General features: G+C 70.4%; 100 protein-coding genes and 1 tRNA gene (2 of these 101 only partly in view). 40 read left to right on the forward strand and 61 right to left on the reverse strand.

Features of this window, described 5'->3' with window-relative positions; translation table 11 throughout:
- Positions 1-142 carry the 3' end of a winged helix-turn-helix transcriptional regulator gene (locus ABD346_RS07330; protein WP_344373165.1) on the forward strand. Its footprint begins 743 nt before the window's first position, so 142 of the gene's 885 nt are visible here — the last part of the coding sequence; its start codon lies beyond the left edge, outside the window; the stop codon is at positions 140-142.
- Positions 143-177: 35 nt separating this feature from the next.
- Here the strand turns inward: ABD346_RS07330 and ABD346_RS07335 are convergent, their stop codons facing one another.
- The gene (locus ABD346_RS07335; RefSeq protein ID WP_344373168.1) at positions 178-501 is read right to left on the reverse strand and encodes a DMT family transporter; all 324 of its coding nucleotides are present in this window, start codon (positions 499-501) and stop codon (positions 178-180) included.
- 64 nt (positions 502-565) lie between these two features.
- Positions 566-1,105, reverse strand: a complete 540-nt coding sequence (locus ABD346_RS07340) for a TetR/AcrR family transcriptional regulator (RefSeq protein ID WP_344373170.1) — start codon at positions 1,103-1,105, stop codon at positions 566-568.
- Between the two features lie 283 nt (positions 1,106-1,388).
- Here ABD346_RS07340 and ABD346_RS07345 point away from each other — a divergent pair, with 283 nt between their 5' ends.
- Entirely contained in the window at positions 1,389-2,393 is a 1,005-nt protein-coding gene (locus ABD346_RS07345; protein WP_344373173.1) for a DUF7847 domain-containing protein, read from the forward strand.
- 7 nt (positions 2,394-2,400) lie between these two features.
- Here ABD346_RS07345 and ABD346_RS07350 read toward each other — a convergent pair whose 3' ends face one another.
- The 10 genes from ABD346_RS07350 to ABD346_RS07395 all read right to left on the reverse strand — a co-directional run bounded on the left by ABD346_RS07350 (position 2,401) and on the right by ABD346_RS07395 (position 11,138).
- Positions 2,401-3,723, reverse strand: a complete 1,323-nt coding sequence (locus ABD346_RS07350) for a DUF3616 domain-containing protein (RefSeq protein WP_344373327.1) — start codon at positions 3,721-3,723, stop codon at positions 2,401-2,403.
- 160 nt (positions 3,724-3,883) lie between these two features.
- Positions 3,884-4,249, reverse strand: a complete 366-nt coding sequence (locus ABD346_RS07355; RefSeq protein ID WP_189961269.1) for a VOC family protein — start codon at positions 4,247-4,249, stop codon at positions 3,884-3,886.
- Between the two features lie 234 nt (positions 4,250-4,483).
- The gene (locus ABD346_RS07360) at positions 4,484-4,822 is read right to left on the reverse strand and encodes a metal-sulfur cluster assembly factor (RefSeq protein WP_053729358.1); all 339 of its coding nucleotides are present in this window, start codon (positions 4,820-4,822) and stop codon (positions 4,484-4,486) included.
- Positions 4,819-5,283: a Fe-S cluster assembly sulfur transfer protein SufU gene (gene sufU / locus ABD346_RS07365; RefSeq protein WP_189961268.1), complete on the reverse strand. Its 465-nt coding sequence runs from the start codon at positions 5,281-5,283 to the stop codon at positions 4,819-4,821. The genes ABD346_RS07360 and sufU overlap by 4 nt, the downstream gene beginning before the upstream one ends.
- A 98-nt stretch (positions 5,284-5,381) precedes the next feature.
- Positions 5,382-6,638, reverse strand: a complete 1,257-nt coding sequence (locus tag ABD346_RS07370) for a cysteine desulfurase (RefSeq protein WP_189961267.1) — start codon at positions 6,636-6,638, stop codon at positions 5,382-5,384.
- Positions 6,635-7,399, reverse strand: coding sequence for a Fe-S cluster assembly ATPase SufC (sufC, locus tag ABD346_RS07375; protein ID WP_053729355.1), 765 nt, complete (start codon positions 7,397-7,399; stop codon positions 6,635-6,637). Before sufC ends, ABD346_RS07370 begins: the two co-directional genes overlap by 4 nt.
- Before the next feature lie 7 nt (positions 7,400-7,406).
- Complete coding sequence (locus tag ABD346_RS07380; protein WP_344373184.1) at positions 7,407-7,724, reverse strand: bifunctional 3-phenylpropionate/cinnamic acid dioxygenase ferredoxin subunit; 318 nt, start codon at positions 7,722-7,724, stop codon at positions 7,407-7,409.
- Complete coding sequence (gene sufD, locus ABD346_RS07385) at positions 7,724-8,905, reverse strand: Fe-S cluster assembly protein SufD (protein WP_344373187.1); 1,182 nt, start codon at positions 8,903-8,905, stop codon at positions 7,724-7,726. Before sufD ends, ABD346_RS07380 begins: the two co-directional genes overlap by 1 nt.
- Before the next feature lie 62 nt (positions 8,906-8,967).
- Positions 8,968-10,389 (reverse strand): Fe-S cluster assembly protein SufB, encoded by a 1,422-nt coding sequence (gene sufB, locus ABD346_RS07390; RefSeq protein ID WP_053729352.1) that lies wholly within the window; start codon positions 10,387-10,389, stop codon positions 8,968-8,970.
- Positions 10,386-11,138 carry a helix-turn-helix transcriptional regulator gene (locus tag ABD346_RS07395; protein WP_189961263.1) on the reverse strand — a complete coding sequence of 251 codons (753 nt, stop codon included), beginning with the start codon at positions 11,136-11,138 and terminating at the stop codon, positions 10,386-10,388. Before ABD346_RS07395 ends, sufB begins: the two co-directional genes overlap by 4 nt.
- Before the next feature lie 172 nt (positions 11,139-11,310).
- Here ABD346_RS07395 and ABD346_RS07400 point away from each other — a divergent pair, with 172 nt between their 5' ends.
- The 4 genes from ABD346_RS07400 (at position 11,311) to ABD346_RS07415 (ending at position 15,112) form a co-directional block, all read left to right on the forward strand.
- Positions 11,311-12,114, forward strand: a complete 804-nt coding sequence (locus tag ABD346_RS07400) for an AAC(3) family N-acetyltransferase (protein ID WP_344373192.1) — start codon at positions 11,311-11,313, stop codon at positions 12,112-12,114.
- Positions 12,115-12,200: 86 nt separating this feature from the next.
- On the forward strand, positions 12,201-13,181 hold the full coding sequence (locus ABD346_RS07405; protein WP_344373195.1) for an ABC transporter ATP-binding protein: 981 nt from the start codon (positions 12,201-12,203) through the stop codon (positions 13,179-13,181).
- Between the two features lie 94 nt (positions 13,182-13,275).
- Positions 13,276-14,043 (forward strand): ABC transporter permease, encoded by a 768-nt coding sequence (locus ABD346_RS07410; RefSeq protein ID WP_344373198.1) that lies wholly within the window; start codon positions 13,276-13,278, stop codon positions 14,041-14,043.
- 64 nt (positions 14,044-14,107) lie between these two features.
- Positions 14,108-15,112 carry a COX15/CtaA family protein gene (locus tag ABD346_RS07415; RefSeq protein WP_344373328.1) on the forward strand — a complete coding sequence of 335 codons (1,005 nt, stop codon included), beginning with the start codon at positions 14,108-14,110 and terminating at the stop codon, positions 15,110-15,112.
- Here the strand turns inward: ABD346_RS07415 and ABD346_RS07420 are convergent.
- From ABD346_RS07420 to ABD346_RS07430, 3 genes are all read right to left on the reverse strand, one after another.
- Positions 15,092-16,180: an amidohydrolase family protein gene (locus tag ABD346_RS07420; protein ID WP_344373201.1), complete on the reverse strand. Its 1,089-nt coding sequence runs from the start codon at positions 16,178-16,180 to the stop codon at positions 15,092-15,094. The two genes, ABD346_RS07415 and ABD346_RS07420, sit on opposite strands and share 21 nt — an antisense overlap.
- Positions 16,181-16,245: 65 nt before the next feature.
- Positions 16,246-16,587, reverse strand: a complete 342-nt coding sequence (locus ABD346_RS07425; protein WP_344373204.1) for a hypothetical protein — start codon at positions 16,585-16,587, stop codon at positions 16,246-16,248.
- Positions 16,588-16,677: 90 nt separating this feature from the next.
- Entirely contained in the window at positions 16,678-17,631 is a 954-nt protein-coding gene (locus ABD346_RS07430; protein ID WP_344373329.1) for a heme o synthase, read from the reverse strand.
- A 308-nt stretch (positions 17,632-17,939) separates the two neighbouring features.
- On the opposite strand from ABD346_RS07430, the gene tkt reads away from it, so the two are divergent.
- The 5 genes from tkt to pgl are packed head-to-tail and all read left to right on the forward strand — an operon-like array spanning position 17,940 to position 24,530.
- Positions 17,940-20,027: a transketolase gene (gene tkt / locus ABD346_RS07435; protein ID WP_344373207.1), complete on the forward strand. Its 2,088-nt coding sequence runs from the start codon at positions 17,940-17,942 to the stop codon at positions 20,025-20,027.
- A gap of 35 nt (positions 20,028-20,062) precedes the next feature.
- The gene (tal, locus tag ABD346_RS07440; RefSeq protein ID WP_344373210.1) at positions 20,063-21,181 is read left to right on the forward strand and encodes a transaldolase; all 1,119 of its coding nucleotides are present in this window, start codon (positions 20,063-20,065) and stop codon (positions 21,179-21,181) included.
- A gap of 3 nt (positions 21,182-21,184) precedes the next feature.
- Positions 21,185-22,708 (forward strand): glucose-6-phosphate dehydrogenase, encoded by a 1,524-nt coding sequence (gene zwf, locus ABD346_RS07445; protein ID WP_344373212.1) that lies wholly within the window; start codon positions 21,185-21,187, stop codon positions 22,706-22,708.
- On the forward strand, positions 22,705-23,751 hold the full coding sequence (gene opcA / locus ABD346_RS07450) for a glucose-6-phosphate dehydrogenase assembly protein OpcA (RefSeq protein ID WP_344373215.1): 1,047 nt from the start codon (positions 22,705-22,707) through the stop codon (positions 23,749-23,751). Before zwf ends, opcA begins: the two co-directional genes overlap by 4 nt.
- Positions 23,748-24,530: a 6-phosphogluconolactonase gene (gene pgl / locus ABD346_RS07455; RefSeq protein ID WP_344373218.1), complete on the forward strand. Its 783-nt coding sequence runs from the start codon at positions 23,748-23,750 to the stop codon at positions 24,528-24,530. The genes opcA and pgl overlap by 4 nt, the downstream gene beginning before the upstream one ends.
- A 93-nt stretch (positions 24,531-24,623) precedes the next feature.
- Here the strand turns inward: pgl and pgi are convergent, their stop codons facing one another.
- The 14 genes from pgi to ABD346_RS07525 form a co-directional block, all read right to left on the reverse strand.
- Positions 24,624-26,276: a glucose-6-phosphate isomerase gene (pgi, locus tag ABD346_RS07460; protein ID WP_344373330.1), complete on the reverse strand. Its 1,653-nt coding sequence runs from the start codon at positions 26,274-26,276 to the stop codon at positions 24,624-24,626.
- A gap of 65 nt (positions 26,277-26,341) precedes the next feature.
- Positions 26,342-27,565, reverse strand: coding sequence for an MFS transporter (locus ABD346_RS07465; RefSeq protein WP_344373220.1), 1,224 nt, complete (start codon positions 27,563-27,565; stop codon positions 26,342-26,344).
- A 157-nt stretch (positions 27,566-27,722) separates the two neighbouring features.
- Positions 27,723-28,058 carry an RNA polymerase-binding protein RbpA gene (locus tag ABD346_RS07470; RefSeq protein ID WP_003976875.1) on the reverse strand — a complete coding sequence of 112 codons (336 nt, stop codon included), beginning with the start codon at positions 28,056-28,058 and terminating at the stop codon, positions 27,723-27,725.
- Positions 28,059-28,171: 113 nt separating this feature from the next.
- Positions 28,172-28,405, reverse strand: coding sequence for a preprotein translocase subunit SecG (gene secG, locus ABD346_RS07475; RefSeq protein WP_344373222.1), 234 nt, complete (start codon positions 28,403-28,405; stop codon positions 28,172-28,174).
- Between the two features lie 108 nt (positions 28,406-28,513).
- The gene (gene tpiA, locus ABD346_RS07480) at positions 28,514-29,290 is read right to left on the reverse strand and encodes a triose-phosphate isomerase (RefSeq protein WP_344373224.1); all 777 of its coding nucleotides are present in this window, start codon (positions 29,288-29,290) and stop codon (positions 28,514-28,516) included.
- Between the two features lie 6 nt (positions 29,291-29,296).
- Complete coding sequence (locus ABD346_RS07485; RefSeq protein WP_344373225.1) at positions 29,297-30,508, reverse strand: phosphoglycerate kinase; 1,212 nt, start codon at positions 30,506-30,508, stop codon at positions 29,297-29,299.
- Positions 30,509-30,627: 119 nt separating this feature from the next.
- Positions 30,628-31,638: a type I glyceraldehyde-3-phosphate dehydrogenase gene (gene gap / locus ABD346_RS07490; protein ID WP_189961248.1), complete on the reverse strand. Its 1,011-nt coding sequence runs from the start codon at positions 31,636-31,638 to the stop codon at positions 30,628-30,630.
- A 210-nt stretch (positions 31,639-31,848) separates the two neighbouring features.
- Positions 31,849-34,797 carry a M14 family metallopeptidase gene (locus tag ABD346_RS07495; RefSeq protein WP_344373228.1) on the reverse strand — a complete coding sequence of 983 codons (2,949 nt, stop codon included), beginning with the start codon at positions 34,795-34,797 and terminating at the stop codon, positions 31,849-31,851.
- Positions 34,798-34,959: 162 nt separating this feature from the next.
- On the reverse strand, positions 34,960-35,949 hold the full coding sequence (gene whiA, locus ABD346_RS07500) for a DNA-binding protein WhiA (protein ID WP_053729332.1): 990 nt from the start codon (positions 35,947-35,949) through the stop codon (positions 34,960-34,962).
- Entirely contained in the window at positions 35,940-36,962 is a 1,023-nt protein-coding gene (locus ABD346_RS07505) for a gluconeogenesis factor YvcK family protein (protein ID WP_053729331.1), read from the reverse strand. The genes whiA and ABD346_RS07505 overlap by 10 nt, the downstream gene beginning before the upstream one ends.
- On the reverse strand, positions 36,959-37,903 hold the full coding sequence (rapZ, locus tag ABD346_RS07510; protein WP_053729330.1) for an RNase adapter RapZ: 945 nt from the start codon (positions 37,901-37,903) through the stop codon (positions 36,959-36,961). The genes ABD346_RS07505 and rapZ overlap by 4 nt, the downstream gene beginning before the upstream one ends.
- Positions 37,900-39,945 carry an excinuclease ABC subunit UvrC gene (gene uvrC, locus ABD346_RS07515; RefSeq protein ID WP_344373230.1) on the reverse strand — a complete coding sequence of 682 codons (2,046 nt, stop codon included), beginning with the start codon at positions 39,943-39,945 and terminating at the stop codon, positions 37,900-37,902. Before uvrC ends, rapZ begins: the two co-directional genes overlap by 4 nt.
- A gap of 268 nt (positions 39,946-40,213) precedes the next feature.
- Complete coding sequence (locus ABD346_RS07520; RefSeq protein ID WP_344373331.1) at positions 40,214-41,032, reverse strand: hypothetical protein; 819 nt, start codon at positions 41,030-41,032, stop codon at positions 40,214-40,216.
- Positions 41,033-41,037: 5 nt separating this feature from the next.
- Complete coding sequence (locus tag ABD346_RS07525; RefSeq protein ID WP_344373232.1) at positions 41,038-41,646, reverse strand: papain-like cysteine protease family protein; 609 nt, start codon at positions 41,644-41,646, stop codon at positions 41,038-41,040.
- A gap of 238 nt (positions 41,647-41,884) precedes the next feature.
- Between ABD346_RS07525 and ABD346_RS07530 the strand changes: the two genes are divergently transcribed.
- Entirely contained in the window at positions 41,885-42,808 is a 924-nt protein-coding gene (locus ABD346_RS07530; RefSeq protein ID WP_344373234.1) for a hypothetical protein, read from the forward strand.
- 24 nt (positions 42,809-42,832) lie between these two features.
- Here ABD346_RS07530 and ABD346_RS07535 read toward each other — a convergent pair whose 3' ends face one another.
- On the reverse strand, positions 42,833-43,261 hold the full coding sequence (locus ABD346_RS07535) for a Rieske (2Fe-2S) protein (protein WP_344373236.1): 429 nt from the start codon (positions 43,259-43,261) through the stop codon (positions 42,833-42,835).
- A gap of 159 nt (positions 43,262-43,420) precedes the next feature.
- Here ABD346_RS07535 and ABD346_RS07540 point away from each other — a divergent pair, with 159 nt between their 5' ends.
- A complete protein-coding gene (locus ABD346_RS07540) occupies positions 43,421-44,311 on the forward strand; it encodes a carbohydrate kinase family protein (RefSeq protein WP_344373238.1) in 891 nt (296 codons plus the stop codon).
- Between the two features lie 571 nt (positions 44,312-44,882).
- Here the strand turns inward: ABD346_RS07540 and uvrA are convergent.
- Positions 44,883-47,897 (reverse strand): excinuclease ABC subunit UvrA, encoded by a 3,015-nt coding sequence (gene uvrA, locus ABD346_RS07545; protein ID WP_344373240.1) that lies wholly within the window; start codon positions 47,895-47,897, stop codon positions 44,883-44,885.
- Positions 47,898-48,120: 223 nt separating this feature from the next.
- Here uvrA and ABD346_RS07550 point away from each other — a divergent pair, with 223 nt between their 5' ends.
- From ABD346_RS07550 to ABD346_RS07560, 3 genes are all read left to right on the forward strand, one after another.
- A complete protein-coding gene (locus ABD346_RS07550; protein ID WP_344373241.1) occupies positions 48,121-48,810 on the forward strand; it encodes a maleylpyruvate isomerase family mycothiol-dependent enzyme in 690 nt (229 codons plus the stop codon).
- Between the two features lie 21 nt (positions 48,811-48,831).
- Positions 48,832-49,488: an MBL fold metallo-hydrolase gene (locus ABD346_RS07555; RefSeq protein ID WP_344373243.1), complete on the forward strand. Its 657-nt coding sequence runs from the start codon at positions 48,832-48,834 to the stop codon at positions 49,486-49,488.
- A gap of 225 nt (positions 49,489-49,713) precedes the next feature.
- The gene (locus ABD346_RS07560) at positions 49,714-50,997 is read left to right on the forward strand and encodes an MFS transporter (RefSeq protein ID WP_344373245.1); all 1,284 of its coding nucleotides are present in this window, start codon (positions 49,714-49,716) and stop codon (positions 50,995-50,997) included.
- A gap of 17 nt (positions 50,998-51,014) precedes the next feature.
- On the opposite strand, the gene ABD346_RS07565 is transcribed toward ABD346_RS07560, so the two are convergent.
- The 5 genes from ABD346_RS07565 to ABD346_RS07585 form a co-directional block, all read right to left on the reverse strand.
- Positions 51,015-51,995 carry a TerC family protein gene (locus tag ABD346_RS07565; protein WP_344373247.1) on the reverse strand — a complete coding sequence of 327 codons (981 nt, stop codon included), beginning with the start codon at positions 51,993-51,995 and terminating at the stop codon, positions 51,015-51,017.
- 290 nt (positions 51,996-52,285) lie between these two features.
- Positions 52,286-54,205, reverse strand: coding sequence for a TerD family protein (locus ABD346_RS07570; protein WP_344373249.1), 1,920 nt, complete (start codon positions 54,203-54,205; stop codon positions 52,286-52,288).
- Positions 54,206-54,345: 140 nt separating this feature from the next.
- Positions 54,346-54,924, reverse strand: a complete 579-nt coding sequence (locus ABD346_RS07575; RefSeq protein WP_344373251.1) for a TerD family protein — start codon at positions 54,922-54,924, stop codon at positions 54,346-54,348.
- Positions 54,925-55,091: 167 nt separating this feature from the next.
- Complete coding sequence (gene uvrB / locus ABD346_RS07580; RefSeq protein ID WP_344373253.1) at positions 55,092-57,215, reverse strand: excinuclease ABC subunit UvrB; 2,124 nt, start codon at positions 57,213-57,215, stop codon at positions 55,092-55,094.
- A 51-nt stretch (positions 57,216-57,266) separates the two neighbouring features.
- Positions 57,267-58,142, reverse strand: a complete 876-nt coding sequence (locus ABD346_RS07585) for an MHYT domain-containing protein (RefSeq protein WP_344373255.1) — start codon at positions 58,140-58,142, stop codon at positions 57,267-57,269.
- A 249-nt stretch (positions 58,143-58,391) separates the two neighbouring features.
- Between ABD346_RS07585 and ABD346_RS07590 the strand changes: the two genes are divergently transcribed.
- Positions 58,392-58,943 carry a methylated-DNA--[protein]-cysteine S-methyltransferase gene (locus tag ABD346_RS07590; RefSeq protein WP_344373257.1) on the forward strand — a complete coding sequence of 184 codons (552 nt, stop codon included), beginning with the start codon at positions 58,392-58,394 and terminating at the stop codon, positions 58,941-58,943.
- A 61-nt stretch (positions 58,944-59,004) separates the two neighbouring features.
- A complete protein-coding gene (locus ABD346_RS07595; protein WP_344373259.1) occupies positions 59,005-60,312 on the forward strand; it encodes an MFS transporter in 1,308 nt (435 codons plus the stop codon).
- On the opposite strand, the gene ABD346_RS07600 is transcribed toward ABD346_RS07595, so the two are convergent.
- Positions 60,302-60,703: a cupin domain-containing protein gene (locus ABD346_RS07600; RefSeq protein ID WP_344373332.1), complete on the reverse strand. Its 402-nt coding sequence runs from the start codon at positions 60,701-60,703 to the stop codon at positions 60,302-60,304. The two genes, ABD346_RS07595 and ABD346_RS07600, sit on opposite strands and share 11 nt — an antisense overlap.
- Positions 60,704-60,949: 246 nt before the next feature.
- On the opposite strand from ABD346_RS07600, the gene ABD346_RS07605 reads away from it, so the two are divergent.
- Positions 60,950-61,864 carry a pseudouridine-5'-phosphate glycosidase gene (locus tag ABD346_RS07605; protein ID WP_344373260.1) on the forward strand — a complete coding sequence of 305 codons (915 nt, stop codon included), beginning with the start codon at positions 60,950-60,952 and terminating at the stop codon, positions 61,862-61,864.
- Positions 61,861-62,787: a carbohydrate kinase family protein gene (locus ABD346_RS07610; protein ID WP_344373261.1), complete on the forward strand. Its 927-nt coding sequence runs from the start codon at positions 61,861-61,863 to the stop codon at positions 62,785-62,787. Before ABD346_RS07605 ends, ABD346_RS07610 begins: the two co-directional genes overlap by 4 nt.
- Positions 62,788-62,855: 68 nt before the next feature.
- Here ABD346_RS07610 and ABD346_RS07615 read toward each other — a convergent pair whose 3' ends face one another.
- Positions 62,856-63,500, reverse strand: a complete 645-nt coding sequence (locus ABD346_RS07615; protein ID WP_344373262.1) for a nucleoside/nucleotide kinase family protein — start codon at positions 63,498-63,500, stop codon at positions 62,856-62,858.
- A 222-nt stretch (positions 63,501-63,722) separates the two neighbouring features.
- Here ABD346_RS07615 and ABD346_RS07620 point away from each other — a divergent pair, with 222 nt between their 5' ends.
- From ABD346_RS07620 to ABD346_RS07635, 4 genes are all read left to right on the forward strand, one after another.
- Positions 63,723-64,418 (forward strand): DUF2293 domain-containing protein, encoded by a 696-nt coding sequence (locus ABD346_RS07620; RefSeq protein ID WP_344373333.1) that lies wholly within the window; start codon positions 63,723-63,725, stop codon positions 64,416-64,418.
- Positions 64,419-64,558: 140 nt separating this feature from the next.
- Positions 64,559-65,905 (forward strand): MFS transporter, encoded by a 1,347-nt coding sequence (locus ABD346_RS07625; protein WP_344373263.1) that lies wholly within the window; start codon positions 64,559-64,561, stop codon positions 65,903-65,905.
- Between the two features lie 189 nt (positions 65,906-66,094).
- On the forward strand, positions 66,095-66,640 hold the full coding sequence (locus tag ABD346_RS07630) for an HAD domain-containing protein (RefSeq protein ID WP_344373265.1): 546 nt from the start codon (positions 66,095-66,097) through the stop codon (positions 66,638-66,640).
- Between the two features lie 196 nt (positions 66,641-66,836).
- On the forward strand, positions 66,837-68,936 hold the full coding sequence (locus ABD346_RS07635; protein WP_344373334.1) for a TerD family protein: 2,100 nt from the start codon (positions 66,837-66,839) through the stop codon (positions 68,934-68,936).
- Between the two features lie 21 nt (positions 68,937-68,957).
- Here the strand turns inward: ABD346_RS07635 and ABD346_RS07640 are convergent, their stop codons facing one another.
- The 3 genes from ABD346_RS07640 to ABD346_RS07650 all read right to left on the reverse strand — a co-directional run bounded on the left by ABD346_RS07640 (position 68,958) and on the right by ABD346_RS07650 (position 74,747).
- Positions 68,958-70,202 carry an SWIM zinc finger family protein gene (locus ABD346_RS07640; RefSeq protein WP_344373267.1) on the reverse strand — a complete coding sequence of 415 codons (1,245 nt, stop codon included), beginning with the start codon at positions 70,200-70,202 and terminating at the stop codon, positions 68,958-68,960.
- A complete protein-coding gene (locus ABD346_RS07645; RefSeq protein WP_344373269.1) occupies positions 70,199-73,192 on the reverse strand; it encodes an SNF2-related protein in 2,994 nt (997 codons plus the stop codon). The genes ABD346_RS07640 and ABD346_RS07645 overlap by 4 nt, the downstream gene beginning before the upstream one ends.
- 100 nt (positions 73,193-73,292) lie before the next feature.
- Positions 73,293-74,747, reverse strand: coding sequence for a carboxylesterase/lipase family protein (locus ABD346_RS07650; RefSeq protein WP_344373271.1), 1,455 nt, complete (start codon positions 74,745-74,747; stop codon positions 73,293-73,295).
- A 312-nt stretch (positions 74,748-75,059) separates the two neighbouring features.
- On the opposite strand from ABD346_RS07650, the gene ABD346_RS07655 reads away from it, so the two are divergent.
- Entirely contained in the window at positions 75,060-75,431 is a 372-nt protein-coding gene (locus tag ABD346_RS07655; RefSeq protein WP_344373273.1) for a hypothetical protein, read from the forward strand.
- An 85-nt stretch (positions 75,432-75,516) separates the two neighbouring features.
- Here ABD346_RS07655 and ABD346_RS07660 read toward each other — a convergent pair whose 3' ends face one another.
- Positions 75,517-76,413: an acyltransferase domain-containing protein gene (locus tag ABD346_RS07660; protein ID WP_344373275.1), complete on the reverse strand. Its 897-nt coding sequence runs from the start codon at positions 76,411-76,413 to the stop codon at positions 75,517-75,519.
- Positions 76,414-76,578: 165 nt separating this feature from the next.
- Between ABD346_RS07660 and ABD346_RS07665 the strand changes: the two genes are divergently transcribed.
- Positions 76,579-76,848, forward strand: coding sequence for a DUF6343 family protein (locus ABD346_RS07665; RefSeq protein ID WP_189961221.1), 270 nt, complete (start codon positions 76,579-76,581; stop codon positions 76,846-76,848).
- A 23-nt stretch (positions 76,849-76,871) separates the two neighbouring features.
- Here ABD346_RS07665 and ABD346_RS07670 read toward each other — a convergent pair whose 3' ends face one another.
- The 5 genes from ABD346_RS07670 to rpsA form a co-directional block, all read right to left on the reverse strand.
- On the reverse strand, positions 76,872-77,243 hold the full coding sequence (locus tag ABD346_RS07670) for a tetratricopeptide repeat protein (RefSeq protein ID WP_344373277.1): 372 nt from the start codon (positions 77,241-77,243) through the stop codon (positions 76,872-76,874).
- A 97-nt stretch (positions 77,244-77,340) separates the two neighbouring features.
- On the reverse strand, positions 77,341-77,727 hold the full coding sequence (locus tag ABD346_RS07675; protein ID WP_344373279.1) for a DUF3592 domain-containing protein: 387 nt from the start codon (positions 77,725-77,727) through the stop codon (positions 77,341-77,343).
- Between the two features lie 188 nt (positions 77,728-77,915).
- Entirely contained in the window at positions 77,916-78,515 is a 600-nt protein-coding gene (gene coaE, locus ABD346_RS07680) for a dephospho-CoA kinase (RefSeq protein ID WP_344373281.1), read from the reverse strand.
- Between the two features lie 23 nt (positions 78,516-78,538).
- Positions 78,539-79,477 carry a PAC2 family protein gene (locus ABD346_RS07685; protein ID WP_344373283.1) on the reverse strand — a complete coding sequence of 313 codons (939 nt, stop codon included), beginning with the start codon at positions 79,475-79,477 and terminating at the stop codon, positions 78,539-78,541.
- Between the two features lie 183 nt (positions 79,478-79,660).
- Positions 79,661-81,160 carry a 30S ribosomal protein S1 gene (rpsA, locus tag ABD346_RS07690; RefSeq protein ID WP_053729297.1) on the reverse strand — a complete coding sequence of 500 codons (1,500 nt, stop codon included), beginning with the start codon at positions 81,158-81,160 and terminating at the stop codon, positions 79,661-79,663.
- A 373-nt stretch (positions 81,161-81,533) separates the two neighbouring features.
- Between rpsA and ABD346_RS07695 the strand changes: the two genes are divergently transcribed.
- Both ABD346_RS07695 and hrpB read left to right on the forward strand, forming a co-directional pair.
- Positions 81,534-82,373, forward strand: coding sequence for a class I SAM-dependent methyltransferase (locus ABD346_RS07695; protein ID WP_344373284.1), 840 nt, complete (start codon positions 81,534-81,536; stop codon positions 82,371-82,373).
- Positions 82,374-82,497: 124 nt separating this feature from the next.
- Positions 82,498-84,990, forward strand: a complete 2,493-nt coding sequence (gene hrpB, locus ABD346_RS07700; protein WP_344373286.1) for an ATP-dependent helicase HrpB — start codon at positions 82,498-82,500, stop codon at positions 84,988-84,990.
- Between the two features lie 69 nt (positions 84,991-85,059).
- Here hrpB and pgfA read toward each other — a convergent pair whose 3' ends face one another.
- The 3 genes from pgfA to ABD346_RS07715 all read right to left on the reverse strand — a co-directional run bounded on the left by pgfA (position 85,060) and on the right by ABD346_RS07715 (position 88,086).
- The gene (gene pgfA, locus ABD346_RS07705; protein ID WP_344373287.1) at positions 85,060-86,055 is read right to left on the reverse strand and encodes a cell envelope lipid trafficking protein PgfA; all 996 of its coding nucleotides are present in this window, start codon (positions 86,053-86,055) and stop codon (positions 85,060-85,062) included.
- 46 nt (positions 86,056-86,101) lie between these two features.
- Positions 86,102-86,257, reverse strand: coding sequence for an SPW_0924 family protein (locus ABD346_RS07710; protein ID WP_189961213.1), 156 nt, complete (start codon positions 86,255-86,257; stop codon positions 86,102-86,104).
- Positions 86,258-86,394: 137 nt separating this feature from the next.
- Complete coding sequence (locus tag ABD346_RS07715; protein WP_344373289.1) at positions 86,395-88,086, reverse strand: lytic transglycosylase domain-containing protein; 1,692 nt, start codon at positions 88,084-88,086, stop codon at positions 86,395-86,397.
- Between the two features lie 316 nt (positions 88,087-88,402).
- On the opposite strand from ABD346_RS07715, the gene ABD346_RS07720 reads away from it, so the two are divergent.
- Entirely contained in the window at positions 88,403-89,308 is a 906-nt protein-coding gene (locus ABD346_RS07720; RefSeq protein WP_344373291.1) for a DUF4184 family protein, read from the forward strand.
- Here the strand turns inward: ABD346_RS07720 and polA are convergent.
- Positions 89,305-92,016 carry a DNA polymerase I gene (gene polA, locus ABD346_RS07725; RefSeq protein WP_344373293.1) on the reverse strand — a complete coding sequence of 904 codons (2,712 nt, stop codon included), beginning with the start codon at positions 92,014-92,016 and terminating at the stop codon, positions 89,305-89,307. The two genes, ABD346_RS07720 and polA, sit on opposite strands and share 4 nt — an antisense overlap.
- A 180-nt stretch (positions 92,017-92,196) precedes the next feature.
- Here polA and ABD346_RS07730 point away from each other — a divergent pair, with 180 nt between their 5' ends.
- The 8 genes from ABD346_RS07730 to ABD346_RS07765 all read left to right on the forward strand — a co-directional run bounded on the left by ABD346_RS07730 (position 92,197) and on the right by ABD346_RS07765 (position 101,687).
- Positions 92,197-94,491 carry an FdhF/YdeP family oxidoreductase gene (locus ABD346_RS07730; RefSeq protein WP_344373295.1) on the forward strand — a complete coding sequence of 765 codons (2,295 nt, stop codon included), beginning with the start codon at positions 92,197-92,199 and terminating at the stop codon, positions 94,489-94,491.
- An 86-nt stretch (positions 94,492-94,577) separates the two neighbouring features.
- Positions 94,578-95,045 (forward strand): PaaI family thioesterase, encoded by a 468-nt coding sequence (locus ABD346_RS07735; RefSeq protein WP_344373296.1) that lies wholly within the window; start codon positions 94,578-94,580, stop codon positions 95,043-95,045.
- 137 nt (positions 95,046-95,182) lie between these two features.
- Positions 95,183-95,644 (forward strand): hypothetical protein, encoded by a 462-nt coding sequence (locus ABD346_RS07740; RefSeq protein WP_344373298.1) that lies wholly within the window; start codon positions 95,183-95,185, stop codon positions 95,642-95,644.
- Positions 95,645-96,056: 412 nt separating this feature from the next.
- Complete coding sequence (locus ABD346_RS07745) at positions 96,057-97,271, forward strand: branched-chain amino acid ABC transporter substrate-binding protein (protein ID WP_344373335.1); 1,215 nt, start codon at positions 96,057-96,059, stop codon at positions 97,269-97,271.
- A 99-nt stretch (positions 97,272-97,370) separates the two neighbouring features.
- Positions 97,371-98,300: a branched-chain amino acid ABC transporter permease gene (locus ABD346_RS07750; RefSeq protein ID WP_344373300.1), complete on the forward strand. Its 930-nt coding sequence runs from the start codon at positions 97,371-97,373 to the stop codon at positions 98,298-98,300.
- Positions 98,301-98,305: 5 nt separating this feature from the next.
- Positions 98,306-100,108, forward strand: coding sequence for a branched-chain amino acid ABC transporter permease (locus ABD346_RS07755; protein ID WP_344373302.1), 1,803 nt, complete (start codon positions 98,306-98,308; stop codon positions 100,106-100,108).
- A 5-nt stretch (positions 100,109-100,113) separates the two neighbouring features.
- Positions 100,114-100,974, forward strand: a complete 861-nt coding sequence (locus ABD346_RS07760) for an ABC transporter ATP-binding protein (RefSeq protein ID WP_381227078.1) — start codon at positions 100,114-100,116, stop codon at positions 100,972-100,974.
- Entirely contained in the window at positions 100,971-101,687 is a 717-nt protein-coding gene (locus ABD346_RS07765; RefSeq protein WP_053729284.1) for an ABC transporter ATP-binding protein, read from the forward strand. The genes ABD346_RS07760 and ABD346_RS07765 overlap by 4 nt, the downstream gene beginning before the upstream one ends.
- Before the next feature lie 74 nt (positions 101,688-101,761).
- Here ABD346_RS07765 and ABD346_RS07770 read toward each other — a convergent pair whose 3' ends face one another.
- Entirely contained in the window at positions 101,762-102,418 is a 657-nt protein-coding gene (locus ABD346_RS07770) for an ANTAR domain-containing response regulator (protein ID WP_344373306.1), read from the reverse strand.
- A gap of 99 nt (positions 102,419-102,517) precedes the next feature.
- Here ABD346_RS07770 and ABD346_RS07775 point away from each other — a divergent pair.
- A tRNA-Leu gene (locus ABD346_RS07775) sits at positions 102,518-102,592 on the forward strand.
- 107 nt (positions 102,593-102,699) lie between these two features.
- Complete coding sequence (locus tag ABD346_RS07780) at positions 102,700-103,488, forward strand: helix-turn-helix domain-containing protein (RefSeq protein ID WP_344373308.1); 789 nt, start codon at positions 102,700-102,702, stop codon at positions 103,486-103,488.
- A gap of 53 nt (positions 103,489-103,541) precedes the next feature.
- Here ABD346_RS07780 and pyk read toward each other — a convergent pair whose 3' ends face one another.
- Positions 103,542-104,978: a pyruvate kinase gene (gene pyk / locus ABD346_RS07785; RefSeq protein WP_344373310.1), complete on the reverse strand. Its 1,437-nt coding sequence runs from the start codon at positions 104,976-104,978 to the stop codon at positions 103,542-103,544.
- A 156-nt stretch (positions 104,979-105,134) separates the two neighbouring features.
- Entirely contained in the window at positions 105,135-105,830 is a 696-nt protein-coding gene (locus ABD346_RS07790; RefSeq protein WP_344373312.1) for an SIMPL domain-containing protein, read from the reverse strand.
- A gap of 194 nt (positions 105,831-106,024) precedes the next feature.
- On the opposite strand from ABD346_RS07790, the gene ABD346_RS07795 reads away from it, so the two are divergent.
- Positions 106,025-107,842, forward strand: coding sequence for a bifunctional metallophosphatase/5'-nucleotidase (locus ABD346_RS07795; RefSeq protein ID WP_344373314.1), 1,818 nt, complete (start codon positions 106,025-106,027; stop codon positions 107,840-107,842).
- Between the two features lie 19 nt (positions 107,843-107,861).
- On the opposite strand, the gene ABD346_RS07800 is transcribed toward ABD346_RS07795, so the two are convergent.
- From ABD346_RS07800 to ABD346_RS07830, 7 genes are all read right to left on the reverse strand, one after another.
- Positions 107,862-109,274, reverse strand: a complete 1,413-nt coding sequence (locus ABD346_RS07800) for a lysine N(6)-hydroxylase/L-ornithine N(5)-oxygenase family protein (protein ID WP_344373316.1) — start codon at positions 109,272-109,274, stop codon at positions 107,862-107,864.
- A complete protein-coding gene (locus ABD346_RS07805) occupies positions 109,271-110,647 on the reverse strand; it encodes a pyridoxal phosphate-dependent decarboxylase family protein (RefSeq protein ID WP_344373317.1) in 1,377 nt (458 codons plus the stop codon). Before ABD346_RS07805 ends, ABD346_RS07800 begins: the two co-directional genes overlap by 4 nt.
- Before the next feature lie 180 nt (positions 110,648-110,827).
- Positions 110,828-113,374, reverse strand: coding sequence for an aminopeptidase N (gene pepN, locus ABD346_RS07810; RefSeq protein ID WP_344373318.1), 2,547 nt, complete (start codon positions 113,372-113,374; stop codon positions 110,828-110,830).
- Positions 113,375-113,547: 173 nt separating this feature from the next.
- Positions 113,548-113,949, reverse strand: a complete 402-nt coding sequence (locus tag ABD346_RS07815; protein WP_344373319.1) for a type II toxin-antitoxin system VapC family toxin — start codon at positions 113,947-113,949, stop codon at positions 113,548-113,550.
- Entirely contained in the window at positions 113,946-114,242 is a 297-nt protein-coding gene (locus ABD346_RS07820; protein ID WP_344373320.1) for a type II toxin-antitoxin system Phd/YefM family antitoxin, read from the reverse strand. Before ABD346_RS07820 ends, ABD346_RS07815 begins: the two co-directional genes overlap by 4 nt.
- Positions 114,243-114,365: 123 nt before the next feature.
- Complete coding sequence (locus ABD346_RS07825) at positions 114,366-114,668, reverse strand: chorismate mutase (protein ID WP_344373321.1); 303 nt, start codon at positions 114,666-114,668, stop codon at positions 114,366-114,368.
- Between the two features lie 11 nt (positions 114,669-114,679).
- Positions 114,680-114,913, reverse strand: the final stretch of a protein-coding gene (locus ABD346_RS07830; protein WP_344373322.1) for a helix-turn-helix domain-containing protein. 654 nt of this gene lie beyond the right edge of the window; the window shows 234 of its 888 coding nt (coding positions 655-888); the start codon falls outside the window, past its right edge; it ends in the stop codon at positions 114,680-114,682.

Raw genomic sequence — 114,913 nt, forward strand, 5'->3', positions numbered from 1 at the left:
GGCGGGGATGAGCCGGCTCAAGCGGCTGACGCTGGTGGTCGACCGGGACCGTACGGTGATCGAGGCGATCTATCCGATCACCGACATCGAGGAGAGCGTGCGGGCCGCGCTCGCGGCGGTGCTCCGGGCGGGTACGGCCTGAACCCGCACCTCGGCGGCCCCCGCCCGAACCCGCGTTCAGTGCGCCGCGCCGCCGAGGTTGAGCAGCACCACTCCGCCGATGATGAGCGCGATCCCGGCGATCTTGGCGGCGGTCATCGCCTCCCCCATGAACACCATGCCGACGGCGGCGATGACGGCCGTGCCCACGCCGGACCAGATCGCGTACGCGGTGCCCACCGACATGGACCGCAGCGTCAGCGAAAGGAGGAAGAAGGCGAGCAGGTAGCCGGCGCCGGTGATCAGCGAGGGCCAGAGCCGGGTGAATCCCTCGCTGTACTTCAGCGCGGAAGTCGCGGCGATCTCCGAGCCGATGGCGCAGGCGAGCAGGACGTAGGGCATGCGGCCAAGGATATCCGCGGATGCGTACGCCCGTACATAACGATCGTCCACAACATGCCCCGCCTCACCTCCGCAGCACCCTGCCGAGCAGGTCGCGCGCGTACCCCTCGTCGTACGCGCCGCCGGTGAGCAGGGACTGGAGGCAGATGCCGTCCATCACGGCGACGAGTCCGCGCGCGGTGACCGGGTCGGTGTGCCGGGCGAGCAGTTCGGCGACCGAGTCGGTCCACTCGGCGGCGACCGGGCGCAGGGCCGGGCGGCGCAGGGCGGCGAGATAGAGCTCGTACTCCAGCTCGGCGCGGGCCCGGTCCCCGGTCAGCCACTCGCCCGTGAGCCGGGCCAGTTCGGCGGCCAGGTCGGCGTCGGGATCGTCGAGGCGCACGCAGTCGCGCACCGCCGTGGCGAAGCCCTCGTTGGCCTGGCGCAGGGCCGCGACGAGCAGCTCGTCGAGAGTCCTGAAGTGGTACGTGGTCGAGCCCAGCGGCACATCGGCCTCGGCCGCCACGGTGCGGTGGCTGAGCCCCGCGATGCCGCGCTCGGCGACGACCCGGATCGCCGCGTCGATGATGCGCCGGCGCCGGTCGGGGTCGTAGCGGCGGGCCATCAGCGGCCTCCGGTTGTTCCGGCCTGGTCACAGAGCATGCCCCCGACCGTACCCGGGGGCCGTGCGGGCTACCGTAAAGCTGATCGATCAGGGGACGGGACGTGCGGAAACGTACGGGAAGTGCGAGGTTGCCGTGACGCAGGACATGGGGTGGGGTCCGGGTACCCAGGGCGGGCCTCCCGGACCGCCGCCGGGGTGGGGCCCGGGCGGACCTCCCGGACCGCCGCCCGGGTGGGGCCCGGGGTGGGGCGGCGGCTGGATGCCACCGCCGCCGAAGCCGGGCGTGATTCCGCTCAGGCCGCTGACGCTCGGCGACATACTCGGCGGGGCGTTCTCGGCCCTGGGCCGGCACTGGAAGCAGCTCTTCGGCGTGGCCCTCGTCGCGTACGGGATCGCCGCTCTCGTCGTCGGCGGCACGGTCGCGATCGCGGCGGCCGCCGTGCACGACCACCTCGACCCCGTCTTCGACCAGCCCTACGGTGAGGACCCGGTCCGTGCCGACGTGCAGCCGGTGGTGACCGCCGGGATCGTCGTGTTCCTCGTCTCGATGGCGATGTGGCTCGTCGCGATGGCGCTGGTCTACGCGGCCGTCCCGGCCGTGCTCCAGGACGCGGTCCTCGGACGGCGCACCACGTTCGGCCCGATATGGCGCAAGGCCTGGTCCCGGTTCCCGGCGGTGCTCGGCGCGCTGGCGCTCCAGTGGCTGGCCATGATGGGCGCGCTCATCGTGTTCCTGACGCTGATGCTGGTGACGATCGTGACGACGTCCCGCCACGACGACGGGCCGGTCGCGCTGATGATCGTGTTCATGGTGGTCTTCCTCGCGCTGATCCCGGTCAGCATCTGGCTGTGGGTGCGCTTCGCCTTCGCGCCGGCGGCCGCGGTCCTGGAGAACCAGCGGCCCGTGGAGGCGCTGCGCCGCTCGGCCCGCCTGGTCAAGGACGCCTGGTGGCGGACCTTCGGCATCCTGCTGCTCATCGGCATGATCAGCGGGATGATCGGCTACTTCATCCAGCTGCCGTTCACCTACGGCGGGATCTTCGCGGCCATGCCGCTGGCCCTGGCGAGCGGCGACGCGGTCGGCCCCAAGATCATGGCCGTCGTCGTCATCGTGGTGCTCTATCTGATCGGCACGGTGATCAGCCAGTTCCTGTCGACCACCCTGCCGCAGCTCGCCACCGGCCTGCTCTACATCGACCAGCGCATCCGCCGCGAGGACCTGGCCCCGGCGCTGGCCGACGCCGCCGGTGTCCCCGCGGCGCCGGCCCCGCCGACGAGCACCTGGTAGCGCGGGGTCAGTTCGTCACGGTGAACCAGGTGGCCCGGGACTTCTTCCACTCGGGGTGGGTGAGGTCCTTGGCCTCGGTGCCGTCGCCGTAGAGGTCGGCGGACCCGTCGTCGGTGATGAACTGGGCCCGCGCGCCCGCCTGGTTCAGGTCCGGCACGTCCACCACGGCCTCCCAGCCGCCCGGGTCGCCGGTCGGCAGGTCGGCCCGCTTGACGGGAGCGTGCCCGGCGACCCCGTCCCACGAGTAGACCGCGTACGGGTCGGAATTGTCGTCCGCGGCCCAGGACCCGGCGACGATCAGATACTGGTCGGCCGCGTTCTTGCGGATGTCGCGGATGCTGAGCCCACCGAGGTCGAGCTCGATGGGCGTGCCCATGACGGCCTTCGCCCCGCTGCCCACCACCTTGTCGAAGTTGGTGACCGGCACGATCAGCGCCCTGCCGCCGGCCTTCGGCGGCACCAGCGGCGCCCGGAACCCGATGTACGCGGTGGTCGTGGAGCCGGGCGCGAACTCCAGGCCCTCCACGTTGAACCCGTCGATCTGCTTGGGCACCTGGCCCGAGGCCGTGGCGGCGGTGAAGCCGTACCGGTCGCCGCCCGCGTGGTCCCAGGCCACGAGGTCGTCCCGCAGCTTCTTGTACGAGCCGCCGAGTGCGAGCTGGGTGCTCGCGCCCGACCCGGTGACGGTGGTGGTGAACACGGTGTTCCGGTCGGCCTTGTACTCGCCGTCCTTGTTGTTGCCGAGCGAGCCGGTCCAGTAGATCGTGTTGCCGACGCGGGCCGCGCCCTCGATGTCGATCTCCTTGGACACCCCGAGCTGGGAGCTGAAGTCCCAGGTCTTCACGGGTGCCCCGGAGGCCGAGCGGTCGTACATCCGCAGCGTGTTGGACTCGTCGTCGGCGACGACCACGTACCCGCCGCCCACGTCCACGGCGGCCGAGGCGTCGCTGGAGCCGGTGAAGTAGCGGGTGTCGGCGGCGTTCTGCACGGCGGCCGAGGCCGCGTAGTGCAGCGTCTTGGTGGCGGTCTTCCCGCCGAGCCCGGTGACCTTGATGGTGAGGTCGGTGTAGCCGCGCCCGTGCGCGGCGACGGACAGCCGCCGACCGGCCCCGCTCCCGCTGACGGAGACGTCCCCGGTCCCGGCGACGGACGGCTTCGAGCTGGCGGAGGCGGCCACGGTGAGCGCCGAGGCGTCGGCCCCGCTCTGCCCGACGGTGACCGTGACCACCGGGTCGCCCGTGGCGCCGACGGCCCCCGACAGGTAGGAGGCCGAGAGCCCGATGGTCGGCGTGCCGTAACTCACGGCGTACGCAGGGGAGTTGAGGCCCATGACGGCCAGCGTGAGCACTCCGGACGCGGCGAGGGTCCTGGCACGGCGGAGCGATGGGTGATGCGGCACGGGGCTGGCCTCTCGTCGGCGGGGTGTCGTCGAGAAGGTTCCGGTCACCCCGCCAATGGGAGGCGTACGACATCGGTACGGCAGACGAACGTCAGTCGATCAGGCTCCGCTTGGACCGCAGCACACAGAACTCGTTGCCCTCCGGGTCGGCCAGCGTGACCCAGGTGGCGTCCTCGCCCTGCCCCACGTCGATCCGCCGCGCCCCGAGCGAGACGATCCGCTCGACCTCGGCGGCCTGGTCATCGGGGTTGAGGTCGATGTGCAGCCGGTTCTTGACGCTCTTGCGCTCGGGCACAGGAAGGAAGCACATCCCCGGATACGCTGTCTCGCCCGCCCCGATGACGACTTCCTCCGGGTCCTCGAACAGGACCTTCCAGTCGAGGACTTGGCACCAGAAGCGGGCCTGGGCGTTGAGATCGTGGGCGTCGACGACGAGGTGGTACAGGGAAACGGCCATGTCCGCAGTCTGCACCGCCCGGCGAGCGGGCGCGCGATGACCCCCGACGGGATCCAGGAGGCCGCCGGACTGCCGGACCGGCGGCCGACCGGGCTCGCCCTCGCCCCGTCGGCGACCGAGGACGTCCTGCTGCGGATTCCGACCGAAGGGCCGCCGGCCGCCCGGCCGGGACCCCGCAACGCGAAGAGGCCCCCGGCACCAGCGGTGCCGGGGGCCTCGACCGTCAAGCGGGACTCAGACGTTGAAGCCCAGCGCGCGCAGCTGCTCGCGGCCGTCGTCCGTGATCTTGTCCGGGCCCCACGGCGGCATCCAGACCCAGTTGATCTTCAGCTCGTTGGCGATGCCGTCGGTCGCGGACTTCGCCTGGTCCTCGATCACATCGGTCAGCGGGCAGGCCGCCGACGTCAGGGTCATGTCCAGCGTGACGACGTTGGAGTCGTCGATGTGGATGCCGTAGATGAGGCCGAGGTTGACGACGTCGATGCCCAGCTCGGGGTCGACGACGTCGTACAGGGCCTCGCGGATCTCTTCTTCGGTCGCCGGCTTGATCGCCGCCTGTGCGTTCTCGGTCATGCCGTCTTCCTTTCGGCGAGCTCGCCCAGAGCCTGGGCCGTCGCGTCCTTCCACGCCATCCAGCTCAGCAGAGCACACTTCACGCGGGCGGGGTACTTGGAGACGCCGGCGAAGGCCACCGCGTCCTCCAGGACCTCCTCCATCGCGTCGTCGGGCTCCAGCTGGCCCTTGGACTGCATCAGCTCCAGGAAGGTCTCCTGGATCTTCTGCGCCTCGGCCAGGTCCTTGCCGACCAGCAGGTCGTTGAGGACCGAGGCGCTGGCCTGGCTGATCGAGCAGCCCTGACCCTCGTACGAGACGTCCTCGATGCGCGAACCGTCGTACTTCACCCTCAGAGTGATCTCGTCGCCGCACGTCGGGTTCACGTGGTGCACCTCGGCGTCACCGTCCCGCAAGCCCCGGCCGTGCGGGTGCTTGTAGTGGTCCAGGATGACGTCCTGGTACATCGAATCAAGCTTCACAACGATTAACCTCGCGTCCTCGTGTCCCTTGCGCGACGTGGCCTGCGGGCCGGGGGTCCGGGGGTTGTCCCCCGGGAAAGCACAGCACGCGTCGACTCCTAGCCGAAGAAGTTTCGTACGTGCTCCAGGCCGTCCACCAGGGCGTCGACCTCGGCGGGCGTGGAGTACAGATAGAAAGACGCTCGCGTGGTCGCAGGAATTCCGTAGCGCAGGCAGACCGGGCGCGCGCAGTGGTGGCCGACACGGACGGCGATGCCCTGCTCGTCGAGGACCTGGCCCACGTCGTGCGGGTGGATGTCGCCGAGCGTGAAGGAGATCGCGGCGCCGCGGTCCTCGGCCGTGGTGGGGCCGATGATCCGCAGGTCGGGGACCTCCAGGAGGCGCTTGACCGCGTACTCCGTGATCGCGTGCTCGTGCGCGGCGATCTTGTCCATGCCGATCGCCGACAGGTAGTCCACCGCCGCGCCCAGGCCCACGGCCTGCGCGATCGGCGGCGTGCCCGCCTCGAACTTGTGCGGCGCCGGAGCGTAGGTGGAGGAGTGCATCGAGACCGTCTCGATCATCTCGCCGCCACCCAGGAACGGCGGCAGGTCCTCCAGGAGCTCCTGGCGGCCCCACAGCACACCGATGCCGGTCGGGCCGCACATCTTGTGGCCGGTGAAGGCCACGAAGTCGGCCTGAAGCGCCTGCACGTCGAGCGGCATGTGCGGGGCTGCCTGCGAGGCGTCGATGCAGACAAGGGCGCCGACCTGCTGCGCGCGGCGGACGATCGCCTCGACCGGGTTCTGGGTGCCGAGCAGGTTCGAGACCAGCGTGAAGGAGACGATCTTCGTCTTCTCGTTGATGATCTCGTCTATGTTCGACAGGTCGAGCCGGCCGTCGTCGGTCAGGCCGAACCACTTCAGCTTCGCGCCCGTGCGCTGCGCGAGCAGCTGCCACGGCACGATGTTGGAGTGGTGCTCCATCTCCGTGATGACGATCTCGGTGTCGCTGTCCACACGGTAGGGCTCATCCGCCCAGCCCAGCATGTTGGCGACGAGGTTGAGCGACTCCGAGGCGTTCTTGGTGAAGATGACCTCGTCGCGGCTCGGCGCGTTGATGAACGTGGCGACCTTGTCACGGGCACCCTCGTACAGCGCCGTGGCCTCCTCGGCGACCAGGTACACGCCACGGTGGACGTTGGCGTTGTGCTGCTCGTAGTACTCGTTGAGCGCGTCGAGCACCTGGCGCGGCTTCTGCGAAGTCGCCGCGGAGTCGAGGTAGACGATCTTCTTCCCGTCGTGGACCACACGGTCCAGCAAGGGGAAGTCCTTGCGGATCGCCTCGGTGTCGAGGAGGCCCGGCAGTGTCGTCACTCGGAAGCGCCGCCCTTCGTGTACGACTCGTAGCCCTCGGCCTCGAGCTTGTCGGCGAGCTCGGCGCCGCCGGACTCGACGATGCGGCCGCCCGCGAAGACGTGGACGTAGTCGGGCTTGATGTAGCGCAGGATGCGCGTGTAGTGCGTCACCAGGAGGGTGCCGACCTCGCCGTTCTCACGGACGCGGTTGATGCCCTCGGAGACCTGGCGCAGCGCGTCGACGTCGAGGCCGGAGTCGGTCTCGTCGAGGATCGCGATCTTCGGCTTGAGGAGCTCCAGCTGGAGGATCTCGTGGCGCTTCTTCTCACCGCCGGAGAAGCCCTCGTTGACGTTGCGCTCGGCGAAGGCCGGGTCCATCTGGAGCTGCTCCATCGCGGACTTGACCTCCTTCACCCAGGTGCGCAGCTTGGGGGCCTCGCCGCGGATCGCCGTCGCCGACGTGCGCAGGAAGTTGGAGACCGAGACGCCGGGGACCTCGACCGGGTACTGCATGGCGAGGAACACGCCGGCGCGGGCGCGCTCGTCGACGGACATCTCCAGGACGTCCTCGCCGTCGAGCGTGACGGTGCCGCTGGTGATCGTGTACTTGGGGTGACCGGCCAGCGAGTACGCCAGGGTCGACTTGCCGGAGCCGTTGGGGCCCATGATGGCGTGGGTCTCGCCCTGCTTCACGGTCAGGTCGACGCCCTTGAGGATCTCCTTCGTACCGTTCTCGGTGTCGACGGAGACGTGCAGGTCGCGGATTTCAAGCGTTGCCATGGGGAACTCAGGACTCCTGGGTGACGGAGACGAGCACATCGTCCCCTTGGATCTTTACGGGGTACACGGGGACGGGGCGCGTCGCGGGAAGGCCGGACGGCTTGCCGGTGCGGAGGTCGAAGCTGGAGCCGTGCAGCCAGCACTCGATGGAGCAGTCCTCCACCTCGCCCTCCGAGAGCGACACGTTCGCGTGCGAGCAGATGTCGTTGATCGCGAACACCTCGCCCTCGGTCTTGACGAGGGACACCGGCGTGCCGTCGATCTCCACCCGCTTGGGGGTGTCGCTCTCCAGCTCGCTCAGCGCACAGGCTTTGACGAAGGCCATCAGACGGAAGCCTCCAGCTCCGTCTCGATCTTGGCGAGCAGGCGCTCCTCGACGTCCGGCAGACCGATCTGCTGGACGAGCTCCGCGAAGAAGCCGCGCACGACAAGGCGGCGGGCCTCGGTCGGCGGGATGCCGCGGGACATCAGGTAGAAGAGCTGCTCGTCGTCGAAGCGGCCGGTGGCGGACGCGTGACCGGCGCCGGCGATCTCGCCGGTCTCGATCTCCAGGTTCGGCACCGAGTCGACGCGGGCACCGTCGGTCAGAACCAGGTTGCGGTTCATCTCGTAGGTGTCCGTGCCCTCGGCCGCGGCCTGGATGAGGACGTCACCGATCCACACGGCGTGCGCGTCGTCGCCCTGGAGGGCGCCCTTGTACACGGCGTTGGACTTGCAGTGCGGGGTGTTGTGGTCGACGAAGAGCCGGTGCTCCTGGTGCTGGCCCTGGTCGGTGAAGTACAGGCCGAAGAGCTCGGCCTCGCCGCCGGTGCCCGCGTAGGCGACCCGCGGGTGCAGCCGTACGAGGTCGCCGCCGAAGGTGACCACGAAGGACTTGAAGGTGGCGTCGCGGCCGATCAGCGCGTTGTGCTGGGCGACGTGGACGGCCTTGTCGTCCCAGTCCTGGACGGAGACCACGGTCAGCTTGGCGCCGTCGCCGAGGAGGTAGTCGACGTTGGCGGCGAGCACCGCGTCACCGGTGTGGTCGATGACCACGACGGCCTCGGCGAACGCGCCGAGCTCGACGACCTGGTGGCCGTAGGCCACGCCGCCCTCGCCGTGCACGGCGATCCGGATCGGCTCGGTGAGCACCGTCTCCTTGGGGACGGTCACGACGGAGGCCTTGGCGAAGGACGAGTACGCCTGGGCCGCGATGCGGTCCACCGGCGTGCCGGCCTTGCCGAGCCGGGCGTCGTCGCGCCCGACGGTCTCGACGACGACACCCTCGGGGGCCTCGACGACGATCTTCACGCCGTCGCCGGTGGCGACCGCGGTGCCGTCGTGCAGCCCGCGCAGCCGCTCCAGCGGCGTGAACCGCCACTCCTCCTCACGGCCGTGCGGGACCGGGAAGTCCGCGACGTCGAAGGACGGGGGGGCGCTCATGCGGGTGGCGACGGTCGACTCGGCGGCCACCGCGATCGAACCGGCGGTGGTGGAGCCCACCGGGATGTTCTGAGCCTCAGCCATGGCTGTCGTAGTGCTCTCTTCCTAGATCAGAATCTGCTCAACTGCGGGACGGGGGGCGGTCGCTAGCCGACCGATCCCTCCATCTGCAGCTCGATCAGCCGGTTGAGCTCCAGGGCGTACTCCATGGGGAGCTCCTTGGCGATCGGCTCGACGAAGCCGCGCACGATCATCGCCATCGCCTCGAACTCGGTCAGACCGCGGCTCATCAGGTAGAAGAGCTGGTCCTCGGAGACCTTGGAGACGGTCGCCTCGTGGCCCATGGAGACGTCGTCCTCGCGAACGTCCACGTAGGGGTACGTGTCCGAGCGGGAGATCGTGTCGACGAGCAGGGCGTCACACAGCACGTTGCTCTTGGAGCCGTGCGCGCCCTCGCCGATCTCGACCAGACCACGGTAGGAGGTGCGGCCGCCGCCTCGCGCCACCGACTTGGAGACGATGTTGGAGGAGGTGTTCGGCGCCATGTGGACCATCTTGGAGCCGGCGTCCTGGTGCTGGCCCTCGCCCGCGAAGGCGATGGAGAGCGTCTCGCCCTTGGCGTGCTCGCCCATCAGGTAGACGGCCGGGTACTTCATGGTGACCTTGGAACCGATGTTGCCGTCGATCCACTCCATGGTCGCGCCCTCGTATGCCACGGCGCGCTTGGTGACCAGGTTGTAGACGTTGTTCGACCAGTTCTGGATCGTCGTGTAGCGGCAGCGGCCGCCCTTCTTGACGATGATCTCGACGACGGCGCTGTGCAGCGAGTCCGAGGAGTAGATCGGGGCGGTGCAGCCCTCGACGTAGTGGACGTAGGCGTCCTCGTCGACGATGATCAGCGTCCGCTCGAACTGGCCCATGTTCTCCGTGTTGATACGGAAGTAGGCCTGCAGCGGGATGTCGACGTGGACACCCTTGGGCACGTAGATGAACGAGCCGCCCGACCACACCGCGGTGTTCAGCGACGCGAACTTGTTGTCGCCGACCGGGATGACCGTGCCGAAGTACTCCTGGAAGAGCTCCGGGTGCTCCTTCAGGGCGGTGTCGGTGTCGAGGAAGATGACGCCCTGCTCCTCCAGGTCCTCACGGATCTGGTGGTAGACGACCTCGGACTCGTACTGGGCCGCGACGCCCGCGACGAGGCGCTGCTTCTCCGCCTCGGGGATGCCGAGCTTGTCGTACGTGTTCTTGATGTCCTCGGGCAGGTCCTCCCAGGACTCCGCCTGCTTCTCCGTCGACCGGACGAAGTACTTGATGTTGTCGAAGTCGATGCCGGAGAGGTCGGAGCCCCAGTTCGGCATGGGCTTCTTGTCGAAGAGCCGCAGACCCTTGAGGCGCAGCTTCAGCATCCACTCCGGCTCGTTCTTCTTCTGCGAGATGTCGCGGACGACAGCCTCGGAGAGACCGCGCTTGGCAGCGGCGCCGGCCGCGTCGGAGTCGGCCCAGCCGTATTCGTACGTGCCCAGGCCTTCGAGCTCAGGGTGGGCAGTCTCCGTGGGGAGAGTCATGCGGGGTTCCTCCCGGCCGTGCTTGCAGATGCTTGCTGATGTGTGGTCTGTGGTGGCGCGCCGTGCGGGATGAACGTGGTGCAGACGCCGTCGCCGTGGGCGATGGTCGCCAGGCGCTGCACGTGCGTTCCCAGGAGGCGGGAGAAGAACTCCGTCTCCGCCTCGCACAGCTGCGGGTACCGCTCGGCGGCGTGGGCGACCGGGCAGTGGTGCTGGCACAGCTGCTCACCGCGCTGCGGAAGGGGTGCGCTGCGCGCCGTAGCAGCGTACCCGTCGGCGCTCAAGGCCTTGGCCAGGGCTTGGGTGCGCTCTTCAGGCTGCACGGCCTCGATCGCGTCCCTGTACGCCCCCGCTTGAGCCTCGATGCGGGCCCGGGCGAACGCCGCGACGGCTTCCTCGCCGGCCGCGCCGCCGCCCGCCGACTGCTCGATCCAGTGCAGGGCGTCCACCGCGAGCTTGTCGTAGGACTGCTCGAAGGCGTCCCGGCCGCAGTCGGTGAGCGCGAAGACCTTGGCCGGCCGGCCACGGGTCCGCGCCCCGTACACGCGTTGTTCGCGCGGTGCGACGACCTCGTCGGCGACGAGTGCGTCGAGGTGACGGCGGACAGCGGCCTGGGTGAGGCCGAGGCGGTTCGCGAGGTCCTGTGCGGTCGAGGGCCCGTGGTCCAGGATGGATCGCGCGACCCGGTTGCGGGTGGACCGCTCACCGGTCGCGAGTTCCTCCTGCGGAGCCTCGCCGATGTTTTTCACAACGCCATTGTTGCGTAATTCCTCAGAGCCTGACAACCCACGCCCCGATCACCGGCCGGTGCGGTGCATCACTTAGGCATACCTAAGCTGACCTGCGGAAACGATCTTTGATCGATCGTTTCACCGGGAATTCGGTGGCTCCCGAAAAGGGCTTCCGGCAGACTGCCGTGCTATGCCCACACCCCCTGTGACCGGCCCTTTGTGTACGCGCGGCTCACTCGCCGAGGATCTGCGCGAGCTGGGTGTGCGACCCGGCGAGACCCTCCTCGTGCACTCCTCCCTGAAGTCGCTCGGCTGGGTGTGCGGAGGCGCGGTCGCGGCGGTTCAGGCATGTCTCGACGCACTGGGCGAAACGGGCACGCTCGTGGTCCCCACCCACTCCGGGGACAACTCCGACCCCGCACTCTGGGAAAACCCGCCCGTCCCCGAGGAGTGGTGGACGGAAGTCCGGGCGGCCATCCCCGCCTACGACCCGGCGACCACGCCGAGCTACGGCATCGGAGTGATCCCGGAGGCCGTCCGCACCTGGCCCGGCGCCCTGCGCAGCGCCCATCCGCAGACCTCCTTCGCGGCGATCGGCCCGGGCGCGGCGCGGATCACCCGGGGCCACGCGCTCGACTGCCTGCTCGGCGAGCGCAGCCCGCTGGCCCGCCTGGAGGAGGTCGGCGCCCGGGTCCTGCTGCTGGGCGCGGGATACGACTCCTGCACCTCCTTCCACCTTGCGGAATACCGGGTGCCGGGACCGATGACGGAGGTGTCGTTCGCCGCGACGACCCCCGAGGGCCGCACGTGGCTGACGGTCCGCGACACCTCGATCACGAGCGAGCGCTTCGACGAGCTGGGCGCGGACTTCGAGCGGGACAAGGACGTGGTGCGGGGCACGGTGGGCGCCGCCGCCTGCCGCCTGTTCCCGGTCCGGGACGCGGTCGCCTACGCCGAGCGGTGGCTGGCGGTCCACCGCCCGCGCGAGGAGTAGGCCTGCCCCACGCCCGGCCCGCCCCCTGTCGGGGCCCCGGGCCCCCGCGCCGGAGGGACCGCGCGCCCCGCCTAGACTTGCCGGTCATGAAGAGCGAGCCCGCCCTCCCGTCTCCCGGCCACCGCCCCTCAGGGAGACCCTGCGGGTCGCACCCGGTTGTCGAGGTCGTAGGCCTGGTCAAGCGGTACGGACCCAAGACCGCCGTGGACGGCCTCGACCTCACGGTCGGCACGGGCACCGTGACCGCCGTCCTCGGCCCCAACGGCGCGGGCAAGACCACCACCATCGAGACCTGCGAGGGCTACCGCCGGCCGGACGCGGGCACCGTCCGGGTCCTCGGCCTCGACCCCGTCGCCGACGCCGAGCGCCTCAAGCCGCGGATCGGCGTGATGCTCCAGTCCGGCGGCGTCTACTCCGGCGCCCGCGCCGACGAGATGCTCCGCCACATGGCCAGGCTGCACGCCCACCCGCTGGACGTGGACACCCTCATCGAGCGCCTGGGCCTGGGCAGTTGCGGCCGTACGGCCTACCGCAGGCTCTCCGGCGGCCAGCAGCAGCGCCTCGCGCTCGCGATGGCCGTCGTCGGCCGCCCCGAACTGGTCTTCCTCGACGAGCCGACCGCGGGCCTGGACCCGCAGGCCCGCCGCGCCACCTGGGACCTCGTGCGCGAGCTGCGCACCGACGGCGTCTCGGTGGTCCTGACCACGCACTTCATGGACGAGGCCGAAGCACTCGCGGACGACGTGGCCATCGTCGACGCCGGCAAGGTCGTCGCCCAGGGCTCCCCCGAGCGGCTCTGCAAGGGCGGCGCCGAGAACACCCTCCGCTTCACCGGCCGCCCCGGCCTGGACCTCGGCTCGCTCCTCAAGGCGCTGCCCGACGGCACGGCCGCCGCCGAGCTGACCCCGGGCGCGTACCGCATCACCGGCACCATCGACCCCCAGCTGCTCGCCACCGTCACCTCCTGGTGCGCCCAGCACGGCGTGATGCCGGACGGCATCTCGGTCGAACGCCACACGCTTGAGGACGTATTTCTGGAGCTGACCGGCAGGGAGCTGCGCGCATGACGCGGGATCACAACAACACGGCAACCGGCCGGGGGCCCGGGGGCCGCCCCCCGGGAAAGCACGGCCTGGAGCGCACGGGTAAGGAGCTGCGCGCATGAGCGCCGGTACGTACGCGCCGAAGCCGGGGGCCGCGCCGCTCGGGCGGATGATCGGGGCGCAGGCCGCCCTGGAGACGCGGATGCTGCTGCGCAACGGCGAGCAGCTGCTGCTCACCGTGATCATTCCGAGCCTGCTGCTCGTGCTGTTCTCGACCGTCGACATCATCGACACCGGGCAGGGCAAGTCCGTCGACTTCCTCGCGCCGGGCATTCTCGCGCTCGCCGTGATGTCGACCGCGTTCACGGGCCAGGCCATCGCGACCGGCTTCGAGCGGCGGTACGGAGTGCTCAAGCGGCTCGGCGCCTCGCCGCTGCCGCGCTGGGCGCTGATGACGTCGAAGACGCTGGCCGTGCTGGTCACCGAGGTGCTCCAGGTCGTCCTGCTCGCCGTGATCGCCTTCGCGCTCGGCTGGTCCCCGCACGGCAACCCGCTCGCGGTGCTGCTCCTGCTCGTGCTCGGCACCGCCGCGTTCTCGGGGCTCGGGCTGCTCATGGCGGGCACCCTGAAGGCCGAGGCGACGCTGGGCGCGGCCAACCTGGTGTTCCTGCTGCTGCTCGTGGCCGGCGGGGTGATCGTACCGATGGACAAGTTCCCCGGCGGCGTGCAGTCCGTGCTGAACCTGCTTCCCATCTCGGCCCTGTCCGGCGGGCTGCGCGACGTTCTCCAGCAGGACGCGTCGATGCCGTGGGGAGACCTCGGGATCCTCGCGGTGTGGGCGGTACTCGGCCTCGGCGCGGCCGCGAAGTTCTTCCGCTGGGAGTAGGCCGGCGGCTCGGCCCGGCCGGGCGGGCACCCCTCGTGAAAACATGCACAAACGGGCGCCTACGATAGGGCGCATGCCGAAAGTGACCCGAGCCGATGTGACCGCAGCGGCCCGCAATCCGCTCCTCTACATCGCGCAGCGGTGGACCGCCTCCCCGACGATCGTGCGGCGCGCGGCCCTTGCCGCCCTCGTCATGGCCGTCGCCATCGTGGTGACCGGCGGTGCGGTCCGGCTCACCGGCTCCGGGCTCGGCTGCCCCACCTGGCCCAAGTGCACCAGCGACAGCCTGACCGTCACCAGCGAGATGGGCTTCCGCGGCGTCGTCGAGTTCACCAACCGGATGCTGACGTACGTGCTGTGCGCCGCGGTCGGCTGGGCGATCATCGCCGCCCGCTCGGCGCAGCCCTGGCGGCGCCCGCTGACCCGGCTCGGCTGGGTGCAGTTCTGGGTGGTCATGGGCAACGCGATCCTGGGCGGCATCGTCGTCCTGGTCGGCCTCAACCCGTACACGGTGGCCGCCCACTTCCTGCTCTCCAGCGCGCTCATCGCGGTCGCGGTGGTCACCTGGCAGCGCACCCAGGAGGGCGACGGAGCGCCAAGGCCCCTGGTGGGCAAGGCGGTTGTGCAGCTGACCTGGCTCCTGGTGGCCGCCTCGGCCGCGCTGATCGCGGTCGGCACGGTCGTGACCGGCACCGGACGGCACCCCGGCGACTCCAAGGACGTGCCGCGCATCCCGCTCGACTGGACGATGATCACGCAGCTGCACGCGGACCTCGCCTGGGTCGTGGTGGCACTGGCCGTCGCCCTCTGGTTCGTCCTGAAGGCCGTCGACGCCCCGGCCGGTCCGCGCGCCCGGGCCCGCGACCTGTTCCTGGTGCTCATGGGCCAGGGTGTGATCGGCTACGTCCAGTACTTCCTGAAGACGCCCGAGATCCTGGTCGGCCTGCACATGCTCGGCTCGTGCCTGGTGTGGATCGCGGCGCTGCGGGTCCTGCTCTCGCTGCGCGAACGCCCCGAGGTCTCCGCCGAGGTCCCCGCTCCGGCCGGCTCAGCGCTCAGCCACGCCTGAAAGACCGTAGACGCGGCGGGCATTGCCCGCCGCGATCATCCCGGCGACCCGCTGCGCGTCCGTGCGTGACCACGCGCCGTCGCCGACCCACTCGCCCAGCACCCGGCTGAGCGCCTCCGAGAACAGCCGCGCGCCCACCACGTGCAGTTCGGGCAGCCCGCGCGCGCCGCTGGAGTAGAGCAGCTTCCCGAACGGGGCCAGCTCCAGGATCTCCGCGAGCACGGCCGCCGCCCGCGCCCCGGTCCGCACCAGGGCGGGCCCGACATCCGCGTACACATGCGGGTGCACGCTGGCCAGATGGGCGGTCTGGCGGTGGTACGGATAGCCGTGCAGCAGCACCAGATCGGTGCCGAGCCCGGCCGTCGCGGACGCGAATCCGGCCAGCAGCATCGGGTCGGCCATGCCCACCTGGAGCTGGAGCGGGCGCCCGGCCGCGACCGCGCTCCACAGCAGATGGCGCAGCAGCACCGGGTCTTCGAGGCGCCCGTGTTTGCGCCTGCCCGCCAGCCACCGCCCGGCCGCCCCGCGCACCTCCCCCGGGCCCGGCGGTGCCGGGTCGAGTCCTTCGCGTACGCCCGCCACCGAGGCGAAGGCGACGGCGGAGGCGGCCGAGGTGTGCACGGCCTCGGCGAGGTTGGCGAGGAAGGACTCGACGGTGCCCGAGGTGTCGGCGACCTGCTCGGCGAGGAGTTCGAGGCGGACGATCTCGTGGGCGTCGGCCGCGCCGGCCGCGGCGATCTCGTGCGGGCCGGTGAGGTCCCCGGGCAGCCCGGTGTCCACCAGATAGGTGGAGATCCCGGAGCCCCGCAGCAGGCGTCTGCCCGATTCGACTACGCCGAGTTCACGGCGGCGGGCCAGATAGCGGGCCGGGGGGCAGTGCGGTTCGAGGCCGAGCAGCGGGGGGCACCAGCGGCGTACCGCGAACCCGGTCTGGGTGTCGAAGAACGTGGTGCCGGGCGCGGGCAGGGCTCCGGTGCGGCCCAGCGCCGTCTCGAAGGTGCCCAGGCCCAGCTCGGTGCGCAGGACTCCGTGGCAGTACTGGTCCACCAGGGTCGGGGTGTCGATCATCCGGGGCTCCCAGCGGTGGACGCGCTTCCACCACTCCTAACGGGTGAGCCCCGGATCGGTGTTGCTCAGCGGTTCTTCGGGCCGCCGAGCTGGATGCCGGCCATGCGGGTCCACTCGTACGGGCCGGTCTTCACCTTGGCCGCGAACTCCCCGTCGAAGTCCTCGTGGACGGTGATCCCGGACTTCTCGACCGCGCTCTGGGCGACGGCGTGGCTCGGGGCCACCAGGTCGCCCCAGCCGCCGTCCTCGCCGACGAGCACGATGCGGGCGCCCTTCTGGCCGATGTACGCGATCTGCCCCTCGGCGCCGCCGTGCTCCTTGGCGAAGGAGCCGATCTGCCGGGCCAGCTTGTCCGCCCGCCGTGCGGCCTTGGCGGCCTGCTTCTCGTCAACCTGGGTGTCTGCCATGCCGCGATGCTACTAGCGGGTAGCCCCGGGAGCGACAAGAGGGGCCAGTGGCTTGCGCCACTGGCCCCTCAAGGCGTGTAAGCGATGCGGTCAGCGCAGGAACGGGTCCACCGCGACGGCCACGAACAGCAGCGACACGTAGGTGATCGACCAGTGGAAGAGCCGCATTTCCTTCAGCTTGGCGCCGGTCGCCTCGGACTTGGCGCGGGACTGGAGCGCGTGCGCCTCCCACAGCCACCAGCCGCCGGAGAGCAGCGCCACCGCGGTGTAGAACCAGCCGGTGTAGCCGAGCGGGGTGAGCAGCAGCGAGACGGCCACCATCACCCAGCTGTAGAGGACGATGTGACGGGCCACGACCTTGTTGGAGGCGACCACCGGCAGCATCGGCACGCCGACCCGCGCGTAGTCCTCCTTGACCTTCATGGACAGCGGGTAGTAGTGCGGCGGCGTCCAGAAGAACATGACGGTGAACAGGATGATCGGCGCCCACGACATGGAGTTCGTGACCGAGGACCAGCCGATGAGCACCGGAAGGCAGCCCGCGATGCCGCCCCACACGATGTTCTGCGAGGTCCGGCGCTTGAGGATCATCGTGTACACGACGACGTAGAAGAGCAGCGCGCCGAGCGACAGGGCCGCCGAGAGCCAGTTGACCAGGAGGCCGAACCACAGCGTCGAGACGACGGCCAGCGAGAGACCGAAGACCAGGCACTCGCGCGGCGAGACCATGCCGGTCACCAGCGGGCGCTGCGAGGTCCGGTCCATCAGGGCGTCGATGTCGCGGTCGATGTACATGTTCAGCGCGTTCGCGCCGCCCGCGGAGAGGTAACCGCCAAGGGTGGTGGTGAACACCAGCCACAGCGGAGGGACGCCCTGCTCGGCCAGGAACATCACCGGAATGGTGGTGATGAGGAGCAGTTCGATGATCCGCGGCTTGGTCAGCATCACGAAGGCCTTGACGCGGGCCCCGAATGGCCGATGGCCCCCCGGGCTGGGAGTCAAGATGACCCCTGCGGGTCGGGACTCGACGGCCGTCACGCACACCCCTGACAGAGAAATTCCCAGCAAGTCCCCGGTGATCCCGGACGTTCCCGGACGTGAAGGCCCGGTAAAGACTTGCGCGTACCACGCCACTCTAGACGTTGCCCATACGCCGCCATCCCCGGGGGTGGGGTCGTGTTGGGGGTGGTTCGCCGGGAGGCGGATTTCACCGCTCCCCGGCACCCTGGAGGTGTCTGTCTCAACGTGCAGTCAGTCGAAAAAATGAGCGTTCCGGCAGGGGTAGGCTCGACAGCGCCCGGTGCGCCCTCAGTCACCGGGATTCGACATGTGGAGAGGAGCCCTGACTCAGGGTGAGCACCAAGCCGACCACCACAGACCTCGAGTGGACCGAGCTGGACCAGCGGGCCGTAGACACCGGCCGCGTACTGGCCGCGGATGCTGTACAGAAGGTCGGCAACGGCCATCCAGGTACGGCGATGAGCCTGTCCCCGGCCGCGTACACCCTCTTCCAGAAGGTGATGCGGCACGACCCGGCGGACGCCGACTGGGTCGGCCGCGACCGGTTCGTCCTGTCCGCGGGCCACTCGTCCTTGACTCTCTACGTCCAGCTGTACCTGGCCGGTTTCGGCCTGGAGCTGGATGACCTCAAGGCGTTCCGTACCTGGGGTTCCAAGACCCCCGGCCACCCGGAGTACGGCCACACCACCGGCGTCGAGACGACCACCGGCCCGCTGGGCCAGGGTGTCGCCAACGCGGTGGGCATGGCGATGGCCGCCCGCTACGAGCGCGGCCTGTTCGACCCGGAGGCCGCCCCCGGCACCTCCCCGTTCGACCACTTCGTGTTCGCGATCGCCGGTGACGGCTGCCTCCAGGAGGGCATCTCCTCCGAGGCGTCCTCGCTCGCCGGCCACCAGAAGCTCGGCAACCTGGTCCTTTTGTGGGACGACAACCACATCTCGATCGAGGGCGACACCGAGACCGCCGTCTCCGAGGACACGATCAAGCGGTACGAGGCGTACGGCTGGCACGTCCAGCGCGTGGCGCCCAAGCCGGACGGCGACCTGGACCCCGAGGCGCTGTACAACGCGATCGAGGCGGCGAAGGCGGTGACCGACAGGCCGTCGTTCATCGCGATGCGCTCGATCATCGCCTGGCCCGCGCCGCACGCCCAGAACACCGAGGCCGCGCACGGCTCGGCGCTCGGCGACGACGAGGTGGCCGCCACCAAGCGTGTCCTCGGCTTCGACCCGGAGAAGACCTTCGAGGTCGCCGACGAGGTCCTGGCGCACACCCGCGAGGCTCTCGACCGCGGGCGTGAGGCCAAGGCCGAGTGGGAGAAGTCGTTCGCCGCCTGGCGCACCGCCAACCCCGAGCGCGCGGCCGAGTTCGACCGCATCAACGCGGGCGAGCTGCCCGAGGGCTGGGAGTCGCACCTCCCGGTCTTCGAGACCGGCAAGGGTGTCGCCACCCGCGCCGCCTCGGGCAAGGTCCTGCAGGCGCTCGGCGCGGTCCTGCCCGAGCTGTGGGGCGGCTCCGCCGACCTCGCGGGCTCGAACAACACGACCATCGACAAGACGTCGTCGTTCCTGCCGGCCGGCAACCCGCTGCCGGAGGCCGACCCGTACGGCCGCACCGTGCACTTCGGCATCCGCGAGCACTCCATGGCCGCGGAGATGAACGGCATCGCGCTGCACGGCCACACCCGCATCTACGGCGGCACCTTCCTGGTGTTCTCCGACTACATGCGCAACGCCGTGCGCCTGTCCGCGCTGATGCACCTGCCGGTGACGTACGTGTGGACGCACGACTCGATCGGCCTCGGCGAGGACGGCCCGACCCACCAGCCGGTCGAACACCTGGCCTCGCTGCGCGCGATCCCCGGCCTCAACGTGGTCCGCCCGGCGGACGCGAACGAGACCGCCATCGCCTGGCGCGAGGTCCTCAAGCGCTACACCAAGGTGTTCGGCAAGGGGGCCCCGCACGGCCTCGTGCTGACCCGCCAGGGTGTGCCGACGTACGAGGTCAACGAGGATGCCGCCAAGGGCGGTTACGTCCTGTTCGAGGCCGAAGGTGGTGACGCTCAGGTCGTGCTCATCGGCACCGGCTCCGAGGTCCAGCTCGCCGTCGGCGCGCGCGAGCAGCTGCAGGCGGCCGGCATTCCGACCCGGGTGGTCTCGATGCCGTGCGTCGAGTGGTTCGAGGAGCAGGACCAGGCGTACAAGGACAGCGTCCTGCCGCCCTCGGTCAAGGCGCGCGTCGCGGTCGAGGCCGGTATCGGTCTGACCTGGCACAAGTACGTCGGCGACGCCGGCCGCATCGTTTCGCTGGAGCACTTCGGCGCTTCGGCCGACGGCAAGGTCCTCTTCCAGGAGTTCGGCTTCACTGCCGAGCACGTGGCCGCCGCAGCCCGGGAATCTCTCGAAGCCGCCGCGCGCTGACGCCGGTATACGAACTAGTAGGAGATGCATTTCTCATGACAGACGCACTCAAGCGCCTCTCCGACGAAGGCGTCGCGATCTGGCTCGACGACCTGTCGCGCAAGCGGATCACGTCCGGCAACCTGGCCGAGCTGATCGACCAGTCGCACGTGGTGGGCGTCACGACCAACCCGTCGATCTTCCAGAAGGCGATCAGCAGCGGCGACGGTTACGAGCAGCAGCTCACCGACCTCGCCGCCCGCAAGGTCACCGTCGAAGAAGCCATCCGCATGATCACGACGGCTGACGTGAGGGACGCCGCCGACATCCTGCGCCCGGTCTTCGACGCGAGTGAGGGCCAGGACGGCCGGGTCTCCATCGAGGTCGACCCGCGCCTGGCGCACAACACCAGGGCGACGGTGGCCGAGGCCAAGCAGCTGGCCTGGCTGGTGGACCGGCCGAACACGCTCATCAAGATCCCGGCCACCAAGGCGGGTCTGCCGGCGATCGCCGAGACCATCGGCCTCGGCATCAGCGTCAACGTCACGCTGATCTTCTCGCTCGAGCGCTACCGCGAGGTCATGGACGCCTACCTGACCGGCCTGGAGAAGGCCAAGGAGCGCGGCCTGGACCTGTCGAAGATCCACTCCGTGGCGTCCTTCTTCGTGTCCCGCGTGGACACCGAGATCGACAAGCGGATCGACGCGCTCGGCACGGACGAGGCCAAGGCCGCCCGCGGCAAGGCCGGTCTCGCCAACGCGCGGCTCGCCTACGAGGCGTACGAGGAGGTCTTCTCCTCCGACCGCTGGGCCGCCCTCGACAAGGCGCACGGCAACAAGCAGCGCCCGCTGTGGGCCTCGACGGGCGTCAAGGACAAGGCGTACAAGGACACCCTGTACGTGGACGACCTGGTCGCGCCCAACACGGTGAACACCATGCCGGAGGCCACGCTCGACGCGACCGCCGACCACGGGCAGATCACCGGCGACACGGTGACCGGCACGTACGAGCAGTCCCGCGCCGAGCTCGCCGCCGTCGAGAAGCTGGGGATCTCCTACGACGAGGTCGTGCAGCTCCTCGAGGACGAGGGCGTCGAGAAGTTCGAGGCCGCCTGGAACGACCTGCTCAAGTCCACCGAGGCGGAGCTCAAGCGCCTCGCACCCTCGGAGGCGTAAATCTTGTCAAGCAGCAATCCGCTGCGTGACGCCGCAGACCGACGGCTCCCGCGCATCGCGGGGCCGTCGGGCCTGGTGATCTTTGGCGTCACGGGCGATTTGTCCCGTAAAAAGTTGATGCCCGCCGTCTACGACCTCGCCAACCGGGGTCTGCTTCCGCCGGGCTTTTCGCTGATCGGCTTCGCCCGCCGCGAGTGGCAGGACGAGGACTTCGCGCAGGAGGTCCACGACGCGGTCAAGGCGCACGCCCGTACGCCGTTCCGCGAGGAGGTCTGGCAGCAGCTCATCCAGGGGATGCGCTTCGTCCAGGGCGACTTCGACGACGACGACGCCTTCGAGACGCTGAAGTCGACGATCCAGGAGCTCGACAAGGCACAGGGCACGGGCGGCAACTTCGCCTTCTACCTGTCCGTGCCGCCGAAGTTCTTCCCCAAGGTCGTCCAGCAGCTCAAGAAGCACGGGCTCGCCGACCAGAAGAACGGCTCCTGGCGCCGCGCGGTCATCGAGAAGCCCTTCGGCCACGACCTCGTCTCCGCCAAGGAGCTCAACCAGGTCGTGCACGAGGTCTTCCCGCCCAACGAGGTCTTCCGGATCGACCACTACCTGGGCAAGGAGACCGTTCAGAACATCCTGGCCCTGCGGTTCGCGAACACCATGTTCGAGCCGCTGTGGAACCGCTCCTACGTCGACCACGTGCAGATCACGATGGCCGAGGACATCGGCATCGGCGGCCGGGCCGGCTACTACGACGGCATCGGCGCGGCCCGTGACGTCATCCAGAACCACCTGCTCCAGCTGATGGCGCTGACCGCGATGGAGGAGCCCGCCTCCTTCGACGCGGACGCGCTCGCGGCCGAGAAGACCAAGGTGCTCGGCGCCGTGCGGCTGCCCAAGGACCTCGGCAAGGACACGGTGCGCGCGCAGTACGCGGCCGGGTGGCAGGGCGGCGAGAAGGCCGTCGGCTACCTCCAGGAAGACGGCATCGACCCCAAGTCGAAGACGGACACCTACGCCGCGATCAAGCTGGGGATCGACAACCGCCGCTGGGCGGGCGTCCCGTTCTACCTGCGCACCGGCAAGCGGCTCGGCCGGCGCGTCACGGAGATCGCGGTGGTCTTCCAGCGCGCCCCGCACTCCCCCTTCGACCACACCGCCACGGAGGAGCTGGGCCAGAACGCCCTGGTCATCCGGGTGCAGCCGGACGAGGGCGTGACCGTGCGGTTCGGCTCCAAGGTGCCGGGCACCTCGATGGAGGTCCGGGACGTCTCCATGGACTTCGCGTACGGCGAGTCCTTCACGGAGTCGAGCCCCGAGGCCTACGAACGCCTCATCCTGGACGTCCTGCTGGGCGACTCCAACCTCTTCCCGCGCGTGGAGGAGGTCGAGCTGTCCTGGAAGATCCTCGACCCGATCGAGCAGTACTGGGACAAGCACGGCAAGCCCGCCCAGTACCCCTCGGGGACATGGGGTCCGGACGAGGCGGACGAAATGCTCGCACGAGACGGACGGAGCTGGCGTCGGCCATGAAGATCGACCTTACGGACACCACGGCCAGCAAGATCAACAAGGCGCTGGTCCAGGGCCGCCGGGCCATCGGCACGCCCGCCGTCGGCATGGTGCTCACCCTCGTCATCGTCACCGACGAGGAGAACGCCTACGACGCCCTGCGCGCCGCGAGCGACGCCTCGCGCGAGCACCCCTCGCGCACCCTCGTCGTCATCAAGCGCGTCTCGCGCTCGCCCCGCGACCGCACGAGCTCCCGCCTGGATGCCGAGGTACGGGTCGGCGCGGACGCGGGCACCGGCGAGACGGTGATCCTCCGGCTCTACGGCGAGGTGCTCAACCACGCCCAGTCGGTGGTCCTGCCGCTGCTCCTGCCGGACGCGCCGGTCGTCGTCTGGTGGCCGGTGAACGCGCCGGTCGACCCGGCGCAGGACCCGCTGGGCGCGCTCGCCCAGCGCCGCGTGACCGACACCTATGCGGCCGAGCAGCCCATAGAGGAGCTGACCGCCCGCGCCGAGGCGTACACCCCCGGCGACACCGACCTGTCGTGGACCCGCATCACGCCGTGGCGCTCGATGCTGGCCGCCGCTCTCGACCAGATCGCCTGCAGGGTGACCTCCGTCGAGGTGGAGGGCGAGGAGTTCAACCCGAGCTGCGAACTGCTCGGCATGTGGCTCGCCGACCGGCTGAAGGTGCCGGTCAAGCGCTCCCTGTCGGCAGGCCCGGGCCTCACCGCCGTACGCATGGAGACGGACGGCGGCCCGATCGTCCTGGACCGCGCGGACGGCTCGCTGGCCACGCTGTCCGTGCAGGGCCAGCCGGACCGCGCGGTGGCGCTCAAGCGCCGCGAGACCTCCGAGCTCATCGCGGAGGAGCTGCGCCGCCTCGACCCGGACGACACCTACGCCTCCGCGCTGAAGTTCGGCGTGGACCGGCTCGGCGAGGGCGCCGAGGCCAAGGCCGTACCGGCCGCCAAGGAGGGCGCGGAGGGTTCGGACGACAAGCCGGCTTCCGCTCCCGCTGCCGCGAAGAAGGCGGCGCCGGCCAAGAAGGCAGCGGCCAAGTGAGCACGCCCCAGCTCGTCGTCCACCGCGACAAGGAGCTGATGGCGCAGGCCGCCGCGGCCCGGCTGATCACGAAGGTCGTGGACGCCCAGGCCGCCCGCGGTTCGGCATCCGTCGTCCTCACGGGCGGCCGCAACGGCAACGGGCTGCTGACGGCCCTTGCCTCGTCGCCGGCCCGGGACGCGATCGACTGGTCGCGCCTGGACCTGTGGTGGGGCGACGAGCGCTTCGTCGCCGAGGACGACCCCGAGCGGAACTACACGCAGGCGCGTGCCGCGCTGCTCGACGCGGTGCCGCTCGACCCGAAGCGGGTGCACGCGATGCCCGCCGCGGGCGGGGCGTACGGCCAGGACGCGGACGCGGCGGCGGCCGCCTACGCGGCGGAGCTCGCGGACGCCGCGGGCCCCGAGGACCACGGGCCGGTTCCGACGTTCGACGTGCTCATGCTGGGCGTCGGCCCGGACACCCATGTGGCGTCCCTGTTCCCGGAGTTGCCCGCGGTGCGGGAGACCGAGCGGACGGTCGTCGGGGTGCACGGCGCGCCGAAGCCGCCGCCCACCCGGATCTCGCTCACGCTCCCGGCGATCCGGGCGGCGCGTGAGGTCTGGCTGCTCGCGGCCGGCGAGGACAAGGCTCACGCCGCGGCGATAGCCCTGTCGGGTGCGGGCGAGGTGCAGGCCCCCGCGGCCGGCGCCTACGGCCGGGCCCGCACCCTGTGGCTCCTGGACGCGGCGGCCGCGTCCCAGCTGCCGCGGTCGCTGTACCCCCCGGCATCCCCCTGACGCCGCCCGCCTGAAGCACTCCGGCCCGGCCCGCCCCTTCGGGGGTGGACCGGGCCGGAGTGTTCTACGGGCGCCCGGAGCGCCCTCAGCCTCTCAACGGCCGCGCAGCGAGCGGTACTTGGCGACCAGGGCCTTGCTGGACTCGTCCAGGCCCGGCACGTCCGCGCCCTCGGTCAGCGCCGGCTCGACGCGCTTGGCGAGCACCTTGCCGAGCTCTACGCCCCACTGGTCGAACGAGTCGATGTTCCAGATGGCGCCCTGCACGAACACCTTGTGCTCGTACAGCGCGATCAGCTGGCCGAGGACCGAGGGGGTCAGCTCCTTGGCGAGGATCGTGGTGGTGGGGTGGTTGCCCTTGAACGTCTTGTGCGGCACGAGCTCCTCGGCCACGCCCTCCGCGCGTACCTCGTCCGGCGTCTTGCCGAAGGCCAGCGCCTGCGTCTGGGCGAAGAAGTTGGCCATCAGGAGGTCGTGCTGGGCGACCAGGCCCGGCAGGAGGTCGGCGACCGGCTCGGCGAAACCGATGAAGTCGGCCGGGATGACCTTCGTGCCCTGGTGGATCAACTGGTAGTACGCGTGCTGCCCGTTGGTGCCCGGGGTGCCCCACACGACAGGACCGGTCTGCCAGTCGACCGGGTTTCCGTCGCGGTCCACGGACTTGCCGTTGGACTCCATGTCGAGCTGCTGGAGGTACGCGGTGAACTTGGACAGGTAGTGCGAGTACGGCAGCACCGCGTGCGACTGGGCGTCGAAGAACGCCCCGTACCACACGCCCAACAGGCCGAGCAGCAACGGCACGTTGGACTCGGCGGGGGCCGTACGGAAGTGCTCGTCGACCAGGTGGAAGCCGTCCAGCATCTCGCGGAACCGGTCCGCCCCCACCGCGATCATGAGGGAGAGCCCGATGGCCGAGTCGAAGGAGTAGCGGCCGCCCACCCAGTCCCAGAACCCGAACATGTTGGCCGTGTCGATGCCGAACTCGGCGACCTTGTCGGCGTTGGTGGACAGCGCCACGAAGTGCTTGGCGACGGCGTCCTGATCGGCCTTCAGCTCGGTGAGCAGCCAGTCGCGCGCCGAGGTGGCGTTGGTGATGGTCTCGATGGTGGTGAACGTCTTGGACGCGATGATGAACAGCGTCTCGGCGGCGTCCAGGTCGCGCACGGCCTCGTGGAGGTCGGCGCCGTCCACGTTGGACACGAAACGGACCGTCAACTCCCGGTCGGTGAACGACCGCAGGACCTCGTACGCCATCGCCGGACCGAGGTCGGAGCCGCCGATGCCGATGTTGACAATGTTCTTGATGCGCCTGCCGGTGTGGCCGGTCCACTCGCCTGAGCGGATCTTCCCGGAGAACGCGGCCATCTTGTCGAGCACGTCGTGCACGTCCGGCACCACGTTCTCGCCGTCGACCTCGATCACCGCGTCGCGCGGGGCGCGCAGCGCGGTGTGCAGCACGGCGCGGTCCTCGGTCGTGTTGATCTTCTCGCCGCGGAACATGGCGTCCCGCAGCCCGGTGACATCGGCGGCCGCGGCCAGCTCGCGAAGCAGCGCGAGGGTCTCGTCGGTCACCAGGTGCTTGGAATAGTCGAGATAGAGATCGCCGACCTGCAGGGTGTATGCGGTGCCCCGGCCGGGCTCGGCGGCGAACAGCTCCCGCAGATGGGTGTCGCCCAACTGCTCCCGGTGCTTGCCCAGTGCGATCCACTCGGGCATCTGGTTGAGCCTGGTACGGCTTCCTGCGTTCATCTCCGACATCAGCCCATTCTTCTCGTACTTGCGTACCTGCCCCGCTGCCCCTCCAACCTAATTGATCAGGCCGCACGGGCAGGAATCAGCGCGGCGACGGCAGCCACGAACAAGCCGGACGCCAGCAGGGCCGGGGTGTTGAGGCCCCAGGACGCCGCCGCGGCACCGCCCACGAGCGCGCCCAGCGGGGTGCCGGCCACGGCAAGGGTGCGGAACGCCGCGCTCACCCGTCCCAGCATCGCCTCCGGCGACCGCTCCTGCATCAGCGTCGTCAGGTTGACGTTCCACACCATGCCCATCACCCCGAACAGCGCCATGGCGGCGACCGTCACCCCGAGCGCGCACACCGTGCCCATGGCCGCCAGGCAGCCGGCCTGGACCGCCCCGGCGATCAGCACGCTCCCTATCCGCCCGAGCCGTCGCGCAAGCCGCTGCGCGAGCAGCCCGCCGGCCACGCTCCCGGCCCCGTACGCCGTGATGGTCGCGGCATAGCCGCTCTGCCCGGCGCCCAGCCAGCCGGTGATGTGCAGGACCAGCGTGGCGATGAGGGCGCCCATGCCGATGTTGCACACGGTGGTGGCCGCGCACAGGCCGCGCAGCGCCCGGTCCGCCCGGAGCGTCCGCAGCCCTTCGCCTATCTCGGCCCGCAGCGTGGACCCCGCCTTCCTGGCCGCCCGCTGTGGAGCACGGGGCCGCAGCGAGGCGACGAGGGCCGCGGCGAGTACGTAGCTGGCGGCGTCCACCCCGTACGGCGCAGCGACCGAGACCGCGAGCAGCGCCGGGACCAGCGGGACCGCCAGGAAGCCCCCCGCTATCTGCTGCCCGGTCATCACCCGGGCGTTCGCGCTGCCCAGCGCGCCGCTGGGCACGAGCGAGGGCAGCAGGGCGGTGGCCGCGTTGTCGAAGAGGGTCCCCAGCGTGGTGAGCGCGAAGGCGAGCGCCATCAGCAGGCCCACGGAGGCGTGGCCGGTGCCGACGGCCACGGCGAAGGCGGCGACCAGGGCGCCCCGGACCAGGTCGACGGCCCACATGGCGCGGCGCTGGTCCACCCGGTCGGCGATCGCCCCGCCGAGCAGTCCGAAGAGCAGCCACGGCAGATAGCCGCAGGCCGAGACGAGCGCGATGAGGAAGGGATCGGTGGTGAGGGTGGTGGCGAGCAGAGGCAGCGCGGCGGTGCGCAAGGAATCACCGAAACGGCTGACGACGGCCGCCGTCCACAGCCTGCCGAAGCCCCCGCGCCAGGCCGGTTTCGTCGGCGACGCGCCCTCCACGGCCTGCGCTGCTGCCACAACTCCCCCTCGTGATCGGCTGCTTCACAAGGTAGAGGGCACCACTGACAATGGCCGCCGGCCTGCGCTGTCATCCGTCGGGGCGGGCCCGCACGGGCCCGGATGCACCGAAGGGCCCTCCGGATGAACCGAGTTCACCCTGTGGGCCCTTCAACTGTCAGATCTCGCCCCGGAGCTTGGCGAGCGCCTCGGCGAGGATCGCCTCGCCGTCCGCGTCGCTGCGCCGTTCCCGTACGTACGCCAGGTGCGTCTTGTACGGCTCGGTGCGCGGCGGGTCCGGCGGGTTGTCCCGGTCCTGTCCTGCGGGGAATCCGCAGCGCGGGCAGTCCCACGTCTCCGGAACCTGTGCGTCACTGGCGAAGCTCGGCTGCGTCTCGTGCCCGTTCGAGCACCAGAAGGAGATGCGGAGGCGCGGCGCGGACTCGCCGCGCTCAGCCTCCCCCATCGGCCCCGCTCCGACCCGGCTTCCCCGGATCGCGTTGCCACTTGCCACGGTCGTAACTCCCTGCGTGATGGTGCTCGAAGATGCCCCAGTCTACGTAAGGCCCAACGCGCGTCCAGTGATTGGAGTTACACCCCACCCCCGAAACGCCGAACGACGACGGCTTACTTGAGCTTCATCAGCAGACCAAGTACGACAATGCACGCGAACCAGCACAGACCGATCACGATGGTGATGCGGTCGAGGTTGCGCTCGGCGACCGAGGAGCCGCCGACGGAGGACTGCATGCCACCGCCGAACATGTCGGAGAGGCCGCCACCCTTTCCCTTGTGCATCAGCACCAGCAGCATCAGCAGCAGGCTGAAGACGATCAGGGCAATCGAGAACCCGACAATCACGGCTGGACCAACTTCCTAGGACTGATATGGCGACGGGGGCCGGGGGGACATTCCACAATCCCTGTCCCGGCCCCCGCAAGGGTACGACGGATCCGCGCTACCGCATACTTACTGGTCGCGGAAGCGGACGATCTTGACGAACTCGTCGGCGTCCAGTGCGGCACCGCCGACCAGGGCACCGTCCACGTCGGGCTGGGCCATGATCGCGGCGACGTTCCCGGACTTCACCGAGCCGCCGTACTGGATGCGCACCTTGTCGGCGAGCTCCTGCGAGTACAGCTCGGCCAGGCGCCCGCGGATCGCTCCGCACACTTCCTGGGCGTCCTCGGGGGTGGCGACCTCGCCGGTGCCGATCGCCCACACGGGCTCGTACGCGATCACGATGGACTCGGCCTGCTCGGCCGGGATGTCCTTGAGGCCGCCGTCGAGCTGCGCCAGCGTGTACGGGACCTGCTGGCCGGCCTTGCGGATGTCCAGGCCCTCGCCGATGCAGAGGATCGGGGTCAGGCCGTGCTTGTAGGCGGCCTTGACCTTGGCGTTGCAGATCTCGTCGGTCTCGGCGTGGTACTGACGGCGCTCGGAGTGGCCCACGGCGACGTAGGTGCACTTCAGCTTGGACAGCATCGGGCCCGAGATCTCGCCGGTGTAGGCACCGGAGTCCTGCGCCGAGATGTCCTGGGCGCCGTACTTGATCTTGAGCTTGTCGCCGTCGACGAGGGTCTGCACGGAGCGCAGGTCGACGAAGGGAGGCAGGACGGCGACCTCGACGGCCTCGTAGTCCTTGTCGGCGAGCGCGAAGGCGAGCTTCTGGACGTGCGCGATGGCCTCGAGGTGGTTGAGGTTCATCTTCCAGTTGCCCGCCATCAGCGGGGTACGGGTGCTCACAGGTATTCAGTCCTCCAGTGCGGCGAGGCCGGGAAGCGTCTTGCCCTCGAGGTATTCGAGGCTCGCGCCGCCACCGGTCGAGATGTGGCCGAACTTCGACTCGTCGAAGCCCAGGTTGCGGACGGCCGCGGCGGAGTCGCCGCCGCCGACCACGGTGAAGCCCTTGCTGTCGAGCAGGGCCTGCGCGATGGCGGTGGTGCCACCGGCGTAGTCGGGGTGCTCGGCGACGCCGACCGGGCCGTTCCAGAAGACGGTCTCGGCGTCGGTGATCTTCGAGGCGAACAGCTCACGGGACTTGGGGCCGATGTCCAGGCCCTCCTTGTCCGCGGGGATCCGGTCCGCGTCGACGGTCTCGAAGTCGGCCGGTGCCTTGGTCTTCAGGTCGGGGAAGTCCTTGGAGACCAGGATGTCGACGGGCAGCACGAGCTCGACGCCGTTCTTCTCGGCGCGCTTCATGTACTCCAGGACGACCGGGATCTGGTCCTCCTGAAGGAGGGAGATGCCGACCTCGTACCCCTTGGCCTTCAGGAAGGTGTACGCCATGCCGCCGCCGATGAGCAGGCGGTCGGCCTTGCCGAGCAGCTCGTCGATGACGGCGAGCTTGTCGGAGACCTTGGCGCCGCCGAGGACGACGGTGTAGGGGCGCTTCACGTCCTCGGTGAGCTTCTTGAGGACGCCGACCTCGGTGGCGATGAGGTAGCCGGCGTAGTGCGGCAGGCGCGCCGGGAGGTCGAAGACGGAGGCGTGCTTACGGTGCACGGCTCCGAAGCCGTCGCCGACGTACACATCCGCGAGGGCGGCCAGCTGGTCCGCGAACTCGCCGCGCTCGGTGTCGTCCTTGGCCGTCTCACCGGCGTTGAAACGCAGGTTCTCGATGACCGCGACCTGGCCGGGCTGGAGCCCGTTGACCGCGTCGTGGGCGGCGGGGCCCACGGTGTCCTGGGCGAACGCGACCGGGGCGCCGAGCAGTTCGGCGAGCCGCTCGGCGGCGGGAAGGAGCGAGAACTGCGGGTCCGGGGCGCCCTTGGGGCGGCCCAGGTGCGAGGCCACGACGACCTTGGCGTCGGCGGCGACGAGCGCCTTGATGGTGGGCAGCACGGCGCGGATGCGGCCGTCGTCGGTGATGAGGCCTTCTGCCAGCGGCACGTTGAGGTCGGCGCGGACGAATACCCGCTTGCCGGCGACCCCTTCGGCGAGAAGTTCGTCGATCGTCTTCATAAAGGGTGACTCCTTGGGAGGTACGTGACGGACGGTCTGGACAGGCGACAGGGCCCGTACAGCGCGTCATTGCGCTGCCCGAGCCCTGTAGCTCACATCAGGTGCCTACCGGACCGAGGTCAGAGCTGGCCGCCGACGAAGACGGTCAGGTCGACGAGGCGGTTGGAGTAGCCCCACTCGTTGTCGTACCAGCCCAGGATCTTCACCGACTTGCCGTCCTGGACCATGGTCAGGGAGGAGTCGAAGGTGCAGGAAGCCGGGTCGCTCACGATGTCCGAGGACACGATCGGGTCCTCGGTGTAGAACAGGATGCCCTTGAGGTCGCCGTCGTCGGCGGCCTTCTTGAACGCGGCGTTGACCTCGTCCTTGGTGACCTCGCGCTGCAGCTCCACGACGAGGTCGGTGGCCGAACCCGTCGGGACCGGCACGCGCATCGCGATGCCGTCGAGCTTGCCCTTGAGCTGCGGCAGGACCAGAGCGGTGGCCTTGGCGGCACCGGTCGTGGTCGGGATGATGTTCTCGGCGGCGGCGCGGGCGCGGCGCAGGTCCGAGTGCGGGAAGTCCAGGATGCGCTGGTCGTTGGTGTACGCGTGGACCGTCGTCATCAGGCCCTTGACGATGCCGAAGTTCTCGTCGAGAACCTTGGCCATCGGCGCCACACAGTTGGTGGTGCAGGAGGCGTTGGAGATGACGTGGTGGTTCGCCGGCTCGTACTTGTCCTGGTTGACGCCCATCACGATGGTGATGTCCTCGTCCTTGGCCGGAGCCGAGATGAGGACCTTCTTGGCGCCGCCCGCGATGTGCTTCTCGGCGTCGGCCTTCTTGGTGAAGATGCCGGTCGACTCGATGACGATGTCGACGCCCAGCTGACCCCAGGGGATGTCGGCCGGGTTGCGCTCGGAGAGAACCTTGATGGTGTGGCCGTCGACCGTGATGGTGTCGGCGGTGTGCGTGACCTCGGCCTTGAGACGACCCAGAATGGTGTCGTACTTCAGCAGGTGCGCAGTGGTCGCGGTGTCACCGAGGTCGTTGACAGCCACGATCTCGATGTCAGCACCCTGCTCAAGGAGCGCGCGGAAGTAGTTGCGCCCGATGCGGCCAAAGCCGTTGATGCCTACGCGGATCGTCACGAACCGATCTCCTCGTTAGGTACGCCGGGTTTCTCGACGCCGGCGAGTTGTATGGGATGTCCCCGACCGGTTACGACCCTACCTCCCCGGGGCGGCCCTGGTGACATCGAGCGCGCCCGGATGGTTCCGATATGCCGCCCGGGCAGGCCCGAGGCCCGTACCTACCTGCGGGTACGGACCTCAAGGGACCTTCGGCCCCACTACGCGGCGTCAGCGGTGCAGTGCGCTGAGCGCCGTGCCCATGACCTGCTTGCGGTCGGCGGCCGTGGGCACGTTCTCCAGTCCGAAGCCGAGGAGGACGGTGTTGCGGGTGGTGACGGCGGCCGAGGAGTGGAACAGCGCCTGGGACCGGGCCCAGTCGCCGCTGTTCCCGGGGCTCCCGGCCGGCGGTCCCGGCACGCTCCAGGGGCCGAGCGAGGTCTCGAAGCCCTCGGCGCCCTGGGCGGTGCCGCCGACGACGAGGCGGGTGTCGTCGACGAACGCGCCGAGACCTCCGGTGCCCGGGTCGGAGACATAGGAGACGGCGACCTCGACCTGCTTGCCCGCGTACGCGCTGAGGTCGACGGCGACCTGCTGCCAGCCGTTGGAGGAGCCGGTGAAGCGGTTCCAGGCGCCGCTGGTGCCGCTCGCCGTGCAGGCGGGCGAGCCGAGCGTGAGGTAGTGCGCGAGGAAGGGGTGCTCCTTGAGCAGGAAGCCCTGGTCGCACTGGCTGGGCACGCTGGTGGTGCTGCCCCCGTTGGCGTCCGGCAGGGTCGTCCAGTCGTCCTGTCCGACCGTGTGGGCCTCGACGATCACCTGGTCGTAGCCGGGCTCGGTGTCGTAGCTGAGCTGGAAGTCCAGGCTCGGCCTGACACTGGCCGTCGTGCCCGTCAGGTCGACGGTGCGGGCGAGCCGCATGTAGGAGTTGTCCCGGTGCTTGGCCGCGGCGAACCAGGAGCCCTCGGCGGGCTCGAACGGGCTGCGGACCCCGGGGTAGTCACCGGCGGCTTCGCTCGTGAACTGCGGGAACTGGCTCGGCTTCAGGGTGTCGGAGGTCACCGTGTACGCACCGGCCGCGGTCAGCGGGCTGCCGGGGGCGGCGGCCAGTGAGGCCTTGGCCCCGGCGAGCCGTCCGGTGCCGGCGAAGGCGGGCGGGGACTTGAGGCCGGCCTTGTTGTAGGCGCCGAGGTAGTACTGCGAGAAGTCGTCGGACAGGGCACCACCGCCCAAGTCGACGCTGCCGCCCGCTTGTTCACCCGCGTTGACCAGCTTGCCGCCCTCGTTGACGAAGTCGCGTACGGCGAACATCGTGGCGGCCGCCGGCTGGGCGGCGCCGGTGTACCAGACGACGTTCTTGAAGTGGCCGAGCACGCCGAGCGCGCTCGGGGTGCCCTGGGTGGCGACGTCCCAGACCGCGGCCTTCTTGCCGTTGTCGGCGAGCGCCTTGGTGTAGAGCGCGGCGTTCTTGGCCGGGGCGGTGCCGCCCTCGTCGGCGAGCACCAGGGTGTCCGCCTTGGGCCGGTCGGCCACGGTGTACGTGAAGGGCGTGCTGGCCGTCCGCCTGCCCGCGGCGGTCCGGCCCGTGAACCACACCTCTACCTTGTCACCGGCGTCCGCGTCCTCGACCTTGGCGCGGTACTGGTCGAAGCGGAGGTTGTCGTGCCCGCCGTAGACCTGGCCGCCCTTCCAGGGCTCCAGCTCCTCGGTGTGCGTACGGCCGCCGTTGATGCGGTAGTTGAGGGTCTTGTCGCGCACCGACTTGCGTGCGGTGACGGCGACTTCCTGGTCGTCGTCACGGGTGTACGAGGTGGCGAAGGCGTCCGGCGTGAAGTCGGGGGCCTCGATGCCGACCGAGGAGGAGGGCTGGTCGGGGTGGGCGGCGGTCTCGGCGACCGAGAGCGCGAAGGGGATGTTCTTCTGGAACTCGCCCTGGATCAGCTTCTCGCTGTCGGGGAAGTTGAAGTCGGAGGGGCAGTCGGCCGCGTTCCACTCGTCGTTGGGGTCGACATTGGATGCGGTCGTGCAGGTCGACATCTCGGGGGTGAACATCATCGTGCCGTTGACGTTCGCCGCGTGGCCGTCGGCCTCGCCGTTGGTGGTGTAGAGCGCGGAGGAGACCTCGGAGAGGTAGCCGGGGATGGCCGGCTTGTCGGGGGTGCCCGCGAGCGACTTGTAGATGACGTCGTCCGGGGTCGGCGTGGCGACCTGCCAGCCGACTCCGTAAAGCAGCAGTTCGGCCGCGGAGTGGTAGTTGATGGCGTAGTTGAAGTGGACCCGCTTCTCGAAGGAGTCGAGCGCCTTGGTCTCGGGTTCGCTGCCCGCGCTCGGGCCGCGGTAGGTCTCGTTCGCCGGATCGGGGGACGAACCCTCGTTGTCGTAGCCCCACTTGTAGGGGAAGTTGCGGTTGGGGTCGACGCCGTCGCCGGGCGTGATCTTGCCGTCGCCGTTGTTGTCGCGGAGGTTCTTGCGCCACAGCCGGTTGCCGGGGGTGAACGTGAAGTCGTAGCCGTCCGGGTTGGCGGAGATCACGAACCACAGCTCGGTGGAGTCCACGATCTTGGTGATCCGCGGGTCCTTGCCGTAGTTGTCGAGGTAGTAGTGCATCAGCCGCCGGGTCATCTCGGGGGTGATCCACTCGCGGGCGTGCTGGTTGGACATGTACAGCGTGGCGGGCTTGGAGCCGTCCCTGGACTTGTTGGCGCCCTTGGTGAGCTTCACGGCGAGGATGTCCTGGCCGTCGACGGTCTTGCCGATCGACTCGACCTTGGTGAGGGACGGGTTGGCCTTGCCGGTGTCGAGAATCTCCTGCTTCAGCCCGTTCGGGCCGCTGTACGGGCGGAAGACGCCGTCGCCCGCGGCCTTGAGGCGGCTCTGGGCCTGGGCGGAGACCTTGTGTTCAGTGAGCTTCACGCCCTTGCCGCTCAGCGCCGCGGCCTGGGTCTTGGTGAGGTACAGCTCGACTCCGGCCGAGCCCTTGGCGGGCAGCTGGGCGCCCAGCTCCTGGGCGTCGGCACCGGCCTCCAGGAGCAGCGGCAGCTGTGCGCGGCTGACCTGGGCGTTCCAGACGACGATGCCCTCGCCGTCCGCTCCGCTCTGACGGGCCTGGGCGACGGGTGCCGCCACCAGTCCGGCCGTCAGCAGTGATGCAGCGGCGAGGATCGCTCTCGCTCTGCGTCTCATGAGCCCCCCTTGCAGTTGTCTGCCACGAAAGTGGACAGACGCCAGGCTCATGACTCTCCATGATCATGTCAATACCGTGGTGCTGCGCACCGGTACGGGCCGAAACGGAACCGGCGCCCACCAAATGGGCGCCGGGACAAGCGAGTTGAGCAACGGGCGGGATCAGCCGACCAGGCCGTCCGCCATCTCCTCGCTCAGGTTGGACTCGGTCCCGGGGATCCCCAGGTCCTGGGCCCGCTTGTCGGCCATCGCGAGCAGGCGGCGGATCCGGCCCGCGACCGCGTCCTTGGTCAGCGGCGGATCGGCGAGCGCGCCCAGCTCCTCCAGGGAGGCCTGCTTGTGCTCCATGCGCAGCCGGCCGGCCGCCGCGAGGTGCTCGGGGACCTCCTCGCCGAGGATCTCCAGGGCGCGCTGGACGCGGGCCCCGGCGGCGACGGCCGCGCGGGCCGAGCGGCGCAGGTTGGCGTCGTCGAAGTTGGCCAGGCGGTTGGCGGTGGCGCGGACCTCGCGGCGCATCCGCCGCTCCTCCCAGGCCAGCACCGACTCGTGCGCGCCGAGGCGGGTGAGCAGGGCGCCGATGGCGTCGCCGTCGCGGACGACCACCCGGTCCACGCCGCGCACCTCGCGGGCCTTGGCCGCGATCTGGAGCCGCCGGGCGGCGCCGACCAGGGCGAGGGCCGCCTCCGGGCCCGGGCAGGTGACCTCCAGGGACGAGGAGCGGCCCGGCTCGGTCAGCGAGCCGTGTGCCAGGAACGCGCCGCGCCAGGCGGCCTCGGCGTCACAGGTGGCCCCCGAGACCACCTGGGGCGGCAGGCCGCGGATGGGACGGCCGCGGCCGTCGACGAGCCCGGTCTGGCGGGCCAGCTGGTCGCCGCCCGCCACGACCCGTACGACGAAGCGCGAGCCTCTGCGCAGGCCGCCCGGAGCCATCACGATCAGCTCGGAGCTGTGCCCGAAGATCTCCAGAATGTCCCGCTTGAGCCGGCGTGCCGCCATCGCGGTGTCCAGCTCCGCCTCGATCACAATGCGGCCGCTCACCAGGTGCAGCCCGCCCGCGAACCGAAGAATCGCCGAGACCTCCGCCTTCCTGCAGCAGGTCCGGGTGACGGGCAGCCGGGAAATTTCGTCCTTCACCGCCGGCGTCATCGCCATGGGCCGATCCTTCCATGCATCCGGAAAATACGGTCGTACGCGGCGGCCAACAGCTCCGGATCGTGCTTCGGAGAACCATCGGGCCTGGCCACGGGCGCCAGCTCGACCTCGGCTCCGAGCCGTTTGGCGGCATCGGTCAGGCTCCCCCGGTCGGGCACGGCGGCCTCGTCGGCCAGCACCACGTCGAAGGCGAGTTTAGGGGCGTGTCGTCCCAAAACCTCCAAATGACGCTGCGGAGAGAAGCCATCGGTTTCACCCGGTTGTGGCGCGAGGTTCAGCGAGAGGACCTTGCGGGCCTTGGTCTCGGTGAGCGCGTCGAGCAGTTCGGGCACCATCAGATGCGGGATGACGGAGGAGAACCAGGAGCCCGGCCCGAGCACCACCCAGTCCGCGTCGAGCACCGCGGCGACCGCTTCGGGGACGGCCGGCGGGTCGTGCGGGACGAGCTGCACGGAGAGCACCTCGCCGGGCGTGAGCGCCACCGTGGCCTGGCCGCGCACGGTGTCCACGTCGTCGGGACGCTCCGGATCGTGACCCCGTACGAGGGCCTCCAGCTCCAGCGGGACGGCCGACATCGGCAGGACCCGGCCCTGGGCGCCGAGCAGCTTGCCGACCAGGTCGAGCGCCTGCACGTGGTCGCCGAGCTGCTCCCACAGGGCGACGATCAGGAGGTTGCCCACCGCGTGCTCGTGCAGGTCGCCCTTGGACTGGAAGCGGTGCTGGATGACGCGGGACCAGGTCTGGCCCCAGTCGTCGTCGCCGCACAGGGCCGCGAGGGCCTTGCGCAGGTCACCCGGCGGGAGCACGCCCAGCTCGTCGCGGAGGCGGCCGCTGGAGCCGCCGTCGTCGGCGACGGTGACGACGGCCGTCAGGTCGCCGGTGATGCGGCGCAGCGCGGCGAGCGAGGCGGACAGGCCCATGCCGCCGCCGAGTGCGACGACCTTGGGCTGGGCGCCCCGCTTGCGGCCGGTGCGCAGCACCGGTCCGGCGGTGCGCCGGCGGTACACCTTCACTCGCGCCCCATGTCCCGGTGGACGACGACGGTCTCGATCCCCTCGGAGGCCAGGCGCGCGGCGAGCTTCTCGGACATGGCGACCGAGCGGTGCTTGCCCCCGGTGCAGCCCACCGCGATCGTCACGTACCGCTTGCCCTCGCGGCGGTAGCCCGTCGCGATCAGCTGGAGCAGCTCGCTGTACTGGTCGAGGAACTCCTTGGCGCCGGGCTGGTTGAAGACGTAGCCCGACACCTCCTCGTTCAGACCGGTGAACGGACGCAGCTCGGGCACCCAGTGCGGGTTGGGCAGGAAGCGGCAGTCGACCACGAGGTCGGCGTCGACCGGCAGGCCGTACTTGTAGCCGAACGACATGACGGTGGCGCGCAGCTCCGGCTCCTCGTCGCCGGCGAACTGGGCGTCCATCTTGGCGCGCAGCTCGTGGACGTTGAGGCTGGAGGTGTCGATCACCAGGTCCGCGTCGCCGCGCAGCTCACGCAGCAGGTCGCGCTCGGCGGCGATGCCGTCGACGATCCGGCCGTCGCCCTGCAGCGGGTGCGGGCGGCGCACCGACTCGAAACGGCGCACCAGGGCGTCGTCGGAGGACTCCAGGAAAACGATCCGCCGGGTGACCTCCTTGGCGTCGAGGTCGGCGAGCGACTCGCGGAGGTTGTCGAAGAACCTCCGGCCGCGCACGTCGACGACGACCGCGATGCGCGCCACGTTGCCCTGGGAGCGGGCGCCGAGCTCCACCATGGTGGGGATCAGCGCGGGCGGCAGGTTGTCGACGACGAACCAGCCGAGGTCCTCCAGGCACTTGGCGGCGGTGCTGCGCCCGGCGCCGGACATACCGGAGATGATCACCAGCTCGGGGATGGGCGCATCGGCCCCGCCGGCCTCGATCGTCGTGCCCGTACTCACGTGTACTCCCGCTTCTCGGTCTTCTTCGTGCTGCTCGGTCATGTCGTGCTGCCCCCGTCGTCCTCTTCAATGATCTCTCCTGTCGCCGTGTTCACGGCGGGCGCGGCCGGGGCCGCTTCGGCGAGGGCCGCGGCCAGGGTCTCGGCCGTCTTGCGGCCTATGCCGGGGACCTCGCAGATCTCGTCGATTGTCGCCGACCGGAGCTTCTTCACCGAGCCGAAATGCTTGATCAGAGCCTGCTTGCGGGTGTCGCCGAGGCCGGGCACGGCATCCAGCGGGCCCGCCTTGAAGCGCTTCGTCCGTTTGGCCCTCTGATAGGTGATGGCAAACCGGTGAGCCTCGTCACGCACCCGCTGGAGGAGGTAGAGCCCCTCACTGGAACGCGGCAGCACCACCGGGTCGTCCTCCTCGGGCACCCAGACCTCTTCGAGCCGCTTGGCCAGGCCGCACACCGCGATGTCGTCGATGCCCAGCTCGTCGAGGGCCCGCTTGGCTGCGGCGACCTGCGGCTGCCCGCCGTCGACGACGAGCAGCTGCGGCGGGTAGGCGAACCGCTTGGGCCGCCCGTCCTCCTCCTGGAGCGCGGACACCTCGCCGGACACCGCGGCCGGCAGCCCGCCGGGCTCCGCGCCGATCACCTCGGCGCCCTCCTGGCTCTCCTCCTCGACCCACTCCCCCGTGCGCACCTTCTCGGCCAGGTAGCGCCGGAAGCGGCGGCTGATCACCTCGTGCATGGACCGGACGTCGTCCTGGCCCTCGAAGCTCTTGATCTGGAAGCGCCGGTACTCGCTCTTGCGGGCCAGACCGTCCTCGAAGACCACCATGGACGCGACGACGTCGTCGCCCTGGAGGTGCGAGATGTCGAAGCACTCGATGCGCAGCGGCGCGCTGTCCAGGTCCAGGGCCGCGGCGATCTCCTCCAGGGCCCGCGAGCGGGTCGTCAGGTCGGAGGCGCGCTTGGTCTTGTGCAGCGCGAGGGCCTGCTGGGCGTTGCGCGCGACCGTCACCATCAGGGCCTTCTTGTCGCCGCGCTGCGGGATGCGCAGCGAGACGTTCGAGCCGCGCCGACTCGCGAGCCAGCCGCTCACCGCCTCCGCGTCCTCGGGGAGCGCCGGGACCAGGACCTCCTTCGGTACGGAGTCGCCGGTCTCCTCGCCGTACAGCTGCTGGAGCGCGTGCTCGACCAGGCCCGCGGTGTCGACGGCCTCCACCTTGTCGGTGACCCAGCCGCGCTGGCCGCGGACCCGGCCACCGCGCACGTGGAAGATCTGGACGGCCGCCTCCAGCTCGTCCTCGGCGACCGCGATGAGGTCGGCGTCGGTGGCGTCGTTGAAGACGATCGCGTTCTTCTCCAGGGCCTTCCTGAGCGCCTCTACGTCGTCGCGGAGGCGGGCAGCCCGCTCGTACTCCATGTCCTCGGCCGCGGCCATCATCTGCTGCTCGATGCGGCGCAGGTACGTCCCCGTACGGCCGGCCATGAAGTCGCAGAAGTCCTCGGCCAGTTCGCGGTGTTCGTCGGGGGTGACGCGGCCGACGCAGGGGGCCGCGCACTTGCCGATGTAGCCGAGCAGACAGGGCCGGCCGATCTGGGCCGAGCGCTTGAACACGCCCGCCGAGCAGGTGCGTACGGGGAAGACGCGGAGCATCAGGTCGACGGTCTCGCGGATCGCCCACGCGTGCCCGTACGGACCGAAGTAGCGCACGCCCTTCTTCTTGGCGCCGCGCATGACCTGGACCCGCGGGAACTCCTCGTTCATCGTCACCGCGAGGTACGGATAGCTCTTGTCGTCGCGGTACTTGACGTTGAAGCGGGGGTCGAACTCCTTGATCCAGGAGTATTCGAGCTGCAGCGCCTCCACTTCGGTGGCGACGACGGTCCACTCCACGGAGGCGGCCGTGGTGACCATCGTGGCCGTGCGCGGGTGCAGACTCGTCAACGGCTGGAAGTAGTTGGCGAGGCGCTGGCGCAGGGACTTCGCCTTCCCGACGTAGATCACCCGGCGGTGTTCGTCGCGGAATTTGTAGACCCCCGGCGAGTCGGGGATCTGTCCCGGCTTGGGGCGGTAGCTGGAGGGGTCTGCCATGCCCACCACCCTACTGGCGGGGGCTGACAACCCGGCGTCCCCGGGGCGTCCCCCCGCCGAACGCCGGGGCTCGCCCCGACCCTGTGCGAGCCGGCACCAGTCCCGGCAGGGGCGTGGGGCTGCGGCACGGTGCGACTTCGCCGCGATGGGGGTCCCCCTGTTCGAGCGAAGCCGAGAACTTGGGGGAGCGAGAAGCGACCACGGTCCGCGGGCGACCGGCGGCCGGTGCGGGGGCGCGCCATCGGCCCCCGCACCGGCCTCAAGGGTGCTACGCCCGCCCGCCGAGGCGGCGGCGCCTGCGCAGCGCCGCCGTGCCGAGCAGCCCGAGCGCGAGCGCCGCGCCCGCCCCGGCCACGGCGGACACCGCGGTCGAGGAGGTGGTGTCGCCCTCGGCGACGGCCGCGGCCTGAGCGGCCTGGGCCCTGGTCTCCTCGGCCGTCTCCGCGTAGCCGCCCGCCTTGCCCGACCTGTCGTAGGCCGAGCCCGGCAGCTTGTCGCCGTATGCCTTGGCGACGCGCTTCTGGTAGGCCGCGAGCGTGGTGCCGTTCGCGCCGATCGCCTTGACGGCGTCCTCGTCGAGCGGCAGCACCTTGTCGCCCTTCTCGACGTACCAGGCGTTGATCTGCGGCTCCTGGAACACGGTGCCGCCGGGGAGTTTCGCGGCCCCGGCCGCGGCGTAACGGGACTCGTCGTCGCCGGTGGCTATGTTGACCACCGTCCAGGCGGAGCCCTGCTGAACCGTCCACAGCGATGCCTTCTGGCCGTCCGAGGAGACGGCCGTGGAGGCCAGGTATTCCAGCTGTGCGACGGGGGCGCCCGCCTTCCCCGCCACGAACTGCGGGGAGAGCGCGTAGACGGGCACGGCGTCGCCCTCGATGTGCGGGGCGGCGGCCTTCAGCGCCACCTTGCCGTCCCGCGCGAAGAAGCGGGAGAGCGTGTCGAGGGTGGCGGGGGCGGACGCGGCCCGGTGGGCCGCGGCCTTCGACTCGGCGGAGGCGAGCGGCGCCTGGTCGGCGAAGGCGTGCGGGGCCGCGAGGCCGATGAGGGCCGCGGCCAGTGCGGCGGGTGCGAGGCGGGTCAACTTCATCGTCGTCACGCCCCGATCCGGTACAGCGAGTGGGTCCAGGAGAAGGAGTTGTTGTTGACGTACCAGGCGTGCGACGCCCAGTTGTAGCGGGTGCTGGAGGGCCAGGGATCGCCCCAGTACACCCAGCTGCTCGCGTCGTCGTAGCCGTACACGACGTGCATGTGACCGCCGCCGCTGGACCACTGGATGCGGGTCTCGATCGGGCGGTTGTTGTTGATCTCGGTCTGTACGGTCGAGTAACGCAGCCAACCGGTCACGTACGAGCCCGAGTTGATGCCCGCCCAGTCCAGGGCGTTCTGCACATTGCCCAGGTCCGCCTGCCAGTTGGGGCAGTCGTAGCCCTGCGCCCGGCCGAAGGCCGCGTTGCAGAACTGGTTCTGGGTGTAGTTGCGGCCGAACCAGGTGGCGATGGTGTTGCCGCTCCCGGCCCAGCACCAGTTGTCCTTCTGCTGGGCCTGCATCGTGATGTTGAGCTTCTTGGAGCTCGCCGCGGCGGCTGCGGCGGGCACCGGCTTGTCACTGTGCGGGGCGGCGGTGGCCGTTGCCGTGGGGGCGGCAAACAGAGCCGCCACCACGAGGGTGAGGGCGGACAGCCGTCTCTTCTTGCTGCGCATCGCGTTCCTCCCATGGCGGGGTGGGGGGTTGGGGATGGTGGAGGATCGCGTCCGGACGCTTGCGGTTGAGCATCGGACGTTGTCGAGAACAGGTCAACGCGCTTCAATGCGGGGTGGGACGCGGGTGTGAACGACGTGGCCGGAATGTGAACAACTCCCCTGCCGCCACCAGGTTTTCCCCGACCTGACGCCGCCTCGCGCCCACCCCCCACCGTGAACGTTCACTGAGGAGTCCCCCATGCTCCACACCGAGGCCGATCTGGCGCAGGTGCTGCACACCGGCCCGTTCCACCTGGCGCTGCGCGCCGCCCTGTCCGTCCGGGGCCTGCCGCTCCAGCGGGTCCAGCACCATCTCGCCGGGCGCGGCATCAAGGTCGGCGTGACCAGCCTGAGCTACTGGCAGCAGGGGGCGCGCAGGCCCCAGCGGCCCGAGTCGCTGCGCGCCGTGCGCGGCCTGGAAGAGGTGCTCGGCCTGCCCGCCAACTCCCTGCTGCGCCTCCTCGACGACACTTCGGCGGCCGACGTCGAGCGGCCCGCCGGGCGCTCCTACCGCTCACTCGTCGAGGCGTCGGGGGTGGTGGAGCAGCTCATCGGCGAGCTGGAGTCCCCGGTGGACGGCGGCCTGCACACCGTCGGCCACCACGAGCGGATCCGTATCGGCGCGGACCGGGAACTGCGCGGCCGCGACTCACAGCACGTCGTACGGGCCCACCGCGACGGCATCGACCGCTATCTGGCCATCCACCGCGGGGACGCCGGCTGCGATCCGGCCCGGGTCGAGGTGCGCGCGGGCGAGAACTGCCGCACCGGCCGCGTCCGCTGGGACACCGCCAGCGGGGTCCTGGTCGCCGAGCTGCTCTTCGACACCCGGCTGCGGGCCGGCGAGACGTATCTGTTCGGATACGGCTTCGAGGACGGTACGGGCGGTCCGAGCCGGGAGTACGTGCGGGGCTTCGCCTTCGCGGGGGGCCAGTACGTCCTTCAGGTGCGGTTCGACGAGCGGGCCCTGCCGGCCCGCTGCCGCCGCTTCGCCCAGACCTCCACGGGCGCCACCCGCTCCGGCCGCAGCGATCTCACCCTCAGCGGGCGGCACCGCTCGGTGCACCTGGTGGAGCAGGGGGTGCGGCCGGGGATCCTGGGGATCGACTGGGACTGGGAGTGAGGTCTTGGGAGGTCGGGCCGGGGGTCAGGCGTCGGGGCCGGCCACCAGCTGGCCGTCCTTGACCTTCACCGGCACCTTGGGCAGCGGCACGGTGGCCGGGCCCTGGACCGGCTTGCCGGTCATCACGTTGAAGCGGCTGCCGTGGCAGGGACAGTTCGCGTGGCCGTCCTCGATCTTCTCCAGGAGGCAGCCGGCGTGCGTGCACTGGGCGCTGAACGCCTGGTACTCGCCCTTCGCCGGGCAGGACACCATGACCCGCTGCTCGCGGTAGAGCTTGGCGCCGCCGACCGGGACCGCGTCGGGCGAGCCGAGCGGCTCGGGCGCGGTCGGGGTCGGCGTCTCGGCGTGGCCGAGCTTGGAGTCGGTGGAGCAGGCGGCCACGCCGACCCCCGCGGCCCCGGCGAGGGCGGCGCCTTTCAGCACGGTGCGACGGGCGGCGGGCTGGCCGGTCATGGGTACTCCACTGATCACTGGTCTCGGTCGGTCGCCTGCGCGGCCGACGCGGTCGTCGCGCGCAACCGACCCGGGTTGCGTATCGACGATACCGGCGCAGATCGCCCGCCCTTCGCCGGGGCTGCCGGAGCGGGCGTGGGATGGGTTACGTTCTGGGCCGTGATCGTCGTCGCCGGAGAGTCCCTCATCGACCTGGTGCCGCAGCGCCCCGAGGATCCGCTGGGGCCGCTGGCTCCACGCCCGGGTGGCGGCCCGTACAACACCGCGGTCGCCCTGGGCCGGCTCGGCGCGGGGGCCGCCTTCTGCTCCCGGGTCTCCACGGACGGCTTCGGCGAGGCCCTCCTGGGCGGGCTGCACTCGGCCGGGGTGGACACGTCCCTGGTGCAGCGCGGCCCGGAGCCGACGACGCTGGCGGTGGCGAGCCTCGCGCCGGACGGCTCCGCGCGCTACAGCTTCTACGCGGACGGCACCGCTGACCGCCTCTTCGAGCTGCCTCCACAACTCCCTTCCCCTGCAAGCGCGTTGGCACTGGGCACCTGCTCCCTGGTACTCGAACCGGGCGCGACGGCGTACGAGGCGCTGCTCCGGAGGGAGTCGGCCAGAGGCGTCCTCACTCTCCTGGACCCGAACATCCGCCCCGGTCTGATCCCGGACCCGGACGCCTACCGAACCCGCTTCAGTAGCTGGCTGCCGTACGTGTCCCTCCTGAAACTCTCGGAGGAGGACGCGGAGTGGCTGGGCGGCGCGGTGGAGGAATGGCTGGCGGCCGGCCCGGAGGCGGTGGTGGTGACGCGGGGCGCGGCGGGCCTGACGGCGTACACGGCGGAGGGAGCCGAGCACACGGTCCCCGCCGAGCGGGTGAGGGTGGCGGACACGATCGGCGCGGGCGACACGGTGAACGCCGCGCTGCTGCACCGCCTCCCGGACCTGAACGCCCTGGCCTCGGCGAACTGGCCGGAGATCCTGCGCTACGCGGCAAGGGCGGCGGCGTTGACCTGCGAGAGGGAGGGAGCGCAGCCGCCCACGGCGGAGGAGGTGGGGAGGGTCTGAGGGGGCCGCCGGGGGGGGCGACCTCCAACGCCCTTCCGGGACGCACGGGGCAAGCCGTTCCCCGACTGCAAACCCGGCTCGCTTGAGGAGCGGGTCCCGGGACGGGGTACGGGAGGGGAGCCCGCGAAGCGGGTGCGGGGGCGTCCCGCCAGGGTCGCGAGGGCGAAGCCCCAGCCAGGGTCCGAGGGCGGAGCCCTTCGTGCAGGACCGAGGTGAGGGGAGCCCTGCCGGAGTCCGGAGGCGGAGCCCTTCGTGCGGTCGACGGGGTGCCTCTGCTGGGGTGCGGGGAGCTCCCCCGCCGGAGTCGAAGGGCGGAGCCCTTCGTGGGGGTCTAGAGGGCGGAGCCCTCAGGGGGGTCTGGGGCGGAGCCCCAGGGCTCAGCCTTCTCAACCCGCCTGCACGCGCGGGCGGGCGGGCAACTCCTTGAGGAGCCGGGGCGCCCTCTCAACCCCGTCACGCGCAGGCGGGAGGGCAAGCTCCCCCAGGTCTGGGGCGGAACCCCAGGGAACCGAATCCTCCCTCGCCCCTTCCCAACCCCCGGAGGGTCTCGGGAAGGGGCGGGGAGGGGGACTCACGCCTTGCGAGCCCGGGTCGCCTTCTTCGCCGGCGCCGCCTTCTTGGCCGCGGAGGCCGTCCGAGCAGAGGCCGTCTTCTTGGCAGGCGCGGCCTTCGCCGCAGAAACCGCCTTCTTCGCCGCCGCCTTCTTCACCGGCTTCCGTACCGGAACAGACGCGTCGCTGATCCGGTCCGCCCCCAGAATGTCCCGCAGGAACTTGCCCGTGTGGCTGGCCGGCACCGAGGCGACCTGCTCGGGCGTGCCCTCGGCGATGACCAGGCCACCCCCGTTGCCGCCCTCGGGACCCATGTCGACGACCCAGTCCGCCGTCTTGATGACGTCCAGGTTGTGCTCGATGACGATCACCGAGTTCCCCTTGTCGACAAGCCCGGAAAGGACCTTGATCAGCTTCGAGATGTCCTCGAAGTGCAGCCCGGTGGTGGGCTCGTCGAGCACGTACACCGTCCGCCCCGTGGACCGCTTCTGCAGCTCGGAGGCGAGCTTCACACGCTGGGCCTCGCCACCCGACAGGGTCGGCGCGGACTGCCCGAGCCGGACGTACCCGAGCCCGACCTCGTTCAGCGTCCGCAGGTGACGGGCGATCGTCGGGACGGCCTCGAAGAACTCCAGGCCCTCCTCGATCGGCATGTCGAGCACCTCGGCGATGGACTTGCCCTTGTAGTGGACCTCCAGCGTCTCCCGGTTGTAGCGCGCCCCGTGGCAGACCTCGCACGGGACGTACACGTCCGGCAGGAAGTTCATCTCGATCTTGATGGTGCCGTCGCCGGAGCAGTTCTCGCAGCGGCCGCCCTTGACGTTGAAGGAGAACCGGCCGGGGAGGTAACCCCGGACCTTCGCCTCCATGGTCTCCGCGAACAGCTTGCGGACGTGGTCGAAGACGCCCGTGTACGTCGCCGGGTTGGAGCGCGGGGTGCGGCCGATGGGCGACTGGTCGACGTGCACGACCTTGTCGACGAGGTCGTCGCCGTCGACCCGGGTGTGCCGGCCGGGCACGCTGCGCGCCCCGTTCAGCTCGCGGGCCAGGTGCGTGTACAGGATGTCGTTGACCAGCGTCGACTTGCCCGAGCCGGAGACTCCGGTGACGGCGGTCAGCACGCCGAGCGGGAACGAGACGTCGATGTCCTGGAGGTTGTTCTCCTTGGCGCCGTGCACGGTGAGCCGGCGCGTGGGGTCCATGGGCCGCCGGATGTCGGGCAGCGGGATCGACTTCTTGCCTGCCAGGTACTGGCCGGTCATCGACTCCTTGTTGCTGAGCAGCTGCTTCAACGGGCCGCTGTGGACGACCTTTCCGCCGTGCTCACCGGCGCCCGGGCCGATGTCGACGACCCAGTCGGCCACCTTGATGGTGTCCTCGTCGTGCTCGACGACGATCAGGGTGTTGCCCATGTCGCGCAGGCGGACCAGCGTCTCGATCAGGCGGTGGTTGTCGCGCTGGTGCAGGCCGATCGACGGCTCGTCCAGGACGTAGAGCACGCCGACCAGGCCGGAGCCGATCTGGGTGGCGAGCCGGATGCGCTGGGCCTCGCCGCCGGAGAGGGTGCCGGCCGCGCGGTTGAGCGAAAGGTAGTCGAGGCCGACGTCGACCAGGAACTTCAGCCGCTCGTTGACCTCCTTCAGGACCCGCTCGGCGATCTTCTTGTCGCGGCTGTTGAGCTTGAGCTCGGCCAGGAAGTCCGCGCAGTCGCTGATCGACATCGCGGAGACCTCGGCGATGGACCGCTCCATCACGGTGACCGCGAGGACCAGGGGCTTGAGGCGCGTGCCCTCGCACGTGGGGCAGGGCACCTCGCGCATGTAGCCCTCGAAGCGCTCACGGGCGCCGTCGCTCTCCGCCTCGGAGTGGCGCCGCTTGACGAACGGCACCGCGCCCTCGAAGGAGGTGGTGTACGCCCGCTCGCGCCCGTACCGGTTGCGGTAGCGGACCTCGATCTGCGTCTTGTGGCCGTGGAGGAGCGCCTTCTTGGCGCGCTGCGGAAGCCCGGCCCACGGGATGTCGGTGCGGAAGCCCAGCTCCTCGGCGAGCGCGCCGACCAGGCGGGCGAAGTAGTCCTTGGTGTGGCCGAGCGACCACGGCGAGACAGCGCCCTCGTCGAGGGACTTGTCCTCGTCCGGGATGATCAGCTCGGGGTCGACCTCCATGCGGGTGCCGATGCCGGTGCAGTCGGGGCAGGCGCCGAACGGCGAGTTGAAGGAGAAGGAGCGCGGCTCCAGCTCCTCGAAGGAGAGGTCGTCGTACGGGCAGTACAGGTGCTCCGAGTACATCCGCTCGCGCTCGGGGTCGTCGGCCGCCAGGTCGACGAAGTCGAGCACGACCATGCCGCCGGACAGGCCCAGCGCGGTCTCCACCGAGTCGGTGAGGCGGCGCTTGGCGCCGTCCTTCACCGTGAGGCGGTCGATGACCACCTCGATGGTGTGCTTCTCCTGCTTCTTCAGCTTGGGCGGCTCGGCGAGCTGGATGGTCTCGCCGTCGACCCGGGCCCTGCTGTAGCCCTTGGTCTGGAGGTCGGCGAAGAGGTCGACGAACTCGCCCTTGCGCTCGCGCACCAGCGGCGAGAGCACCTGGAAGCGGCTGCCCTCGGGCAGTTCGAGCACCTTGTCGACGATGGCCTGCGGCGACTGGCGCGAGATCGGGCGGGCGCACTCGGGGCAGTGCGGCTTGCCGATGCGGGCGAAGAGCAGACGCAGGTAGTCGTAGACCTCGGTGATGGTGCCGACCGTCGAGCGCGGGTTGCGCGAGGTCGACTTCTGGTCGATGGAGACGGCGGGCGAGAGACCTTCGATGAAGTCGACGTCCGGCTTGTCCATCTGGCCGAGGAACTGGCGGGCGTACGAGGAGAGCGACTCGACGTAGCGGCGCTGCCCCTCGGCGAAGATCGTGTCGAACGCGAGGGAGGACTTGCCCGACCCCGAGAGCCCGGTGAAGACGATGAGGGAGTCGCGCGGCAGGTCGAGCGAGACGTTCTTCAGGTTGTGCTCGCGCGCGCCACGGACGATGAGACGGTCGGCCACGCCGGTCCGCACCTTTCTAGAGAGAGCGAGGGAGCTCCAGGAGCCCCCGTCCCAGGGTATGGGGGGACGCCTCGGTGATGTTGTTGATTCTTGGATGAATCCGGACACGTTCCGAAACGGATCCGAGAAGGGAACCGACTACGAGCGTATAGCACGCGCATTCGATTTACGGACTCGTCCGGCCACCTTCACCCGGACGAGTGGCGGGGCTATCGTCGGCGCCATGATTGATCACGCACGCGACCTGGCCTCTGTACGCGAGGCCACCGAACGACTGCTCACCGCAGCCGCCGCACTGGACAACGCCTCCGTCGCCGAGCCGTCACGGCTGCCCGGCTGGAGCCGCGGCCATGTGCTGGCCCATATCGCACGGAACGCGGACGCGCTCGTCAACGTGCTGGCCGGGCGGCCCATGTATCCGAGCGCCGAGGCCCGGGACGCGGACATCGACCGCGACGCGCCCCGCCCGCTGGACGCCCAGCTCGCGGACGTGCGCGAGAGCGCGGCCGGCTTCCAGGCCCAGGGCGAGCTGCCCGCCGACTGGTCGCGCACGGTCGAGCTGCGCAACGGCGTCACCGACGCCGCCGCCCGCGTGCCCTTCCGCCGCCTCGTCGAGGTCGAGCTGCACCACGTGGACCTCGGGATCGGCTATGAGCTGGAAGACCTGCCCGAGGACTTCGTCCGGCGCGAGACCGACTTCCTCACCGAGCGGTTCGCCGGGCACCAGGACCTTCCGCCGGTCGCCCTGACCGACGACAGCGGCCGGAGCTGGACCACCGGAGGCGGCGCCGAGGGCAGCCCCGTCCAGGTGAGCGGAACCGCCGCGGACCTCGTCGGCTGGCTCGCCGGACGGCGTGACGGCGCCGCCCTGAAGGTGACCGGCGGCGCGCTGCCCGCCCTGCCCCCACTGTGACCCCGGCGATAGGCTGAGCCCATGACGTACAGCGGAGCGGTGAAGGCCGGCGGTCCGGCCGATGTGCACGAGCTGACGGACCTGATGATCTCCAAGGTCGAGGTCGGGTCGATGAGCAACAACGCGTACCTGCTGCGCTGCCGGACCACCGGCGAGCAGCTGCTCATCGACGCGGCGGCCGACCCTTCGACGCTGCTCACGCTGATCGGTGACGACGGCATCGCGTCCGTCGTCACCACCCACCGGCACGGCGACCACTGGCAGGCACTCGCCGAGGTCGTCGCCGCGACGGGCGCGCGCACCTATGCGGGCCGCTACGACGCCGAGGGCATCCCGGTCCCGACCGACGTCCCCGTCGAGGACGGCGACACGATCAAGGTCGGCCGCGTCGAGCTCACCGCGCGCCACCTTGTCGGGCACACGCCGGGCTCGATCGCCCTGGTCTACGACGACCCGCACGGCCACCCCCATGTGTTCACCGGCGACTGCCTGTTCCCGGGCGGTGTGGGCAACACCTGGAAGGACCCCGAGGCCTTCGCCAGCCTCATCCGCGATGTCGAGACCAAGCTCTTCGACACGCTGCCGGACGAGACCTGGGTCTATCCCGGCCACGGCAACGACACCACCCTGGGTGACGAGCGCCCGCACCTGCCGGAGTGGCACGCACGCGGCTGGTAGCCGCCGCCCGGCGGCGCCTTCCGCCGCCGGGCCCGCCGGGGGAACCGGTCCGTTCGCCGCGCCGTAGAAGTCCATGCCTCGATCGTGGCACCCGCCACTGACAATCGACGGGGCACACGTGCGCCCGCCCGCCGTCCCGCACGCTTCCGCGCGCCCCCGTAACGCATGATCACTGCGGGTAGTTGGCGTGACATGCGCACCACCACTCCCCCCACACCGCCTTCGATGATCCGCCTCGCGGCCGCCTCGCTCGCGGGCACCGCCATCGAGTTCTACGACTTCTTCGTGTACGGGACTGCGGCCGCCCTGGTCCTCGGCCCGCTGTTCTTCCCGACGTTCTCCGCGCTCGCGGGAACCCTGGCGGCCTTCGGCACCTTTGGCATCGGCTTCCTGGCCCGCCCCCTGGGCTCCGCCCTGTTCGGGCACATCGGCGACCGCCACGGACGCCGCCCCGTCATGTTCGCCTCGCTCACGCTGACCGGGCTCGCGACGGTCGCGGTCGGCTGTGTGCCCTCGTACGCCTCGATCGGCATCGCGGCACCCTCGCTGCTCCTGGTGCTGCGCTTCCTCCAAGGGCTCGGGCTCGGCGGCGAATGGGGCAGCGCGGTGCTGCTCACGGCCGAGCACGCGCCCGCCCACCGGCGCGTGCTGTGGACGAGCATTCCGCAGATCGGGCCCTCCCTCGGCTTCCTGCTGGCCAACGGGGTCGTCCTCGCCCTGTCCGCCGGGCTGAGCGACGCCCAGTTCCACGCCTGGGGCTGGCGGGTGCCGTTCTGGGGCGCCGGGCTGCTCGCGCTCGGCGGGCTGCTGCTGCGCACCTCGCTGGCCGAGACGCCGCAGTTCCGCGAGATGGGCGAGCCGGTCAGGCTGCCGCTGCTCGAAGTGGCGCGCGGCCATGGGCGGTTGGTGCTCCTGACCGCGGGCGCCCTCTCGATCGGGTACGCCGTCTTCTACACGGTGTCGACCTGGTCGCTGGCGTACGCGACGGAACGGCTCGGGGTCGACCGCACGGTGATGCTCGTCTGCATCCTGGCGACGGTCGCGGTCATGGGTGCACTGACGCCGCTCGCGGCGTTGTTCGGCGACCGCTACGGGCGTCGGCCGATGTGCCTGGCGGGGTGCACGGCGACGGTGTTGTGGATGTTCCCGATGGTGGCGCTGCTCTCGACCGGCGAGCCGCTGTGGATGTTCGCCGGGTTCCTCGGCGCGATGCTGGCGTTCATCTCGATGTTCGCGGTGATCGCGGCGTACCTGCCGGAGCTGTACGAGCCGAGGGTGCGCTGCACGGGCGCCGCGGTCGGCTACAACCTGGGCGGGGTGCTCGGCGGCGCGCTGACCCCGATCGCGGCGACGGCGCTGGCCCGCGGCGACGGCCCGCCGTGGGGTGTCGCCGCGTATCTGACCGGCGTCGGACTGCTGAGTCTGGGCTGTTTCGCGCTGCTCCCCGAGACCCGGCCCGCGCCGGTGGCGCAGCCGGGTCCCGGGGAGCCGGAGGCGGCCCCGGCGTAGGGCCGCCTCCCTGCCGGTCAGGCGCCGATGCTGTCCTTCTGGGGCTCCTCGGCCGCCGTCTGCTTCCTGGCGGCGACGAGGCTGGTGATCGTGGTGATGACCAGCACGCCGCAGATCACGCCGAGCGAGACCGGGATGGAGATCTCGGGGACGTTCACCCCGTTCTCGTGCAGGGCGTGCAGCACCAGCTTCACGCCGATGAAGCCGAGGATCACCGAGAGGCCGTAGCTGAGGTGGACCAGCTTCTTGAGCAGCCCGCCGATCAGGAAGTACAGCTGGCGCAGGCCCATCAGCGCGAAGGCGTTGGCGGTGAACACGATGTACGGGTCCTGCGTGAGGCCGAAGATCGCGGGGATCGAGTCCATCGCGAAGAGGACGTCGGTGGTGCCGATGGCGAGCATGACGACCATGAGCGGCGTCAGGATCTTCTTGCCGTTCTTCTCCACGAACAGCTTGGTGCCGTGGTACCTGTCGGCGACGCCGAACTTCTTCTCGACGGACTTCAGGAGGCGGTTCTCCTCGAACTCCTCTTCCTCCTCGCCGGAGCGCGCCTCCTGGATGAGCTTCCAGGCGGTGTAGATCAGGAACGCGCCGAAGATGTAGAAGACCCAGGAGAAGTTGGCGATCACCGCGGCACCGGCCGCGATGAAGATCGCACGCAGCACGAGGGCGATCAACACGCCGAACAGCAGCACCCGTTGCTGGAGGTGCGAGGGCACCGAGAACTTCGCCATGATCAGGATGAAGACGAAGAGGTTGTCGACGGAGAGCGACTTCTCGGTGATGAAGCCCGCGAAGAACTCGCCGGACGCCTGGCTGTTGCCGAAGAACAGCAGGCCGACGCCGAAGAGCGCGGCCAGCACGATCCAGACCACGGTCCAGATGCCGGCTTCCCTGACCGACACGTCATGGGGCTTGCGCCCGATGAAGAAGTCGGCCGCGATCAGGGCACACAGACCAAGAATGGTCAGTACCCACAGGGTCATTGAAACGTCCACTGCGCCTCCGGCGTCGTACGGCTACTGATCAGCGTCGTCGCTGCCGGAGGTCTCTTCCACCCGGGCGCCTTCCCTCGCGCCGCGGGCCGGCGCCCCGGGACCCGTCCCATGGGTCCGTATTGACGGGAACGCCGCAGTCGGGAGTACTCCCCTCCGCTGGAGGCAGCCTACCCGAATAACCAAGAGAAGGTAAAGAGATTGGTAAAGATCAGCCAAATGGCCAGGTCGGAGGCGTTTGGTATAGCTCTTACGGCGGAGTCGCCCGCGCCGTCCCGGAACGGGCAGGGGTGTCAGCGGGGCCAGGCGGCGCGGGCCTCACCGACCTGGCCGAGGACCTGCTCCAGGATGCGGCTGCCGGGCGGCGCGAGCGGCGGCTCGTATGTCCAGGCGTGACCCACCCACGGGTCGGCCAGGTGGTCGTCGGGGACCGGGGTCAGCCGCAGCAGCGAGCGCCACAGGGGCTGGAGGACCGGCCCGTACTCGCTGGCCTCCTCACGGTCGGCGATCATCAGGAGGTGCACGCCGACCGAGGGCCCCTCGTCGGCGAGGTAACGCAGCTGGTTCAGGGCGCGGTCGTCGAAGCCGTGCGGGAAGTCGTTGACGATCAGGAGCTGCTCTGCCGTGTCCATGCCGGGCGGCAGCGCGTCGGCGCCCGCCCCTGCCCGTACCGCCATCTGTACGAGGTCCACGCGCTCGGTGAGCCGGGCCAGGACCTCGGCCACCCCGGCCGCACCCGCCGCCGGGGGTGCGGCGAGCACCCCGGCCCGCGTGAGCGGAGCGAGCCGGGACGCGGCCGAGCCCGCCGCGTCGATGACGTGGACGGCGAACTCATGGGCCGGGTACACCGCGAGCAGCCGGGCCGCGATCGCCACCGCGGTGTCCACCGCCAGGCCCTTGACCCGATCGGAGTCCATGAAGGCGGCCGCCTCGGAGCCGCCGCGGCCCGAGTCGATCCACAGGCCGCGCTCAAGCGGCAGCCGGACCAGCATCGGAATGCGCAGCTCCGGCTGCTCGGGCAGCTGCAGATCGCCGATCCGCAGGGCCATGGGGAGCTCCATCGGGACCCGGTAGGCGTGCCACACCGGGTTGTCCCAGCGGGCGTACGCGGGCGGCAGGGCGGGCTCGACGACCTCGGACTCGGCGGTCAGCTGACCGAGGTCGCGGTCGAGGGCCTCCCTGGCCCTGCCGACGAGCTCCTCCCGCTTGGCACGGGCCTGTTCGCGCGCCTGGTCCCCGGCCGATCCCATGCGGCCGCGCGGGTCGGACAGGGCGCGGTCGATCTCCTGCTCCATCCGCGAGTCCGCGAAGTCGACGGCGCTGCGGTAGGCGGCGACGGCGCGGGCCAGGTCCTCGAACATGCCCCACACCTGGTTGTAGAGCCGCTCGTCCATGGACCAGCCGCTGGCATCGCCCGCGACGGGCTGCGCGGGCTCGCCGGGGGCCGCGGGCGGCGCGACCGGGGCCGGTGGCGGGGGCGTGCTGGTCTGGCGCCGGGGATGCGCGTAGTTGATGGGACCGCCGTCGCCGACCGCCTGCTGGGGCGGGGTGACGGGCGGCTGGGCGTCGGCCGGTGCGGGCCCGCCGGACGCTCCGGGCCCCGCGGCGCGCACCCGGGCGTCGTCGCTCGTACGGGGCGGGGGCGCGGCCACCGAACGGGAGACGCCGAGCGCGATCGCGTCCTGGATGGCGGTGGCCAGCTGCCCCGCCTCCGGCAGGCCCTGGTCGGCCAGCATGTCGGCGAGGCCGCCCGCGTATCCCTGGCCGATGGCACGGATCTTCCAGGCGCCCTGGCGGCGGTAGAGCTCCAGGGCCACGACCGCTGACTCGGCGCCGAGCCCGGTGATGGTGTAGCTGGCGATCTCTGTGCCGTCAAGGCCCGTGACCGCGACGAAGGGCGCGGCCACCGCGGCGAACCGGCTGGGCCCCGGAGTCCCGAGCGGCAGCGCGAGGAGCACGTTGACCCGGTGCACGCTCTCGCCCAGGGCCTCCAGGTCCACGGCCAGGCGGTGGTCGGCGGCGGCCTGCCGGGAGACCTCCAGGCCGGGCAGGCTCGGCGCGCCGGGGTGGGCGACCTGCTCCGCCCCGCGCACCCGGCCCTGCTCGTCGCCGAGCGTGGCACCGGCCACGACCGGGGTGCCGGCCGACACCCGGATCTCCAGTCGGGTCTGGGGCAGGGGGTGGTTCTGCCCCCGTACCAGCTCGGCCGTCATCGCCTCTGTCCCCTCGTCGAGTTGATGGTGGTGCGTGTGCTGCGTATGCGGTTGCGGTGCAGCTCCCGGCGGCATCGTGCCTCCGGGAGCTGCGGCGTCAGTTTCTGCTCTGTACTGCGGTGTTCGGTACCGCGGCGCGGTCAGAGGTGCGGCAGGATCGCCGGCATCAGGTCCTGGAAGGTGCGGCCGTTGGCCGGGTTGCCGATGGCGGTCATCTGCCAGCCGGCGCCCGCGCGGTGCACCTTGGCCATGATCTGCGCGGTGTACTGGCCGCCGCCGTCCAGCGTGTAGCGGGCCAGCTCCTGGCCGTTGGTCTCGTCGACCAGGCGGCAGAACGCGTTCTGCACCTCCTGGAACGTCTGGCCGGTGAACGAGTTCACCGTGAAGACGATCTGGTCGATGTGGACCGGCACGCGCGAGAGGTCGACCAGGATCGACTCGTCGTCACCGCCCTGGCCCGCGCCGCCCACGAGGTTGTCGCCGGTGTGCCGGACCGAGCCGTCGTCGCTGGTGAGGTGGCGGAAGAACACCACGTCGACGGGCTGCTTGTCGGCGAAGAGCACCGCCGAAGCGTCCAGGTCGATCTCCTGCGTCCGCTTGCCGAACAGGCCCCGGCGCGGTGCCGCCTGCCAGCCGAGCCCCATCCGCACCGCGGTCAGGGTGCCGCCACCCTGCTTCTCCAGGCTGATGGCCTGACCCTTGGACAGATTGACCGTCACGCGCTGTCCCCTCTCCCCATGTGTCGTTCTTGACATGCTTTGCGTTGTTGTACGTTCTCGCGCCCGACCCTACGCAGTCCATCGGGCCCCGCGGCCACGCGGGGGCTTTTTGTGGCGGTGTTGCAACACACCGCCCCTGCACGGAATCCGCCCCCGCGGCCGGCCGGTCAGGCGAGGCCCGCCTCCTTCATCTGGCGGAGCTCCTTCTTCAGCTCGCCGACCTCGTCGCGCAGCCGGGCCGCCACCTCGAACTGCAGGTCCGCGGCGGCCGCCCGCATCCGGTCGGTCATCTCCTCGATGATTCCCGCCAGTTCGGCCGCGGGACGGTCGGTGAGCTCCTTCTTCGCTCCCTTGCCCGCCTTCGCCGCCTTGGTGCCGAGGGAGGGCACCGGCGCCTTGGCCGCCTTGCCGTCCTTGCCCTTGCGGTATCCGCTGCCGAGCAGTTCCTCGGTGTCGATCTCCTCGCGCGCGATGGTCGCGACGATGTCGTTGATCTTCTTCCGCAGCGGCTGCGGGTCGATCCCCTTCTCCTTGTTGTACGCGATCTGCTTCTCTCGGCGCCGGTTGGTCTCCTCGATGGCCTTCTCCATCGCCGGGGTGACGCGGTCGGCGTACATGTGGACCTGGCCGGACACGTTGCGGGCCGCACGGCCGATGGTCTGGATCAGGGAGGTGCCCGACCGCAGGAAGCCCTCCTTGTCGGCGTCGAGGATCGCCACCAGGGACACCTCGGGCAGGTCGAGGCCCTCACGCAGCAGGTTGATGCCGACCAGCACGTCGTACTCGCCGGCCCGCAGTTCCCGCAGCAGCTCGATACGGCGCAGCGTGTCGACATCGCTGTGCAAGTACCGCACCTGGATGCCCAGTTCGAGGAAGTAGTCGGTGAGGTCCTCGGCCATCTTCTTGGTCAGCGTGGTGACCAGGACCCGCTCGTCCTTCTCGGTGCGCTTGCGGATCTCGTGCACCAGGTCGTCGATCTGTCCCTCGGTGGGCTTGACCACGACCTCCGGGTCGACCAGGCCGGTCGGGCGGATGATCTGCTCCACGAAGCCGTCGCCGCGGGAGAGTTCGTACTTGCCGGGGGTGGCCGACAGGTACACCGTCTGGCCGATGCGGCCGAGGAACTCCTCCCACTTCAGCGGCCGGTTGTCCAGCGCGGAGGGCAGCCGGAAGCCGTGGTCGACGAGCGTCCTCTTGCGGGAGGCGTCGCCCTCGTACATCGCGCCGATCTGCGGCACGGTCACATGCGACTCGTCGAGGACCAGCAGGAAGTCCTCGGGGAAGTAGTCGATCAGGGTGTTGGGCGCGGTGCCGGGCTCACGGCCGTCGAAGTGCATCGAGTAGTTCTCCACACCCGAGCAGCTGCCGATCTGGCGGAGCATCTCCAGGTCGTACGTGGTGCGCATGCGCAGCCGCTGGGCCTCCAGGAGCTTGCCCTGCTTCTCCAGCTCGGCGAGGCGCTGCTCCAGCTCCTTCTCGATGCCGTTGACGGCCTTCTCCATGCGCTCCGGGCCCGCCACGTAGTGGCTGGCGGGGAAGACGTAGAGCGACTGGTCCTCGCTGATGATCTCGCCGGTGATCGGGTGGAGCGTGGAGAGCGCCTCGATCTCGTCCCCGAACATCTCAATGCGGACGGCCAGTTCCTCGTAGACCGGGAAGATCTCGATGGTGTCGCCGCGCACCCGGAAGGTGCCGCGGGCGAACGCCACGTCGTTGCGGGTGTACTGGATGTCGACGAAGCGGCGCAGCAGCTGGTCGCGGTCGATCTCGTCGCCGACCTTGAGCGGCACCATCCGGTCGACGTACTCCTGCGGGGTGCCCAGGCCGTAGATGCAGGACACCGACGCGACCACGATCACGTCACGGCGGGTGAGCAGCGAGTTGGTCGCCGAGTGGCGCAGCCGCTCGACCTCCTCGTTGATCGAGGAGTCCTTCTCGATGTAGGTGTCCGACTGCGGGACGTACGCCTCGGGCTGGTAGTAGTCGTAGTACGACACGAAGTACTCGACGGCGTTGTTGGGCAGCAGCTCGCGGAACTCGTTGGCCAGCTGGGCGGCCAGAGTCTTGTTCGGCGCCATGACGAGCGTGGGGCGCTGGAGCTTCTCGATCATCCAGGCAGTCGTCGCCGACTTTCCGGTGCCGGTGGCGCCGAGGAGGACGACATCCTTCTCACCTGCACGGATGCGCTTCTCCAGCTCGGCGATGGCCGCCGGCTGGTCACCGCTGGGCTGGTAGGGACTGACGACCTCGAAGGGCGCCACCGTACGTTCGATCTTGGAAACGGGCCGCATGCAACCACCGTACGACCCGCCACTGACAACCGGGGTCCGATCGCGCTCCGGTCACCAGTCGTGCGGGGAGGCGGAGCCCTCGCGCGACGGCTCGGACGCCGCCCAGCTGGTGCGTTCCGGGAAGGACGGGCGGTGCCGGGGCGCGGGGATCGCGCGCGTCGGACGCTTCTCCCAGTCCGGCTTGCCCATCACCACGAGCGGGTCGAACATCACGACCACCCCGGCGAGGACCAGGAAGGCGACGGGCCCGATCAGCATGGGCGCGAGCAGGGAGGCGGGCGACTCGCCTCCGGCCGCGGCGGTGGCGGCAGTGGCGGCGCCGCCGTGCAGCCGGACGCTGAGCGCGGCCATCCCCGTGTAGTGCATGCCGCTGACGGCGACGCCCATGACGAGGCTGGCACCCAGGCTGGCCAGGAAGCCGTGCACGGACACGGCGGCCCACAGCGCGGCCGTGGCGGCCACGACCGCGATCACCACGGAGACGCTGACGACGACGGTGTTGTACTCGAACTCGCCGTTCATCGTGATCCCGGCCATGCCCAGGTAGTGCATGGTGGCCACGCCGAGACCGGTGATGGTGCCCCCCGTGACCAGCGCCATGGGGGTGGCGCCCCGGTAGCCGACGATGAAGATGCCGATGCCCACCATCACGATCGCGACGGCGAGGCTGGCGAAGGTGATGCCCCGGTCGTAGCCGAGCGGCACCTCGTGGACCGTGAACCCCATCATCGCGATGAAGTGCATGGTCCAGATGCCCGAGCCTATGGAGGTGGCGCCGAGCGCCAGCCAGGCGGCCTTGAAGGAGCGCTCCGTCCGCACGGACCGGGCGGTGCAGCGCAGGCCCAGCGCTCCACCGAGGCAGGCCATGATGAACGCCGCCACCGGCGTCACAAGGCCATAGCTGAATCCGTCGACCGTCCCGTGCATACCCGTGTGCCCTTCACCCCGTACCGACTGAAGAGGCCCTACTCCTGATTGCGGCCCTGGTTCGGGGCGACATTAGGGCTCGCTGCGCGACAGGCAAACATTTTCCGGGCAATTTATCGACTCCGGGCAGTTGGGACGTTCCGTTGTGTGTGGATCCGCACCCTTTGGCACCCCCGTCTCGCGGCCCAGGCAGGCCGGTTTCGCGGGCGGGCGGCCGCGTTGTCAGTGGGCGGTCGTACGGTGGTCGGCATGGACAGCAATGCGCAGTTCGTCGAGTGGGCCGTCGTCGGGAGCGGCATCGGTCCGCTGCTCCTGGCCGCGACCGGGCAGGGTCTGGTGAACGTGGTGTTCCACGCCGATGAAGCAGTGCGCGAGAGGGCCGTGCGGGCGCTCGCCGCCCGGTTCGGCACCGAGCCGGCCCCGGCGGTGCCCGGCCGGGCGGGCCCCCTGGAGGAGCCCATACGCCAGATCGAGGCCTATTTCGAGGGCGGGCTGCGGGAGTTCACACTGCCTCTCGACTGGTCGCTGTCGTCCGGGTTCAACCGGCAGGTGCTGCGCGAGCTGGCGGCAGGCGTGCCGTACGGGACGGTGGTGGGCTACGGCGATCTGGCCGGCCGGGTCGGCCAGCCCGGGGCGGCCCAGGCGGTGGGCGCGGCCATGGGGTCGAACCCGCTGCCGGTGGTGGTGCCCTGCCATCGCGTGGTGGAGAGCGACGGCGGGCTCGGCGGGTTCGGCGGCGGCCTGGAGACCAAGCGGCAGTTGCTCGCGCTCGAAGGGGTGCTGCCCCAGCCGCTGTTCTGAGCTGCGCCATTCCGCTGCCTCACCTGTTTCGTACGCGGTTGCGGGCTGGCACACTGCGCCGGTGACTACGCTCTCCGACGCCTCCGGCACCGGCCGTGCGGTGCCCGATCCGGCGGCCCTGCCCGCGCTGCGGCGCCGCATCACGGCCGTGCTGATCGCGAGCCAGATATTGGGCGGCCTCGCCAACGCCACGGGGATCGCGCTGGCCGCGGTGCTTGCCGCCGAGGTCAGCGGCAGCCAGGCCCTGTCGGGGCTCGCCTCCGCGTCGATGGTGGTCGGTCCCGCGCTCCTCGCGATGCCGCTGGCCGCGCTGATGACCCGGCGCGGCCGCCGCCCCGGCCTGGTGCTCGCCTATCTCCTCGGGGTGGCCGGCGCCGCGGTCGTGGTCACGGGCGCCGTGCTCGCCAGCTTCCCGCTGCTGCTGTTCGGCATGGCCGTCTTCGGCGCCGGCTCCCTTGGCAACCTCCAGGCCCGGTACGCCGCCGCCGACCTCGCCGAGCCGGAACGGCGGGCCCGGGCCATCTCCACCGTGGTCTGGGCCACCACGATCGGCGCCGTACTCGGCCCGAACATAGCCGCGCCCGCCGGCCACAGCGTCACCCGCTTCGGGATACCTGCGGCCGCGGGGCCCTTCGTGTGGGCGGCCGGGGTGTTCCTGCTGTCCGCCGTGCTCGTCGGCGTGCTGCTGCGGCCGGACCCGCTGCTGACGGCCCGCGCCCTGGACGGCGGCGCGGCGCACTCCGCGGCGGCCCGCTCGCTGCGGGCCGGGGTCAGGGCGGTCAGGGAGTCCCCGCGGGCCCGTCTGGCGCTCGTCACCGTCGCCGTGTCGCACACCGCCATGGTGTCGATCATGTCGATGACGCCGGTCGCGCTCACCCGGCACGGCGCGGACATCGAGCTGATCGGCCTCGTCATCAGCATCCACATCGCCGGCATGTACGCGTTCTCCCCGGTGATGGGCTGGCTCGCCGACCGGCTCGGGCGGCTCTCCGTGATCGGCCTGGCGGCCGGGCTGCTGTGCTGCGCAGCCCTGCTGGCGGGCACGGCGGGCGCGAGCCACGGGCAGACCATGGCCGGGCTGTTCCTGCTGGGCCTCGGCTGGTCGGCGGGGCTCGTGTCCGGTTCGGCCCTCCTGACCGACTCGGTGCCGGGCCCGGCCCGCGCCGCCGTACAGGGCCTGTGCGACCTGACCATGAACGTGGCGGCGGGTCTCGGCGGCCTCACGGCGGGCCTGATCGTGGCCCGCGCGGGCTACGGCTGGCTGAACGCGGCGGGCGCCTCGCTGCTGCTGCCGATGGCGGGCCTCGCCCTGTTCACCTCCCGTCGGCACGGGGCGAAGGAACAGAGCCCGGCCGCGCCTACAAGCTGATGTGGTAGGCCTTGCGCAGCGTCTCGTGAACCGTCCACGTGGTGCGGTCGCCCTCGCGCAGCACGCAGGCGTCGCCGGGACCGATCTCCAGCGTGTCACCGCCCTCCACCTCGACGGTGGCGCGCCCGCTGACCACCACGAACAGCTCGTCGGCCTCGGTGTCGGTCACCACGCCCGGCGTGATCTGCCAGATGCCCCGGATCTGCTTCCCGTCCGCCGACTCCCACAGCACCTTCCCGGTCACCTCGGGCGCGCCGGACACGATCTGCTCCGGATCGAGCGGCTCCGGCTCCAACTCGGCGTCGGGGACTCGTACGGCGAAGGATGCCGGCGCGAGGGGGCTCGGGTCGGCGGAGGCGGAACCGGCAGGTGCGGCAGAGTCTTGGTCCATGGTGCTCATGGCCGGTCAATCTAGCCGCGCCCGACAGCGGCCGTGACCGACAGTCCGGCCAGGTCCGGGGGTCCTTCCGCGACAGTATGTCCAGCGCGCCCCTTACCTCGAACACCGTGGATCAAACCGGCCGCGCCGACGCCGAGTTGAGCCGTCGCGGCGCGCGGCCCCGGACCCGCGCGCCGCGTGGCCCGGACCGTCGGGGCTGAACGTTTACCCGGCCTTCGGGCGTGCCAGGGATGGGACATGCCCTTTGACGACGTACCTGATGAGACCAAGGTGTCGGAAGAAGTACGGACGGCTCTGGACGAGGGCCGTCCGGTCGTCGCTCTGGAGTCGACGATCATCTCGCACGGCCTCCCCCGGCCGCGCAATCTGCTGGTCGCCACCGAACTGGAGCAGTTGGTGCGGGCCAGGGGCGCCGTCCCCGCGACGATCGCCGTACTCGACGGGAAGCCCAGGGTGGGCCTCGACAAGGCGCAGTTGGAGCGGGTGGCCAACGAGGAGATGCGCAAGCTCGGGCACCGCGATCTGCCGATGGCGCTGGCCACCGGGTCGAGCGGGGCGACCACCGTGTCGGCCACCGCGTTCCTGGCCGCGCGGGCCGGCCTGCGCGTCTTCGCGACCGGCGGGCTCGGCGGCGTGCACCGCGAGTGGACCGAGACCCAGGACGAGTCGGCCGATCTGCGACTCCTCGCCACGACGCCGATCGCCGTGGTGTGCGCGGGGGTGAAGTCGATCCTCGATGTGCCGGCCACGCTCCAGCGCCTGGAGACGCTGGGGATCTCGGTGGTCGGCTACGGAACGGAGCACTTCCCCGGGTTCTACCTGTCCAGTTCCGGCGAGCCGGTCGACTGGACGGTGCGGACCCCGCAGGAGGCCGCGGACGTGCTGCGGGCCCATCGTGCGCTCGCGCTCGGCTCGGCGGTGATCGTCGCCAATCCGGTGCCGGAGGCCGAGCAGCTCGATCCCGGGCTGCACGACGAGGTGCTCGCCTCGGGCCTCGCCGCCTGCCGCGCCGCGGGCATCACGGGGCAGGCGGTCACGCCCTTCCTCCTCGGCCACCTGGTCCAGCACACGGACGGCGCGTCCCTGGAGGCCAACGTGGCGGCGGTCCGCGGGAACGTCCAGCTCGCGGCGGACATCGCGGCGGCGCTGTGAGCGGTGCCGGGGGCGGCCACTCGGGCGGCGGGCTCCTCGTCGTCGGGGACGTGGTCACCGATGTGGTCGCCCGCCACCGCGGCCCGCTCGCTCCCGCCACGGACACCACGGCCGACATCCGTACGGTGCCGGGCGGTGCGGGCGCCAACGCGGCCTGCTGGGCGGCCCATTCGGGCTGCCCGGATGTGCGGCTGCTCGCCCGGGTCGGCCTGGACTCGGCAGGCTGGCACGACCTCCGGCTGCGCCGCTCCGGCGTACGCCCTCTGCTGATCCCGGATGCCGACGCGCCCACCGCGACCGTGATCGCGCTGGTCGACACGGCGACGGCCGAGCGCACCTTCCTGACCGACAGCGGCGCCGTCCACCGCATGAACCCCGCCGACTGGTCACCCGACCTCCTCGACGGCATCGCGCACCTCCACCTCTCGGGCTATCTGCTGTTCGCCGACCAGAGCCGTCAACTGGCCCTGGCCGCACGGGAATCGGCACGTCGAGCCGGCGTCTCCGTCAGCCTGGACCCGGCGTCGACCGGCTTCATCGGGGACCTGGGCGTCGAACGATTCCTGGCGACGACCGAGGGGGTGGACGTGCTGCTTCCCAATGCGGACGAGGCGGCCTTCCTGACCGGACTGCCCGAACCGGCCGACGCGGCGGCCAAGTTGAGCCGGCAGTTCCCCCTGGTGGCGGTCACGCTGGGCGCGGCCGGCGCGCTGGTGGCCACGGGCGGGGAGGTCGTCGCGAGGGTGGCGGCGCCGGAGGTGGCGGCCCTGGATTCCACGGGCGCGGGCGACGCGTTCACCGGCGCCTTTCTCGCCGCCCGCCTGAGCGGCGCGTCCCCAGCGGAGGCCGCGGCGGCGGGGTGCCGGGCGGGGGCGCTGGCGGTGGGGGTGGTGGGAGGGCGGCCGGAGGCGGGGGCCGGGTAGCGATCGCGCGCGATGGGTGACGGACAACGGACAACGGACAGACGCCGGATATCAGATATCGGAGTCCGTCATCCGCCGGCCGTCGTCCCCCAAGCCGGGTGCCGGAAATCGTCCACCCGCACCACCACATCGGCCGCCTCGCCCGGTCCCACCTCGCTCTCATACCGCTCGAACGCGGGGAGCGTCCAGCGGGCGCCCTCTTCGGTCCGGCGGCGCAGGGCGGGCGCCGACAGACGCAGGTGCACAGTGAGGTCGAAGGGGAACCATCGGCCCAGCAGCATGGGACCGTACAGCACCAGCACGCCTGACTCCGGGAGGAGTCGGTAGGGGCTCCGGGTGGCCCGGTCGGTCGCCGGGTCCCACAGGTCGGGCAGCACGCGGCCGGTGCCGCCCGGCTCCAGCGGCCCGAACACCTCGCGCCACAGGGCGCCCGTGTCGAACCAGCCGTCGTAGTACGTGTCCGGGTCCTCGCGGCCGAATTCGTAGCGCAGCGACGCGGGCCGCAGGAAGCCCTCGGTGGAGACGGCGAGGACGGACCTGCCACGCAGCCGAAGCGTTTCCGCGATGCGCCGGCCCAGTTCTTCGGGGCGGGCCGCCGGGGCGCCGTCGATGCCGATGCGCAGCCAGGGACCGCCGTCGGCCGCCTTCAGGCCCATGGCCCGCTCGGCGAGGGCGTCGGTCAGCCGTTCCCAGGTGATCGCTTCGAATCGCACGCCCCCATCATGCGGGGTGCCGGAGTGTGTGGGTTCCGGCAAAAGGAGCGGGCCCGGAGGCCCTACCTGCCTCCGGCGCACCGAAGTACGGAAGTCCGTCAGCTGCTTTTCGGGAAGGAACCCCTTCCAATCCCCCCTGTTCCACCGGCTGTTGAGAGGGGAATCAGAGAAGGGGGAGGGACGCACCCAGGGACTTGGGGCCATGGCAAGGAGGGCCGCCGCATTCTCGTCATACAACCCCGGCGCCACCATCGCTGCGCCGACTGCGACCGCGCCCCGCTCCGGCACATCGTCCTGGAGTCCGGCGCCCCGCTCTGTCTGGACTGCGCGGATATGGGGCATCTGGTCTTCCTGCCGCGCGGCGACACCGCGCTCACCCGTCGCGCCCGCGCGGGCAGTTCGCTCTCCGCCGTCGTGGTCCGCTTCAACCGGCGCCGTCGCCGCTACGAGCGCCAGGGTGTCTTCGTCGAGGAGCCCGCCCTCGCCGCGGCGGAGGCAGCGTGCCTGGCCGACGCGGAGGCCCGGGCCCGGCGGCGGGCCCGGGACGCCCGGCGCCGGGCCGCCGAGGACGTGCGGTTCACAGCGGCGCTGACCGCCGAGATCCTGCGCCTGTTTCCGCACTGCCCTGCCGAGCGGGCCCGCGACATCGCCGAGCACACCTCGGTGCGCGGCAGCGGGCGGGTGGGCCGCTCCGCGGCGGGCCGGGCACTGGACGAGTTCGCGGTGACGGCCGCCGTGCGCGCCTCCGTCCGCCATCTGGACACCGAGTACGACGCGCTGCTCATGGCGCGGGTGCCGCACCACCGGGCGCGGGCCCGGGTCGCCGCCGCGATCGACGCCGTCCTGGCCTCATGGGCGGCGGACGGGTCGGACGAGGTAGCCTCCAGGGTCGCGGAAGACCAGCCTCCTCTTACGTAAGAATTCCATTCACTCACAGTTCTTTCGCATAGAACGATTCCCCTGCGGTGCTCCGGCAGGGCAGGATGGCTGCGCTCGACCCAAGCCGTCCATCCCCCGCCACTCCGGGCGGGCCCATGCACAAGGCGAGGTAGCAGCCGATGCCGAAGCCGGCCACCGTGGAATCCACCACACCCGAGCCACTCGCCCCGTCGCTCGACGAGGCCCCGCTGCGCCCGTTCCACCTGCGGGTGACGGCGACGACGTTCGGGGCGAACTTCTCCGACGGCTACGCGCTCGGCATGATCGGCGCCGTCCTCGCCACCCTCACCGACGCCCGGCACCTCTCGGGCGTCTGGCAGGGCCTGCTCGGCGCATCGGCGCTGATCGGCCTCTTCTTCGGCAGCATCGTGCTCGGCCGGGTCGGCGACATCATCGGCCGCCAGAAGCTGTACATCTACAACTTCGTCCTGATCACCATCGCCTCCGCGCTCCAGCTCTGGGCCAGGGATCCGGCGCTGCTCTTCACCCTGCGCCTGCTGATCGGCTTCGGGCTCGGCGCGGACTACGCGGTGGGCCCGACGATGCTGTCGGAGTTCGCACCCCGCAGGCTCCGGGGCGTACTCCTCGGCTCCCTCACCGTGATGTGGACCGTCGGCTACGTCCTCGCGGGCATCCTCGGCACCTACCTCGGCAAGTCGCAGGACGCCGCCTACCTGCTGCTCGCGTCCGGCGCGGTGCCCGCCCTCCTGGTGCTGCTGCTCCGCATCGGCACGCCCGAGTCGCCGAGCTGGCTGATCAGCCAGGGCCGAGTGGCCGAGGCGCGGGACATCGCCAGGAAGTACCTGAAGGCCGAGCTGGGCCCGGCCGAGGCCGCCCCGGCCGCGCGGGGCACGAGCACAAGCGCCGCCTACCGGGAACTCTTCTCTCCCGGCCAGGCCAGGCGCACCTGGTTCGGCACGGTCTTCTACAGCGCGCAGGTGCTGCCGTACTTCGCGATCTACACCTTCATGCCGACCATCCTGGCCGCGCTGCACGTCCCCGACCCCGACCTGCAGAACCTGCTGCTCAACCTCTTCCTGCTCGGCGGCGGCATCATAGGTCTCTGGTTCCTCCAGAAGACCGGCCGCCGCCCCTTGACGATCGTCACGTTCGGCATCATGACGGCGGCGCTGGCCCTGATGGGTGCCTTCGCCCATGCGTCGACGATCGCCCTCATGGTGCCGTTCCTCGTCTACACCTTTGTGATGGCCGGCGCTTCAAACCTCACCCAGGTGTATCCCGCCGAGCTCTATCCGACGCATCTGCGCGCCACCGGCGTCGGCTTCCTCAACGGCACGAGCCGTATCGCCTCGGCCGTCGGCACGTTCATCCTGCCGGTGAGCCTGGAGCACCTCGGTCTGAGCGGCTCGATGTACTGGCTGGCGGCCGTCCTCCTCGTCGGCATGCTGGTGTCGCTGGCGTGGGCCCCGGAGACGCGCGAGTCGGTGACAACGTCGGGCGGCTGAGACGTCGGGGGACGTGGGAGCGGGCGACCGCATCGGGCAGCCGGAGCCCCGGGCGGAGGGGAGTCGGCGACAACGTCGCGCGGCCAAGGCCCCCCGACGAGCGCGTCGGCTCCGCCGGCGGAGGCCTGACCTCCGCAACTGCCGGGCGCCATCCGTCACTTGGGCCGTCCGCATGGGTATCCCTCCCCCATGACGACTGCGCCGGACCGCCCCCTGCTGCTCCTCGACGTGGACGGCCCCCTCAACCCGTACGGGGCCCACCTCCCCCAACTGCGCGGCTACCGCACCCACCGGCTCCACCCGTCGTGCTGGCTCTCGCGCCAGACCCCGGGTTCCCGACGGCACCGGCGCGGCCTGCGCGTCTACCTCAACCCGGCCCACGGCCCCCGGCTGCGTTCCCTGCCGTACGAACTGGCCTGGGCCACCACGTGGATGAACGAGGCGAACGAAATGATCGCCCCCGCCGTCGGCCTGCCGCCGGACCTCCCGTTCATCGCCTGGCCCGAACTCTTCGCGACCGACCCGGACGGTCTGTACTGGAAGACCAGACCGCTGCTGAAGTGGGCGGCGGGCCGCCCGTTCGCCTGGGTCGACGACATGATCACCGATCTGGACGAGAGCTATGTGCGCGACAACCATGACTCGCCCGCGCTGATGGTGCGCGTGCATCCGCGACGGGGGCTGCGGGAGGCCGACTTCAGAAAACTGACCCAGTGGGCGGCGGCGAACACATGAACCCCACACACTGACCCGGTGCGTCCGTTTCTTCCACGACTTCCCCCACTTCCCCCATTTCCCCAGGTGACAGGTGCAATGCCGAGTAGGCTGAATGTCGCGCTCTTGGGGAGAGCCTGAACTTTCCGTGAACAGAGGGCAGTTCGGCCCTGCCCGTGCAGCCCTCTATCCCGTGGGGGGATCTCGTATGCACGAAATGGTCAAGGGTGCCAACGCGAGCCTGGCGGCGCTGAGCGAGAACGCCGGCTCGGTCATCGTCAGCCTGAGCTGGAGCAGCCCGAGCGGCGAAGGCGACGCCGATGTCTCCGTACTGCTGCTCGGCGCGAACGGCAAGGTGCGGGGCAACGCGGATTTCTACTTCTACAACAACCCGGCCGCCGCCGACGGCACGGTGCAACTCCTCGGCCCGACTCCGACCGAGAACGGCAGCGAGGACAGAATCCGGCTCGATCTGACGGCGTTTCCCGGTGACGTCGACCGGATCATCATCGCGGCCAGCCGCCATCAGCGAGCACACTTCGGCGAGCTGGAGAACATCCGGCTCGCCCTGACGGACGGCTCCGGCGACGGGCTGCTCGGCTTCTCCATAGCGGACGCCGGCGCGGAGAGCGCGTTCGTCTTCGGCGAGATCTACCGGCGCGCACAGGCCTGGAAGTTCCGGGCCATCGGCCAGGGGTACGACTCCGGTCTGGCCGGACTCGCCACCGACTACGGCATCGAGATCGACGAGGACGACGACGGTGACGGCGACCAGGCCGGCGAGCCGAGCCCCCTCAACGCCTCGGGCGAGGGCGAAGGCGAAGGCAACGCCGCTCCCGCCGTCGAGAGGGGAGCCCGAACTCCCGTATCTGCCACACCTGTTGAGGCACAGCGCGCCCCACGTGCCGACGCGCTCGCCGGAGTGCCCGTGCAGCGCTCCGCCGAGCCCGCCGCGGCCAAGGCTCCCGCCGCCGTGCCCGCGCGTCGGCTCCGTACGGCCAAGAAGAAGGTCACGCTGCCGAAGGCACCCAAGGTCTCGCTCGCGGAGAACGAGGCGTGGCGCACCGCCCGGCTGTTCCCCGCCTCCTCGCTGAAGAGTGACCGGGAACGCGAAATGCGGGCAACGTCCGTGCTCCTGGCCGTGATGACGCAGGTTCCCGAATTCGGCCGTCGGCTCACCGCCGCCTTCGGTGCGCCCGCCGGGCGGATGGAGACGTTCACCGAGGTCTCGCTCCCCAACGGCGACACCCCCAGGAGGCCCGACGGCGTCATCCGGGTGGAACGTGCGGGGAAGCTGTGGACGGCGCTCGTCGAGACCAAGACCAACGGCAACGCCCTCAAGAGCGAGCAGATCCAGGACTACATGGACATCGCCGCCCGCCGGGGCTACGAAGCGGTCATCACCCTGTCCAACGATGTTGCCCTGGAGGGAAGTTCCCTGGTCGAGGTGAAGACCGACGGGCGGCGCAAGCACAAGGTCGCCCTGTGGCATCTGTCCTGGGCCGAGCTCACCCACCAGGCGCAGCTCCTCATCCGGCACGAGGGCGTACGCAACGAGGCGCACGCCTGGCTCCTCCAGGAGCTTCTGCACTATCTCCAGCACGAGAACTCCGGCTGCCACGGCTTCCAGAACATGGGCCCGGCATGGGTCCCGGTGCGCAACGGGATCGACGAGGAGACCCTGTCGCCCGGCGATCCGCGCACGGTGCAGGTCGTCGAGAGCTGGGAGCGGCTGATCCGCCAGGTCTGTCTGCGGCTCGGCGGTGAGCTCGGCACGAAGGTGGTGCCGGTGCAGCGGGCCAAGCGCGGCACCGACCCTCAGTCGCGGCGGGCGGAACTGGCGGGCCGGCTCTGTGTGGACGGGCAGTTGCACGCGGAGATCCGGGTCGAGGGGGCGCCCGGCATTCTCGCGATCGTGGCCGATCTGCGGATGGGGCGGCTGCGCACCTCCATCGAAGTTCCCGCGCCCGAACAGGGCTATCCGCTCACCTGGGTGAAGAAGCTGATGAAGCAGCTCGGCGAGGCACCGGCCGACCTGCATGTGCAGACCCTCCTGGACGGGGAGACGGTCGGCCCGCGCGGCACCCTGGAGAGGCTGCGCCCCGAGCCCGGGGACCTGCTGCCGAGGGGATCCGAGCGGATCACCGGGTTCCGGCTGACGCTCTCCAAGAGCGTGGGCAGTACGCGCGGCAACGCCGAGACCGGGTTCATCCGCGGTGTCGACGCGGCAGTCGACCTGTTCCACTCGGGCGTGGTCACGCAGTTGGAGCGGCCGCGCCCCGCGCAGCACGCCAAGGCCACCGAGGCATCGGCCTGAGGCCGCCCGGTTGACCTCGTATCAGCCGCCGAGCCTGGCCGTGAGCGCCCCTACCGGATCCGCGTCCGGGGTGCCTCGCGGCCACCAGTCCTCCCTTCCCGGGTCCGATTCGTATCCGTACCAGAGCCCGTCGCGACCGTAACGGAGCTGGGTGGTGGGGGTGGAGAGGCGGTTGCGGCTGGGGCGGAAGTCCGGGAATCCGGCGGCGCCCAGCGCCGGGCGGGCCCGGTCGAAGGGGCCGGCCGGCGGGTCCCACGGGGATTCGAGGACGGCGAGCGCCTCGATGCCGCCCTGCCGCCAGGCGGCCACCGCGCGCGCCAGGTCGGTGGGGGTGCGGTCGGTGGCCCGGGTCAGGGAGGTGTAGAGGGCGCGGGTGGCCGAGGTGAGGCCGGAGCCGGGGTGGGCGGCGGCGAGGCGGACCGCGTCCTGCCAGGTGGAGAGGGGGGCGATCGGGTCCTTTCCGGTGGCCAGGAGGGTGTGGGCACGGATGGCCGCCTCGGTGGCGAGGAGGTCGAGGGCCAGCGGGTCGGGCCCGCCGTGCATCTCGGGGAAGGCGGGCGGGTGGCCCGGCCGTGGCGGCATGGGGAACGGCGGCGGCAGGGGCGCAAGCGTACGCGGCTGGACGGCCACCCGGGCCTGGACGGTGGGGAGTTGGGGCAGCGGGGCCGCCCGCTCCACGGCCATGCGGGCGGCGTTGCGCCGGGTGAGCGCGGCGAGCACCTCCTGCTCGCCGCGCCCGCGCATCAGCAGCAGCACGAACGGGTCCTCGTCCAGGAGGCGGGCGGCCTGGTAGCAGAGAGCCGCCGCGTGCTTGCAGGGGTAGCCGTCGTCGGGGCAGGAGCAGTCGGGGACCAGGTCGCCCGGACCGGGCAGCAGCGCCGCCTCGTCGGCCAGCGCGTGCGGCAGGTCCTTGTCGAGCAGCGCGGCGATGTGGGCGGGCTCCTGGGCGGCGGTGTCGAGGAAGCCCTCCCACGCCTGGTCGGGCAGGGTGCGCAGGCGCAGCTCCGTCCGGTAGGGACGGGGGCGGGAGCCGTGTACGTAGGCGGTGATGCGACCCGGCGTGACGGTGATCGCGTCGACGTTTCCGGCTTCGGCGTAGGCGCGGCCGCGCGCCAGCCGGGCGGAGTCCAGGGCGAGTTCCTCCAGGGCTTCCACCCAGGCGTCGCCCCACCAGGTGCCGGTCCGCTCCGAGCGGGCGCCGAGCGCGGGGTAGCTGCGACGGCGGTCGTCGTGACGCGGGGTGCCGATGGACGGGCGGGGGGTCATGGGGCCCTCCGCAGGGAGATCAGGTCGGCCAGTTCGCGGTCGGTGAGTTCGGTCAGGGCGCTCTCGCCGGAGCCGAGGACGGCGTCGGCCAGCCGGCGTTTCTGTTCCAGCATGTCGGCGATGCGGTCCTCCACGGTGCCCTCCGCGATCAGGCGGTGGACCTGGACGGGCTGGGTCTGGCCGATGCGGTAGGCGCGGTCGGTGGCCTGTTCCTCCACCGCCGGGTTCCACCAGCGGTCGTAGTGGATGACATGGCCGGCGCGGGTGAGGTTGAGACCGGTGCCCGCCGCCTTGAGGGAGAGGATGAACACGGGGACCTCGCCGCTCTGGAAGGCGTCGACCAGCCGGTCCCGCTCGGCCACCGGCGTTCCTCCGTGGAGCAGTTGGGAGGGCACGCCGCGTGCGGTGAGGTGGCTGGAGAGCAGCCGGGCCATCGCGACGTACTGGGTGAAGACGAGGACCGAGCCGTCCTCGCTGAGGATGGTGTCCACCAGCTCGTCGAGCAGCGCCAGCTTGCCCGAGCGGGACGGCAGGCGCGGGGCCTCCTCCTTGAGGTACTGGGCGGGGTGGTTGCAGATCTGCTTCAGGGCGGTGAGCAGCTTCATGATCTGGGCGCGCCGCGCGATGCCCTCGGAGGCCTCGACGGCGGCCATCACCTCGCGGACCACCGCCTCGTAGAGGGCGGCCTGTTCGCGGGTCAGCGGCACGGGATGGTCGGTCTCGGTCTTGGGCGGCAGTTCGGGCACGATGCCCGGGTCGGACTTCTTCCTCCGCAGCAGGAAGGGGCGGACCAGGCGGGAGAGGCGCCCCGCCGCGTCCTCGTCCTCGCCGTTCTCCACCAGCCGGGCGTGCCGGGCCCGGAACGCCTTGAGGGGGCCGAGCAGCCCCGGCGTCGTCCAGTCGAGCAGCGCCCACAGCTCGGACAGGTTGTTCTCGACGGGGGTGCCGGTGAGCGCGATCCTGGCCGGGGCCGGGATGGTGCGCAGCGCCTTGGCGGTCGCCGAGAACGGGTTCTTGACGTGCTGCGCCTCGTCGGCGACCACCATGTTCCAGGCGTGACCGGCCAGTTGGGGTGCGCTGCCGCGCATGGTGCCGTACGTGGTGAGGACGAAGCCGCCCTCGCTGCCCTGGAGGCTGCGGCTGCTGCCGTGGAAGCGGCGCACCGGGACGCCGGGTGCGAACCGGGCGATCTCGCGCTGCCAGTTGCCGAGCAGCGATGCCGGGCAGACGACGAGGGTGGGCTCGGTGCGGGCGCGGCGCAGGTGCAGGGCGATGACGGTGATGGTCTTGCCGAGGCCCATGTCGTCGGCGAGGCAGCCGCCGAGGCCCATCGACGTCATCAGATCCAGCCAGGCCAGGCCCCGCAGCTGGTAGTCGCGCAGGGTGGCGTCCAGGCCCGGCGGCTGTTCCACCGTGGCCGGCCCCTCCAGGAGCCGGTCGCGGAGCACGGCGAGCGCGCCGGCCGGGACGGCCTCGACCGTCTCGCCGTCGACCTCGGCGCTGCCGGTGAGCGCGACGGACAGCGCGTCCACCGGGTCGAGCAGCCCCAGGTCGCGCTTTCTGGCCTTGCGGACGAGCTCGGGGTCGGCCACCACCCACTGGTCGCGCAGCCGCACGATCGGACGGTGGGACTCGGCGAGGACGTCCATCTCGTCGTTGCTGAGCGGTTCGCCGCCGAGCGCCAACTGCCAGTTGAAGGCGAGGAGTTCCTCGGCGTCGAAGAAGGACGTGCCGTCGGTCGCCGAGCCGGGCGCCGGCCGTACGACGGCGGTGGCGCTGAGCGTACGGGCCAGTTCGCGCGGCCAGTGGACGGCGATGCCCGCCGCGGCGAGGCGAGCCGAGGCCTCGCCGAGCAGCTCGTACAGCTCGGTCTCGGTGAGCGGAAGGACGTCCGGAACACTGCGCTCCAGGAGCAGCCCGAGCGGCGGCCAGACGCGGGCCGCGCGGCGCAGCGCGAGCAGCGCGTCGATCCGGGCACGCGGCCCGAAGGCGTCAATTCCGTTTCGCGCGCTGCCCGTTGAAGTCCTGGTCCCGCTCTCGCCCTCGTCGTCCGACCAGAGGCGGGCGGCGTCGACGACCAGGGTCGGGTCGGCGAGGCTGTGCACCTGGACGATCGCCGAGCCCGCGCGCCGGACCTCGCCCTCCTCTTCGGACGCCGTGTCGAACAGCTCGTACCCGGACAGGTCCAGGCGCAGCGAGACCCGTACGCCCGCGTCCATCCCTGCGGCCGCCTCCGCGGCCCAGGCGCGGGCGGCGGGCAGGTGCTGGGCGGCGGCCGCGGCGAAGGGCGCGCCCGCCGCGTGGGCGGCGGCCGGGGTGCGCGGCAGGGTGTCCGCGACCGCGTCCAGGAAGGCGCGCACCAGGGCTTCCGGCTCGGGCAGCCGGAGGGCGCCCCGGCCGGGCACGGGTACGCCGTACGCCTCGTACGGCATGGCGGCGGCGATGGCGCGCAGCTGGGCGATGTCGTCGGCGTCCAGCGGTCCGGCCCGCCAGGCGTCGTGGTGGGTGGAGGTGAGCCCGGGCAGCAGCCTGCCGCGCGCGACGAGGTGCAGGGCGTGCAGCGCGGCGGCGCCCCAGCAGGCCGCCGCCGGGTGTGCGGCGGGATGACGGCGGGCCCTGACCAGCATCGGAAGGGCTTCGGCGACGGGCACGAGGAGGGCTGCGACCTTGCGGCTGCGGGCTCCCCCGCCGTGGCGGCGCACCACGGTCAGCTCGGTCACCTCCGCCCCGGGCGGCCCCTGGGGCACCGGCCCCTGGTCGGGGTCCCAGAAGGCGACCTTCCCGTCGCGCGGCAGCCCGGCGGGCAGGAACACGGCGGCCGCCGACACCGCGGGCCACGGGGAGGGCGCGGGCTCCCTCGCGGCCTCGTGCGGCCACGCGGGCTCCGCCGACGGGTGGGCGTGCCCGCGCTGGTCACGCCAGGCGGGGGCGGGCAGCCACGAGGCCACCGGCTCCCGCTCGGGGCTCTGCATCGGTGTCGGCCGGTTCATCGCCGGTCACCTCCCTCCGTCCGCACGGTCATGATGCGTCGCGTGGTCCGCGACTGATCTACGACCTTACGGGCGAGGTCTGACAATGAGCCCCACGGCCTCAGCGCACCCCCTCCCACAAGGCACGTTCCTCGCCGCGAAGATCGGACTCGACGCCGGATGCGGTGTCGAAGACCATCGCCGTCCGGGTCTCGCGGTCGTACGGCGCCCAGCCCGGGTCGCCCGTCTTCGCGAAGGCCACCCAGGCGCCGTGCATCGCGTCCGCGAGGGCCTGCGGGGGCTTCTCGCCGAGGAGCGGGGCATAGGCCGGGTCGTCGAGCCGGTCGAAGACGTAGCCGAGTTCGGAGGCGTGGCAGGCGCCGAGCCGGCCGCCGAGGGCCGGGGAGCGCCGGGCGAATTCGTACACGTACGAGCCGGGGACCGCCTCGGCTACCCGCAACGCCGGGATCCGGTAGAACCAGTCGGTGGTGACCGCGTCGAACAGCTCGCCGGGCACGGCGTCCGGGCGGCGCTCCGCGTACACGGGCAGCGCCTTGTCCGGGTCGAGGCCGTAGGCCGCCGTCACGGTCCGCAGCTTGGCGTGCGGCAATACGTCGAGGCGCTCGGTCGGCACCAGGAAGAGGCGGTACTCCTCGCGGTTGCTGCCGGCCAGGAGCTCCACCCCGCAGTCCGCAGCGGGCAGCGGCAGCTCGTCCAGGACGGGCTCGAACGGCATCATGTTGAGCGCCGCCTCGCCCCACAGCGCCGGGTCCGGGCGGGCCCCGATCTCGCCCCGCAGCTCGGCCTGCGCGGGCAGCAGCGTGTCGAGGGGGACGGCGGCGAACTCCTCGGCCCTCGCTTCGATACCGAGCTTCTCGGCGAGCCTGGCCGTGATCAGTTCGGCCGAGGCGGGCCGCAGGAAGTGGTGGGCGGCGCCGCTCTGCAGGATCGCGCGCCGGAACAGGCCCCGCGCGCGGGGCATCGAGAGCAGGGCGCCGATGCTCATTGCGCCCGCCGACTCACCGAACACGGTCACCTGGCCGGGGTCGCCGCCGAAGGCCTCTATGTTGTCGCGGACCCATTCGAGAGCGGCGATCTGGTCGAGCAGCCCGCGGTTGTCCGGCCGGTCGGGCAGCCGAAGGAAGCCGTCGGCTCCGAGCCGGTAGTTGATGCTCACGTACACCACGCCGTCGCGGGCGAAGGCGCTGCCGTCGTACGCGGAGGTGGATCCGGAGCCGTTGGCGAAGGCTCCGCCATGGATCCACACCATCACCGGGAGGCCGCCGCCGGAGGCCGGGTGCGGCGTCCAGATGTTGAGGTTGAGGCAGTCCTCGCCCTGGGGCCCGTCGTCCGGGATGAGGGCGTCGAAGGGCGGCGCGTAGGGGGCTCGGGGAACGCTCGCTCCATAGGTGAGCGCTTCGCGTACGCCGTCCCAGGGTGCGGCCGGTCCCGGTGCGCGAAAGCGTGCCTCCCCGAAGGGGGGCGCGGCGAACGGGATGCCGAGGAAGGCGGCCACGTCGTCGGAGACGAGCCGGCCTCGCACCGCGCCCTGGTGGGTCGTACGGATCGGTTCCATCAGGTTCGTGCGCCTTCCGACAGGGTTCGAGCGGTGCCGCGCCGCATTCCTCGGAACGTTCGGCAGGGAATCCATGCCCGGCTCCGGGCACCGCAATCTCTCGTACCCGGCCACCGGCCGCGTAGACGCCGGGCGGCGCGCTGACCGGGATGATGTGTGCGCACCACACAAGGCGCAGGCGAAGTGTGGGGTGTCGATGCCCCTTCGCCCGGGCGGGCTATCCGCGGCGCACACCGGATGCCGGAAGCGCGGGCAGGGGGGAGGCTGGCGGCACTGACAGCCGCAGCCATGCCGTACAGACGAGGACCGCTCATGTCCGTGCCCGCGTCCCAGTCCCCCGCCCGCACGTCGCACCGCCGTCGCCGGACACGGCTCGCCGCCGGAGCCGTGCTGCTCACCCTCGCCACCACGGCCTGCTCCAGCCTGGGGCGGACGTCGGTCGGCACGATCACCTACTCGATCGGCCCCGAGACGTCCGTCATGCTGACCAGCCCGAAGGTGCGGGGCTGCCACAAGCTCCCCCCGTCGGGGACGACCGACCTGTACAACAACACGCTGGTCGATATGGTCATGTACCGGACGCCCGACTGCACCGGCAAGGACACGACGTACATCGGCAGCAGACTCGCCAACAACGTGGCCCCGAAGGCCGCGCCCTGGCGAAGCTACAGCTTCGTGCACTGAGTCTGTCTTTGGCTGAGTCTGTCTTTGACTGACACCTGCCTTTGGCGGGCTTGTCTTGGCCGGGCCCGTCTTGACCGAGCCTGCTTTACAGCTCGAACCAGCCGTGGCCCAGGTACCAGTGGCCGCCGCCCAGGAGGTGCCGGGTGACGGCGCGCTGCACGGTGGTGTGCTGCGGGAGGTCCGCCACGGGCAGGTCCGGGTTGCCGAAGACGAAGCCGACGGGTTCGCGGTCGGACGGCTCGTCGTCTTTGTAGGCGGTACGGAACAAACCTTGGAAGCGCAGAATGTTGGAATTCTCGGGAAGGTAGTCGCGCAGCTGCTCGTCGAGCAGCCAGGAGTGGCAGACGCCGACCCGGTAGTGCTCCTCGGGAAAGTGGCGCGCGAAGAACTCCCTGGCCCGCGCGATGGAGTCGGCACACGCCTCGGGCGTCAACGGGCCCCGGTAGTCGGGGATGTGCAGGTCCAGGCAGGGGCCGCCGGGCTCCGCCTCGATGCCCGCCTCCCGGACGGCCCGGCCCGTACGGTTCCCGAGCCGTGAGCGCTGGAACTGGAGCCGGCCCAGCTGGTAGATCTCCCCGCGGAAGTGCAGCCGCAGCCAGCCGGGCACGGAGAGGCCGCCGTTTCCGCGCCGCCTGTGGTGCAGCGCGATGTGCCGCCCGAGGTCGGCGAGCGTACGGCGGGCGATGTCCTCGGGGATGCCCCGCTCCCGGTGGTACGCCTTGATGTGCGGCAGCGCGGCGACCGCGACGTACACGGGGAACCAGCGCTTGAGGTCGCCCAACCCCTCCGGCAGGGCGGGCAGTTCGGGGTGGACGCCGACGGTTCCGATGTCCTGGACGAGGACCCGCGCCGATTCCTCCAGGAGCTCGCCGAGCCCGGGTTCGGCGGTGAACCGCGCGGCCAGCGAGGTCAGTTCGTTGATGTCCTCGTGCGGTACGGCGAGGTCGAGCAGCGTCTCGGGGAGGTCGTCGAGGAGCAGCATGCGCGCCACCCTAGCCACCCCGTTCCCCCCGCGCCGCCGCATTTGCGGACGCGGCGCGCACCGCGTCCCCGCGGACACAGCCCGTGACGTGCCGTACGGATCCTCCGCATCCCGCGGCTTTCACCTGCGCGCCAGCGGGTACACCTCCTTATAGAGGCGATCGTCATGCTGCGCACCGGTAACGAACCGATCACCGCCCGCAGCCCCCTGCGGATGCGGCTGTGGCTGAGCATCTGGGGGCTGATCTGGGCCGTCGGCGGCACGGTGGGCTTCGCCCTGGAGGGGCGGCCGGGCTGGATGGCGGCCTGTGCGGCCCTGGCGGCGGTGATCATCGTCGACCTGTTCATGATCATCCGCCATATCCGGCAGGGCCCGCACTACCAGCCGGGCCGCGACATCCCTCCGTACGAGCCGCCGCGCACCCGCTGGCCGTGAGCCCCCGGCCTGATCCCGCTGCGCTACTCCGCCTCGTCCTCGAACCGCGCCGACGCCAGGTACTCCGGCTTCGGATCCAGCGCCGCGGCCAGCCGGAAGTGGCGCTTGGCCTGGTCGGGGCGGGCCTGGCGCTCAAAGGTGCGGGCCAGGGCGAAGTGGGCGAAGGCATTGTCCGGCTCGCGCTCCAGGACCAGCTGGAACTCCAGCTCCGCGGAACGCAGTTGAGCCGCGGCGAAGAACGCTCGGGCCCGCAGCAGGCGGGCCGCCGTGTTCTCGGGGTGGGCGGCGATGACCGAGTCGAGGAGTTTGACGGCGCCACGCGGGTCCCGGGCGGCCAGCAGGTGCTCGGCCGCGCGGAAGTCGATCACGTGCGTCTCGGGGTTGCTCTCGGCCACGTGCCTGTCCTTTCCCTCGCTGCGCGTTGTCAACGCCATGCCCAGCTCCGGTATTCCGTACGCATTCGAGCGCGCTCACGCCCGGGGGCCGCACGCTTCAGAGCGAGGCTGCCGCCAGGGTCAGCCCCAGCAGCACGATTGCCGCCCCCGCCGCCATGAACGCCCGGTCCAGGGCGGTGCGTTCGCGGCCGAGCAGCACGATGGTGCGCGGGTCCTCCGGGTCGTAGGACACCCGGACACTGGCGCCCGGCGGGAGCGGCTCGCGGCGGCTCGGCGGGGCCGGCGAGGGAAGTTCGAGGACATGGCCGTCGGCCGTCTCGAACTGCAGGAGGGGCCGCGCCGAGCCCTGCGGCGCGGGCTTCACCAGCGCCCACGCGACCGCGCCAGCCCGCTCGACGCGCCGGGTCTCCCGCAGCCCGTACGCCCCGGCGAGCAGCGCCACCAGGCCGCCGAGCACCGTGAAACCCGCCAGTACGAAGAGCACAGTCGGATCGTAATCCGCCCGGGCCATATGCCGCGGGCCAAGCCGTGGAAACCCAGCATGATGAGGGAATCCGTACGGTTCGGATACGCGCCGGTTCATCGGCGGGGCGATGACCCGCCCCCGGTGCGCCCGGGGCGCGGGCCGCGCTCCCGCGAGGCGCTCTTGACGGCCGCGCACTGCCGCCGCCCTCAGGCAGCAGCTCGCGCCACCAGTTCCTCCCACACCTTGCGGACCTGCGGCTCCAGCGACTCCAGGGGGCCGTCGTTGTCGATGACGAGGTCGGCGACGGCGAGGCGCTGTGCGCGGTCGGCCTGCGCGGCCATGCGCGCGCGGGCCTCCTCGGCCGTCATGCCGCGCAGCCGCACCAGCCGGTCCAGCTGGGTCTCGGGGGCCGCGTCGACGACGACCACGAGGTCGTACAGCGCGGCGAGGCCGTTCTCCGTGAGGAGGGCTACGTCGTGGATGACGACCGAGTCGGGGCCCGCCGTCGACTCCAGCTCGGCGGAGCGCGCGCCGACCAGCGGGTGGACGATCTTGTTCAGGGTCGCGAGCTTCTCGGGGTCGGAGAAGACGATGCCGCCCAGCCGGGGGCGGTCGAGGGTGCCGTCCGCGGACAGGATGCCGGGGCCGAATGCCTCGACCACCGCCGCCAGGCCCGGCGTTCCGGGCTCGACGACCTCCCGCGCGATCCTGTCCGCGTCGATCAGTACGGCTCCGTAGGAGACGAGCAGCCGTGACACTTCGCTCTTGCCGGCGCCGATACCGCCGGTCAGGCCCACCTTCAGCATGAGCGGAAGCTTAGGCGCCCGTTCTATGCGTCGCCTTCCCGCTCGGCGAGAAAGCGTTCGAACTCGCGGCCCAGTTCCTCCGCCGAAGGGAGGTCGGCCGGTTCGGCGACCAGGTTGCCGCGGGATTCGGCGCCCGCCACCGCGTCGTACTGGTGCTCAAGGCCCTGGACGAGGCTGACCAGTTCCTCGTCGCCCTCGCCGATCTGCCGCTCGATCTCGGTCTGGGTGCGCTGCGCCTCGGTACGCAGGCCGTGCGCAACGCTCGGCAGGACCAGGCCCGTTGCCGCCGTGACGGCCTCCAGAGCGGTCAGCGCCGCGTCCGGGTAGGCCGAGCGCGCCACATAGTGCGGGACGTGCGCGGCGACACCCAGGACGTCGTGGCCGGACTCCATCAGGCGGTACTCGATCAGCGACTCGGCGCTGCCGGGCACCTGCGCCTCGTCGAACGGCGACCGGTGGCCGGGCATCAGGTCCGTACGGTTGCCGTGCGGCGTGAGGCCGACGGGGCGGGTGTGCGGCACGCCCATGGGGATGCCGTGGAAGTTGACGGAGAGACTCACGCCGAGGCGCTCGACGATCTGCCGCACGGCGAGCGCGAAGCGCTCCCACTCGACGTCCGGCTCGGGGCCGGACATCAGCAGGAACGGCGCGCCCGTGGCGTCCTGCACCAGGCGGACCTCAAGCGCGGGCACCTCGAAGTCCGTCCAGCGGTCCCGCCGGAACGTCAGCAGCGGGCGGCGGGCGCGGTAGTCCACCAGCCGGTCGTGGTCGAAGCGGGCCACCACCTGGTGGGGCAGCGTGTCGAGCAGCTTCTCGACGATCTGCTCGCCGGTCTCACCCGCGTCGATGTAGCCGTCGAAGTGGTACAGCATGACCAGGCCGGCCGACTCCTGCGCGAGCGCCATGTCGACGACGGCGAGGCCCTTCGGCTCCCATTCGTACAAACCCTGCGGATCAAGCACGATTACCGCTCCTCCTCGTGTTCATCAGGAAGAACGACCGCCAGGACGCGGGCATTCCCGTCCCCGCTGCTTTCACCCAAACCGGCTCGGGGCAGCCCGAGTTGACCCGGAACATGAAGTAAGGCCCGCTCCCAATAGGGAGCGGGCCTTACTTTCAGCTATCTACCAGCTGGGGTCAGAGCGTCAGCTCTGGCCGCCCGCCAGCTTCTCGCGCAGGGCAGCCAGCGCCTCGTCCGACGCCAGGGCGCCGGAGTTGTCGTCCGACTCCGAGGAGTACGAACCGCCGGAGACGCCCGCCGGGGCACCGGCCGGGGCGGCAGCACCCTCGGCAGCGGCGGCCTCGTCGGCCTCGCGGGACTTGATGACCTGGGCCTGGTGCTGCTCGAAGCGCGACTGCGCCTCGGCGTACTGACCCTCCCAAGCCTCGCGCTGGGTCTCGTAGCCCTCGAGCCAGTCGTTGGTCTCGGGGTCGAAGCCCTCGGGGTAGATGTAGTTGCCCTGGTCGTCGTAGGACGCGGCCATGCCGTACAGGGTCGGGTCGAACTCGACCGACGCCGGGTCGGCACCGAAGGACTCGTTGGCCTGCTTCAGGGACAGCGAGATCCGGCGACGCTCGAGGTCGATGTCGATGACCTTGACGAAGATCTCGTCGTTGACCTGGACGACCTGCTCCGGGATCTCCACGTGGCGCTCGGCCAGCTCGGAGATGTGGACCAGGCCCTCGATGCCCTCGTCGACGCGCACGAACGCACCGAACGGAACGAGCTTGGTGACCTTACCGGGGACGACCTGCCCGATCTGGTGCGTACGGGCGAACTGCTGCCACGGGTCTTCCTGCGTCGCCTTCAGCGACAGGGAGACACGCTCGCGGTCCATGTCGACGTCGAGGACCTCGACGGTGACTTCCTGGCCGACCTCGACAACCTCGGACGGGTGGTCGATGTGCTTCCAGGACAGCTCGGAGACGTGGACGAGACCGTCGACGCCACCCAGGTCCACGAAGGCACCGAAGTTGACGATCGAGGAGACGACGCCGGAGCGGACCTGACCCTTCTGCAGGGTGGTGAGGAACGTCTGGCGAACCTCGGACTGGGTCTGCTCGAGCCAGGCGCGGCGGGACAGGACCACGTTGTTGCGGTTCTTGTCCAGCTCGATGATCTTCGCCTCGAGCTCCTTGCCCACGTAGGGCTGGAGGTCGCGGACACGACGCATCTCGACGAGAGAGGCCGGCAGGAAGCCACGGAGGCCGATGTCGAGGATGAGACCACCCTTGACGACCTCGATGACGGTACCGGTGACGATGCCGTCTTCTTCCTTGATCTTCTCGATCGTGCCCCAGGCACGCTCGTACTGAGCGCGCTTCTTGGACAGGATCAGGCGGCCTTCCTTGTCCTCCTTCTGGAGAACCAGGGCCTCGATCTCGTCGCCGACCTTGACGACCTCGTTCGGGTCGACGTCGTGCTTGATCGAGAGCTCACGGCTCGGGATCACGCCTTCGGTCTTGTAACCGATGTCGAGCAGGACCTCGTCCCGGTCGACCTTCACGATGACGCCGTCGACGATGTCGCCGTCGTTGAAGTACTTGATCGTCTCGTCGATCGCGGCGAGGAAGGCTTCCTCGTTACCGATGTCGTTGACCGCTACCTGCGGGGTGGTAGAGGTGGTCTCGGTGCTGCTCGTCATGTGGGAAAGGGCTCCGGTTACGGACAGAAAGTCGTAGGTACTGCCACGCCGAGAGCCCGTATCGCCTCTGCAGAAGCCGGACAGCCTGGGAAGCGCCGATCCGGGTCGGTCCGGATGGCGCCTCGAGAACCGAGGGGACATACAACAGATGGAAGCGCGCCTGCTACGTCTGAGGTGCGCAGGCTCGCAGCGCAACTTGTAGCATACGGGGGCAGCCGGACACGGTCAATGCGCGAAGGCGCACACCCGGGGCGGATCCCCGCATTCCCGGCACAACTAAGGTTCCCCGAGGCCACGATGGGCCCCGCAGACCTCTTTCGAGAACCTTCGGAACACGAGGTCGCGTTCCGCGCAAACTACAACGACGGACACGATGAGCCAAGAGATCCAAGCGTACGAGTCCGAGAACGGGTCCGAATCCGAGCCCGAGGCGACCAGGCGTACCGCCGGCGACACGGAGAGCAGCCGGGCCAGCCGTGGCTGGTGGGACCGCAACGCCGACGAGTACCAGACCGATCACGGAGCGTTCCTCGGGGACGACCGGTTCGTGTGGGGCCCCGAGGGCCTGGACGAGGCGGATGCCCGGCTGCTCGGCCCCGCGGAGTCCCTCAAGGGTCTCGACGTCCTGGAGATCGGCGCCGGCGCGGCCCAGTGCTCGCGCTGGCTGGCCGCGCAGGGCGCCCGCCCGGTGGCCCTCGACCTCTCGCACCGCCAGCTCCAGCACGCGCTGCGCATCGACGGCGGCGCCTTCCCGCTCGTCGAGGCGGACGCCGGGGCGCTGCCCTTCGCGGACGGCTCCTTCGACCTGGCGTGCTCGGCCTACGGCGCGGTCCCCTTCGTGGCGGACCCGGTGAGGGTCTTCCGCGAGGTGCGCCGGGTGCTGCGCCCCGGTGGCCGCTGGATTTTCTCGGTCACCCACCCCATCCGCTGGGCGTTCCCCGACGAGCCGGGCCCCGAGGGCTTGTCCGTCGCCGCCTCCTATTTCGACCGCACGCCGTACGTCGAGCAGGACGAGAGCGGTCACGCGGTCTATGTGGAGCACCACCGCACGCTGGGCGACCGGGTGCGGGACGTGGTCGCGGGCGGCTTCCGCCTGGAGGACCTGGTCGAGCCGGAGTGGCCGTCCTGGAACACCCAGGAGTGGGGCGGCTGGTCCCCGCTGCGGGGCAATCTGATCCCGGGCACGGCGATCTTCGTGTGCGTACGGGACTGACGCGCGTCCGGATCCGACGCGGGCCCGGCCCCGGAGCGTGCGTTACCCAGAGTTAGTCATACAAGCCCACCGTCCCTGTGGACGGAGCGTCACGCGGTCCGGCGGAACGTACGACACTGAGCGCATGATCCGAACCGACGCACTCGACGCCCTCCCCGTCCGCGAGGCCGTGCCCGAGCTGCTGGCCGCGCTCGACGGGCACGGCACGGCCGTGCTGTGTGCCCCGCCCGGTACCGGCAAGACCACCCTGGTGCCGCTGGTCCTCGCGGGCCTGGTCGGGGGCGGCCCGGTGCGGCGGGTCATAGTGGCCGAGCCCCGCCGGATCGCGGCCCGGGCCGCCGCGCGCCGGATGGCCTGGCTGCTCGGCGAGCGGACGGGCGCGAAGGTCGGCTTCACCGTGCGCGGCGAACGCTCCGTCGGCCCGGACACCGTCGTCGAGGTCGTCACCACCGGTGTGCTCCTCCAACGCCTGCAGCGTGACCAGGAGTTGACCGGGGTCGACGTCGTCGTCCTCGACGAGTGCCATGAGCGGCATCTCGACGCGGACACCGTCGCCGCCTTCCTCCTCGACGTACGGGCGGCCCTGCGGCCCGAGCTGCGCCTGGTGGCGGCTTCGGCGACGACCGACGCGGAAGGCTGGGCCCGGCTGCTCGGGGACGCGCCGGTCGTCGAGGCGGCCGGGGTCGCGCACCCTGTGGAGGTGGTGTGGGCGCCGCCCGCGCAGCCGGTCCGGCCGCCGCACGGCATGCGGGTGGATCCAGCCCTGCTCTCGCACGTGGCGGCCACGGTGCGGCGGGCGCTGGCCGAGCGGGACGGCGACGTGCTCTGTTTCCTGCCCGGTGTCGGTGAAATCGCCCGCGTGGCACGGCAGTTGGGCGACCTCGGCGGGATCGAGGTGCTCCAGGTCCACGGGCGGGCCCCTGCCTCCGTCCAGGACACGGTGCTCGCCGGATCCGACGGCCGGCGGGTGGTCCTGGCCACCGCGGTCGCCGAGTCCTCTCTGACCGTGCCCGGGGTGCGGGTGGTCGTCGACTGCGGCCTGGCCCGCGAGCTCAGGGTGGATCACTCCAGAGGCCTCGGCGCGCTGACGACGGTACGGGCCTCGCAGGCGGCGGCCCGCCAGCGCGCGGGCCGGGCCGGGCGTGAGGCCCCCGGCGCGGTCTACCGCTGCTGGACCGAGGCGGAGAACACCCGCCTGCCGCGCTTCCCGGCCCCCGAGATCAAGGTCGCCGACCTGGCCGCCTTCGCCCTGCAGGCAGCCTGCTGGGGCGACCCGTCGGCCGATGGCCTCGCCCTGCTCGACGCGCCACCGGCCGGCGCGATGGCCGCGGCCCGTGCCGTACTGACGGCGATCGGCGCCGTCGACGACGAGGGCCGCGCCACCGACCGCGGCACCCGGATGGCCCGGCTCGGGCTGCATCCCCGGCTCGCCCGGGCTCTCCTCGACGGCGCTTCGGAGGTCGGCGGGCGGCGGGCCGCCGAAGTGGTCGCTCTGCTGAGCGAGGAGCCTCCGCGGGAGTACGGGGACGACCTGGCGGCGGCCTGGCGCACGGCGCGCCGTGGCGGCGACGGGTATGCGGGGCGCTGGCTCCAGGAGGTGCGGCGCCTGGCCTCGTTCGCCGGGAGCCATCCCGAGCAGGGCTCCGCCGAGGCCGCCGCCGGGCTCGTCGCGGCCCTGGCGTTCCCTGAGCGGGTGGCGCGGGCCCGCGGCGGAGGCTCGTTCCTCATGGCGTCCGGCACCGGCGCCGAGGTGACCCAGGGGTCCGGTCTCGCCACGGCGGGCTGGCTGGCGGTGGCCGTCGCCGACCGGCCGGTACAGGCGGCCTCCGCCAGGGTCCGCCTGGCCGCCGTCATCGACGAGGCCACCGCCCGGCTCGCCGCGGGGCATCTGCTGGCCGAAGGCGAGGAGGTGCATTGGGAGGACGGCGACGTGGTGGCCCGCCGGGTGGCCCGGCTCGGCTCGGTCGAGCTGTCCGTACGCCCGCTGAAGAACCCGGACCCGGCGCTCGTGCGCGACGCGCTGCTCGACGGCCTGGCGCGCGAAGGGGTCGGGCTCCTGCGCTGGACCCGTGACGCGCAGGGCCTGCGCGAGCGGCTCGCGTTCTTGCACCGGGTGCTGGGAGAACCCTGGCCCGACGTGTCCGACGCGGCACTGCTCGCCCGGCCCGATGCCTGGCTGGAACCCGAACTCTCGCGCGCCCGGCGCCGGGCGGACCTCGGGCGGATCGAGGCGGGGGCCGCGCTGAACCGGCTGCTGCCGTGGGCGACCGGCGAGGCGGCCCGTCTCGACGAGCTGGCCCCCGAACGCATCCAGGTGCCGAGCGGATCCCGGATACGGGTGGAGTACGGGGGTGAACAGCCCGTCCTCGCCGTCAAGTTGCAGGAGATGTTCGGCCTGGACGGCACGCCCGAGGTGGCCGGTGTGCCCGTCCTGGTCCATCTGCTCTCCCCCGCCGGACGGCCCGCCGCCGTCACCGCGGACCTCGCGACCTTCTGGCGCGACGGGTACCGGGCAGTGCGGGCCGAGCTGCGCGGCCGCTACCCCAAGCACCCGTGGCCGGAGGATCCGACGGGCGCGGAGGCGACGCGGTTCACGAAGGCGCGGCTCAAACAGTAGGGGCCTGCCAGCCGGAGCCCGCGTCCGATCCGGGCGGACCCGGACTCAGGCACCCGCAGGCTGGGCGGCTCAGGCGATGACGGGGTCGAGCTGCTCCGTGACGGCGGGAGGCGGGTCGCTGGGGCGGCGGCTGCGCGCCTCCAGCCAGAGGGACAGAGCGAGCAGGACGAGGCCGAGGCCGAGGAATCCCCAGGGGAGGTAGGAGGTGAGCAGCAGGACCAGGACGCGGTTCTTCTTGACCAGGTCGACGGTGTAGTCGACGTAGTCGTCGCGCATCTTGACGTCGCCGGCGAACACAGTGACCCTGTCGCGGCCTCCGAGGAGGGTGCCGCCCCGCATCTCCTCCTGGTTGACTTCCTCGCCGTTGACCGGGGCGCCGGTGACGGGGTCGATCCAGAACTTCCGCGTGGTGGTGTACCAGAGGGAGGTGCCGGTGGTCTTCTCCAGGGTGCTGGAGTCGATGCCGGGCAGCGGCATCTTCTTCGGGTAGGCCACCTTGGTCCACGGGATGGTCTGCTCGAAGTAGTACACGTCGAGGCCGTGGAACTTCTGGGTGCCCTTGTAGTGGATGGGCGCGGAGGTGCGGGCCTGGAAGTCGAAGTACTCGTAGTCCCGTTTCTCGGTCAGGAAGGGGAACTTGAACTCGATGCCCTTGCGCTGCACCGGATCGCCGTCGACCATCTCGCCGGTGGCGTGCACGGGTGCCTGGCTGTGGGCGTCGAAGATGTAGCGCTCGGGTATCTGGGACACCATCTTGCCGTCGGGTCCCTGGACGTAGGAGAGGGTGTCCCACACCACGACGTCCCGGCCGGCGCTCTTCTCGATCTCCTTGGCCGCCTCGACGTTGCCTTTCAGCGTCTGGACGACCGTCACCTTGGGGACCGTCTTCGACTGCATGGTGCCGTAGTCGATGAGGGTGGCGTTCTTCGCCTCGAGGACCGCCTCCTGGTACTGGCTGGGCGGGATCTTCGCGAGCCGGGGAAAGGCGTACCAGCGCAACAGGGGCGACAGGGCGCCGAAGAACACGGCAAGGGCGAGCAGGACGAGACTGGCTTTGCGTCGCATGGACCTGCTCTCCCTCGACATGGGGTGGCTCTGCTTGGTCTGGGCGCTACTTGGTCTGCGTGATCTTGCCCGGGGCGCTGGGGACGGTGGTGAGCAGCGGCTTCGGCGAGGTCTTGCCCTCGGGGGCGCCGATGGCCGAGATCGTCAGGACGAGGGCGAGGGCGGCGGCCAGTCCGATCGCGGCGGCTATGAGGGCGCGCATGCTCGGCCTCCGTAGAGCTGATGGGTCGTCAGGAGTGGGCACCGTAGCAACGCCGGGCCGAGATGAGAACACGTCGAACAGCCCCTCTGCCGCCGGGCGGCAGAGGGGCTGCTGGGGAGAACGGGGCCGGTGTGCTGCTACGAGGCCGCGGCGGCCACCTTGAGTTCGACGGTGAGCGCGGCGCCGCCCTCGGTGGTGAGGCGGAGCAGGAACGTGCCGGTCTGGGCGTCCGCGTACATCTTCGGCAGGACCAGGACACCGTTCGCGTCGGTCTTCAGGTCCGTGAGTTCGCGGACCGGGTTGCCCTTGGCGTCCTTGAAGTACGGGCCCTTGTCGTTGACCTTGGGCGCGGCCTTCGGGTCGGCGCCGGCGGCCGGGGTCACGATCATGGTCGCGGATGCCGCCACACCGGAGGCGACGGCGCCCTTGTAGGTCGCCTTGACCGACACCTGGTTCGCGAACTCGCCGCTCGGCGCCGCCGTCAGCTCCTTGGCGTCGCTGCGGGCCAGGATGTCGGCCTGCCGGGCGACGACGGTCGCCTTCCACTCGACGGCGGACAGTTTGGCCTCGGCGACGGTGGCCCGCACGGTGAACGTGCCGGTCTTCTCGCCCGCCTTCAGCGCGGGGGCGGCGGCCGTGCCGTCGGTCGCGGTCGCCACGGTCACGCTGGTGGCTCCGCCGGCGAAGCGGGTGTCGGTGTCGCCGACGACCTCGAACGTCACCGACACCTTGGCCATCGCCTTGCCGGACGCGTCCTTCACGCGCGCCGTCGGCTGCCCGCCGAACGCGCCGCCGGCGAACGCCGTGAACTCCTTGGCGCCCACACCCTCGAACGTCGTCGCCCGCGGCACGGTCGGCACCGGAGGCGTCGGAGTGCCGCCGCCGTCGGGCTTGGTGGGCGGCACCGGCGGCTTCACCGGCGGGGCGGGCGGGGTCGGGGGCGGCGTCGGCTTCTTGCTCGGCGGCGCCTTCGGGGTGGCCGGCGGCTGCTTGGGGGTGCTCTGGTCGCTGCGACGGCTGGGCAGCGAGCCCGTGCCGTCGGGGACCTCGTGGGTGCCGCGCCGGTAGAAGTCGAACCACGTGGTGACCGTGGTCAGGTACTCCTGCGACTGGTTGTAGCTCAGGATCGCCTTGTCGAGGTCGGCCTTCACCGCGACGTCGCGGCCGTTGCCGCAGAGGTAGAACCCGGCGGCGAGCGCCGCGTCGTAGACGTTGTTGGGGTCCTTGACGCCGTCACCGTTGCCGTCGCGGCCCGAGCTCGCCCAGGTCGACGGGATGAACTGCATCGGCCCGACCGCCCGGTCGTGCACCTTGTCGCCGTCGTACGCGCCGCCGTCGGTGTCGGTGATGTTGGCGAACCCGGCACCGTTGAGCACCGGGCCGAGGATCGGGGTGAGGGTGGTGCCGTTGGCGTCGACCCGGCCGCCGTTCGCATGGCCCGACTCGACCTTGCCGATGCCGCCGAGCAGTTGCCAGGGGAGGTGGCAGTTCGGCCGGTCCGTGGCGAGCGCCGCCTCCGCCTTCTTGTACGCGTCGAGGACGGTGGCCGGTATGCCCTGCTGGTCACCGATGGGAAGCGTGCCGGTGGACGCGTTCGGCGGAGGCGTCGGCGACGTGAGCGGCGGAAGGTCCGTGTAGTACGGGGAGTTGCCGGAGGCCGGGGCGTCGGGGGTGGGGGTCGGCGTCACATCGGAAGCCGCCTGGTCCGTCGGGGTGCTCGCGTGCACGACTCCCGGCGCCTGCGAGGCGGAGAGCGCCGCCACCGCCAGCGCGGCCACCGCCGTGGTGCCCGCTCCCTTGCGCAGTCGTCGGCCCATGTGCGGTGCCATACGTCAAGTCCCTCCCCGTATTCGGCTGTCCGCGCTCCCCAGCGCGAGACTCACGTGACACTACGGCACCCGTTGGCGCTACTGCACCGCGGGCCGACCGCTTTTCACCGATTCGCCACCTGCGCGTTGCCGGCCGATGGCGGGGGAACCGGTGCCGAACCCCGAACGTTGGTGATCGCTGACGGGTAACCAGAGGTGCCGAGCGCCATCTAACCGCCAACGGCTAACGGACGGCTAACAGGAATCGGCCGACCACCGGCAGCTGACGAACCATGACAACTACGGACAGACAGGCCAATCGACCAATGGGACACGCATGCCGTTCACGCTGAGCCACGCCGCGGCCGTACTGCCGGGCATCCGGAGAAACGGCACCGGCCGCGGCGGGCTGGTCGCGTCCGCTCTCGTCGCGGGGTCGTTCGCGCCGGATGCGACGTACTACGTGGCGACGGTCGTGCCGGCCGCGATGCCTTTCGGCCGGGTCACGCATTCCGCGCTCGGGGTCGTCACCGTGGATGTCGCCTCGGCATGCGCACTGGTCGCGCTGTGGGTGCTGCTGCGTGAACCGCTGATCGCGCTGCTGCCGAGGGCGTCCTGGCGTTCGCGGGTGTACGCGGTCGTGCGCGGCGAGGTGTGGCGGCGGCCCGGGTCATGGGCTCTGGCGGGCCGGTTCGCGCTGTCGGCGGCGATCGGCTCCGCCACGCATGTGGTGTGGGATGCGTTCACCCACTTCGACCGCTGGGGGATGCGGGTCCTGCCCGTGCTCGGCGAGAAGCTCGCCGGGTTCCCTCTGTACTGGTATGCCCAGTACGGCGGATCGGCCCTCGCGCTGACGGGAATCGGCTGGTTCACGGTGACGGCACTGCGCCGGGCCTCCCCCGGAAGCCTCCGCCCCACCGCCCCCACGAACACCGCAGAGGTCCCGCCCGGCCTCACCCCACGCCAACTCCCCATCATTCTGGGCCTGTTGATGCTGTGCACGGCAGCGCTCGCGGCGTACCGGTGTCTGCGCTGGTACGCCTTCTACGGCGACGCGTCCGTCCTGGGCCTCATCCCGAGCGCCTGCTTCGGCGGCGGTACGGGACTCGTCCTCGGCCTGCTGGCCTATGCGGCGGCGTGGCGGTCGGGCCGCCTCGGCCGAACCGCCACCCCCGCGCCGCCCGGCCCCGCCGGGCCCGGGCGAAAGGTCACCCAGGCCCGGCGGGGCGGCGGCCCACGCTAGTGCGCCGCCGATTCCCAGTCGTTGCCCGCGCCCACCGAGACGTCCAGCGGGGCACGGAGTTCCACCGCTCCGGCCATCTCTCGGCGGACCAGCGTCTCCACCTTCTTGCGCTCGCCCGGCGCGATTTCCAGGACGATTTCGTCGTGGACCTGGAGCAGCAGGCGGGAGGTGAGGCCCGCTTCGGTCAGGGCGCGGTCCACGTTCAGCATCGCGACCTTCACGATGTCGGCCGCGGTGCCCTGGATCGGTGCGTTGAGCGCCATCCGCTCGGCCATTTCGCGGCGCTGGCGGTTGTCGCTGTTGAGGTCCGGCAGGTAGCGGCGGCGGCCCAGCATCGTCTCCGTGTAGCCCGTGGCGCGGGCTTCCTCGACGACGCGCTGCAGGTAGTCCCGCACGCCGCCGAAGCGCTCGAAGAACGTGTCCATCAGGCCGCGCGCCTCGCCCGCCTCGATGTTGAGCTGCTGGGAGAGGCCGAAGGCGGACAGACCGTAGGCCAGGCCGTACGACATGGCCTTGATCTTGCGCCGCATCTCGGGGTCGACCTGGGACTTGGCGACGCCGAAGACCTGTGAGGCGACGGTGGTGTGGAGGTCCTCGCCGGAGGTGAATGCCTCGATGAGGCCCTCGTCCTCGGACAGGTGGGCCATCACGCGCAGTTCGATCTGGCTGTAGTCCGCGGTGAGCAGCGACTCGTAGCCCTCGCCGACGACGAAGCCCCGCCGGATGGCGCGGCCCTCGTCGGTGCGGACCGGGATGTTCTGCAGGTTGGGGTCGGTCGAGGAGAGGCGGCCCGTCGCGGCGACCGTCTGGTTGAACGTGGTGTGGATGCGGCCGTCGGCGGCGATCGTCTTGATGAGGCCTTCGACGGTGACCCGCAGCTTCGCCTGCTCGCGGTGGCGCAGCATGATCACGGGCAGCTCGTGCTCGGTCTGGGCGGCGAGCCAGGCCAGCGCGTCGGCGTCCGTGGTGTAGCCGGTCTTGGTCTTCTTCGTCTTGGGCAGGGCCAGTTCGCCGAAGAGGACTTCCTGGAGCTGCTTGGGCGATCCGAGGTTGAACTCGTGGCCCACCGAGGCGTGCGCTTCCTTGACGGCCTGCTGGACGGCGCCCGCGAACTGCTGCTCCATGGCTTCCAGGTGGGCGCGGTCGGCGGCGATGCCGTACCGCTCCATGCGGGCGAGCAGCAGGGAGGTGGGGAGCTCGACGTCGTGCAGGAGGTCCGCGGCTCCGACTTCCTTGAGGCGCTCGGTGAACGCGCCACCCAGGTCGAGGACGGCGCGGGCCTGGGTCATCAGGGCGTCTGCTTCGGCTTCGTCGTCGGCGCCGAAGGCGAGCTGGCCGTCGGCTGCGCCGGCGGGGGCGAGTTCGCGGCCCAGGTATTCGATGGACAGCGCGTCCAGGGCGAAGGAGCGGCGGCCGGGCTTGACGAGGTAGGCGGCGAGCGCGGTGTCCATGGTGACGCCGGCGATGGACCAGCCGTGCTCGGGGAAGACCCGCATCGCGGCCTTGGCGTTGTGCATGACCTTGGGCCGGTCGGCGTCGGCGATCCAGGCGGCGAAGGCCTGCTCGTCGGCCTCGTCGACGAGCGCCGGGTCGAACCAGCCCGCCGCGCCGTCGGCCGCGGCCAGCGCGATCTCGGTGACGCTTCCGGTGCCGAGCGCCCAGGTGTCGACGGTGGCCACGCCCAGCGGCTGCCCGCCGTGCTCCGCCAGCCAGGGGGCGAGCTCGCCCGCGCCGAGGACCGTGCCGTCGAGCTCCAGGCCGGCGGCCGGCGCCGGGGCCTCTTCCTCGCCCGCGCCGGGGTCGACGGCGAGGAGCCGCTCGCGCAGCGACGGGTTGCGGATCTCCAGGACGTCGAGGACGCCGGTCACCGCGGCGCGGTCGTAGGGGGCGCGCTCCAGCTCGGCGGGGCCCTTGGGAAGCTCTACGTCCTTGACCATCTCGGTCAGCCGGCGGTTCAGCTTCACCGCTTCCAGGTGGTCGCGGAAATTCTGCCCGGCCTTGCCCTTGACCTCTTCGGCGCGCTCGACGAGCTCCGCGAACGAACCGAACTGGTTGATCCACTTCGCGGCGGTCTTCTCGCCGACGCCCGGGATGCCCGGCAGGTTGTCCGACGGGTCGCCGCGCAGCGCCGCGAAGTCCGGGTACTGCTGCGGGGTCAGGCCGTACTTCTCCTCGACCTTTTCCGGGGTGAACCGGGTCAGCTCGGAGACGCCCTTGGTGGGGTAGAGGACGGTGACGTGGTCGGAGACCAGCTGGAAGGAGTCGCGGTCGCCGGTGACGATGAGGACTTCAAAGCCGGCCGCCTCGGCCTGGGTGGCGAGGGTGGCGATGATGTCGTCGGCCTCGAAGCCGTCGGTGGCGAACCGGTCCACGTGCATCGCGTCGAGCAGCTCGCCGATCAGCTCGACCTGGCCCTTGAACTCGTCCGGGGTCTTCGACCGGTTCGCCTTGTAGTCGGGGAACTCGGTGGAGCGCCAGGTCTTGCGGGACACGTCGAACGCCACCGCGAAGTGCGTGGGTGCCTCGTCACGCAGGGTGTTCGCGAGCATGGACATGAAGCCGTAGACCGCATTGGTCGGCTGGCCCGTCGCGGTCGTGAAGTTCTCCGCGGGCAGCGCGAAGAACGCCCGGTACGCCAGGGAGTGCCCGTCCATGAGGAGCAGGCGCGGTCGGTTGTCCGGGGTCTTCTTCGATGCTGTCTCAGCCATGCCCCCGATCCTGCCACGCCCCACTGACAATCCTGGCCAGTCCCGGCTCCGGCCGCCCGGCCCGAACGTGTCCGACCTGCCCGGCACGGCTGTCGGTGCCGCGTGGCAGGATCGAGTACGTACACCTCGTACCCGCACGACGTACCCGCACGACGTGTTCGCTCGAAGGGGAGCAGCGCCATGGCCAGCAAGCCGCCCGCAGGTGATCCGGTCCAGGACGCGCCGCAGGTCGAGGCACCCAAGCATGCCGCCGCCGGCCTCCCCGCGATCGGCCACACGCTGCTCATGGCACAGCAGCAGATGGGGTTGCGGCGCACGGCGCAGACCTTGCTGAAGGTCAACCAGAAGGACGGCTTCGACTGTCCTGGCTGTGCGTGGCCCGAGGGCGACAAGCGGCACACGGCCGAGTTCTGCGAGAACGGGGCGAAGGCGGTCGCCGAGGAGGCGACGCTGCGCCGGGTGACGCCCGACTTCTTCGCCGCGCACCCCGTCGCCGACCTGGCGACCCGCAGCGGGTACTGGCTGGGCCAGCAGGGCCGGATCACACAGCCGATGTATCTGCCCGAGGGGGCCGAGCGGTACGAGGCGGTCACCTGGGAGCGGGCCTTCGGGATCATCGCCGAGGAGCTCACCGCGCTCGACTCCCCCGACGAGGCCCTCTTCTACACATCGGGGCGCACCAGTAATGAGGCGGCGTTCCTGCTGCAGCTCTTCGCCCGCGAGTTCGGCACGAACAATCTGCCGGACTGCTCCAACATGTGTCACGAGTCGTCCGGTTCGGCGCTGACGGAGACCCTCGGCGTCGGCAAGGGCAGCGTGTCCCTGGAGGACCTCCACCAGGCCGATCTGATCGTGGTGGCCGGGCAGAACCCGGGCACCAACCACCCCCGGATGCTGTCCGCCCTGGAGAAGGCGAAGTCCGCCGGAGCCAAGATCATCTCGGTGAATCCGCTGCCGGAGGCGGGCCTGGAGAAGTTCAAGAACCCGCAGACACCGCAGGGCATGATCAAGGGCGCCGCGCTCACCGACCTGTTCCTGCAGATCCGCATCGGCGGCGACCAGGCCCTCTTCCGCCTCCTCAACAAGCTGATCATGGAGACCGACGGAGGCGTCGACGAGCTCTTCGTACGCGAACACACCCATGGATACGAGGAGTTCAGGGCAGCCGCCAAGGAGGCCGACTGGGAGCGGACGCTCGCGGCGACCGGGCTGACCCGCGCCGAGATCGAGCAGGCCCTCTCCATGGTGCTCGCCTCCAGGCGCACCATCGTGTGCTGGGCGATGGGCCTGACCCAGCACAAGCACGCCGTGCCGACGATCCGCGAAGTCGTCAACTTCCTTCTGCTGCGCGGCAACATCGGCCGCCCCGGCGCCGGGGTGTGCCCGGTGCGCGGCCACTCCAACGTGCAGGGCGACCGCACGATGGGCATCTTCGAGCGGCCGGCGCCCGCCTTCCTCGACGCCCTGGAGAAGGAGTTCGGCTTCGCCCCGCCCCGCCACCACGGCTACGACGTCGTACGGTCCATCGAGGCGCTGCGCGACGGCAGGGCCAAGGTGTTCTTCGCGATGGGCGGCAACTTCGTCGGCGCGACCCCGGACACGGAGGTCACCGAGGCCGCGATGCGCCGGGCCTCACTGACCGTGCACGTGTCGACGAAGCTGAACCGTTCGCACGCGGTGACCGGCCGGCGGGCCCTGATCCTGCCCACCCTGGGGCGTACCGACAAGGACGTGCAGAAGAGCGGGCGGCAGTTCGTGACCGTCGAGGACTCCATGGGCATGGTGCACGCCTCCCGCGGCAACCTCACCCCCGCGAGCCCCCACCTGCTGTCCGAGCCGGCCATCGTCGTGCGCATGGCGCAGGCCACGCTGGGCGCCAGGTCGTCGATCGACTGGGCCGAGTTCGAGAAGGACTACGCGACCGTGCGCGACCGCATCGCGCGCGTCGTGCCCGGCTTCCAGGACTTCAACGCCAGGGTCGCCCACCCCGGCGGTTTCCAGCTGGCGCACGCCCCGCGCGACGAGCGCCGCTTCCCCACCGCCACCGGAAAGGCCAACTTCACGGCCGCCCCCGTCGAGGTCCCCGAGCTGCCCGAGGGCCGGCTGCTGCTGCAGACACTGCGCTCGCACGACCAGTACAACACCACCATCTACGGCCTCGACGACCGCTATCGCGGCATCAAGGGAGGCCGCCGCGTCGTCCTGGTCAACCCCGAGGACGCCCGCGAGCTGGGCCTGGCCGACGGCTCGTACACGGACCTGGTCGGCGAGTGGAAGGACGGGGTGGAGCGGCGCGCGCCGGGCTTCCGCGTCGTCCACTACCCGACGGCCCGCGGCTGCGCCGCCGCCTACTACCCCGAGACGAATGTCCTGGTGCCGCTGGGTGCGACGGCCGACGTCAGCAACACCCCGGCCAGCAAGTCGGTGATCGTGCGCTTCGAGAGCGCCGGGCGGGAGAGCGGGCAGCGGGAATGAGAGCCCGGTCCTAAGCGTTTGCTCAGGCATCTGGTATGACGGTGCGGACACAGCAGTGCGAGCGCAGATGAACGGAGCCGTGGCCCATGGGCGAGCAGAGCAGCGTGAAGTTCCCGCAGGAAGTCGTCGACGAGTACGCGGCCCTCGGCGTCGACCTGCCCGCCATGTTCTCCGCCGGACACCTGGGCACCCGCATGGGTGTGCAGGTCATCGAGGCCTCGGCGGAGCGCGTCGTGGGCACCATGCCCGTCGAGGGCAACACCCAGCCGTACGGGCTGCTGCACGGCGGCGCCTCCGCGGTGCTCGCCGAGACGCTCGGCTCGGTCGGCTCGATGCTGCACGGCGGCATCACCAAGATCGCGGTCGGCGTCGACCTGAACTGCACCCACCACCGCGGGGTGCGCAGCGGCCTGGTCACCGGCGTCGCCACCCCCGTGCACCGCGGGCGCTCCACGGCGACGTACGAGATCGTCATCACCGACGAGCAGGACAAGCGGGTCTGCACGGCGCGCCTGACCTGCCTGCTGCGCGACGCGGAGGGCCTCAAGGGCTGAGCCCGCACAGCCCGCGGAAGCCGAACGCGGATCGCTCAAGTCCGGTTTGCGGCAGGCGAGTTGGGCATCGGATGGCCGGTGGGTCGATGACTCACCGGCCATTGTCATGTCGGCGGACCGGGTCCTAACGTCGTGTCATGAGAACCCGAGCGCGGCCACGGGTACGGATACGGTTCGCGCCGCTGTGCGCGCTCGCTCTGGCGGCGGCCCTGGCGGGCTGTTCGGCCGGGCACGACGCCACGCCCGCCGACACCCCGAGCCGGTCCCCCTCGGCCCTCGACTCGCCCTCGCCGCACACCACTTCGCCTGCCGAGCTCTGCACGCACCTGATCACGTACTGGGCGAAGCAGGAGCTCGACGAGGGGCAGGGCTCCGGGCTCGACTACCAGGAGAAAGGCCTGTCCGACGGGCAGAACGAGATCCTCCTGACCACCCTCGCCGCGGCCCGCAAGGAACGTGCGGCCCACGGCGCGGCCGCGGGCGACCGGCTCATCGAGCAGCAGGCGCAGCGCGGTTGCGCCGAGCGCTACCGCAACGGCATCCCGACGACGGACCCTTGGGCCCAGACGAAGCAGCCCACCCCCTCAGGATCTTCGTGACTGTGCGTGACAATCGCGCCGGACACCGGAGAGCGAAATCCGGCCACCGAACAGAGCCCCGTCGGCCACCGACCGACATCCGGACACAAATCGGCCTGTCAGCACCATGATCCCCCCAAGCCCCTTAGCGGAACTGGGCGTTCTCATCATGCGAGAAATCCCAGTGTCACGAAATGTACAGATTGTCCGCCCTGTGCCGTCAAGGTTTGGCCTTGGGATAACAAGAAAGTCACATCCTGTCCCGGCCGCTCCCCACCCCCCTCGGCTGCGCTTAGAGTCACGGCCAGTCACCGCGCCGCCGGGTGCGACTGCTGCACGGCCCTTACCACCCAGTACGGCCCGGCGACCGACACGGCACCTCGCACACGAGGAGGCCGCGCCAGGGAAAGGACCCATCGTGCGACACCGTTCCTTGCTCATCCTCACCACAGTGCTCACCACAGGCGCACTCACACTCACCGCCTGCGGTTCGCGCGACAAAGGCGGCGACGACAGCAGCGGCAAGAAGCAGACCGTCGTCATAGGCGTCGACGCACCCCTCACGGGTGACCTGTCCGCCCTCGGCCTCGGCATCAAGAACTCCGCCGACCTCGCCGCCCAGACGGCGAACAAGCAGAACCTCGTCCCCGGCGTCGAGTTCAAGACCCAGCCGCTCGACGACCAGGCCCAGCCGTCCGTCGGCCAGCAGAACGCCACCAAGTTCATCGGCGACAAGAGCGTCGTCGGCGTCGTCGGCCCCCTCAACTCCAGCGTCTCGCAGTCCATGCAGAAGCCGCTGAACGACGCGGGCCTCACCCAGATATCCCCCGCGAACACGGGCACCGAACTGACCCAGGGCGACGGCTGGAAGACCGGAAACAAGGTCCGCCCCTACAAGACCTTCTTCCGCACCGCCACCACCGACCAGGTCCAGGGCGCCTTCGCCGCCAAGTACCTGTTCAACAACGCCAAGATCGACTCGGTCTACCTCATCGACGACCAGAAGACCTACGGCGCCGGCCTCGCCGCGTCCTTCAAGGACACCTTCACCAAGCTCGGCGGCAAGATCGTCGGCTCCGACCACATCAACCCCGACGACCGCGACTTCAACGCCATCGTCGCCAAGGTCAAGAACACCGGAGCCAAGGCCCTCTACTACGGCGGCGAATACCCCGCCGCCGGCCCCCTGAGCCAGCAGCTCAAGGACAGCGGCACCAACATCCCGCTCATGGGCGGCGACGGCATCTACAGCGCCGACTTCATCAAGCTCAACAAGAAGGCCGCCGGCGACCTCGCCACCTCCGTCGGCAAGCCCGTCGAACAGCTCGACTCCGCCAAGACCTTCATCGCCAACTACAAGGCAGCCAACTACAAGGACGCCTACGAGGCCTACGGGGGCGGCACCTACGACGCCACCTGGGCCATCATCCAGGCCGTCAAGGACGTCGTCACCGCCAACAACGGCAAGCTCCCCAGCGGCGACCTGCGCGCCAAGGTCCTCGACGCCGTCGGCAAGGTCAAGTTCGACGGAGTCACCGGCCCCGTCTCCTTCGACCAGTACGGCGACACCACCAACACCATGATGACCGCCTACAAGGTCACCGACGGCGCCTGGAAGCCCGAGCTCAGCGAGGCCTACAAGCCGTAACCCGGCGACATCCCGCCCCAGCACTCAAATGGACCGCGCGGGAGCGCCACCAGCGCTCCCGCGCGGTGCCATATCCGATCACTTCACGGAGGCCCCGCGGTGCACGAACTGCCGCAACAGCTGGCCAATGGACTCATCCTCGGCGCGATGTACGGACTGATCGCGATCGGCTACACGATGGTCTACGGCATTGTCCAGCTCATCAACTTCGCCCACGGCGAGATATTCATGGTCGGGGGCTTCGGGGCTCTCACCGTCTTCCTCGCACTCCCGGCAGGCTTCTCACTCCTCGCCGCCATCCCCCTCATGATCATCGGCGGAGTCATCGTCTCCGTCCTCGTCGCCACCGCAGCCGAACGCTTCGCCTACCGGCCCCTGCGCAACGCACCACGGCTCGCCCCCCTCATCACCGCGATCGGCCTCTCCCTCGCTCTCCAGCAGGCCGTATGGAAGTGGTACCCCGACGCCAAGAAGGACCGCTCCTTCCCCCAGTTCGACGGCAGCCCCTTCCACGTCCTCGGCGCCAACATCCAGCGCGGCGACCTCTTCATCCTCATCGCCGCCCCCGTCTGCATGATCGCCCTCGGGTTCTACGTCACCAAAACCCGCACCGGCCGCGGCATGCAGGCAACCGCCCAGGACCCCGACACCGCCAAGCTCATGGGCATCAACACCGACCGCATCATCGTCATGGCCTTCGCCATCGGCGCCGCGTTCGCAGCCGTCGCAGCCGTCGGCTACGGCCTCCACAACGGCCAAGTCGGCTTCCGCATGGGCTTCATCATGGGCCTCAAAGCCTTCACCGCAGCAGTCCTCGGCGGCATCGGCAACATCTACGGAGCCATGCTCGGCGGCATCGTCCTCGGCCTCGCCGAATCCCTCGCCGTCGGCTACATCGGCAACATCCCCAGCATGGAACTCTTCGGCGGCGGCGCCTGGAAGGACGTATGGGCCTTCGTCCTCCTCATCGTCGTCCTCCTCGTGCGACCCCAAGGCCTGCTCGGCGAACGCGTCGCGGACAGGGCGTGAACACCATGACCACCAACACCACCACACGCGCCAACGACAGCGGCACCCCGCTCGTCCCGCTGTTGCCCACCCCCCTCGCCCGGCACACCGTCACCGCAGGCTCCGCCATCGCCCTCATCGGCACCTTCATGGCCTGGACCTGGACCAGCGACTTCCCCGGCGACCTCACCGTCGACGGCTACCCCGGCGGCCTCCAGCTCCTCACCCTCACCACCGCCGCCCTCACCATCCTCTTCGCCCTCTCCACCTACGGCGTCCAAGGACTGCGCTGGCTCACCCCCGCCGGCACCAACGCACCCCTGCGCCTCCTCGCGCTCGCCACCCTCGGCACCACCGGGTACACCCTCGGCGCCATCTCCAGCGAACTCGGCGGCGTCGTCAACCTCGAACCCGGCGCCTACATCTCCGGCGTCGGCGCACTCATCGCCGCCATCGCCGCCTTCGCCCTCCCCGGCGACACCCCCGGCACCGACACCACCGGCGACAACGCCTGGCAACGCATCCGCCACACCCTCGCCGCCCCCAGCCCCCGCACCGCCAAGAACATCCCCGACTGGGCCGGCATCCTCATCATCGTCGCCGCCTTCGCCATCGGCCTCTACGTCTTCGCGTACGGCATCGACACCGAATACACCGAACTGTTCATCGGCTTCCTCATCACCGCCGTGTTCACATTCGCCGCAATCACCCAGGCAGGCCTCCTCGCCCGCCTCTCCGCACTCACCGCACAACACCGCACCGTCACCCTCAGCGCCGCCTTCGTCGCCGCGATCTGCTTCCCCTTCACGCAGTCCAGCGACGAATACGCCCTCATCGGCGCCAACATCCTCATCTTCGCCACCGTCGCCCTCGGCCTCAACGTCGTCGTCGGCCTCGCAGGCCTCCTCGACCTCGGCTACGTCGCCTTCCTCGGCGTCGGCGCCTACGCCGCAGCCCTCGTCTCCGGCGCCAGCACCTCCAGCCTCGGTGTCCACTTCCCGTTCTGGGCCGCCATCCTCGTCGGCGCCGGCGCATCCCTCATCTTCGGCGTCCTCATCGGCGCCCCCACCCTGCGCCTGCGCGGCGACTACCTCGCCATCGTCACGCTCGGCTTCGGTGAGATCTTCCGCATCACCATGAACAACCTCAACGGGAACAGCGGGCCCAACGTCACCAACGGCTCCCGAGGCATCCCCGCCATCCCCGACATCACGATCTTCGGATACGACCTCGGCATCAGCCACGACATCGCCGGCTTCACCCTCGGCAAACCCGGCAACTACTACCTGCTGATGCTCGTCGTCACCCTCGTCGTCGTCACCGTCTTCCGCCGCAGCGCCGACAGCCGCATCGGCCGCGCCTGGGTCGCCATCCGCGAAGACGAAACCGCCGCCACCGCCATGGGCATCAACGGCTTCCGCGTCAAACTCATCGCCTTCGCACTCGGCGCCACCCTCGCCGGACTCGCCGGCACCGTACAAGGCCACCTCACCAGCACCGTCACCCCCGAGCAATACCAATTCGCCGGCTCCGTACCCCCCAACTCCGCCTTCCTCCTCGCCGCCGTCATCCTCGGCGGCATGGGAACCATGAGCGGACCCCTCATCGGCGCATCCCTGCTCTACCTCATCCCGGCCAAACTCCAATTCATGCAGGACTACCAGCTCCTCCTCTTCGGAGTAGCCCTCATCGTCCTCATGCGCCTGCGCCCCGAAGGCATCGTCGCCGACCGCAGGAAAAAGCTCGAATTCCACGAAACCGGCCAACTCGACGTGCCGGACGAGAGCCTCACCGACACACCCGTCGGCGTCACCAAGGCGGGGGCGTGACCAGCATGACCACCACGACCAACACCGTCCTCCAGGCCAGCGGCGTCACCATGCGCTTCGGCGGACTCACCGCCGTACGAGACGTCGACCTCACCGTCAACAGCGGCGAAATCGTCGGCCTCATCGGACCCAACGGCGCAGGCAAAACCACCTTCTTCAACTGCCTCACCGGCCTGTACGTCCCCACCGAAGGAAAAGTGACGTACAAGGACACCGTCCTGCCCCCCAAACCCCACCTCGTCACCCAAGCCGGCGTCGCCCGCACCTTCCAGAACATCCGCCTGTTCCCCAACATGACCGTCCTGGAAAACGTCCTCGTCGGCCGCCACACCCGCACCAAAGAAGGCCTCTGGTCCGCACTCCTGCGCCTCCCCGGATTCAAGAGGGCCGAGGACGCATCCCGCGAACGAGCCATGGAACTCCTGGAGTTCACCGGCCTCGCCGCAAAAGCCGACCACCTCTCCCGCAACCTCCCCTACGGCGAACAACGCAAGCTCGAAATCGCCCGCGCCCTCGCCAGCGAACCCGGACTCCTCCTCCTCGACGAGCCCACCGCCGGCATGAACCCCCAAGAAACCCGCGCCGCCGAAGAACTCATCTTCGCCATCCGCGACCAAGGCATCGCCGTCCTCGTCATCGAGCACGACATGCGCTTCATCATGAACCTCTGCGACCGCGTCTCCGTCCTCGTCCAAGGCGAAAAACTCGTCGAAGGCACCCCCGACATCGTCCAGGCCGACGAACGCGTCATCGCCGCCTACCTCGGCACCCCCTTCGAAGGCGCACCCGGAGAAGAAGAAATCGCCGAAGTAGAAGCGGCGGAATCGGCGCAGAGCACCACCAGCACCGAAGGAGACACCCCGTGACCGCACTCCTCGAAGTCGAGGACCTCCGGGTCGCCTACGGCAAAATCGAAGCCGTCAAAGGCATCTCCTTCAGCGTCGAAGCAGGCCAGGTCGTCACCCTCATCGGCACCAACGGCGCCGGAAAAACCACCACCCTGCGCACCCTCTCCGGCCTCCTCGAACCCCTCGCCGGACACATCAAATTCGACGGCAAACCGCTCAAGAACGTCCCCGCACACAAAATCGTCGCCCTCGGAATGGCCCACTCCCCCGAAGGCCGCCACATCTTCCCCCGCATGACCATCGAGGACAACCTCCGCCTCGGCGCCTACCTCCGCGACGACAAAGCAGGCATCGAAAAAGACATCCAGCGCGCCTACGACCTCTTCCCCATCCTCGGAGAACGCCGAAAGCAAGCAGCCGGCACCCTCTCCGGCGGCGAACAGCAAATGCTCGCCATGGGCCGCGCCCTCATGTCCCAGCCGAAACTGCTGATGCTGGACGAACCCTCCATGGGCCTCTCGCCGATCATGATGCAGAAAATCATGGCCACCATCAGCGAACTCAAAGCCCAGGGCACCACCATCCTGCTCGTCGAACAGAACGCCCAAGCCGCGCTCTCCCTCGCCGACCAGGGACACGTCATGGAAATCGGCAAAATCGTCCTCTCCGGAACCGGACAGGACCTCCTCCACGACGAATCCGTCCGCAAGGCCTACCTCGGCGAAGACTGAATTCGGGGTACGTACGAGAGTGGCCCGCATCCGGGGTGCCGGACGCGGGCCACTCTCATTTATGCGCGGGGGGGCTACTGACCCTTCGCCGCCTTCTTCTCCTCGGCGTCCTCAATAACCGCCTCGGCCACCTGCTGCATCGACATCCGCCGATCCATCGACGTCTTCTGAATCCACCGGAACGCCGCCGGCTCCGACAGCCCGTACTGCGTCTGCAGCACCGACTTCGCCCGGTCCACCAACTTCCGCGTCTCCAAACGCTGCGAGAGGTCCGCGACCTCCTGCTCCAGCGCCTTCAGCTCCGTGAACCGCGACACCGCCATCTCGATCGCCGGCACGACATCGCTCTTCGAGAACGGCTTCACCAAGTACGCCATCGCACCGGCATCCCGGGCCCGCTCGACCAGATCCCGCTGACTGAACGCCGTCAGCATCAGCACCGGAGCGATCGACTCCTTCGCGATCAGCTCGGCGGCGGAGATCCCGTCCAGGACGGGCATCTTCACGTCGAGGATCACCAGATCCGGCTGGTGCTCCCGGGCGAGCTCGACGGCCTTCTGCCCGTCACCGGCCTCGCCCACGACCGAGTAGCCCTCTTCTTCGAGCATCTCTTTGAGGTCGAGCCGGATGAGGGCCTCGTCCTCGGCGATGACGACGCGGGTCGTCAACGGGGGGACGTGCGTCGCATCGTCGTCGTCTGCGATGGGCTGGGGCGACTCGGGGGCGGTCACGGGGGCTCCTCGTTTTAAGGCAAGTACTGCTTCCCAAGAGCGTACCTAGCTGCGGTATGGTGGGGGCACGCAGGGTAACCATGCACCTTGCTTTCCAAGGCCCCAGTACTCCAACTGGTCAGAGAGGCCGCTCTCAAACAGCGGACAGTGTGGGTTCGAATCCCACCTGGGGCACTTTTCTTTCGTTTCGAAGGTCACGCCATTTCAAGCGGAGGCTCACGTTCGCGTGGACCTCCGCTTTTTGCTACGCAGAGCAACCTCAAATCACGCAGAGTGCTCGCATGAACTTTCACGGCACAGAAGTGCGGCAGAAGGCGCTCACGCTGCTACGGAGCGGGAAGAGGAACGCGGACGTGGCGCGCCAGTTGGACGTGCCGCTCGGCACAGTCTCGTACTGGCTCCATGTAGACCGCTCCAAGCGAGGTGAATGCCCGGGCTCCCACGACCCGAAGTGCCCGCGCTGCGACGGCCGCCCCCTGGACCCCGCGGCGTATGCGTACCTGCTTGGCCTCTACCTCGGCGACGGTCACATCAGTCAGTACTCGAAGCACCGGGTGCCCAGTCTCATGATCACCCTGGACGACGCCTGGCCAGGAATCCAGGCGGAAGCCGAGGCCGCGATGCGCACGGTCTTCCCCGACAACGCCACGTGCCGAGTCCGCAAAATCGGCTGCCACAACATCAAGGTCTGCTCGAAGCATCTGACCTGCCTGTTCCCGCAGCACGGCCCGGGCAAGAAGCACGATCGCCGGATTTCCCTGGAACGATGGCAGCAGGAGATAGTCGACGCGTATCCGTGGCAATTCATCCGAGGGCTCATCCACTCTGACGGGTGTCGCATCACCAACTGGACGACCCGCCTCGTGGGCGGCGAACGCAAGCGCTACGAATACCCCCGCTACCTCTTCACCAACAAGTCTGACGACATCCGCGCCCTCTGCGGCGCAGCACTCGACCTCGTCGGCGTCGAGTGGACCACCCTCGCGCGCGGCAGCGACCCGTTCAACATCTCCATCGCCCGCAAGGCATCCGTCGCATTGATGGACCAACACATAGGCCCCAAGTACTGAGGAGCAAGGGCGGGGCCCCCTGCAAGGGGTGGGCAAGGGGCCGTGGCCCAGGGTTACTTGGGGCTGTCGTCCTCGCCGATGTGGTGGACGCGGACCAGGTTCGTAGAACCGGGGACGCCCGGCGGGGAGCCCGCCGTGATGACGACCACGTCGCCCTTCTTGCAGCGGCCCACCTTCAGGAGCATCTCGTCGACCTGGGCCACCATCTCGTCGGTGGATTCGACGTGCGGGCCGAGGAACGTCTCCACGCCCCACGTCAGGTTGAGCTGGGAGCGGGTGGCCGGCACGGGGGTGAAGGCGAGGAGCGGGATCGGGGAGCGGTAGCGGGAGAGGCGTTTGACGGTGTCGCCGGACTGGGTGAAGGCGACGAGGAATTTCGCGCCGAGGAAGTCGCCCATTTCGGCGGCTGCCCGGGCGACGGCGCCGCCTTGTGTACGGGGCTTGTTGCGGTCGGTCAGTGGGGGCAGGCCCTTGGCCAGGACGTCCTCTTCGGCGGCTTCTACGATGCGGCCCATCGTGCGTACCGTTTCGACGGGGTATTTGCCGATACTGGTCTCGCCGGAGAGCATCACCGCGTCCGTGCCGTCGATGACCGCGTTGGCGACGTCGCTCGCTTCGGCCCTGGTGGGGCGGGAGTTGTCGATCATTGAGTCGAGCATTTGGGTGGCGACGATGACCGGCTTGGCGTTGCGCTTGGCGAGTTTGATGGCTCGCTTCTGGACGATCGGGACGAGTTCGAGGGGCATTTCCACGCCGAGGTCGCCGCGCGCGACCATGATGCCGTCGAAGGCGGCGACGATGTCGTCGATGTTGTCGACGGCCTGGGGTTTTTCGATTTTGGCGATGACGGGGAGGCGGCGGCCTTCTTCGTCCATGATGCGGTGGACGTCTTCGATGTCGCGGCCGCTGCGGACGAAGGAGAGGGCGATGATGTCGGCTCCGGTGCGCAGGGCCCAGCGGAGGTCGTCCTGGTCTTTTTCGGAGAGGGCGGGGACGGAGACGGCGACTCCGGGGAGGTTGAGGCCTTTGTGGTCGGAGACCATGCCGCCTTCGGTGACGAGGGTGTGGACGCGGGGTCCGTCGACGGCGGTGACTTGGAGGGCGACTTTGCCGTCGTCGACGAGGATGCGTTCGCCGGTGGTGACGTCGGCGGCGAGGCCGGGGTAGGTGGTGCCGCAGAGGTGGCGGTCGCCTTGGGTGTCGGGTTCGACGGTGATGGTGAACTCGTCGCCGCGTTCAAGGAGTACGGGGCCTTCGGCGAAGTGTCCGAGGCGGATCTTCGGGCCTTGAAGGTCGGCGAGGATGCCGACGTTGTGGCCGGTTTCGTCGGAGGCCTTGCGGACGTGTTGGTAGCGCTCTTCGTGGTCGGCGTAGGTGCCGTGGCTGAGGTTGAAGCGGGCTACGTCCATTCCGGCTTCGACCAGGGCTTTGATCTGGTCGTATGTGTGGGTGGCGGGGCCCAGTGTGCAGACGATTTTGGCTCGGCGCATGCTGCGAGCCTAGGGCTTACCGGTGGGTAGAGATTTCGTCGCGGGTTACTGCTCAACAACCTTTGGGTGAAGGGTGGTTGACAAGTGTTGAATTGTGCGCGGGGGCGCTCCGATGAGCATGTCGGGGCGCCCGGCGTGCGTGCGTACTACCCGGTGTCAGAGGGTGGGCGGGGTCATGATGAAGCGGGCGTTGACGCGGGCGTGGACGGATTGGCGTTGGGGTTCGAGGTCGAGGGCGGGGGCTGGTTCGGCGGTGCCGGGGGCTGCGGTGCGGAAGGCCGTGCCGCCGCCTGCGGGGCGGCCGTAGCCGGCGGTGGGGGTGTCGGCGCCGGGGTCGGAGAGTTCGACGAGGGCGGCGAGGGTGGTGCCGAGGGCGTCGGCGTATTCGCGGGCGCGTACGACGGCTTGTTGGACGGCTTGGCGGCGTGCTTCGCCGTATGTGGGTGAGTCGTGGCGCAGGGACCACCAGGGTCCGTCGACGCGGGTGAGTTCGAGGTCGGCGAGGCGGGTGGTGAGTTCGCCGAGTGCGGTGAAGTCGTTGAGTTCGGCGGTGATGTGGACGGTGCCGTGGTGGGTGCGTACGCGTTCGCCGCGGCCGTGTTTGGTGAGTTCGGGGGTGAGGGTGAAGGCTCCGGTTTCGAGTTTTTCGATGGCGTCGCCGTAGTTCTTGATGAGGTCGATGGTGTGGGTGTTGCGGCGGGTGAGGTCGTCGAGGGTGGCTCGGCGGTCGGGGCCGCGGGTGGCGATGGTGATGGTGATGCGGGCGATTTCGGGGTCGGCTTCGAGGTGGGCTTCGCCGTGGACGGCGAGGCGTGGCTGCTCGGGGGTTCCGTAGGGCTGGGTGTCGGTCATGGGGCTCACTGTGGCATCTCGTTCTGTCAGGTGCCGGTCATCGAATCGAAACCTGCGGGGGGTGTTGCGGGTGGTGGCTGTTGCGTCAGAATCCGTGGGTTCTACGCGCGTCGCGGTCCGGTGGACGATGCGACGGGCCGTCTCTTCGGTCCGCTCAACTTCTACGCGCGTCACACGACTTCAGGGAGATGACCATGCCGCTGAACCGCAGGACGTTCCTGGGCACTACGGCCGCCGCAGGGGCCGGTGTGGCTGTTGCCGGGGGTACGGCGCTGCCCGCCGAGGCTGAGACGCGGGGCCGGGGGGACCACGGGTACGGGCGTCCGCCGAAGCGGTACGCGTTCTCCGTGATGGGCACGACGGATCTGCACGGCCATGTCTTCAACTGGGACTACTTCACGGACAAGGAGTACGACGACGCGGCGCACAACGACGTGGGTCTGGCGAAGATCTCGACGTTGGTGGATCAGGTCCGCAAGGAGAAGGGCCGTCACAACACGCTGTTGATCGATGCGGGTGACATCATCCAGGGCACTCAGCTGTCGTACTACTACGCGCGCGTGGAGCCGATCACGGGTTCGGGCGGCAGGCGGGGCCCGGAGCATCCGATGGCGCTGGCGATGAACCACATGCGCTACGACGCCGCCGCGCTCGGCAACCACGAGTTCAATTACGGGATTCCGACGCTGCGGGCGTTCCAGGATCAGCTGGACTTCCCTCTCCTGGGGGCGAATGCGCTGGATGCGAAGACGCTGAAGCCGGCGTTTCCTCCTTACACGGTGCGCCGGCTGAGGACGCCGCACGGTCCGGATGTGAAGGTGGGGATCCTGGGTCTGACGAATCCGGGGATCGCGATCTGGGACAAGGCCAATGTGCAGGGGAAGATGACGTTCCCTGGCCTGGTGGAGCAGGCGAAGATCTATGTGCCGAAGCTGCGGGCGCTGGGTTGTGACGTGGTGATCTGCACGGATCATTCGGGTCTTGACGGCTCTACGTCGTACGGGGACGCGTTGCCGTATCCGGAGAACGCGTCGTCGTTGGTGGCGGAGCAGGTGCCGGGTATCGACGCGATTCTGGTGGGTCACACGCACAAGGAGGTGGCGTCGCGGACGGTGGTGAACAAGGAGACCGGTAAGTCCGTGGTCCTGTCGGAGCCGTACATGTGGGGTATGCGGCTGAGTGTCTTCGATTTCGCCCTGGAGTTCTCGAAGGGGCGTTGGCATGTGACGTCGGTGACGGCGGATGTGCGCAACGCGAATGCGGTGGCCGAGGATCCGGTGGTGTCGAGGCTGGTGAAGGCGGAGCACGACAAGGTCGTGGCGTACGTCAATCAGGTGGTGGGCACCAATGGTGCGGAGATGCGGTCCGTGGAGGCTCCGTACAAGGACGTGCCGATCATTGACCTGATCAATCACATCCAGGCGGAGACGGTGAGGGCGGCGCTTGCGTCGACCGAGTACAAGTCGCTGCCCGTGCTGTCGCAGGCGGCGTGTTTCTCGCGGTCGGCGGTGATTCCGGCCGGCCAGGTCACGATCAAGGATGTGGCGGGTCTGTATGTGTACGAGAACACGTTGGAGGCACGGCTTCTGACGGGCGCTCAGGTGCGGGCGTATCTGGAGTTCTCGGCGAACTACTACGTGCAGACGACGGGCACGGTGGATCCTGCGAAGATCACGAACGCGAACAATACGCCGGACTACAACTACGACGTGGTGAGCGGCGTTTCGTACGAGGTGGACATCGCGAAGCCGGCCGGTTCGCGGGTTTCGAAGGTGATGTTCGACGGGAAGCCGTTGGACGACAAGGCGCAGTTCGTGCTCGCGGTGAACAACTACCGGGCCAATGGTGGCGGTAATTTCCCGGGGGTGGCCACGGCCAAGCAGCTGTGGGCGAACTCCGACGAGATCCGTAACACGATGATCGCGTGGGTGAAGGCGAAGGGTGTCATCGATCAGGCGGAGTTCGCTTCGGTGGACTGGAAGCTGACGCAGAACGGTGTTGCCGTGTTCTGAGCCGTCGGCTCGTTGTGTGTCACCGCTGTTCGACGAGCGGTACCAGGCCCCCTGGCTGTTGTGCCGGGCGGGCCTGGTTTTTTTTGCCGAGGCCGAAGGTGGTGAAGGAGGTGCGGGTGGGCAGGGGGTAGGGCTCTTTGTCGGTGAGGGAGTTGAGGATGACGGCGCTGCGCCAGGCGGCGAGGCCGAGGTCGGGGGTGCCGACGCCGTGGGTGTGCCTTTCGGCGTTCTGGATGTAGACGTTCCCGGTGACGGTGTTGTCGAGCAGGAGCCTGAACTCTTCGTCGATGCGGGGGCGTTGGGATCCGTCGTAGCGCATGTAGGGGTCGAGTCCGGCGAGCAGCTGGGTGAGGGGGCGTTCGCGGTAGCCGGTGGCGAGGACGACGGCGTCGGTGGTGAGGCGGTCGCGTACGCCTTGCTGGGTGTGTTCGAGGTGGAGTTCGACCTTGGTGGTGGCGACGCGTCCCGCGGTGCGTACGCAGACGCCGGGGGTCATGGTGACGTCGGGCCAGCCGCCGTGCTGGGTGCGGCGGTAGAGCTCGTCGTGGATGGCGGCCATGGTGTCGGCGTCGATGCCTTTGTGGAGTTGCCATTGGCGGGGCAGGAGCTGGTCGCGTACGGCTTCGGGCAGGGCGTGGAAGTAGCGGGTGTAGTCGGGGGTGAAGTGTTCGAGGCCGAGCTTGGAGTACTCCATGGGTGCGAATGCTTCGGTGCGGGTGAGCCAGGTGATTTTTTCGGCGCCGGCGGGGCGGTTGCGCAGGAGGTCGAGGAAGACTTCGGCGCCCGACTGGCCGGAGCCGATGACGGTGATGTGGTCGGCGGTGAGGAGTCGTTCGCGGTGGTCGAGGTAGTCGGCGGAGTGGATGACGGGGACGGCGGGGGCGTCGGCGAGGGGCTTGAGGGGTTCGGGGATATGGGGTTCGGTGCCGACGCCGACGGCGAGGTGGTGGGCGTAGGTGCGGCCGAGCGCTTCGGCTTCGCCGTGGATGTCGAGTTGGGTGTAGTCGATTTCGAAGAGGGCGCGTTCGGGGTTCCAGCGGACGGCGTCGATCTGGTGGGAGAAGTGGAGGTCGGTGAGGTTTTCGCTGACCCAGCGGCAGTAGGCGTCGTATTCGGTGCGCTGGATGTGGAATTTTTCGGCGAAGTAGAACGGGAAGAGCCGTTCGCGGTGCTTGAGGTAGTTGAGGAATGACCAGGGGTTGGCGGGGTCGACGAGGGTGACGAGGTCGGCGAGGAAGGGGACTTGGAGGGTGGCGCCTTCGATGAGGAGGCCGGGGTGCCAGTGGAAGGCGCGGCGTTGTTCGTAGAAGGCGGTGTCGAGTCCGCCGGGTACGCCGTGGGCGAGGGCGGCGAGGGAGAGGTTGAAGGGTCCGATGCCGATGCCGACGAGGTCGCGGGGGTGTTCTTCGGGTGTGGGGGGTTGGGGGGTCATCGGGGGGTGCCTTCCGTGCTGGTGCCGAGGGTGGTTTCGAGGAGGGTGTGCAGGTCGTGGGGGGTGAGGTGGGGGTTGAGGAGGGTGGCTTTGAGCCAGAGGCGGCCGTCGGCGCGGGCGCGGCCGAGGACGGCGGTGCCGTTGGTGAGCAGGGTGCGGCGGATGTGGGCGACGGTGTCGTCGGTGGCGTCGCGGGGGCGGAAGAGGACGGTGGTGAGGGCGGGGTGTTCGTAGAGCTCCAACTGGGGGTGTTGGTCGATGAGTTGGGCGAGTGCGCGGGCGTGGGCGTGGACGTGGTCGATGAGGTGGGCGAGGCCGTCGCGGCCGAGGGCTCGTAGGGTGACGGCGATTTTGAGGACGTCGGGGCGGCGGGTGGTGCGCAGGGAGCGGCCGAGGAGGTCGGGCAGGCCCGCGTCGGTGTCGTCGTCGGCGTTGAGGTAGTCGGCGGTGTGGCCGAGGGGGGTGAGGTGGTGGGGGTCGGCGACGGCGAGGAGTCCGGCAGCGACGGGTTGCCAGCCGAGTTTGTGCAGGTCGAGGGTGACGGTGTGGGCGCGTTCGATGCCTGCGAGCTGGTGGCGGTGCCGGTCGCTGAAGAGGAGGGGTCCGCCGTAGGCGGCGTCCACGTGGAGGGGCGCGTGGTGGGTGGCGCACAGGTCGGCGATGGCGGGCAGGGGGTCGATGGCGCCGGTGTCGGTGGTGCCGGCGGTGGCGACGACGAGGAGGGGGTGGTGGAGGTCGGTGAGGGCGTCGTCGAGGGCGGCGAGGTCGGTGGTGCCGGTGGGGGCGGGTACGACGACGGGTTCGGGCAGGCCGAGGAGCCAGGCGGCGCGGTGGATGGAGTGGTGGGTGTGGGCGCCGCACACGACTTGGACGGGGCCGTGGTGTTCGCGGGCGAGGAGGAGGGCGAGCTGGTTGGACTCGGTGCCGCCGGTGGTGATGAGGGCGTCGCCGTGGGGCCAGATTTCCTGGCCGAGGGTGCGGGTGAGGAGTGCTTCGAGTGCGGAGGCGGCGGGGGCCTGGTCCCAGGAGTCCATGGACGGGTTGAGGGCCGATGCTGCGAGGTCGGCGGCTGTCGCGAGGGCGAGGGGCGGGGTGTGGAGGTGGGCGGCGCAGTGGGGTTCGGCGGGGTCGGCGGCGCCTTCGGCGAGGGTGCGGACGAGCGTGGTGAGGGCTTCTTGGGCGCCGGTGCCGTGGGTGGGGAGGATGTCGTGGGCGGCGTCGTGGACGCGCCGGGCGACGGCTTCGGGGCCGCCCGGGGGCAGTGGGCCGCCGCGGGTTTTCGCCCCTTGGTGGAGGGCGTCGAGTACGACGTCGAGGAGGGGGCGCAGGGCCGCGGGCCCTGCGGTGCCTCCGGCGAGGGGCGGGCTGTGCATGGGGTTCCTTCGGGTGTGCGAGCAGCGGCTTGCACCAGCGTGGTCCGCTGTCTGCTGGTGAAGCCGCTGTGCTCAACGATCTCAACCCGAAAGTGGTATTGCCTTGCGGTGGGGGCGAGTTGGGGTGGGTGATTGCTGCTATGGCCCGCTCTGGCCGCCCCTGGCTCGCCCCCCGGTGGTTCAGCTGCGCACGGTCAGGGCGCGGCGCAGGTCGTCGACCTGGTCGGCGAGTTTGCGGCGCAGGGCGGGCAGGAGGTCGGTCCGGTCGAGGCAGGTTTCGCCGAGGTGTACGGCGTCGGCGTCGACGACGGGGGCGGGGAAGGCGTAGCGGCCGGCGGCTTCGGCGATGGCGGGGCCGCGGCGGGCGGCGAGGGGGACGGCGTCCTGGTAGTAGCGGGTGACGTAGGGCTGGAGGATGTCGGCCTGTTCGGGTTGCCAGAAGCCTTGGGCGGTGGCGGTGAACAGGTAGTTGGACAGGGTGTCGCTCTGGAACATGGCGGTCCAGGCGGCTTCCTTGGCGGCGGGGGTGGGCAGGGCGGCGCGGCAGCGGGCGGCGCCTTCTTCGCCGGTGGCGCTGGGGTCGGCGGCGAGGGCGGCGGCGATTTCCTTGTCGTCGGTGGCGCCGAGGACGGCGAGGCGGGTGAGGATGCGCCAGCGCAGTTCGGGGTCGAGTTCGGGGCCGCCGGGGACGCTGCCGTCGTCGAGCCAGCCGCGGATGGTGTCGGGCTGGGCCGCGGCGTCGATGAAGTGGCGTACGGCGGTGAGGCGCAGGCCGGGGTTGCTGCCGTCCTCGGTGCGGCGCAGGAGGGCGCGGGTGAGGTCGGTGAGGAGGGCGAGGGCGGCGGGGCGGTCGGCCGCGGCGAGGTAGCGGTTGGCGATCTGGGTGCCGGCGAAGGTGAGGACGCCCTGGACGACGGCGAGGTCGGCTTCCTCGGCGAGGTGGGCGCGGGCGGTCTCCAGGTAGGCGGCGGGCGGGAGTTCGCCGTCGCGGACCATGTCGCGCAGGGTGTTCCACAGGACGGCGCGGGTGAGTGCGTCGGGTACGCCGGCCAGGGAGCGCAGGGCGGTTTCGGCGGAGGTGTCGTCGAGGCGGACCTTGGCGTAGGTGAGGTCGTGGTCGTTGAGGACGAGGAGGGCGGGGCGCCTTCCGGGGCGTGCGGTGGTGGCTTCGCCCCGGGGTGCGTCGGAGGTCTCGGCCGCGTCGGTGGTTCGGGCCGCGTGGGTGGTTTGGGGTACGTCGATGTCGAAGCGTTCGCGCAGGACGAGGTGGCGGCCGTCGTTGATGTCGCGGTCGTAGGCGCCGACGGTGAGGCGGTGGGGGCGTTCGCCGTGCTGGGTGACGGTGAGGTGCCAGTTGCCGTCGGCTTCGGTGACGGTGGGAGTGAGGGTGTCGACTCCGGTGGTGCCGAGCCACTGCCGGGCCCAGGCGTGGACGTCTCGGTCGGTGGTGGAGGCGAGGGAGTCGATGAAGTCGGCGAGGGTGGCGTTGGCGAACTTGTGCCGCTCGAAGTGGGTGTTGATGCCGGCGAGGAAGTCCTTTTCGCCCAGCCAGGCGACGAGTTGGCGCAGCGCCGAGGCGCCCTTGGCGTAGGAGATGCCGTCGAAGTTGAGCATCGCGGATGCGGTGTCGGGGACGGCGTCGGGTGCGGGGGCGACGGGGTGGGTGGTGGGCCGCTGGTCGGCGTCGTAGCCCCAGGCCTTGCGGGCGATGCCGAAGTCGACCCAGGTGTCGCTGAAGCGGGTGGCTTCGGTGAGGGTCTGGTAGCCCATGTATTCGGCGAAGGACTCGTTCAGCCAGATGTCGTCCCACCACTGGAGGGTGACGAGGTCGCCGAACCACATGTGGGCCATTTCGTGGGCGATGACCATGGCGCGGGTCTGGCGTTCGGTGTCGGTGACGGCGGAGCGGTAGACGAATTCGTCGCGGAAGGTGACGAGTCCGGGGTTCTCCATGGCGCCGGCGTTGAATTCGGGGACGAAGGCCTGGTCGTAGGAGTCGAAGGGGTAGGGCTCGTCGAACTTCTCGTGGTAGCGGTCGTAGCACTGCCGGGTGATCTCGAAGAGTTCGTCGGCGTCGGCGTCGAGGTGGGGGGCGAGCGAGCGGCGGCAGTGCAGGCCGAAGGGCAGGCCTGCGTGTTCGGTGGTCACCGAGTGCCAGGGGCCGGCGGCGAGTGCTACGAGGTAGGTGGAGATGAGGGGGGTGGTGGCGGCTTTCCAGCGGCCGTCGGCCTGCTGCTCGGTGATGCCGTTGGCGAGGACCTTCCAGCCGTCGGGGGCCTTGACGGTGAGGTCGAAGGCGGCCTTGAGGTCGGGCTGGTCGAAGGCGGCGAAGACGCGCTGGACGTCTTCCATGAAGAGCTGGGTGTAGGTGTAGGTCTCGCCGTCGGCGGGGTCGGTGAAGCGGTGCAGTCCTTCGCCGGTGTGGGAGTAGTTCATAACGGCGTCGACGTGCAGTTCGTGGGGGCCCGCAGTGAGGTGGGGCAGCGCGAGGCGGTTCTCGGTGAGGGTTTCGGGGTCCAGGGGCTGCCCGTCGAGGGTGACCGAGCGCAGGGTGGCGGGCTTGAGCTCGACGAAGGTGTCCCCGGCGGTGCGTGCGGTGAAGTGGATGGCGGTGCGGGATGCGAAGGTGTCCTCGCCGCCGGTGGTGAGATCGAGTTCGATGCGATACCGCTGTACGTCGAGGAACTGGGCTCGGGTCTGCGCTTCGTCGCGCGTCAGTACGGACATGGGGCCCATGCTGCCGGAAAGGGACGGGTGAGCACAGGGGCGGAGGGGCTCGGCTCTCACCCGGCGCGGGCGGCGGGCCGGGCTGCGTGGAAGCGGGTGACGCGGGCCCACTGCGGTGCGGTCGTCGGTGGTGAGGGTGGGGCGGGGCGTGGCCGCGACGGTCGGTGCCGTCGTCAGGCGCCCGGAGACTGCACGGGGAGGTCTCGTTCGGCGGCTGCCGCGGCGAGCCTCTTGTCATAGGTGACGAAAGCGGTCAGGGCCTGTTCGAGGTGTTCGGCGCAGGCCAGGTGGATCGCGTCCAGGCTGCGAAGGTGCCGTTGCGGGAACTGGCCGGCGGCGCGCAGGATCTGGTCGGTGAGGCGGATGCGCAGGACCCGGTCCAGCATCTCCTCGGCGGCATCGCCCAGTTCGGGGTCGGCTCCGGCCCGCACCAGGGTACGGGCGACCTCGGTCTGGGTGAGTGCGGAGGTCACGTGTCCCTCTGCGGCCCGGGCGGCCAAGAAGGTGCGCAGCGCTGGTGTCTCCGCTTCCGGGAGCAGGAGTTTGAGCAGCGCGCAGGAGTCGAGGTAGATCATCGCTCTTCCTCTTCGCGCAGGGAGCGCAGTACTTCGGAGAGCCGGGCGGGCTGCCCCGGCCGGGCGGGGAGGGGTCGCCAGTCGGCGAGGCCGCGGGCCGAGGCGGCGTTGTCCGGATCTACGGTGCCGGTGCGCACGAGGTCCTCCATGACCCGCTGTTCCGGGTCCGGCGGGCCGAGGACCGCGATGAGCCGGCCGTTGCGGGTGATCTCCACTCGCTCACCGGATGCGACTCTGTCGATCAGTTCGCTGGCGTGCTGTTGGAGCTGGCGAATGGGGACTCTGGTCGTCATGGTTCCACGCTAGCCCCGAACGTGCGTCATTCCCCGGGGCGTGCGTCATGTTCGCCCGTACGAAGTACGCAAGGCGCCGGGGGGCCTCTGTGTTCGGCCGGGCGGCGGCCGGGGTGTTCGGTGTCAGGCGGACTTGGCGATGGTCTCGTGGTGCCGGATGACCTCGGCGATGATGAAGTTGAGCAGCTTCTCGGCGAAGGCCGGGTCGAGCTTGGCGTTCTCGGCGAGGCGGCGCAGCCGGGCGATCTGCTCGGCTTCGCGCGAGGGGTCGGCCGGGGGGAGCTTGTGTTCGGCCTTGAGGTGGCCGACCTGCTGGGTGCATTTGAAGCGCTCGGCCAGCATGTGCACGACAGCCGCGTCGATGTTGTCGATGCTGTCGCGGAGCCGGGACAGCTCTGCCTGCACGGAGGGGTCGCTCGTGGTCATGGTCATCGAGCTTACGTGGCGTGGCCCGCGATCGTCGGCGGGTGTTCAGGATCCGGGATCCGGTGGCTCCAGCCGCCGGGGACGGACCGGCCCTGCTGCTCGCGGAAACGTACGGGTGCGATGCCGACGCGGCGGGTGAACAGGCGGGAGAAGTAGGCGGGGTCGTCGTAGCCGACGCGGCGGGCGACGGCCGCGACCGGCAGTTCCGTGGCGGCGAGGAGTTCTTTGGCGCGGCCGAGGCGGAT

It is taken from the genome of Streptomyces mauvecolor (assembly GCF_039532965.1).
GTDB classification, from domain to species: domain Bacteria; phylum Actinomycetota; class Actinomycetes; order Streptomycetales; family Streptomycetaceae; genus Streptomyces; species Streptomyces violascens.

Coding starts and splice junctions, on each gene's coding strand:
- hrpB (WP_344373286.1), top strand. CDS start 82,498: ATGATCCGAACCGACGCACTCGACGCCCTCCCCGTCCGCGAGGCCGTG.
- ABD346_RS07400 (WP_344373192.1), top strand. CDS start 11,311: ATGCCCACACCCCCTGTGACCGGCCCTTTGTGTACGCGCGGCTCACTC.
- whiA (WP_053729332.1), bottom strand. CDS start 35,949: ATGGCGATGACGCCGGCGGTGAAGGACGAAATTTCCCGGCTGCCCGTC.
- ABD346_RS07600 (WP_344373332.1), bottom strand. CDS start 60,703: ATGGACCAAGACTCTGCCGCACCTGCCGGTTCCGCCTCCGCCGACCCG.
- ABD346_RS07525 (WP_344373232.1), bottom strand. CDS start 41,646: ATGCGCAGCAAGAAGAGACGGCTGTCCGCCCTCACCCTCGTGGTGGCG.
- pepN (WP_344373318.1), bottom strand. CDS start 113,374: ATGTCCGTACTGACGCGCGACGAAGCGCAGACCCGAGCCCAGTTCCTC.
- ABD346_RS07360 (WP_053729358.1), bottom strand. CDS start 4,822: ATGACCGAGAACGCACAGGCGGCGATCAAGCCGGCGACCGAAGAAGAG.
- ABD346_RS07735 (WP_344373296.1), top strand. CDS start 94,578: ATGGGCGAGCAGAGCAGCGTGAAGTTCCCGCAGGAAGTCGTCGACGAG.
- ABD346_RS07755 (WP_344373302.1), top strand. CDS start 98,306: ATGACCACCAACACCACCACACGCGCCAACGACAGCGGCACCCCGCTC.
- ABD346_RS07740 (WP_344373298.1), top strand. CDS start 95,183: ATGAGAACCCGAGCGCGGCCACGGGTACGGATACGGTTCGCGCCGCTG.
- coaE (WP_344373281.1), bottom strand. CDS start 78,515: ATGCTGAAGGTGGGCCTGACCGGCGGTATCGGCGCCGGCAAGAGCGAA.
- ABD346_RS07655 (WP_344373273.1), top strand. CDS start 75,060: ATGTCCGTGCCCGCGTCCCAGTCCCCCGCCCGCACGTCGCACCGCCGT.
- ABD346_RS07790 (WP_344373312.1), bottom strand. CDS start 105,830: ATGACCGACACCCAGCCCTACGGAACCCCCGAGCAGCCACGCCTCGCC.
- ABD346_RS07625 (WP_344373263.1), top strand. CDS start 64,559: ATGCCGAAGCCGGCCACCGTGGAATCCACCACACCCGAGCCACTCGCC.
- ABD346_RS07420 (WP_344373201.1), bottom strand. CDS start 16,180: ATGATCGACACCCCGACCCTGGTGGACCAGTACTGCCACGGAGTCCTG.
- pgfA (WP_344373287.1), bottom strand. CDS start 86,055: ATGCGACGCAAAGCCAGTCTCGTCCTGCTCGCCCTTGCCGTGTTCTTC.
- ABD346_RS07800 (WP_344373316.1), bottom strand. CDS start 109,274: ATGACCCCCCAACCCCCCACACCCGAAGAACACCCCCGCGACCTCGTC.
- pyk (WP_344373310.1), bottom strand. CDS start 104,978: ATGCGCCGAGCCAAAATCGTCTGCACACTGGGCCCCGCCACCCACACA.
- uvrC (WP_344373230.1), bottom strand. CDS start 39,945: ATGGCAGACCCCTCCAGCTACCGCCCCAAGCCGGGACAGATCCCCGAC.
- opcA (WP_344373215.1), top strand. CDS start 22,705: ATGAAGATCGACCTTACGGACACCACGGCCAGCAAGATCAACAAGGCG.
- sufB (WP_053729352.1), bottom strand. CDS start 10,389: ATGACTCTCCCCACGGAGACTGCCCACCCTGAGCTCGAAGGCCTGGGC.
- ABD346_RS07645 (WP_344373269.1), bottom strand. CDS start 73,192: ATGAACCGGCCGACACCGATGCAGAGCCCCGAGCGGGAGCCGGTGGCC.
- ABD346_RS07720 (WP_344373291.1), top strand. CDS start 88,403: ATGCCGTTCACGCTGAGCCACGCCGCGGCCGTACTGCCGGGCATCCGG.
- ABD346_RS07640 (WP_344373267.1), bottom strand. CDS start 70,202: ATGACCCCCCGCCCGTCCATCGGCACCCCGCGTCACGACGACCGCCGT.
- ABD346_RS07550 (WP_344373241.1), top strand. CDS start 48,121: ATGATTGATCACGCACGCGACCTGGCCTCTGTACGCGAGGCCACCGAA.
- ABD346_RS07630 (WP_344373265.1), top strand. CDS start 66,095: ATGACGACTGCGCCGGACCGCCCCCTGCTGCTCCTCGACGTGGACGGC.
- ABD346_RS07665 (WP_189961221.1), top strand. CDS start 76,579: ATGCTGCGCACCGGTAACGAACCGATCACCGCCCGCAGCCCCCTGCGG.
- ABD346_RS07590 (WP_344373257.1), top strand. CDS start 58,392: ATGGACAGCAATGCGCAGTTCGTCGAGTGGGCCGTCGTCGGGAGCGGC.
- rpsA (WP_053729297.1), bottom strand. CDS start 81,160: ATGACGAGCAGCACCGAGACCACCTCTACCACCCCGCAGGTAGCGGTC.
- ABD346_RS07535 (WP_344373236.1), bottom strand. CDS start 43,261: ATGACCGGCCAGCCCGCCGCCCGTCGCACCGTGCTGAAAGGCGCCGCC.
- ABD346_RS07335 (WP_344373168.1), bottom strand. CDS start 501: ATGCCCTACGTCCTGCTCGCCTGCGCCATCGGCTCGGAGATCGCCGCG.
- ABD346_RS07710 (WP_189961213.1), bottom strand. CDS start 86,257: ATGCGCGCCCTCATAGCCGCCGCGATCGGACTGGCCGCCGCCCTCGCC.
- ABD346_RS07650 (WP_344373271.1), bottom strand. CDS start 74,747: ATGGAACCGATCCGTACGACCCACCAGGGCGCGGTGCGAGGCCGGCTC.
- ABD346_RS07495 (WP_344373228.1), bottom strand. CDS start 34,797: ATGAGACGCAGAGCGAGAGCGATCCTCGCCGCTGCATCACTGCTGACG.
- polA (WP_344373293.1), bottom strand. CDS start 92,016: ATGGCTGAGACAGCATCGAAGAAGACCCCGGACAACCGACCGCGCCTG.
- ABD346_RS07635 (WP_344373334.1), top strand. CDS start 66,837: ATGGTCAAGGGTGCCAACGCGAGCCTGGCGGCGCTGAGCGAGAACGCC.
- ABD346_RS07555 (WP_344373243.1), top strand. CDS start 48,832: ATGACGTACAGCGGAGCGGTGAAGGCCGGCGGTCCGGCCGATGTGCAC.
- ABD346_RS07815 (WP_344373319.1), bottom strand. CDS start 113,949: ATGATCTACCTCGACTCCTGCGCGCTGCTCAAACTCCTGCTCCCGGAA.
- ABD346_RS07585 (WP_344373255.1), bottom strand. CDS start 58,142: ATGCACGGGACGGTCGACGGATTCAGCTATGGCCTTGTGACGCCGGTG.
- ABD346_RS07355 (WP_189961269.1), bottom strand. CDS start 4,249: ATGGCCGTTTCCCTGTACCACCTCGTCGTCGACGCCCACGATCTCAAC.
- ABD346_RS07605 (WP_344373260.1), top strand. CDS start 60,950: ATGCCCTTTGACGACGTACCTGATGAGACCAAGGTGTCGGAAGAAGTA.
- ABD346_RS07730 (WP_344373295.1), top strand. CDS start 92,197: ATGGCCAGCAAGCCGCCCGCAGGTGATCCGGTCCAGGACGCGCCGCAG.
- ABD346_RS07380 (WP_344373184.1), bottom strand. CDS start 7,724: ATGGCCTTCGTCAAAGCCTGTGCGCTGAGCGAGCTGGAGAGCGACACC.
- ABD346_RS07825 (WP_344373321.1), bottom strand. CDS start 114,668: ATGACCACGAGCGACCCCTCCGTGCAGGCAGAGCTGTCCCGGCTCCGC.
- tal (WP_344373210.1), top strand. CDS start 20,063: ATGACAGACGCACTCAAGCGCCTCTCCGACGAAGGCGTCGCGATCTGG.
- ABD346_RS07425 (WP_344373204.1), bottom strand. CDS start 16,587: ATGGCAGACACCCAGGTTGACGAGAAGCAGGCCGCCAAGGCCGCACGG.
- ABD346_RS07660 (WP_344373275.1), bottom strand. CDS start 76,413: ATGCTGCTCCTCGACGACCTCCCCGAGACGCTGCTCGACCTCGCCGTA.
- ABD346_RS07405 (WP_344373195.1), top strand. CDS start 12,201: ATGAAGAGCGAGCCCGCCCTCCCGTCTCCCGGCCACCGCCCCTCAGGG.
- ABD346_RS07340 (WP_344373170.1), bottom strand. CDS start 1,105: ATGGCCCGCCGCTACGACCCCGACCGGCGCCGGCGCATCATCGACGCG.
- ABD346_RS07520 (WP_344373331.1), bottom strand. CDS start 41,032: ATGAAGTTGACCCGCCTCGCACCCGCCGCACTGGCCGCGGCCCTCATC.
- ABD346_RS07715 (WP_344373289.1), bottom strand. CDS start 88,086: ATGGCACCGCACATGGGCCGACGACTGCGCAAGGGAGCGGGCACCACG.
- ABD346_RS07820 (WP_344373320.1), bottom strand. CDS start 114,242: ATGACGACCAGAGTCCCCATTCGCCAGCTCCAACAGCACGCCAGCGAA.
- ABD346_RS07695 (WP_344373284.1), top strand. CDS start 81,534: ATGAGCCAAGAGATCCAAGCGTACGAGTCCGAGAACGGGTCCGAATCC.
- sufD (WP_344373187.1), bottom strand. CDS start 8,905: ATGGCTGAGGCTCAGAACATCCCGGTGGGCTCCACCACCGCCGGTTCG.
- ABD346_RS07530 (WP_344373234.1), top strand. CDS start 41,885: ATGCTCCACACCGAGGCCGATCTGGCGCAGGTGCTGCACACCGGCCCG.
- ABD346_RS07795 (WP_344373314.1), top strand. CDS start 106,025: ATGCCGCTGAACCGCAGGACGTTCCTGGGCACTACGGCCGCCGCAGGG.
- ABD346_RS07485 (WP_344373225.1), bottom strand. CDS start 30,508: ATGAAGACGATCGACGAACTTCTCGCCGAAGGGGTCGCCGGCAAGCGG.
- rapZ (WP_053729330.1), bottom strand. CDS start 37,903: ATGACCGAGCAGCACGAAGAAGACCGAGAAGCGGGAGTACACGTGAGT.
- uvrB (WP_344373253.1), bottom strand. CDS start 57,215: ATGCGGCCCGTTTCCAAGATCGAACGTACGGTGGCGCCCTTCGAGGTC.
- ABD346_RS07570 (WP_344373249.1), bottom strand. CDS start 54,205: ATGACGGCCGAGCTGGTACGGGGGCAGAACCACCCCCTGCCCCAGACC.
- ABD346_RS07350 (WP_344373327.1), bottom strand. CDS start 3,723: ATGGGCCTCAACTCCCCTGCGTACGCCGTGAGTTACGGCACGCCGACC.
- ABD346_RS07410 (WP_344373198.1), top strand. CDS start 13,276: ATGAGCGCCGGTACGTACGCGCCGAAGCCGGGGGCCGCGCCGCTCGGG.
- pgi (WP_344373330.1), bottom strand. CDS start 26,276: ATGAACGCAGGAAGCCGTACCAGGCTCAACCAGATGCCCGAGTGGATC.
- ABD346_RS07760 (WP_381227078.1), top strand. CDS start 100,114: ATGACCACCACGACCAACACCGTCCTCCAGGCCAGCGGCGTCACCATG.
- ABD346_RS07560 (WP_344373245.1), top strand. CDS start 49,714: ATGATCCGCCTCGCGGCCGCCTCGCTCGCGGGCACCGCCATCGAGTTC.
- ABD346_RS07780 (WP_344373308.1), top strand. CDS start 102,700: ATGAACTTTCACGGCACAGAAGTGCGGCAGAAGGCGCTCACGCTGCTA.
- sufC (WP_053729355.1), bottom strand. CDS start 7,399: ATGGCAACGCTTGAAATCCGCGACCTGCACGTCTCCGTCGACACCGAG.
- ABD346_RS07805 (WP_344373317.1), bottom strand. CDS start 110,647: ATGCACAGCCCGCCCCTCGCCGGAGGCACCGCAGGGCCCGCGGCCCTG.